108 protein-coding genes and 1 tRNA gene (1 of these 109 running past the window's edge) are annotated in these 115,343 nt (G+C 45.3%); 48 read left to right on the forward strand and 61 right to left on the reverse strand.

The genetic code is table 11. The features are described from left to right. Positions 1-162 precede the first annotated feature (162 nt). Entirely contained in the window at positions 163-324 is a 162-nt protein-coding gene (locus KYK27_RS16485) for a hypothetical protein (RefSeq protein ID WP_199111416.1), read from the forward strand. 106 nt (positions 325-430) lie between these two features. Here KYK27_RS16485 and KYK27_RS16490 read toward each other — a convergent pair whose 3' ends face one another. The 5 genes from KYK27_RS16490 to rpmH form a co-directional block, all read right to left on the reverse strand. Continuing rightward, complete coding sequence (locus KYK27_RS16490) at positions 431-940, reverse strand: DUF2480 family protein (protein ID WP_199111417.1); 510 nt, start codon at positions 938-940, stop codon at positions 431-433. An 11-nt stretch (positions 941-951) separates the two neighbouring features. Next, complete coding sequence (gene tsaB, locus KYK27_RS16495; protein WP_246594271.1) at positions 952-1,692, reverse strand: tRNA (adenosine(37)-N6)-threonylcarbamoyltransferase complex dimerization subunit type 1 TsaB; 741 nt, start codon at positions 1,690-1,692, stop codon at positions 952-954. A gap of 85 nt (positions 1,693-1,777) precedes the next feature. Then, on the reverse strand, positions 1,778-3,433 hold the full coding sequence (locus KYK27_RS16500; protein WP_199111419.1) for a S41 family peptidase: 1,656 nt from the start codon (positions 3,431-3,433) through the stop codon (positions 1,778-1,780). Between the two features lie 28 nt (positions 3,434-3,461). Next, the gene (gene rnpA, locus KYK27_RS16505; protein WP_199111420.1) at positions 3,462-3,866 is read right to left on the reverse strand and encodes a ribonuclease P protein component; all 405 of its coding nucleotides are present in this window, start codon (positions 3,864-3,866) and stop codon (positions 3,462-3,464) included. A 45-nt stretch (positions 3,867-3,911) separates the two neighbouring features. Further along, entirely contained in the window at positions 3,912-4,070 is a 159-nt protein-coding gene (gene rpmH / locus KYK27_RS16510) for a 50S ribosomal protein L34 (RefSeq protein ID WP_162428478.1), read from the reverse strand. A gap of 196 nt (positions 4,071-4,266) precedes the next feature. Here rpmH and KYK27_RS16515 point away from each other — a divergent pair, with 196 nt between their 5' ends. After that, on the forward strand, positions 4,267-5,994 hold the full coding sequence (locus KYK27_RS16515; protein WP_199111421.1) for a M61 family metallopeptidase: 1,728 nt from the start codon (positions 4,267-4,269) through the stop codon (positions 5,992-5,994). A gap of 73 nt (positions 5,995-6,067) precedes the next feature. On the opposite strand, the gene KYK27_RS16520 is transcribed toward KYK27_RS16515, so the two are convergent. The 5 genes from KYK27_RS16520 to KYK27_RS16540 all read right to left on the reverse strand — a co-directional run bounded on the left by KYK27_RS16520 (position 6,068) and on the right by KYK27_RS16540 (position 9,674). After that, a complete protein-coding gene (locus KYK27_RS16520) occupies positions 6,068-6,268 on the reverse strand; it encodes a hypothetical protein (RefSeq protein ID WP_199111422.1) in 201 nt (66 codons plus the stop codon). 143 nt (positions 6,269-6,411) lie between these two features. Beyond that, positions 6,412-7,335 (reverse strand): PfkB family carbohydrate kinase, encoded by a 924-nt coding sequence (locus KYK27_RS16525; RefSeq protein ID WP_199111423.1) that lies wholly within the window; start codon positions 7,333-7,335, stop codon positions 6,412-6,414. Between the two features lie 139 nt (positions 7,336-7,474). Then, positions 7,475-7,548 (reverse strand) — tRNA-His (locus KYK27_RS16530). Between the two features lie 407 nt (positions 7,549-7,955). Then, a complete protein-coding gene (locus KYK27_RS16535) occupies positions 7,956-8,324 on the reverse strand; it encodes a DUF6980 family protein (RefSeq protein ID WP_199111424.1) in 369 nt (122 codons plus the stop codon). Between the two features lie 15 nt (positions 8,325-8,339). Then, positions 8,340-9,674, reverse strand: a complete 1,335-nt coding sequence (locus tag KYK27_RS16540) for a dihydroorotase (RefSeq protein WP_199111425.1) — start codon at positions 9,672-9,674, stop codon at positions 8,340-8,342. A gap of 143 nt (positions 9,675-9,817) precedes the next feature. Between KYK27_RS16540 and KYK27_RS16545 the strand changes: the two genes are divergently transcribed. Then, the gene (locus KYK27_RS16545) at positions 9,818-11,173 is read left to right on the forward strand and encodes a DEAD/DEAH box helicase (protein ID WP_199111426.1); all 1,356 of its coding nucleotides are present in this window, start codon (positions 9,818-9,820) and stop codon (positions 11,171-11,173) included. Positions 11,174-11,243: 70 nt separating this feature from the next. Here KYK27_RS16545 and KYK27_RS16550 read toward each other — a convergent pair whose 3' ends face one another. Both KYK27_RS16550 and upp read right to left on the reverse strand, forming a co-directional pair. After that, positions 11,244-11,651: a small multi-drug export protein gene (locus KYK27_RS16550; RefSeq protein WP_219337374.1), complete on the reverse strand. Its 408-nt coding sequence runs from the start codon at positions 11,649-11,651 to the stop codon at positions 11,244-11,246. Between the two features lie 227 nt (positions 11,652-11,878). Beyond that, entirely contained in the window at positions 11,879-12,535 is a 657-nt protein-coding gene (upp, locus tag KYK27_RS16555) for a uracil phosphoribosyltransferase (protein ID WP_199111561.1), read from the reverse strand. A gap of 231 nt (positions 12,536-12,766) precedes the next feature. Here upp and KYK27_RS16560 point away from each other — a divergent pair, with 231 nt between their 5' ends. The 8 genes from KYK27_RS16560 to KYK27_RS16595 all read left to right on the forward strand — a co-directional run bounded on the left by KYK27_RS16560 (position 12,767) and on the right by KYK27_RS16595 (position 21,836). Then, on the forward strand, positions 12,767-14,440 hold the full coding sequence (locus tag KYK27_RS16560; protein ID WP_199111427.1) for a hypothetical protein: 1,674 nt from the start codon (positions 12,767-12,769) through the stop codon (positions 14,438-14,440). A 261-nt stretch (positions 14,441-14,701) separates the two neighbouring features. Further along, positions 14,702-16,540, forward strand: a complete 1,839-nt coding sequence (locus KYK27_RS16565) for an ABC transporter ATP-binding protein (RefSeq protein WP_199111428.1) — start codon at positions 14,702-14,704, stop codon at positions 16,538-16,540. 130 nt (positions 16,541-16,670) lie between these two features. Next, the gene (locus KYK27_RS16570; protein WP_199111429.1) at positions 16,671-17,018 is read left to right on the forward strand and encodes a hypothetical protein; all 348 of its coding nucleotides are present in this window, start codon (positions 16,671-16,673) and stop codon (positions 17,016-17,018) included. Between the two features lie 9 nt (positions 17,019-17,027). Next, entirely contained in the window at positions 17,028-17,600 is a 573-nt protein-coding gene (gene lpcA / locus KYK27_RS16575; protein WP_199111430.1) for a D-sedoheptulose 7-phosphate isomerase, read from the forward strand. Between the two features lie 88 nt (positions 17,601-17,688). Beyond that, positions 17,689-18,357, forward strand: a complete 669-nt coding sequence (locus tag KYK27_RS16580) for a hypothetical protein (protein ID WP_199111431.1) — start codon at positions 17,689-17,691, stop codon at positions 18,355-18,357. Positions 18,358-18,525: 168 nt separating this feature from the next. Next, positions 18,526-20,064 (forward strand): YifB family Mg chelatase-like AAA ATPase, encoded by a 1,539-nt coding sequence (locus tag KYK27_RS16585; protein ID WP_199111432.1) that lies wholly within the window; start codon positions 18,526-18,528, stop codon positions 20,062-20,064. 232 nt (positions 20,065-20,296) lie between these two features. Next, a complete protein-coding gene (locus tag KYK27_RS16590) occupies positions 20,297-20,860 on the forward strand; it encodes a porin family protein (RefSeq protein ID WP_199111433.1) in 564 nt (187 codons plus the stop codon). A 316-nt stretch (positions 20,861-21,176) separates the two neighbouring features. Further along, positions 21,177-21,836 (forward strand): porin family protein, encoded by a 660-nt coding sequence (locus KYK27_RS16595; protein WP_233150496.1) that lies wholly within the window; start codon positions 21,177-21,179, stop codon positions 21,834-21,836. A gap of 99 nt (positions 21,837-21,935) precedes the next feature. On the opposite strand, the gene KYK27_RS16600 is transcribed toward KYK27_RS16595, so the two are convergent. From KYK27_RS16600 to uvrA, 7 genes are all read right to left on the reverse strand, one after another. Then, complete coding sequence (locus tag KYK27_RS16600) at positions 21,936-23,297, reverse strand: dipeptidase (RefSeq protein ID WP_199111434.1); 1,362 nt, start codon at positions 23,295-23,297, stop codon at positions 21,936-21,938. Positions 23,298-23,381: 84 nt separating this feature from the next. Then, positions 23,382-24,029, reverse strand: a complete 648-nt coding sequence (gene plsY / locus KYK27_RS16605) for a glycerol-3-phosphate 1-O-acyltransferase PlsY (RefSeq protein WP_199111435.1) — start codon at positions 24,027-24,029, stop codon at positions 23,382-23,384. A gap of 148 nt (positions 24,030-24,177) precedes the next feature. Next, the gene (locus tag KYK27_RS16610) at positions 24,178-28,980 is read right to left on the reverse strand and encodes a hypothetical protein (protein ID WP_199111436.1); all 4,803 of its coding nucleotides are present in this window, start codon (positions 28,978-28,980) and stop codon (positions 24,178-24,180) included. 18 nt (positions 28,981-28,998) lie between these two features. Continuing rightward, the gene (gene prmA, locus KYK27_RS16615; protein WP_199111437.1) at positions 28,999-29,829 is read right to left on the reverse strand and encodes a 50S ribosomal protein L11 methyltransferase; all 831 of its coding nucleotides are present in this window, start codon (positions 29,827-29,829) and stop codon (positions 28,999-29,001) included. Positions 29,830-29,837: 8 nt separating this feature from the next. Beyond that, entirely contained in the window at positions 29,838-30,203 is a 366-nt protein-coding gene (locus KYK27_RS16620) for a DUF6150 family protein (protein ID WP_199111438.1), read from the reverse strand. A gap of 95 nt (positions 30,204-30,298) precedes the next feature. Next, complete coding sequence (tpiA, locus tag KYK27_RS16625) at positions 30,299-31,060, reverse strand: triose-phosphate isomerase (RefSeq protein WP_199111439.1); 762 nt, start codon at positions 31,058-31,060, stop codon at positions 30,299-30,301. Positions 31,061-31,984: 924 nt separating this feature from the next. After that, entirely contained in the window at positions 31,985-34,840 is a 2,856-nt protein-coding gene (gene uvrA, locus KYK27_RS16630) for an excinuclease ABC subunit UvrA (protein ID WP_370583653.1), read from the reverse strand. A 521-nt stretch (positions 34,841-35,361) separates the two neighbouring features. Here uvrA and KYK27_RS16635 point away from each other — a divergent pair. Together KYK27_RS16635 and KYK27_RS16640 are read left to right on the forward strand one after the other, a co-directional pair. Beyond that, a complete protein-coding gene (locus tag KYK27_RS16635; protein ID WP_199111440.1) occupies positions 35,362-36,366 on the forward strand; it encodes a T9SS type A sorting domain-containing protein in 1,005 nt (334 codons plus the stop codon). Between the two features lie 97 nt (positions 36,367-36,463). Then, positions 36,464-36,589, forward strand: coding sequence for a 30S ribosomal protein THX (locus KYK27_RS16640; protein ID WP_162428455.1), 126 nt, complete (start codon positions 36,464-36,466; stop codon positions 36,587-36,589). 65 nt (positions 36,590-36,654) lie between these two features. On the opposite strand, the gene KYK27_RS16645 is transcribed toward KYK27_RS16640, so the two are convergent. Beyond that, positions 36,655-37,926, reverse strand: a complete 1,272-nt coding sequence (locus KYK27_RS16645) for an MFS transporter (protein ID WP_199111441.1) — start codon at positions 37,924-37,926, stop codon at positions 36,655-36,657. Positions 37,927-38,433: 507 nt separating this feature from the next. Here KYK27_RS16645 and KYK27_RS16650 point away from each other — a divergent pair. The 8 genes from KYK27_RS16650 (at position 38,434) to KYK27_RS16685 (ending at position 44,475) form a co-directional block, all read left to right on the forward strand. Next, on the forward strand, positions 38,434-38,769 hold the full coding sequence (locus tag KYK27_RS16650) for a hypothetical protein (RefSeq protein ID WP_199111442.1): 336 nt from the start codon (positions 38,434-38,436) through the stop codon (positions 38,767-38,769). Between the two features lie 932 nt (positions 38,770-39,701). Then, on the forward strand, positions 39,702-40,079 hold the full coding sequence (locus KYK27_RS16655) for a group III truncated hemoglobin (RefSeq protein WP_199111443.1): 378 nt from the start codon (positions 39,702-39,704) through the stop codon (positions 40,077-40,079). Positions 40,080-40,510: 431 nt separating this feature from the next. Continuing rightward, a complete protein-coding gene (locus tag KYK27_RS16660) occupies positions 40,511-41,113 on the forward strand; it encodes an RNA polymerase sigma factor (RefSeq protein ID WP_162344737.1) in 603 nt (200 codons plus the stop codon). Continuing rightward, positions 41,088-41,318, forward strand: a complete 231-nt coding sequence (locus KYK27_RS16665; RefSeq protein WP_199111444.1) for a hypothetical protein — start codon at positions 41,088-41,090, stop codon at positions 41,316-41,318. The genes KYK27_RS16660 and KYK27_RS16665 overlap by 26 nt, the downstream gene beginning before the upstream one ends. An 18-nt stretch (positions 41,319-41,336) precedes the next feature. Beyond that, on the forward strand, positions 41,337-42,020 hold the full coding sequence (gene nth, locus KYK27_RS16670) for an endonuclease III (RefSeq protein ID WP_187033989.1): 684 nt from the start codon (positions 41,337-41,339) through the stop codon (positions 42,018-42,020). 143 nt (positions 42,021-42,163) lie between these two features. Next, a complete protein-coding gene (locus KYK27_RS16675; protein ID WP_199111445.1) occupies positions 42,164-43,210 on the forward strand; it encodes a RelA/SpoT domain-containing protein in 1,047 nt (348 codons plus the stop codon). Between the two features lie 67 nt (positions 43,211-43,277). Further along, a complete protein-coding gene (locus tag KYK27_RS16680; RefSeq protein WP_199111446.1) occupies positions 43,278-43,970 on the forward strand; it encodes a metal-dependent hydrolase in 693 nt (230 codons plus the stop codon). A 4-nt stretch (positions 43,971-43,974) separates the two neighbouring features. Then, on the forward strand, positions 43,975-44,475 hold the full coding sequence (locus KYK27_RS16685) for a DUF1905 domain-containing protein (RefSeq protein WP_199111447.1): 501 nt from the start codon (positions 43,975-43,977) through the stop codon (positions 44,473-44,475). A 2-nt stretch (positions 44,476-44,477) separates the two neighbouring features. Here KYK27_RS16685 and KYK27_RS16690 read toward each other — a convergent pair whose 3' ends face one another. Together KYK27_RS16690 and gldB are read right to left on the reverse strand one after the other, a co-directional pair. Further along, positions 44,478-45,677, reverse strand: a complete 1,200-nt coding sequence (locus KYK27_RS16690; RefSeq protein ID WP_199111448.1) for a glycosyltransferase family 4 protein — start codon at positions 45,675-45,677, stop codon at positions 44,478-44,480. Positions 45,678-45,697: 20 nt separating this feature from the next. Next, positions 45,698-46,690 (reverse strand): gliding motility lipoprotein GldB, encoded by a 993-nt coding sequence (gldB, locus tag KYK27_RS16695; RefSeq protein ID WP_199111449.1) that lies wholly within the window; start codon positions 46,688-46,690, stop codon positions 45,698-45,700. A gap of 75 nt (positions 46,691-46,765) precedes the next feature. Here gldB and KYK27_RS16700 point away from each other — a divergent pair, with 75 nt between their 5' ends. Next, positions 46,766-47,440, forward strand: a complete 675-nt coding sequence (locus KYK27_RS16700) for a porin family protein (RefSeq protein ID WP_233150497.1) — start codon at positions 46,766-46,768, stop codon at positions 47,438-47,440. A gap of 76 nt (positions 47,441-47,516) precedes the next feature. Here KYK27_RS16700 and KYK27_RS16705 read toward each other — a convergent pair whose 3' ends face one another. The 3 genes from KYK27_RS16705 to KYK27_RS16715 form a co-directional block, all read right to left on the reverse strand. Next, complete coding sequence (locus KYK27_RS16705) at positions 47,517-49,112, reverse strand: ribonuclease E/G (RefSeq protein WP_199111450.1); 1,596 nt, start codon at positions 49,110-49,112, stop codon at positions 47,517-47,519. A gap of 210 nt (positions 49,113-49,322) precedes the next feature. Next, positions 49,323-50,192: a tetratricopeptide repeat protein gene (locus KYK27_RS16710; protein WP_199111451.1), complete on the reverse strand. Its 870-nt coding sequence runs from the start codon at positions 50,190-50,192 to the stop codon at positions 49,323-49,325. 63 nt (positions 50,193-50,255) lie between these two features. Further along, entirely contained in the window at positions 50,256-50,561 is a 306-nt protein-coding gene (locus KYK27_RS16715; protein WP_007655567.1) for an HU family DNA-binding protein, read from the reverse strand. A 314-nt stretch (positions 50,562-50,875) separates the two neighbouring features. Between KYK27_RS16715 and mutY the strand changes: the two genes are divergently transcribed. From mutY to recG, 6 genes are all read left to right on the forward strand, one after another. Further along, on the forward strand, positions 50,876-51,964 hold the full coding sequence (mutY, locus tag KYK27_RS16720) for an A/G-specific adenine glycosylase (RefSeq protein ID WP_199111452.1): 1,089 nt from the start codon (positions 50,876-50,878) through the stop codon (positions 51,962-51,964). A 104-nt stretch (positions 51,965-52,068) separates the two neighbouring features. Continuing rightward, entirely contained in the window at positions 52,069-52,539 is a 471-nt protein-coding gene (locus KYK27_RS16725; RefSeq protein ID WP_199111453.1) for a single-stranded DNA-binding protein, read from the forward strand. 26 nt (positions 52,540-52,565) lie between these two features. Next, positions 52,566-53,927 (forward strand): gliding motility-associated protein GldE, encoded by a 1,362-nt coding sequence (gldE, locus tag KYK27_RS16730; RefSeq protein WP_233150498.1) that lies wholly within the window; start codon positions 52,566-52,568, stop codon positions 53,925-53,927. Next, positions 53,887-54,507, forward strand: a complete 621-nt coding sequence (gene gldD / locus KYK27_RS16735) for a gliding motility lipoprotein GldD (RefSeq protein ID WP_199111454.1) — start codon at positions 53,887-53,889, stop codon at positions 54,505-54,507. Before gldE ends, gldD begins: the two co-directional genes overlap by 41 nt. 72 nt (positions 54,508-54,579) lie before the next feature. Continuing rightward, positions 54,580-55,005 (forward strand): hypothetical protein, encoded by a 426-nt coding sequence (locus KYK27_RS16740; RefSeq protein ID WP_199111455.1) that lies wholly within the window; start codon positions 54,580-54,582, stop codon positions 55,003-55,005. 106 nt (positions 55,006-55,111) lie between these two features. Then, complete coding sequence (gene recG / locus KYK27_RS16745; protein WP_199111456.1) at positions 55,112-57,211, forward strand: ATP-dependent DNA helicase RecG; 2,100 nt, start codon at positions 55,112-55,114, stop codon at positions 57,209-57,211. A gap of 7 nt (positions 57,212-57,218) precedes the next feature. Here recG and KYK27_RS16750 read toward each other — a convergent pair whose 3' ends face one another. Next, complete coding sequence (locus KYK27_RS16750; protein WP_199111457.1) at positions 57,219-57,458, reverse strand: hypothetical protein; 240 nt, start codon at positions 57,456-57,458, stop codon at positions 57,219-57,221. Between the two features lie 295 nt (positions 57,459-57,753). Between KYK27_RS16750 and KYK27_RS16755 the strand changes: the two genes are divergently transcribed. Continuing rightward, a complete protein-coding gene (locus tag KYK27_RS16755; protein ID WP_199111458.1) occupies positions 57,754-59,202 on the forward strand; it encodes a hypothetical protein in 1,449 nt (482 codons plus the stop codon). Here KYK27_RS16755 and KYK27_RS16760 read toward each other — a convergent pair. From KYK27_RS16760 to KYK27_RS16790, 7 genes are all read right to left on the reverse strand, one after another. After that, positions 59,190-59,924, reverse strand: a complete 735-nt coding sequence (locus KYK27_RS16760) for a glycosyltransferase family 2 protein (protein WP_199111459.1) — start codon at positions 59,922-59,924, stop codon at positions 59,190-59,192. The two genes, KYK27_RS16755 and KYK27_RS16760, sit on opposite strands and share 13 nt — an antisense overlap. Before the next feature lie 171 nt (positions 59,925-60,095). Beyond that, on the reverse strand, positions 60,096-61,889 hold the full coding sequence (locus KYK27_RS16765; RefSeq protein WP_199111460.1) for an acyl-CoA dehydrogenase family protein: 1,794 nt from the start codon (positions 61,887-61,889) through the stop codon (positions 60,096-60,098). A 26-nt stretch (positions 61,890-61,915) separates the two neighbouring features. Beyond that, positions 61,916-62,281, reverse strand: coding sequence for a four helix bundle protein (locus tag KYK27_RS16770; protein WP_199111461.1), 366 nt, complete (start codon positions 62,279-62,281; stop codon positions 61,916-61,918). A 37-nt stretch (positions 62,282-62,318) separates the two neighbouring features. Continuing rightward, positions 62,319-63,497 (reverse strand): acetyl-CoA C-acyltransferase, encoded by a 1,179-nt coding sequence (locus KYK27_RS16775; protein ID WP_199111462.1) that lies wholly within the window; start codon positions 63,495-63,497, stop codon positions 62,319-62,321. Positions 63,498-63,586: 89 nt separating this feature from the next. Then, entirely contained in the window at positions 63,587-65,989 is a 2,403-nt protein-coding gene (locus KYK27_RS16780) for a 3-hydroxyacyl-CoA dehydrogenase/enoyl-CoA hydratase family protein (RefSeq protein WP_199111463.1), read from the reverse strand. A 24-nt stretch (positions 65,990-66,013) separates the two neighbouring features. Further along, on the reverse strand, positions 66,014-66,448 hold the full coding sequence (locus tag KYK27_RS16785; RefSeq protein ID WP_199111464.1) for a MarR family winged helix-turn-helix transcriptional regulator: 435 nt from the start codon (positions 66,446-66,448) through the stop codon (positions 66,014-66,016). 196 nt (positions 66,449-66,644) lie between these two features. Next, positions 66,645-68,408: an AMP-dependent synthetase/ligase gene (locus KYK27_RS16790; RefSeq protein ID WP_199111465.1), complete on the reverse strand. Its 1,764-nt coding sequence runs from the start codon at positions 68,406-68,408 to the stop codon at positions 66,645-66,647. 242 nt (positions 68,409-68,650) lie between these two features. Here KYK27_RS16790 and KYK27_RS16795 point away from each other — a divergent pair, with 242 nt between their 5' ends. From KYK27_RS16795 to murQ, 4 genes are all read left to right on the forward strand, one after another. After that, complete coding sequence (locus KYK27_RS16795) at positions 68,651-69,808, forward strand: formimidoylglutamase (protein ID WP_199111466.1); 1,158 nt, start codon at positions 68,651-68,653, stop codon at positions 69,806-69,808. A gap of 143 nt (positions 69,809-69,951) precedes the next feature. Next, on the forward strand, positions 69,952-70,206 hold the full coding sequence (locus KYK27_RS16800) for a cytochrome b5 domain-containing protein (RefSeq protein ID WP_162428426.1): 255 nt from the start codon (positions 69,952-69,954) through the stop codon (positions 70,204-70,206). 62 nt (positions 70,207-70,268) lie between these two features. Continuing rightward, positions 70,269-71,141: a hypothetical protein gene (locus KYK27_RS16805; RefSeq protein ID WP_199111467.1), complete on the forward strand. Its 873-nt coding sequence runs from the start codon at positions 70,269-70,271 to the stop codon at positions 71,139-71,141. A 57-nt stretch (positions 71,142-71,198) separates the two neighbouring features. After that, positions 71,199-72,017, forward strand: a complete 819-nt coding sequence (gene murQ / locus KYK27_RS16810) for an N-acetylmuramic acid 6-phosphate etherase (RefSeq protein WP_199111468.1) — start codon at positions 71,199-71,201, stop codon at positions 72,015-72,017. A gap of 7 nt (positions 72,018-72,024) precedes the next feature. Here murQ and KYK27_RS16815 read toward each other — a convergent pair whose 3' ends face one another. Then, positions 72,025-73,125 carry a hypothetical protein gene (locus tag KYK27_RS16815; protein WP_199111469.1) on the reverse strand — a complete coding sequence of 367 codons (1,101 nt, stop codon included), beginning with the start codon at positions 73,123-73,125 and terminating at the stop codon, positions 72,025-72,027. 196 nt (positions 73,126-73,321) lie between these two features. Between KYK27_RS16815 and KYK27_RS16820 the strand changes: the two genes are divergently transcribed. Continuing rightward, complete coding sequence (locus tag KYK27_RS16820) at positions 73,322-73,891, forward strand: hypothetical protein (protein WP_199111470.1); 570 nt, start codon at positions 73,322-73,324, stop codon at positions 73,889-73,891. A 58-nt stretch (positions 73,892-73,949) separates the two neighbouring features. Here the strand turns inward: KYK27_RS16820 and KYK27_RS16825 are convergent, their stop codons facing one another. The 13 genes from KYK27_RS16825 to mazG all read right to left on the reverse strand — a co-directional run bounded on the left by KYK27_RS16825 (position 73,950) and on the right by mazG (position 86,156). Beyond that, entirely contained in the window at positions 73,950-74,132 is a 183-nt protein-coding gene (locus tag KYK27_RS16825; RefSeq protein WP_199111471.1) for a hypothetical protein, read from the reverse strand. A gap of 195 nt (positions 74,133-74,327) precedes the next feature. Next, a complete protein-coding gene (locus KYK27_RS16830) occupies positions 74,328-74,519 on the reverse strand; it encodes a hypothetical protein (protein ID WP_199111472.1) in 192 nt (63 codons plus the stop codon). A gap of 79 nt (positions 74,520-74,598) precedes the next feature. Beyond that, complete coding sequence (der, locus tag KYK27_RS16835; RefSeq protein WP_199111473.1) at positions 74,599-75,912, reverse strand: ribosome biogenesis GTPase Der; 1,314 nt, start codon at positions 75,910-75,912, stop codon at positions 74,599-74,601. A gap of 70 nt (positions 75,913-75,982) precedes the next feature. Beyond that, positions 75,983-76,870: a GTPase Era gene (era, locus tag KYK27_RS16840; RefSeq protein WP_199111474.1), complete on the reverse strand. Its 888-nt coding sequence runs from the start codon at positions 76,868-76,870 to the stop codon at positions 75,983-75,985. Positions 76,871-77,900: 1,030 nt separating this feature from the next. Further along, the gene (locus tag KYK27_RS16845; protein ID WP_199111475.1) at positions 77,901-79,544 is read right to left on the reverse strand and encodes a tetratricopeptide repeat protein; all 1,644 of its coding nucleotides are present in this window, start codon (positions 79,542-79,544) and stop codon (positions 77,901-77,903) included. A gap of 62 nt (positions 79,545-79,606) precedes the next feature. Next, positions 79,607-80,548, reverse strand: a complete 942-nt coding sequence (locus tag KYK27_RS16850) for a PstS family phosphate ABC transporter substrate-binding protein (RefSeq protein ID WP_199111476.1) — start codon at positions 80,546-80,548, stop codon at positions 79,607-79,609. Continuing rightward, the gene (locus tag KYK27_RS16855) at positions 80,538-80,795 is read right to left on the reverse strand and encodes a hypothetical protein (protein WP_199111477.1); all 258 of its coding nucleotides are present in this window, start codon (positions 80,793-80,795) and stop codon (positions 80,538-80,540) included. Before KYK27_RS16855 ends, KYK27_RS16850 begins: the two co-directional genes overlap by 11 nt. 127 nt (positions 80,796-80,922) lie before the next feature. Beyond that, positions 80,923-81,762: an energy transducer TonB gene (locus tag KYK27_RS16860; RefSeq protein WP_199111478.1), complete on the reverse strand. Its 840-nt coding sequence runs from the start codon at positions 81,760-81,762 to the stop codon at positions 80,923-80,925. 199 nt (positions 81,763-81,961) lie between these two features. Then, positions 81,962-82,783 carry an energy transducer TonB gene (locus KYK27_RS16865; RefSeq protein WP_199111479.1) on the reverse strand — a complete coding sequence of 274 codons (822 nt, stop codon included), beginning with the start codon at positions 82,781-82,783 and terminating at the stop codon, positions 81,962-81,964. Between the two features lie 2 nt (positions 82,784-82,785). Further along, positions 82,786-83,313: an ExbD/TolR family protein gene (locus tag KYK27_RS16870; protein ID WP_199111480.1), complete on the reverse strand. Its 528-nt coding sequence runs from the start codon at positions 83,311-83,313 to the stop codon at positions 82,786-82,788. Positions 83,314-83,331: 18 nt separating this feature from the next. Further along, complete coding sequence (locus tag KYK27_RS16875; protein ID WP_199111481.1) at positions 83,332-83,937, reverse strand: ExbD/TolR family protein; 606 nt, start codon at positions 83,935-83,937, stop codon at positions 83,332-83,334. A 19-nt stretch (positions 83,938-83,956) separates the two neighbouring features. After that, positions 83,957-84,829, reverse strand: a complete 873-nt coding sequence (locus tag KYK27_RS16880; protein WP_199111482.1) for a MotA/TolQ/ExbB proton channel family protein — start codon at positions 84,827-84,829, stop codon at positions 83,957-83,959. 517 nt (positions 84,830-85,346) lie between these two features. Next, positions 85,347-86,156 carry a nucleoside triphosphate pyrophosphohydrolase gene (mazG, locus tag KYK27_RS16885; protein ID WP_199111483.1) on the reverse strand — a complete coding sequence of 270 codons (810 nt, stop codon included), beginning with the start codon at positions 86,154-86,156 and terminating at the stop codon, positions 85,347-85,349. 129 nt (positions 86,157-86,285) lie between these two features. On the opposite strand from mazG, the gene glmM reads away from it, so the two are divergent. From glmM to KYK27_RS16905, 4 genes are all read left to right on the forward strand, one after another. Continuing rightward, entirely contained in the window at positions 86,286-87,680 is a 1,395-nt protein-coding gene (glmM, locus tag KYK27_RS16890; protein ID WP_199111484.1) for a phosphoglucosamine mutase, read from the forward strand. A 134-nt stretch (positions 87,681-87,814) separates the two neighbouring features. Next, the gene (locus KYK27_RS16895) at positions 87,815-88,957 is read left to right on the forward strand and encodes a cysteine desulfurase family protein (protein ID WP_199111485.1); all 1,143 of its coding nucleotides are present in this window, start codon (positions 87,815-87,817) and stop codon (positions 88,955-88,957) included. Between the two features lie 81 nt (positions 88,958-89,038). Continuing rightward, complete coding sequence (locus tag KYK27_RS16900) at positions 89,039-89,620, forward strand: TIGR00730 family Rossman fold protein (RefSeq protein ID WP_199111486.1); 582 nt, start codon at positions 89,039-89,041, stop codon at positions 89,618-89,620. A 15-nt stretch (positions 89,621-89,635) separates the two neighbouring features. Then, positions 89,636-90,142 (forward strand): hypothetical protein, encoded by a 507-nt coding sequence (locus tag KYK27_RS16905; protein ID WP_199111487.1) that lies wholly within the window; start codon positions 89,636-89,638, stop codon positions 90,140-90,142. Positions 90,143-90,210: 68 nt separating this feature from the next. Here the strand turns inward: KYK27_RS16905 and hemH are convergent, their stop codons facing one another. Next, on the reverse strand, positions 90,211-91,239 hold the full coding sequence (gene hemH / locus KYK27_RS16910; RefSeq protein ID WP_199111488.1) for a ferrochelatase: 1,029 nt from the start codon (positions 91,237-91,239) through the stop codon (positions 90,211-90,213). 219 nt (positions 91,240-91,458) lie between these two features. Between hemH and KYK27_RS18465 the strand changes: the two genes are divergently transcribed. From KYK27_RS18465 to KYK27_RS16920, 3 genes are all read left to right on the forward strand, one after another. Further along, positions 91,459-91,584, forward strand: a complete 126-nt coding sequence (locus tag KYK27_RS18465; RefSeq protein ID WP_255532195.1) for a hypothetical protein — start codon at positions 91,459-91,461, stop codon at positions 91,582-91,584. Between the two features lie 3 nt (positions 91,585-91,587). After that, a complete protein-coding gene (locus tag KYK27_RS16915) occupies positions 91,588-92,601 on the forward strand; it encodes a dipeptidase (protein WP_199111489.1) in 1,014 nt (337 codons plus the stop codon). Between the two features lie 224 nt (positions 92,602-92,825). Beyond that, on the forward strand, positions 92,826-93,485 hold the full coding sequence (locus KYK27_RS16920) for a hypothetical protein (RefSeq protein ID WP_199111490.1): 660 nt from the start codon (positions 92,826-92,828) through the stop codon (positions 93,483-93,485). 11 nt (positions 93,486-93,496) lie between these two features. Here KYK27_RS16920 and KYK27_RS16925 read toward each other — a convergent pair whose 3' ends face one another. The 4 genes from KYK27_RS16925 to KYK27_RS16940 all read right to left on the reverse strand — a co-directional run bounded on the left by KYK27_RS16925 (position 93,497) and on the right by KYK27_RS16940 (position 98,199). Further along, on the reverse strand, positions 93,497-94,063 hold the full coding sequence (locus tag KYK27_RS16925) for a DUF4142 domain-containing protein (protein WP_199111491.1): 567 nt from the start codon (positions 94,061-94,063) through the stop codon (positions 93,497-93,499). Between the two features lie 117 nt (positions 94,064-94,180). Then, positions 94,181-96,496 (reverse strand): M20/M25/M40 family metallo-hydrolase, encoded by a 2,316-nt coding sequence (locus KYK27_RS16930; RefSeq protein WP_199111492.1) that lies wholly within the window; start codon positions 96,494-96,496, stop codon positions 94,181-94,183. Between the two features lie 292 nt (positions 96,497-96,788). Next, positions 96,789-97,574 carry a TerC family protein gene (locus tag KYK27_RS16935; RefSeq protein ID WP_199111493.1) on the reverse strand — a complete coding sequence of 262 codons (786 nt, stop codon included), beginning with the start codon at positions 97,572-97,574 and terminating at the stop codon, positions 96,789-96,791. 127 nt (positions 97,575-97,701) lie between these two features. Next, complete coding sequence (locus KYK27_RS16940) at positions 97,702-98,199, reverse strand: YajQ family cyclic di-GMP-binding protein (RefSeq protein WP_199111494.1); 498 nt, start codon at positions 98,197-98,199, stop codon at positions 97,702-97,704. A 311-nt stretch (positions 98,200-98,510) separates the two neighbouring features. Here KYK27_RS16940 and KYK27_RS16945 point away from each other — a divergent pair, with 311 nt between their 5' ends. Further along, positions 98,511-98,942, forward strand: a complete 432-nt coding sequence (locus KYK27_RS16945) for a GNAT family N-acetyltransferase (protein ID WP_199111495.1) — start codon at positions 98,511-98,513, stop codon at positions 98,940-98,942. A gap of 781 nt (positions 98,943-99,723) precedes the next feature. Here the strand turns inward: KYK27_RS16945 and KYK27_RS16950 are convergent. The 6 genes from KYK27_RS16950 to KYK27_RS16975 all read right to left on the reverse strand — a co-directional run bounded on the left by KYK27_RS16950 (position 99,724) and on the right by KYK27_RS16975 (position 104,992). Further along, the gene (locus KYK27_RS16950) at positions 99,724-100,230 is read right to left on the reverse strand and encodes a GDYXXLXY domain-containing protein (protein WP_199111496.1); all 507 of its coding nucleotides are present in this window, start codon (positions 100,228-100,230) and stop codon (positions 99,724-99,726) included. Beyond that, the gene (locus KYK27_RS16955) at positions 100,220-101,296 is read right to left on the reverse strand and encodes a DUF4401 domain-containing protein (protein WP_199111497.1); all 1,077 of its coding nucleotides are present in this window, start codon (positions 101,294-101,296) and stop codon (positions 100,220-100,222) included. Before KYK27_RS16955 ends, KYK27_RS16950 begins: the two co-directional genes overlap by 11 nt. Before the next feature lies 1 nt (position 101,297). Beyond that, a complete protein-coding gene (locus KYK27_RS16960; RefSeq protein ID WP_199111498.1) occupies positions 101,298-102,248 on the reverse strand; it encodes a DUF2157 domain-containing protein in 951 nt (316 codons plus the stop codon). Positions 102,249-102,306: 58 nt separating this feature from the next. Then, positions 102,307-102,933, reverse strand: a complete 627-nt coding sequence (locus tag KYK27_RS16965) for a HEAT repeat domain-containing protein (protein WP_199111499.1) — start codon at positions 102,931-102,933, stop codon at positions 102,307-102,309. A gap of 1 nt (position 102,934) precedes the next feature. Further along, a complete protein-coding gene (locus KYK27_RS16970) occupies positions 102,935-104,326 on the reverse strand; it encodes a CPBP family intramembrane metalloprotease (protein WP_199111500.1) in 1,392 nt (463 codons plus the stop codon). A gap of 138 nt (positions 104,327-104,464) precedes the next feature. Next, complete coding sequence (locus KYK27_RS16975) at positions 104,465-104,992, reverse strand: DUF2911 domain-containing protein (RefSeq protein WP_199111501.1); 528 nt, start codon at positions 104,990-104,992, stop codon at positions 104,465-104,467. Between the two features lie 211 nt (positions 104,993-105,203). On the opposite strand from KYK27_RS16975, the gene KYK27_RS16980 reads away from it, so the two are divergent. After that, entirely contained in the window at positions 105,204-105,650 is a 447-nt protein-coding gene (locus KYK27_RS16980) for a PepSY-like domain-containing protein (RefSeq protein ID WP_199111502.1), read from the forward strand. A gap of 175 nt (positions 105,651-105,825) precedes the next feature. Here the strand turns inward: KYK27_RS16980 and KYK27_RS16985 are convergent, their stop codons facing one another. After that, a complete protein-coding gene (locus KYK27_RS16985; protein WP_199111503.1) occupies positions 105,826-107,067 on the reverse strand; it encodes an alpha/beta fold hydrolase in 1,242 nt (413 codons plus the stop codon). 183 nt (positions 107,068-107,250) lie between these two features. Between KYK27_RS16985 and KYK27_RS16990 the strand changes: the two genes are divergently transcribed. From KYK27_RS16990 to KYK27_RS18595, 4 genes are all read left to right on the forward strand, one after another. Next, positions 107,251-109,008: an ABC transporter ATP-binding protein gene (locus tag KYK27_RS16990; protein ID WP_199111504.1), complete on the forward strand. Its 1,758-nt coding sequence runs from the start codon at positions 107,251-107,253 to the stop codon at positions 109,006-109,008. 70 nt (positions 109,009-109,078) lie between these two features. After that, a complete protein-coding gene (locus KYK27_RS16995) occupies positions 109,079-109,720 on the forward strand; it encodes a hypothetical protein (protein ID WP_199111505.1) in 642 nt (213 codons plus the stop codon). Between the two features lie 95 nt (positions 109,721-109,815). Then, on the forward strand, positions 109,816-110,877 hold the full coding sequence (locus KYK27_RS17000; RefSeq protein ID WP_199111506.1) for a J domain-containing protein: 1,062 nt from the start codon (positions 109,816-109,818) through the stop codon (positions 110,875-110,877). Positions 110,878-110,954: 77 nt separating this feature from the next. Beyond that, a complete protein-coding gene (locus KYK27_RS18595; protein ID WP_370583654.1) occupies positions 110,955-111,026 on the forward strand; it encodes a hypothetical protein in 72 nt (23 codons plus the stop codon). Positions 111,027-111,065: 39 nt separating this feature from the next. On the opposite strand, the gene KYK27_RS17005 is transcribed toward KYK27_RS18595, so the two are convergent. Together KYK27_RS17005 and KYK27_RS17010 are read right to left on the reverse strand one after the other, a co-directional pair. Further along, positions 111,066-111,869, reverse strand: a complete 804-nt coding sequence (locus KYK27_RS17005) for an alpha/beta fold hydrolase (RefSeq protein WP_317195950.1) — start codon at positions 111,867-111,869, stop codon at positions 111,066-111,068. A 197-nt stretch (positions 111,870-112,066) separates the two neighbouring features. Continuing rightward, positions 112,067-112,552, reverse strand: a complete 486-nt coding sequence (locus KYK27_RS17010) for a hypothetical protein (protein ID WP_199111507.1) — start codon at positions 112,550-112,552, stop codon at positions 112,067-112,069. Between the two features lie 201 nt (positions 112,553-112,753). Between KYK27_RS17010 and mfd the strand changes: the two genes are divergently transcribed. After that, on the forward strand, positions 112,754-115,343 hold the 5' portion of the coding sequence (gene mfd / locus KYK27_RS17015) for a transcription-repair coupling factor (RefSeq protein WP_199111508.1). Its footprint extends 782 nt past the window's final position; the window shows 2,590 of its 3,372 coding nt (coding positions 1-2,590); it begins with the start codon at positions 112,754-112,756; its stop codon lies off the right edge, out of view.

Here is a 115,343-nt window from a genome sequence, read left to right on the forward strand (position 1 = left end):
TATAGTAGCTCTCGCTGCTGTAATGGAGGTTTTTCTTCCGTTCCAGTTACTGCGCCTCTTTCCAACTTCTCACTTCCCTTCCTGCTGAACGGGTTGCAAAAGTACGCACTCTTTGTTAAGATGCAAGGCCCGATGCAGAAGTTTTTCTGTGTGCACCGCTAAGTGGCTGATTACGAAAAGATTCTTTTTCAGCCTGTGTTCCCGACACCGGCTATAGATGCCTTGCCCGGCTTTCCGCTTACTTTCTTTCTTCGTATTCCTTTGCCCGGCGGCCCCGGACGTGAAGTGATAACAAGTAAAGGATCCGGGAAAGTTCCCTTATAGTATCAGATTTCTTACTTATCAACTTTACTCCTTTATAAAACAAAAGCCCCGCTATAGTTAGCGGGGCTTTCCTGATCATTAGATCTCTTCTCTATTATAGTAGCAACTATACTTTTGGCTTTTTATATAAAGGCACGGTACTGCATGGCTCACCATACATTACGCTGCTTACTACCGGTAATAATTTCTGCATGATCTCAACATAAGCGAATGTAGGCACTGGTATACTTCCGCATCCTTTGATCACTACTTTACCTTCGCGATACTCTTCCGGATCTATTTTAGCAATTGCTTCCTTAAGCAGCGACTGCTCTAATGCTTCCAGATCTCCGAATACGTAATGGTTTGCATGATTCTGGAGTTTGGTAGCCAGCAGCATGTAAGCCCAGGTTGGAACTATAGCATCGGCTGAACAAATAATGGCAACGTTTTTACCATCATAAGCCGTCCAGTCATTCTCCTTTATAAAAGCTCTGAAATCTTTCTCTCTCAGCATTAGCCCATGAAAGAGATTTTCTTTGATATCATATACTACACGCTCGCCGGGGTGCAGCAGTTCTTCCAGGTTTATAGTTACGAGCGCACTTTGTGCTACTTTGTTTATCAGCTCTGACATATTGTTATTTTTTATGCCTTTGGTTTACTACTAGTAATATAAACATCTTTCAGATAGAAGGGTTCATAATAAGCCACATCTTCGAAAGCCTGTTCATTATATTTCTGCAACGCCAGTTCTCCCATTGGTTTAGCAGACAATACTACATCATCTATAAAGAGTGCCTGCTTATTTTCTTCATGAAACTGCTTTAGCTTACTCGCCCCACTTCCGAAAAAGATGATCGGTTTAAGCTGAAGCTGTTCAGCAAAAGTATCTGCATCTAAAACGATAGGCTCTATAGGCAGCACTTCATTAAGCTGATGATCGAGCAGGCAGGTATAAACTTCCATGCGACGGGCATCGAGCATCGGGCAGAACAGGTATTGCTCCGGGTTTGGTGTAGTTTTAATTACCTGCAACGCCAGGCTATGTAAAGTCGATACCGAAATAAGTGGCTTATCCAGTGCATAACAAATACCTTTAGCCGTTGCGCTGCCAATCCGCAAACCTGTGTACGAGCCCGGCCCTCCTGAAACAGCAATCGCATCGAGTTGTTTTAACGTAGCTCCGCAATTTTCCACCAGTTGGTCTATCATCACGGTTATATGCGACGAGTGTGATTTCTCGATCTGTAGTTCTGATGCCCCCAGCAATTGTGCATCGCGGTGCAGGGCAACGGAGCAAACAGTAGATGACGTTTCGAGGGAAAGTAATAAAGGCATTCTGTTTATAGTTGTGTACTGCAAAAGTACTGCACACGAACGATGCATACAACTATACTATAATAGTGTCGGTCTTAAAGCAAAAAGGAGACACTTTGCAGCATCTCCTTTGTTTTATAGTTTACTTATAACCTTATTTTGATTTCACTTTCAGGTAAGATGCATATTTCTGAGGATCATTCAGCACATTCTTCGCCATTATAATATCCTGGTCATCGTCGAAAGATGCTTCGATGTAGCCTTTCTGCAGATAATAGCGTGAGGCGATCTCGGCCTCCAGCATTTCCTGTATCTCAGGGCGGAAACGCTGCAGATCGTTGGATTTGTTATGCGACACTTTTTTACGGATAGCATCGAGTTCGCTCTTTATATCATCGTAATGTTTTCCTTCTTTTGATTTGTCAGTCAGCTCCACAAGTTCCTGCTCTACTGTTGTAGTATAAGACACATCCTTATCAGCCAGGAAAGCAACAAACTTCTGGTAATCGGCATCCGATAACTGGAAGTCTTTGGCAGAAGCTATAGTTGGGTGCTCTGCTTTATATTTGTTGGCAAACTCAAACAAGTAGCCTTTGCCAACTATAGTTCGGGCAATCTCAGAGTATTCGGTTTGTGGCACTTCCACATCCGGGCTGATACCACCACCATCATACACCACACGACCACCGGCAGTTTTAAAAGCTACCCTTAAAGAATCCGGAATAGAGGCCACGCTGCCATCTTCGTTGCGGTGTGAATAATCTATTGCCTGAATGCAACGGCCACTTGGCGTATAGTATTTAGCTGTTGTTACTTTTAGTTGCGAGTTATAAGATAGTGGTCGGGTGGCCTGCACCAGTCCTTTACCAAAGGTACGCTCGCCTACCAGAACCGCCCTGTCATAATCCTGCATAACGCCGGCTACAATTTCGGCTGCCGATGCGCTGCGGGAACTGGTAAGCACAACCAATGGCACTGATTTATCAAGCGGCTCATCTAAGGCTTTGTAGGTTTTATTCCACTCTTTTACTTTACCCTTGGTGCTAACGATGTCTTTGCCTTTGTCAACAAATATGTTCGAGATGTTTACAGCTTCATGCAGCAGACCACCCGGGTTATCGCGCAGGTCAAAGATTATCTTCTTGGCGCCCATCTCCTTTAGTTTCTGAACCGCCTGTTTTACTTCTCTGGAAGCATCCATGGTAAAACCTGAAAGCTGGAAGTAGCCGATCTCGTTATCAAGCATACCAATATAAGGCACGTTCTCTACTGTTATATTAGCCCGAAGCAGCTCAACGGTACGAGGCTTTGTTTGTCCGTAGCTTTTGATCTCCAGTTTTATAGGGGTATTTGCTTGTCCTTTGAGCAGTTTGCTTACTTCAGCAGATGGTTTGCCTGTCACATTAACGCCATCAATTTTCAGGATCTGGTCGCCTATAGTTAGCCCGGCTTTCTGCGCCGGCGAACCTTCGTAAGGCATCTGGATCACTACTTTACCATCATGCACACCAATTCCTGCCCCAATACCACCATACTGGCCAGTGGTCATGGTACGGAAATCTTCGATATCGTCTTCGGGAATATAGTTGGTGTAAGGATCCAGCGATTTAAGCATGGCATCAATACCGGTACGCATCATTTGTGCAGGTGGCACTTCATCCACGTAATAGGTATTTACTTCTTTAAAAAGGGTGGCAAATACGTCGAGGTTTTTAGCAATCTCGAAGTAACGGTCAGAGTCAGATTTAAAAGATACCAGGCCCAGGCCTACACCAGCCACTAAAATGCCGGCGATATATTTTTTATACATAATTTTCGGGTTAGAGAACAAGAAAAGCCTACGTATTGAGACAACGTTCTAAACCGGAAATTAGTTTTTTCTGAATAGATTGAAAGGATTTTTTTTCTTTGCCGATATAAAGGATACCTAGCAAAGCGGGTGCTTTAGCCGGATCGGCAAGCAGAAGATGTTTGTTAAGACGGTATGCCTCACGCATTTGCCGTTTAAGGCGGTTGCGATCTACAGCGCGTTTAAAATGGCGCTTGGATACAGAAATAACAACCTGCGTAAGTGCAGGTGTTATGCCAGGCTCAGTATAATAAACGAAGCGAAGCGGATACAAATTAAAAGAAGAACCCTTGGAAAACAGTAGCGTGATTAAGCGCTTACTGCACAAGCGTTCTTCTTTCGAAAATGTATGTGTTAAAGGCTGGGGCGCTTCGTGATCTTTATCGGAATCCATTCGTTAGAGCGGCTCCGTGCTCTACAAAGCACTAACCTGACTTAATTAAGCCTTATGTTTTCTTTCGTCAGAAACAGTTAGTCTCTTTCTGCCTTTGGCTCTTCTGCTAGCCAATACTCTTCTACCGTTAGCGGTCTCCATTCTAGATCTGAAGCCGTGCTTATTTCTTCTTTTTCTCTGAGAAGGCTGGAATGTTCTTTTCATCGTATGCCAATGGTTTTATTATGGCCTGCAAAATTAGTAAACCTTTGTAAATAACCAAAGCAGGCGCTGGATATTTTGTACAAATATAGCAGGTTTTTATCAGAGCTACAGTAAAAATATCAATTATAGCGCAGTACGAGTATAAAATGGCACAGCATAAACCTGTAAATTTATCGCATCAACTATAGTTTAAACTATGATCTTTTACCAACTCTCCTATAAATCGGCACTTTCTCATTTTGTTGATATCAGCCTTACTATAAGTGGCAACACGCAAAAGGAACTGTACCTGCAACTACCAGCCTGGCGCCCCGGCCGCTACGAATTGCAGCATTTTGCCCAGAAACTGAACCAGGTAACCGCAACAGCACATGGCGCAACTATAGCCACCCGGAAAATTACCAAAGATCGCTGGCAGGTTGAAACAGATGGCGCCGAAACGATAACTATAAACTATAGCTTTTATGCGCGGCAGATGGATGCGGGCGGCTCGTGGCTGGATGAGCAGATGCTGTACCTGAACCCAATAAACTGCCTGATGGCCGTGGAAGGCCGCCAACACGAACCCTGCGAAGTAACTGTAACCATCCCTGAAAACTGGCAGATCGCCTGCGGGTTACCGGAAGTAAGAAAGCACACGTTGCAAGCTGCGAATTACGACGAACTGGTAGACGGCCCGTTTATCGCCAGTGGTTCGCTGCAGCACGCAAGTTACAGTTTAGCCGGCACCACCTTCCATATCTGGATACAAGGCGACTGCAAACCTGACTGGTCAAAAATTATACATGACTTTGAAGCTTTTACCAAAGCACAGCTTGAAGTGTTTTGCGATTTCCCGGTACCGGAATACCATTACCTGAACCTTATTTTACCTTACCGCACTTACCACGGCGTGGAGCACAGCCATTCCACAGTTATCACGCTCGGGCCAGGTGAGCTGCTGATGTCGCCGGCTTTGTATAAGGAGTTTATTGGTGTGAGCTCGCATGAGCTTTTCCATACCTGGAACATAAAAAAGATACGGCCCAAGGAAATGCTGCCTTATAACCTGGCCCAGGAGAATTACTTTAAAACAGGCTATGTTGCGGAGGGCATTACCACTTACTATGGCGACTACATGCTGGCCCGCTCGGGCGTTTTTACAGCCAAGCAATATTTTGACGAACTAAGCACTACCCTGCAGCGCTACTTTGCAGACTACAGCCGTCATCACATGTCAGTCGCTGATTCGTCTTTTGACCTGTGGCTGGATGGCTACAAACCCGGCATCCCGGACCGAAAAGTATCTATCTATATAAAAGGTGCGCTAACTGCCTTGTTGCTTGATTTAAAATTGCGGAAGGAAACTAATAACCGGGCAAACCTGGATGCTGTGATGCGGGAATTATGGATACGGTTTGGTCAACAAACTATAGGCTACACAGAGCAGGACTATGCCGACCTGGTGGATGAAATTGCCGGGCAGTCCTTCAGGTCTTACTTCGACAACTATATAAATGGCACTGCGCCTATAGAACCTGTGCTTGACGAAGCTTTAAACTATGTTGGCTGTACGCTGAAGAGTAACGAAAACACACTACTATATGAGAGCCGGTTCGGGTTTAAAGTATCAGCAGACCAAACTATAAAAGTAACAGCCATAGCGCCAGCATCTCCAGCTTATAATAGTCTAAGTATAGATGACGAATTGGTAGCTTTAAACGGAAGAAAACTGGAACAGAACCTGCAGCATTTGTTACAGCAACTAGCTCCTACCGAAACTATAACGCTTACCCTATTCAGGGAAAAGCAGCTACAGCAGGTCATGCTCATTCCTGCTTCGCACACTTTTTATCCGAAGTATAGTATAGAGAAACGCCCTGACGCGACAACTATAGAAAAGCAAAACTTTAAGCTATGGCTACACCAGGAATTTGAAGCATAAAAAAAACGCGGGCAAAAGGTGTAAAACCTTCTGCCCGCGCATACTATTCATAGTCTTATTCTGTTCGGAAGCCTTACTTTTTATCGTAAGGCGTGTTATTGCCACCTTTCGCCAGGTTCCTGTTCGGATTCTGTACTTTGGTGTCAGATTTATTAAGCGCATTGCGTGGTGGGTTGTCATCGACATTACCCATCAGCTTCTTCGGATCCTGCTGTTGCGGATTATTTTTCTTCAGTTCGTCCTGAGTATTTTTATTCTTATTTTGAATGCTCATAGCTTGGATTCTTATGTAGTTCGTACTTTAGTTTTACCCCTGCAAGCACGGTTTAGTTACAAAACAGTTGATATAGTTTGAAATAGGGCAACAAAAAAGGGAAGCTTTCGCCTCCCTTTTTCTATACTTTATAGTTGCAGTTCTTACTGCAGCACGGTGTCAAAAGCAACCAGTTTCACAAACTCCTGCACGCGGTTTTCGATCTCTTCTTTGCTCAGGTTTTTCAAACGCTCCGTACCAAATTTCTCAACACAGAACGATGCCATCGCCGAACCATAGATAATAGCGCGCTTCATGTTCTCGAAGCTGATATCATCAGTGCTGGCGATGTAACCTATAAAGCCACCTGCAAACGTATCGCCGGCTCCGGTTGGGTCAAATACTTCCTCTAGTGGCAATGCAGGCGCAAAGAATACCTTGTCCTCGTTAAACAACAGCGCACCGTGCTCCCCTTTCTTGATGATCAGGAACTTAGGGCCCATCGCCATGATCTTTTTGGCAGCTTTTACCAACGAATACTCACCGCTCAGCTGGCGTGCTTCTTCATCGTTAATAGACAGTACGTCTACCAGTTTCAGGGTTTCCATCAGTTCTGGCAGGGCAATGTCCATCCAGAAATTCATGGTGTCCATCACGATCAGCTTTGGCTTTTGCGTCAGGCGCTCGATCACGGTTTTCTGTACCTGCGGTGCAAGGTTACCCAGCATCAGGTATTCGCAGCCTTGGTAGCTAGCCGGAATGATCGGGTCGAAATCGCCCAGCACATTCAGTTCTGTAACCAGCGTTTCGCGGCTGTTCATGTCGTTAAAATAGCGGCCAGACCAGAAGAAAGATTTCTCATTCTCCTTTACCTGCACACCTTCGGTGCTGATGTTGCGCTCGTGCATCAGTTTGATGTGGTCCTGATCGAAATCGCCACCAACTACAGAGACTACATTTACCGGCTTCACGAAATATGAAGACGAAAGAGAAATATAAGTAGCTGCGCCACCTACAATCTTATCAGTTTTACCGAAAGGTGTCTCCAGCGCATCAAACGCCATCGAACCTACTACTACTAAGCTCATATCTTTAATTGTTGATTGTTAAATTGTTTAATTGTTGAATGGTTTTTGCCACTTCACATTCTGAATCAGCAGTTTAACCATAAAGCAATTTAGCAATTAAAATAAAAAAAGCCCCTGAAGGTTCGCTTCAAGGGCTTTGGGTGACCGATGGGATTCGAACCCACGACTTCCAGAATCACAATCTGGTGCTCTAACCAACTGAACTACGATCACCGTGTCTCGTTTGAGAGTGCAAATATACGGAGCAAATCACATAATGCAATACCGGGGATGCATTTTTGGCTAAAATTTTTCTAAAACAAGCTCCTGTAACTATAAGCTGCTAGTTATAAATAAGTTGCCATGATGCGCCTTATTTGCATTACCTCGCTAAGCCTTTACGAAGGACAACGCTCTTTCGGACATCTGTGTCCGAAAGCCCTCTGCCGGGGATTTCCTAATCCCCGTGTTGCAAGTAACGCGGACTAGGAAGTCCGCAGCAGAATTGGTTCCGGACATGGATTTCCGAAACAGCAAGGATGCCCGAAACAATAAGTTGTTGAATTTGTAACTAAACTGGGCCAGAGGGGCCCAACTATAGCAAGTCACGTGCGAGGAGGCTCGCGCCATACAACTATAGTTTACTTACTCAGCTTTGTACCGCACCACGGGCAATAATTGATCACTACCATGGTAGCGCCGCCGTTGTGCACTGGTATACCATAAAAGCCTTCATCCCATTTATTGATCACTACATCCGGGTCGTCGTACTTTATCTCTCCTTGCTCGTCCAGACTTTCGAATACTTTATCGGCCATCATCATGCAGCAATAACTTTCGTAGTTAAAACCCGCGGACGTTAGCTTTTCGGTAGTGGCCCAGTTGTAGCAATCCTCGTCTTCATGTATGGCATCGGCATAGGCCTCATACTCCTCCGATTGCAGCACTTCCTCCGGCAGCTCTTTCCCGAAAAATCGGGCGTGCAGTGCTTTAAATCTTTCTAACTCCATCGTGAACTATATTTACTAACGGTCAAATAACAGGCGCTCCCCTTTTTTGCTTTCATCAAACGCCCCGTTACTATAAGCCAAATGTCCCGAAACTATAGTTGAAACTATAGTTGAACTGAACGTATGGCCTTCGAACGGCGACCAACCACATTTATAGTAGGTGTTCTCTTTAGTAACGGTGTAGAGTTTGTTCAGGTCTACCAGCACCAGGTCGGCCCAGTAGCCTTCGCGTAAGTAACCGCGCTCGCGCACGTTAAACAGGATGGCCGGTGCATGGCACATTTTCTCCACTACTTTCTCCAGTGTCAGTTTGCCCTGCTTTACAAACTCCAGCATCATCTGCAGCGAGTGTTGAATAAGCGGCACACCGGATGGTGCTTGTTTGTACTTGCCTTGCTTCTCTTCCCATAAGTGCGGGGCGTGGTCGGTAGCAATGACGTCCAGTTTATCTTCCAGCAATCCCTTTAATAAACCTTCTTTGTGGCGATGCTCTTTTATGGCCGGGTTACATTTTATCTGGGTACCAAACGTATCGTAATCTTCTTTATCGAACCACAGGTGATGCACGCAAACTTCGGCAGTAATGCGTTTCTGCTCCAGCGGAATATCGTTGCGGAAAAGCTTCAGTTCTTCTTCGGTAGAGATGTGCAGTATGTGCAGGCGGGTATTGTGTTTCTCAGCGAGCTTTACCGCCAGGTAAGATGATTTAAAGCAGGCTGCTTCGTTACGGATCTCGGGATGACATTTAACCGGAATATCTTCTCCATACTTTTCCTCATACAGGGCCATATTATCGCGGATGGTCTGCTCATCTTCGCAATGCACTGCAATCGGCAGTTTGGCCTTGGCAAATATCTGCTCCAGCGTTTCGGCATTATCTACGAGCATGTTCCCCGTGGAAGATCCCATAAATATCTTGATGCCGCACACTGTGTTCGGATTGGTAAGCAACACTTCGGACAGGTTGTCGTTGGTGGCACCCATGTAAAAAGAGTAGTTCGCCAGCGACGTTTCAGCCGCTACTTTATATTTCTCTTCCAGAAATTCCTGGGTTACGGCATTCGGAACGGTATTTGGCATCTCCATAAAAGAAGTGGTTCCACCCGCCACAGCTGCTCTTGCTTCCGAACCTATAGTTGCTTTATGCGTCAGGCCGGGCTCCCGGAAATGTACCTGGTCATCTATCACACCGGGCAACAAGTGCAAACCGGTCGCATCTATCGTTTGGTCAGCTTCTATAGTTATAGTTTGCCCAATCTGCGCAATGCGTCCGTCTTTTACCAGTACATCGGCAGTGGATATAGTTCCTTCGTTTACGAGTTGGGCGTTTTTAATAAGTATGGATTTCATCTATAGTTTTATTCGTGAGCGGCTTTATTATCGGCTAATATACGGATGAAATCAGGTTTTACTGTCTCTGTTATACCAGCATTACCCGCTAACCATAAAATTACCGTACTTTTGTACTATAAACTATAGTATACATTATTCCCATGGCAGAAGAAGCAGAGAAAGAAGTAACCACGTTCGAAGATTTTAAACTGAACAGGCAGTTGCTGAATGCCATTGAAGAAGCTGGCTACGAAAAACCAACTCCTATCCAATTAAAGGCGATACCGGTAATTATGGGTGGCCACGATGTGATGGGTATTGCCCAGACCGGAACCGGCAAAACAGCTGCCTTTTTGCTGCCAATACTCATGAAGGTCAAATATGCGCAGGGCATGAACCCGCGCGCTATTATTCTGGCTCCTACCCGCGAGTTGGCTATGCAGATTGAAGAGAACGTTACCTTACTGGGTAAATACACTGACATCCGGCACACGGTTATTTATGGCGGACTTGGCCCTAAAACGCAGATCGAAACTATAAATAGAGGCTTAGATATACTGGTTGCCACCCCAAAACGCCTGATGGAACTATACCTGAAAGGCGAGCTGATACTAAAAGAAGTCAAAACGCTGGTGCTGGATGAAGCCGACAAAATGATGGACATGGGCTTTATGCCACAGATCCGCCAGATGCTGGAAGTGCTACCACGCAAACGTCAGAATTTGCTGTTCTCAGCAACCATGCACCCGAAAGTTGTAGAATTGTCTGAAGAGTTCCTCGAGTTCCCGACCCGCATTGAAGTAACGCCGCAAGCTACGCCTGTAGAGACGGTTAGCCAGTTATTGTACCAGGTGCCGAACCTGCGCACCAAGATTGCAATGCTTGAGCACATTATCCAGGACAGAGAAACGTTTAACCGCGTCATCATCTTTACCCGAAGCAAGAAAAATGCAGAGGATGTAGCCAAGTTCCTGGAGCGTCGTGAGTACGGCGAAGTGCGGGCCATACATGGCAACAAAGGCCAGAACACGCGCATCAACTCAATGGAAGCCTTTAAAGGTGGCGATGTGCGCTTTTTAGTGGCAACCGATGTAGCCTCGCGCGGGATAGATGTAACCATGGTGAGCCACGTGATCAATTTTGATGTACCGTTTGTGTACGAAGATTACGTGCACCGCATTGGTAGAACCGGTCGCGCTGAAAATATTGGAGCGGCTATTACGTTCGCTAACCCGGCTGAGATGTATCATATCCGCAAGATCGAAAACCTGATCCGGATGCAGATACCTGAAAAGCCGATGCCAGCGGAAGTAAAGATCCACGAAATTACTTTTGACGAACAGCAGGCTATCGCCCGGGATATTGACCATCAGAAACGCAGTGAGAACCCGGACTTTAAAGGTGCCTTCCATGAGAAGAAGGGCAAACACAAGTCAAACTTCGAGAAAGGAAAAAGAAAAGGCGACCCACGAGACTCCGGATGGCAGAAAACCAAAAAGAGAAGCAACAAAAGATAAGAAAGCAGAAGGGCCCGCAACTATAAATTGTGGGCCCTTCTGCTTTATAGTTTAAACTATAAGCTATGCTTTAAAAGAAAGCGGCGGCCAAATGCTTAAATTCGAGAACGAACAAGGTCAGGCACAGCCCCCAGAAAACAGAGCTCCAGAGCATGTGCACAAAAATGCGTTTGCGCGAAGCACCAAATAAGGCGGCAACTATAGTTCCAACTATAGGTGTGAGTAAAATAGGGGTTAAAAAAGCGATGCCGGTTACGCCAAATTTCTGCCATACTTTTACGATACGGCGGTTCTTGTTAGAAAAAACAGGTTTTTGCTGTTGTCTTCTGCGCTTCGATATCCATTTTGAGAAAGCATTACCGATGATTGAGAAAACAAGTACGCTCGTCATCATACCGGCCACTGTAAACAAAACCGTTTCCGTATACGACAGCCCCAGCGATATACCCGTAACCGGTCCGGCAAAGAATTTCACCATACTTATTAAGTACACCGACAAATATTTCAGGATTTCTACCAACACGTTGCTTTCTTCTTAAATTGTATTCCTACTTATTGCTATTCACTTTACACCCTGTATACGAAAAACACAGAATAAAATATAGCATTTTTCAAACAATGCAATTTCAAAAATCAGTCTATACATAAAGCCAAGCTATTGACTAACAGGCTACTATAAACTATAGTTCAGGTTTTTACCTGTTGTTATATCTTCGGACCAAATGCCAGGTCACCGGCATCGCCCAGGCCCGGCACTATATAAGATTTTTCATTCAGATGATCATCCAGCGCACCAAGCCATATAGTTGCTTCCGGTATTTCCTGTTGCAGGTACTTCACTCCTTCCGGCGAGGCAATTACAGCTGCCACATGCACCTGCACCGGTTTGCCATGGCGCAGCATTCCTTTGTAAGCCTTCACCAACGATTTACCGGTTGCCAGCATCGGGTCGGCAAGGATCAATATCTTATCGTGCAGGTCAGTAGAAGCCAGGTACTCCATGTTAATCTGCAGCTCGGTATTCTCTTCTTCAACGCGGTAAGCACCTACAAACGTACTATAGGCTTTATCAAAATAGTTAAGCATGCCATTATACAGCGGCAAACCAGCCCGGAGTATAGTTGCAAGCACCGGCTGGGCGGTAAGTAGCTGGGTTTGCGTTTGTGCCAGTGGCGTGGTTATTCCGGCAGTGGTATACGGCAATGTTTTAGATATCTCGTAGGCCAGCAGCTCCCCTAATCTCTCCAGGTTACGTCTGAAACGCAGGCTGTCGTGCTGTATGGTTACATCGCGCAGTTCGGCTACAAAATGGTTTGCCAGCGAAGGTGTATCAGTAAGGATGTGCAGTTTTCCGTTTTGCATAGTTACCGGTGTTTTACCGGATAAAGATACAGAAGTACCAGCGCCACACAATCTCTCCATCAATAAATTTATAGTTTGCGCTTTCATCTCCGGACCTACATGCAGCTAACTATAAAATATGAACTATAGCCATCCTGTATATTTTCTATAACAACAGAACAAAATCATATAAAAGCAGTAAATTCGGCTTTCAGGATATTGCTTTCTTATACTTACCTCTACACATAAAACATGAAACACATAGCATGTTTGCTGTTGCTGCTAGGCCTTGCCGGCGGCACAACCTTACAGGCCCAGGACACTTACGTGCCTTACGACCCGGACATTTACCGTTTGATAGACCGTTACCAGATCCTGTATGGCAACGAAGTACCTGAGTTTCATACAGCGGTTCGCCCGATTGGCCGACAGGATGTGGCTACGCTAGCAGAAATAAGTGCCCGAAATGCCCAGACCAGAACAGACCAGTTTAACACCCAGTACCTGCTGAACGACAACTGGAACTATACCGACCAAGAAGATAATGAGAGCAACCGTCCTGTTCTGAAATATTTTTACAGGAACAAGACAGACCTTTACCATTTCGAGAACGAAGACTTTACAGTACGGGTAAATCCTGTATTACACCTGGAGGTAGGCAATGATAACCAGTCAGATGGCATCCGCTACATTAACACCAGGGGGATTCAGATTGAAGGTTCTATTGACAAAAGGCTGGGGTTCTATACTTTTATTGGCGAAAACCAGGCCCGCTTCCCGGAGTATGTTGTTGACCGCATTGAGCGCGACAATGTAGTTCCGCACGAAGGTTGGTGGAAACCTTTCAAAACAAATGGTTACGACTTTCTGACTGCGCGCGGTTACCTGAACTATAGCCTGACCAAACATGTGGAAATTCAACTTGGTCACGACAGGCATTTTATAGGTGATGGCTACCGCTCCCTGTTTTACTCTGACTACGCGCCACCGGCATTCTTCCTGAAACTGAACACCCGCGTCTGGAAACTCCATTACATGAACCTGTTCCAGGAGCTTACGCCTCAGTTTAAAAGAACACAGGTAGATGAGCTTTTCGACAAAAAATACATGGCTTTGCACCGGTTGGGCATCAACCTGACACCTAGCTTTAACCTCGGCATTTTTGAGTCTGTCATTTTTGCCAGAGACCACGGCAAGTTCGAACTGCAATACCTGAATCCGATCATTCTTTACCGTACCGTAGAGCAAATGATTGGTAGTGAGGACAACGCAACAGTTGGTATTGATTTTAAGTGGAACATCCTGAACAGAGCACAACTTTATGGCCAGTTATACTTGGATGAGCTTAGGATAAAAGAAGTAAGATCGGGGAATGGCTGGTGGGGTAACAGGCAAGCCGGACAGATAGGTGCTAAGTATATTAATGCGTTCGGACTGCCAAACATGGACCTGCAGGGAGAAGTAAATATTATCCGCCCATACACTTATCAGCACCTGGATAACTATAGAAACTATCAGCATTATAATCAGCCACTGGCGCACCCTACCGGGGCAAACCTGTATGAATTTATTGGCATTGCACGTTACCAGCCTATACCGCGCTTGAATGTTACAGCTAAGGCTATCTTTACAAAATTTGGTCAGGATGAAGTAACCGCAACAGACACTATAAACTGGGGAAACAACATCAACTACCCGTACTCTAAACGGGCTTTAGGCTATGGCAATAAAATAGCACAAGGCAACACGACCAACCAACTGCATTTAGATTTTACGGCCAGTTTCCAACTGCGCCACAACGTATTTGTTGATCTGAAACAGATACTCCGCAGAACGGATGCAGAAGTGAATGCAATGGATTTGAATACCTCTTTCACATCGGTAGCTCTCCGCTGGAATATTCCGCAACGCTTGCACGAGTTTTAGGGCCTCCCTTACCCCTCCTAAAAACAGAAGGGAATAATGGTAAAGAAAACGGCTATACTTGTTTGCGCAGGTATAGCCGTTTTTTGTTTCCAGATGGCACCATGAGTTAAAACTGATTGTTATGCGTTATCTTTGCACAAAAATTGGCAAGCCAGTTTATTTCGTTAACAATTTTTAATTCACTGTCTCAGCATTAAAGAGACGCATGTTGCCATTCTGTAAAGTACAAAGGCTTTAGAGCAGGCAGCAGCACAAATCACCATGAAGACCTACCTTCGCATTTTACAGTTTGCAAAGCCTTATAGCCGGTTCGTGCCGCTGTACACTATCTATACTATACTTGGTATCATTTTCGGCCTGTTCAATTTTACGCTCCTTATTCCGCTGCTCGATGTGCTGTTCGGTAAAGTGGGCCAGGAACAGGTAATGGCAATGGTGGCGAACAAACCCGAGTTTGCTTTAAACTTTAAGTTCTTCCAGGATTTCTTTTACTATCATTTTGGGCAGATCATTCTGGACGCAGGCCGCCAGGGAGCGTTGCTGTTTGTTTGTATTATCATTGTAGCATCGGTTTTCCTGGCTAATTTGTTTCGCTACCTGGCCTTTAGGATTATAGGTGAGTTGCGGGCACACGTGGTCCGAAATATGCGTCAGTCAGTTTACAAGCGTGTGACGGAATTGCACATGGGCTACTTTAGCAACGAACGCAAAGGAGACCTGATGACCCGCATGACGGTGGATATCCAGGAGGTAGAAAGCTCGGTGGTAAGTACGCTGACTGTTGTGATCCGTGAACCGATCTCAATCATTGCGTTCTTTGTGCTGCTCTTTAATATGTCGGTGGAGTTAACCTTGTTCTCTCTTATCCTATTGCCGCTGTCCGGCGGTATTATTGCGGGCATCTCCAAACGACTGAAACGTAAGGCACAACAAGGGCAAAGCTCTCTCAGTTTCATACTTACTATTATCGACGAGACGCTGAGCGGCATGCGTGTTATTAAAGCATTTAATGCAGAGCCATTTATACTTGGCAAGTTTCACGATCAGAACAACCGCTACGCCAACATACAGCGCTCTATTGCACATAAGCGCGACCTGGCATCGCCGTTATCTGAGTTCCTTGGCGTGACGGTAGTAGCAGGCCTATTGTTATATGGTGGCACCCTGGTGTTGAATCAGCAGTCAGAGTTATCTGCCAGTGAGTTTATAACCTATATCATTCTTTTCTCGCAGGTGCTGGTTCCTGCCAAAGCTATGTCGTCTGCGTTCAGTAATATACAGCGCGGCTTGGTTTCCGGCGATCGGGTATTACAGGTGATCGACACAGAACCACAGATCGTGAACAAGCCCGACGCAAAAGTACTACCGGCATTCCAACATGAAATTGAGTTCCGGGACGTATCGTTTGCTTATGGCAAAAAACCAGTGTTACAGGATATCAACTTCAAGATTCAGAAAGGCCAAACTATAGCGCTGGTTGGTCAGTCTGGTGGCGGTAAATCTACGCTAGCCGACCTGGTACCGCGCTTTTACGACCCAACAGAGGGCGCTGTACTTATTGATGGACTTGATATCCGGGATTATACGATGGAGTCAGTTCGGGATCAGATCGGGGTTGTGACCCAGGAATCTATCCTGTTTAATGATACGATCTTCAACAACATTGCCTTTAACAAGACTGATGCTACCGAAGAAGAAGTGATTGCTGCCGCCAAAATTGCCAATGCGCACGAATTTATAGTTCATACTGAAGAAGGATATCAAACCATGATCGGTGACCGTGGTGGTAAACTTTCCGGGGGACAGCGCCAGCGTCTGAGCATCGCACGCGCAATCCTTCAGAATCCGCCTATCCTTATCCTGGATGAAGCAACATCTGCGCTGGATACTGAATCAGAAAAACTTGTACAGGAGGCATTAACCAACCTCATGCGAAACAGAACTTCTATCGTTATCGCACACCGTTTAAGTACTATTCAGCATGCTGATGAGATCCTGGTATTGCAAAAAGGCAAAGTGGTGGAGCGCGGTACCCACGACCAGCTGCTGACAGACAGCGGGTTATATGCTAAATTAACACAGATGCAGCTTGTGCAATAGTGGAATAATAGTATAATTAGGCATATGATATTGCGTTTTTAGATGAATTAGCAACAGGGTATTTTAAAATAACAATATCTTTTTATAGATTTAAAGAGACTTGATATAACACCTAAAACCACCCTGCAGCATGAGAATACTTAATACCCTATTTAACATAGTTGCCATTGCTTATGCCCTCACTATAGCTCTTGTGCTGACAGCTATAGTTACAGAGAGTGCAATATTTACCAGCGTAAGAACCGAGGCACAGGTTCTGGTACTTTACAAGGCTTTTGCCGGAGTAGGTGCAGGCTTGCTTCTGGTTAAAGTAGTGTTTAGTAGTTTATATGCTGCTAACCTGCGTTACGAGAACCATATTGCCCAGCTTAAGGTTAACGACCTGAAAGTGGAACTGTATGAGAGACGCCAGGAATTCAGAAGCAACAACTTCAGAACACCAATATCCGAAGAGCGCCTGGAGGTAGCAGCGGTTTAATTACATAAAATGACAACAACTATACTGGAAGAACTGGAGCAGGCCCAACAAACGCTTGCAAACTTTATTTCCGACAAAAATAACATTGCTGCCATAGAACAGGCGGCTAAAGTAATGGCCGAAGCTATAAACGCAGGTGGCAAAATAATTTCGTGTGGCAACGGCGGCTCTATGTGCGATGCCATGCATTTTGCCGAAGAACTGACAGGCCGCTACCGCGACAACCGGAAAGCTTTACCGGCCATCTCTATTTCGGATGTAAGCCACATGAGTTGCGTAGGAAACGACTATGGGTACGACTTTGTATTCTCGCGTTACGTGGAGGCATTAGGCAATGCAAATGATGTATTGCTCGGCATCAGCACCAGCGGCAATTCTGCCAATGTTATTAAAGCCGCCGAAGCAGCTAAAGCCAAAGGTATGAAAGTGGTTGGCTTAACCGGTAAGGATGGTGGGAAGCTGGCCACGCTCTGCGATGTGGAAATCCGGGTGCCACACATGGGCTACGCCGACCGTGTGCAGGAAATTCACATCAAGGTAATTCATATCCTTATCCTGCTCCTCGAAAAACAACTGACCTAGACATTTATAGTTTATACGCCGGAAACACTGGCACGTATAGGGATAAAAGCCTGCTATAGTTTGAGCAGCTTTCATCCCTATATTTTTTATGCGGCACCTTTTCATAGCTATCGTTTTACTGTCGTTTCTATCTTGCTCAGATGGCGGCACAAGAACCGCTGAAACTGAACAACCTCAGGAAGCAACCAGTAACATGCCGCCCGCAGACACAACACAGCTCAACAGCAAACCTATAGTTGCTGAACCTGCTCCTGATACTGCTTTCCGGATCGTACCCGGGCAACGCGTCGGGCAGATAAGCCTGGGAGAAACAGCGGAGAAGATAACCGGTACATTGGGCCAACCTGATAGCGGAGATGCTGCTATGGGCAAGGCCCTATCATTCTGGTATGGTAAACAGAAAAGGAAGCAGCATTTTGTAGCCGTATTTTTTATCAGAGGGAGCCATAACGGGCAGGAAAACATGTTTGCACGCCAGATCCGGGTGAACTCGCCCAGCTTTAAAACTATAGAAAGTATAGGTATTGGAAATAACATCTCAACAATAAGACAGCACCACACCTTACAGCCAATCGCCTATTATCTTAATCTGCAGCAACAGCGCACCTATATTTTTGATGATACCGCAGCCGGCATAGCTTTCGAAATCACCACTCCGGATAGTACCTGTACCGCTATCACCATTCATCAGAAAGGAGAAAATGTTACCAACTCCTACCTCCCTGTATATCCTGATCTGATAAGATTTAACAAATAGCAGCTTTACCGGAACTATACCAGCCAGCCACTTTTTCAGTACTGCAATTCGTCCATAAAAGGCTGTAACTGATTATCTTTACCGGCAACAGCAAAAACCGGAATTTATTTTCTTTGGCAGGTGTTCCGGCTCAAATCAATTTCAACTTGTACTTCCTTATCAGAAAGTATGCTCATTAAAACATTTGGCAGTGCCGTGCAGGGCGTAAATGCCTACACTATAACGGTAGAGGTCAGCGTAAGCGCAGGCACAAAATATTTCCTGGTTGGTTTACCCGACAATGCAGTTAAAGAAGGCGAACAGCGCATTGAGGCCGCACTAAAGCATTACAACTATAAAATGCCGCGCCAGAAAGTGGTCATCAACATGGCTCCTGCCGACATCCGTAAAGAAGGTTCCTCCTACGACCTGACTATAGCGATGGGTATTTTGGCTGCCTCCGGCCAGATAGCTCCTGATAAGGTTTCGCAGTACATGATCATGGGGGAGTTGTCGCTGGATGGGGAGCTGCGGCCAATTAAAGGAGTATTACCAATTGCGATACAAGCCCGCAAAGAAGGTTTTAAAGGAATTATTTTACCCGCCCAGAATGCTAACGAAGCAGCTATAGTTAATAACCTGGATGTTATCCCTGTAAGAACGATACAGGAAGCGATTGACTTTCTGGATAACAGGCTGGAGATTGAGCCGATGCAGGTAAATACCCGCGAAATGTTCCAGAACCAGGTAGACCAGTATGCCGCCGACTTTGCCGATGTGCAGGGGCAGGAAAACATTAAACGCGCCCTGGAAATTGCTGCAGCCGGCGGTCACAATTTAATTATGATCGGACCTCCGGGCGCTGGTAAAACCATGCTGGCAAAACGACTGCCCTCTATCTTGCCGCCACTCTCGATGCACGAAGCGCTGGAAACGACCAAGATACATTCGGTAGCAGGCAAACTAGGCGAAGCATCTTCTTTATTAACAACACGCCCTTACCGCTCTCCGCACCATACGATATCTGATGTAGCACTTGTAGGTGGAGGTGGCGTACCACAACCCGGTGAGATATCCTTATCGCATAACGGCGTTTTGTTTCTGGATGAGTTGCCGGAATTTAAGCGCACCGTGCTGGAAGTTATGCGACAGCCTTTGGAGGAAAGACGGGTAACTATATCCAGAGCAAAAACCACGATAGATTTCCCGGCTAACTTTATGCTGGTGGCCAGCATGAATCCTTGCCCATGTGGATACTATAATCATCCGGAGAAGGAATGTGTTTGCGGCCCTGGTGTAGTGCAAAGGTACTTAAATAAAGTGAGCGGCCCGCTTTTAGACCGCATTGACCTGCACGTGGAGGTTACGCCGGTAACGTTTGACGAAATGACAGCTACCCGCAAATCAGAAGACAGCACTACAGTTCGTGAAAGGGTAGTGCAGGCAAGGGCAGTGCAGCAGGAGCGCTTTAAAGATTTTCCGCAGATACACTCTAATGCCATGATGCCGTCGCAGATGGTAAAAGATATTTGCCAGATAAACGAAGCCGGCAGAACCTTACTGAAAACGGCTATGGAGCGCCTGGGTCTTTCGGCCCGTGCCTACGACCGCATCCTGAAAGTAAGCCGAACTATAGCCGACCTGGCTGACAGTTCTGAAATAAAAATTGAGCATTTGGCAGAGGCTATTCAGTACCGTAGTTTAGACCGCGAAGGCTGGGCGGCTTAAGCCATTTGGCACCAACTATAAATAACTAACTATAAACATTTTGCGCAACGCGACATCTATAAAAGGTGTCGCGTTGTTTTGTTCGTGCGCTATAGTTTGGCGTCTGCTCAAATTGCTACCCTCCTGCCTCAAATCAAAATAGTTTTCCTATACTTTTATCAGAACCATCCGTAATAGGCTTACATCAGGCTACGGCAGTGGCTTGTATGTAACACTTAACTGAATTATAAAAATGAAAAAGTATCTGGTATTATTTGTTTTCGCCCTGATAGCTACCGTTTCGGCGCAGGCGCAGGTGGGAATAGGCTTAAAAGTTGGTGCTAACTACTCAAACATAACCGGCGACGACGCCCCTGATTCCAATAAAAGATTATTCGGAGGACATGCAGGCTTAACAGCTAACTTCCCGATTTCATCAGATAATTTCTTCTCGGTGCAGCCTGAATTACTTTTCTCAATGAAAGGTGCCAAGAACGATGATACAGATGCCGACCTGAGACTTTACTATATCGATGTACCGGTGCTGGCTCGTTTTAATGCAGCTCCTCTATTTTTTGAGTTCGGCCCACAGCTTTCAATCAATGTAGGCGATAACGTAGACCTTGATGGTGTTGACCCGGACTATAGAAGAACTGGCCTTGGCTATGCAGCCGGCTTAGGAATTGCAACTCCATTGGGTGTAAGCTTAGGCCTGCGTTACAACGGAGATGTCTCTAAACTATTCGATGAAGGAGATGCCAAAATGTATAACGACGTATTCATGTTATCACTGGGTTATACCTTCACGAGCAGATAATTTGCCTTAGTACAACTTAAAACTATGGAAAAAAGCCTGGCCTCGGTCAGGCTTTTACTTTTTATAGCTGTCTCCAGAAGTTGATCTCAAGAAATATATAAACTCATTCTATATAGGGCTAAACTATATTCTGGCATTGTTGTTGTAAAGGGGTTATAAGATTGCAATCAGTGCAATTGGCGAAAGGCAAAATTTTTATAGTTAAACCTCAGCCACTTGCGCGCTTAGTTTGTTAAATATTAAGATTTCTGAATTAAAAACATCATAACTGCCGTATAAGGCTCGTTAGAGATTACAAAAACTAAAACTAAAGAACATGAAAAAGCTATTTATTATAGGTGCAATGTTATTTGCAGGCGTTACTGCTGCTCAGGCACAGTCAGGTATAGGTATTAGAGGTGGTGCAAATATGGCCAACCTTTCCGGCGATCTTCGTAACGAAGATAACTTCGAAAATAAGTGGGGCTTCCATGGCGGTATCACTTACAACATTGGCATAGTTGATAACTTCTTCTCTATACAGCCCGAGTTGCTTTACTCTCAGAAAGGTTTCAAAAATGCGGATACGGAGTTTGTAGTTGGTGGCGTAAATTATAAGCGTACTGGTAAGGTAAACTATAACTACCTGGATCTGCCAGTTCTGGCTAAAATCAAAGCTGGTCCGCTTTACTTTGAAGCTGGTCCGCAGGCATCTTACCTGATAGGTGTTAACAACGAAACCAAAACTTACCTGGATGGAAACCTCCAGTCTACTTCACGTGACGAAAAAGACAAAGAAGGCTTGAAAGAGTTTGAATTTGGTTACGGAGCAGGTGTGGGTTTTGCACTGGGTAACAGCCTTAACTTAGGTGTGCGTTACAATGGCAGCTTCAGCGATTTTGTAGATGAAGATGTCAACTTTAATGGTGATGTTACCAATGCGCGTCACTCTACCATTATGTTCACGCTGGGTTTAACTATACCATCAGCAAGATAATCTAAAATTGAATAGCTGCTAAACTATAGCAGTCAGTTTAAACAAAAATCCCCGGTGCTATAGTTGTACCGGGGATTTTTTATAGTTGGCAGATTATAGTTACCTGCTCATCTCAGCATAGTATTTATAGAACAACGGTATCGTTTCAATGCCTTTCATATAGTTAAAAACGCCAAAGCTCTCGTTCGGCGAGTGTATCGCATCGCTGTCGAGGCCAAAGCCCATCAGCACCGAGTCCAAGCCCAGTTCAGACTTAAACATGGCAACTATAGGAATAGACCCACCGCTACGCACAGGTATTGGTTTTACGCCAAAGGTTTCTTCGTAAGCTCTCGAAGCTGCCTTATATGCCACTGAATCGGTTGGCGTTACTACAGGCTCACCACCGTGGTGCGGCTTAACAAGGACTTTAACGCTAGCCGGAGCAATGCTTTCGAAATGCCTGGTAAACTTCTCTGTAATTTCTTCAGATGTCTGGTCAGGTACCAGGCGCATCGAGATTTTGGCAAATGCCTTGGAAGGAATCACTGTTTTAGCGCCTTCGCCAATATAACCACCCCAGATACCGTTCACATCCAGCGTAGGGCGTATAGAGTTGCGCTCCATAGTTGTGTAGCCTTCTTCGCCGTGTATGTCGCTTAAGTCAAGCGCTTTTTTATACTTCTCCAGGCTGAAAGGAGCGCGGGCCATTTCAGCACGTTCTTCTTCGCTCAGCTCCACTACGTTATCGTAAAAGCCCGGTATGGTTATGTGGTTGTTCTCATCATGCATCGATGCAATCATCTGGCAAAGGATGTTGATCGGGTTAGCCACAGCGCCGCCGTATAAACCGGAATGCAGGTCACGGTTCGGTCCGGTAACCTCTACTTCCAGGTAACTCATGCCGCGCAGGCCTGTGGTTATAGATGGTGTATCATTTGCCAGCATGCCCGTATCCGATATTAGAATCACATCAGCAGCCAGCTTTTCTTTATTGCTTTTAACAAAAGTAGCCAGGTTAGAGGAGCCAACTTCTTCCTCGCCTTCAATCATAAACTTCACGTTGCATGGCAGCGTGTTGTTGCGCATCATTACCTCAAATGCCTTTACGTGCATGTACATCTGACCTTTGTCGTCGCAAGCGCCACGGGCATAAATCTTACCGTCTTTAATTACCGGCTCAAAAGGTGGCGAGTTCCATAGTTCATATGGGTCGGCGGGTTGCACGTCGTAGTGCCCGTAAACCAGAACAGTTGGCAGGCTCGGGTCAATGATCTTTTCGCCATAAACGATCGGATACCCGGCAGTTTCGCATAGCTCCACCTTGTCGGTACCGGCTTCGCTTAAGCGTTCTTTTACAAATTCGGCAGTGCGCAATACATCCTGCTTAAACTTCGGGTCGGCACTAACCGACGGAATGCGGAGCATATCGAGCAGCTCGTTCAGGAAACGGTCTTTGTTCTCGGAGATATAGTTATTCATCAGCTTTACTTTTGTTTGAGTTAAAGTTAATAAAAAATGCCACCCTTACAGTAAAGAGTGGCATTTTAAGATCATCAGCTATAGTTATCTTTTGCGACCAATGGTAATGTTGGCTTTACTTTCCTCACCGGCAATCAGGCGGTTTATGTTCTTGCGGTGCGTAATAACCACGATGGCAAAAAGTATAAATCCGAAAATGATCAGGATTGGGTTATCCGGGTGGAAATGCGGGTGCAGCAGCAACAGCATCGGGAAAGCCAGCGCCGCGATCATTGAACCAAGCGAAACGTACTTGGAGACAAACAGCACGATGACAAAAACCACGATACAAACAAGAGCCGCTTCGGGCTGTATTGCCAGCATCATACCTAACAAAGTAGCCACGCCCTTTCCGCCTTTAAACCGCTCATATACCGGGAAAATATGTCCTACAACGGCCAGCATACCCATTAAAAGCTGAAAAACGATCAGGTTTTCTGCCGGAATGGCATCGAACAACACCAATAAATTGGCAAGTGATGTAGCCGCCCATCCTTTAAAAATATCGATGAGCATAACTATAGTTCCCGGCTTTTTGCCCAATACCCGGAAGGTATTGGTTGCACCGGAGTTACCACTACCGTGCTTGCGGATATCGATACCATAATACCATTTACCCAGCCAAACCGCCGTACAGATAGAACCAATAAGGTAAGCAGCTACAAAAAGTATAGCTATAAGAAGTATATTCATTAAATTGTATTTCTTGTTTTACGTTAGCCCGATGTTTCCACTTTGCCCTGTTTAAATGGCGTGGACGGCTTTAGAATCTCAAATATAGATAAATCTTAATTTAAATCTAAAGCCCGCATCTCATAAATGGTATACGCTATATTTATAGTTACTGGTTATCTGGTCCGGGCTCGCTTCCACCTTCAGTCTCTCCGCCCTTCTTCTTTTTTCTCTTTTTTTCCTTCTTAGGCGCTTCATCCAAAACATCCATGTTGTCTGTAGAATCGATCTCAGGTTGCTGTGTTGCTACCTTAAACCCAGACTTTCCATTCAGGTAGTTTTTGCTCATGTGCTCCAGGAAAGTATTTTTATCCATGGTCTCGCCCGGGTAAAAACCATAGTTGGTAGTGGTGCCACGGCCCCTCTTCGACTTTGCTCTAACAGCTTTATTAAACTTGTCGTTCGAGGCTATCAGGGTTAATCCGTTCTCAAAATAGCTAAAATAATACCAGGTATACTGATCCGCCTGTAAATATAAATTCATAACTGGCTCGCCGTTCAGGTCCTGCTTTATTTCCATGTAACCATCAACCATGGCATTTATATCATCTTTCAGGATGCTGGCAACACCAATTTTGCCGGTACTATACCATGCCTTCTGCTCATTAGACCACTTCAGATCCACTTTATTTAGTATCAGGCTGCGGATAAGCGATTTATCTACTTTAGGCAATGGAATGTAGCTTCCACCCGATTCGCTGATATATTTTCGCACGCCACGGTCCCCGATAAATTCACCTAGTTTATAGTATGTCGCATCACTGCCATCCAGGGCTTCTGGCGCACTCTGCGTGTTTTCTTCCATGTGCTCTGCCATTGCCATAAGTGCCTGCTCCGGCATTTCCATATCAAAAGCCAGGAAGGCATCTATGTTGTAACGGCTGCTGTCTACGTTGGCCGAGCCATTACCTGAAGCTTCTACCTTAAAGTTACGGGTAGATTTAAGCAGGTTCATTTTACCTTCGAAGTGCAGCCTGTTGGTAGCCTCGCTATAACGGAGCACATTGCCCTGGTAAGAGTTGGCATACGCACGGTCTTCGCGCCCTATCTTAAATTCGGTATTGGCCTTGTTGTAAGAAATAGCGCCGTCGGCCAGGAATAGGTCCAGGTCATCTTCGTTCTGCTTCTGCGAAACAAAGGTGTTGTATAGTGTGGCCGTGGCTGCAGAAACGTGAATACCTGTTCGCAGTGGCGTTCCGTCGGCAGCTTTTGCTTTTTGGATCGGGATACGGACATTGGTTGGGTTCAGGGTATCTTTCTGGAAAGCAAACCAGTCAGAAGCAGCCTCATTTCCGGTAAAGTTCAGTTTCAGTTCGCCATCAAAATCCAGGTAAGGCTTGGTAGCATGCATCAGCACCTTACCCCGGAACATGATCCTCGGAAAGATGTAGAACTTATCCTTTTCTTCTACAGTGGCTGTTGCAAAAGAATAGATCGGTTTGCGTTTGCCCTGCGGATTATCGAACGTAAAGTTTGTAAAATGTAGTTTAAACGAATCTTCGGCAGCGTTCAGGTAATCCAGGTAAGCTGTACCGTTCAGTAATTTCCGTGCTTTTACATCCAGGTTACCCTGGTATAGTTTGTGGTACTGCTGCGCCGAGTCGGCCAAAATACGCGAGTTGCGCAGCGTGCGTATAGTTGCATCTGCGGATACGGTTACTCTACCACTGTCTGGAATTACATACATATCGGCTACGGCAATGTAAGGCACACCACCCGCCAGGATCGTATTCTTCTTCAGGTCATACACACCGCTACCCGCCATAAAGTTAAGCGAGTCCTGCTCCGGGTGCATAGAGTAAAAGTAGTTCTTGCCGCCTTTTTCGTCTGCTTTCAGGGTAATGCGTTCGGTAGCAAAATCCCAGCGGGCACTGCGCATCGATGTTTTGTACTGCGCTCTCGGGAATTCTATACTTGCCGCCCCTACTTTCTCAATACCGAAATCCACCGCACCTTTGGTCATGTCATAGTTAAACTCCACGCCCTGCGCTTTTATTGCCGGCCTTACCTGCACGTCCGACTTCGCGATCATCTGTGAATTATTACCTGAGAAGCTACGCTGCTTAAATAAGAAACCTGGCGAAGTAACGTTGGCAACCGGGTTATCGAGCTCGCCATTACCATACATACCGCCCGGCGACAACTTGGCTACTCCCTTAAACTTGTACTTCTCTTTATAGATCAGCATTGGTTCTTTGGTAGTGGTCAGGTACATCGAGTCGACTTTCGGCAGCCAGTTCATCTGGAAGTTGTTGAGCGTAGCCACCGGAAACTCCGTGCCGTTCAGTTTTTCTTCTTTTATAGTTGCCGTAGCGCCTTTCTGCGTTTTCACCGCATCGTGGTAGTAAGTGTACTCCGGTGCTTCCAGGGTAGCGGTAAGGTACGTAAGTGTGCCTTTGCTTTGTATACCCTGCGAGCTCATCATCACCGTGTCGTAGGCTATACCTTTGCCGCCGTAAGCAGGCAGACCTTTTGCGGGCGGCTGATGATAAAAGCCCAGTGTCTGGTCAGGCATCATGATCAGCTTCGTTTTTATTACCGGGAAGATCCCTCCGGAGTGGAAAGTACCCTCAAAACCGATCGTATTCTTACCCGAGCTCAAACTATCGAGCTTAAAGGGCGGCATATCGAAGTAAACGGTACTGTCATAAGCGCCACCTAATACATCGGGCCTGTTAAACGTAACCTGCGCACCAACCGGGGCATCAAACTTCGGGTAGTCCGGGTAATATTCTTTTCCTGATTTGTTGTCGGGTTTGTTGATGTATAGTTTACCGGTCAGTTTGCCGGAGCGGCTTGTCAGCACCTGGTTTGTAACCTCACCTCTCGATGCTTTGCGGTTACTGGTGATCAGGGCAATGGTATCCAGTTGCTGCATATCGATCATGAACTCATCATAATCAAACTTGAACTGAGAACCTTTAAAGGCCAGACTGCTGGCAAATATCTGGCCGCCAAACTCAATATTACGGTTATCCAAGATACGAACTATACTGCTGTCCGGCACGATGTAAACACTGGCCGTATCATTATTGAAAGCAATTTTACTTACCCCACGTACTTCCAGCTTGTTGTTATCCATGTTAAGGGTAGCATTTCGGCCAGACGGTACCACAGAGCGGATCACGATGTGGTCGTAGTCCCGTACTTTTTTAGAAGCACCCACATACAACCATGCTTTTTTCTTAAGTGCGATATAGCCGGTTGCGTTGTCATATTCCAGATAACCTTCGCGGGATAAATTGTGTGCTGCCTGTTTAATGGCCTGCTCGTTTACCTTGTTGAATTTAGCTACATCAGAGGCGTAGAACTCGTTCTTTTTGGTTTTAGCACCATAAGACACCAGCGCTACCAGCGGATGAAACGTGGCAATACCCACCATCTGCTGAAACTTGTTATTGGAGTAATATTCCGTAGACTCCAGCTGAACAGGAATGATAGTTTTGGTATTCAGAACCGAGAAGTTGATGAATGGTGTGTTCAGGTCCCAGGCAACACGTTCGGCTACAATTTCCATCTCATGATAGGTATCATAGAACGGGGTGCGGCTAAAAGGGCCTTTGTCTTTGGTTAGTACAAGGCGGTTCTGTGGTTTGGAATAACGCAATTGCACAGCGAGGTGCGAGATAGAGTCTTTCTCCTGGTAAATAGATACGGCTGCACGCGAAGCAACTATAACTGAGTCGTTCAGGGTATAGTTGAGCGCCTGCGAACTGAACTTGCGTTTTCCGCCATCCACTACCGAAATCTCCGATAAGCTTTCATCCAGTGCCCGGCTGCCGATCAGGTCGCCTGCCAGCGAGAAACCACCTACATACCTGATTCGTTCGCCCAGGTTTTTAATTTTTGCATCGTTGGTAAAAGAGGCAAACCTTGGAAACATCTTTTCGCCCTTCACACCACGTTTTGTACTCCTGAACTCGAAAGCACCTTCTACAGGCTCGGCCAGCACTGCATTGTAGGTAAGTGTTGCATCCGGGGCTTTAAAACCGGCAAAGGTGATGTCAAAATTATACTTCCTGAAAATAGCCGAAGCCTTACTGCCGCCTGCTTCCCAGTCGTAGGAACCTCCTTCGCCTACAAAAATGCCCTTGGCCAGCATTAACTGACCGCTGGTTTTCTGAATGGCTGTGGAGTCGAAGTTGGTTGCAAAAACAATGTCAACATTTTCCAGCTTCAGCGTAGGGCCGGAAATAGCAGGCTGAGCCGGGATGTACATTTGCTTCTGGTTTGCTTTGCGGCGCTGTGCTGCTTTTTTAGCTTCTTCCTTCTTTTGCTCTTCAGATTTTGGTTTTACAACAGGAGCACCCCAGCCATCGTCTATCGATTCTTCCTCGGAGCTTACTTCATCATCCCACGAGATATTATCCCACTCGCTTGTGCCCTGCGTCTCTTTATCGTCTGTTTTTTTGCTGGCACCTTCATACACAAAACTGAAATTACCGCCTGTAGCATATAATCTATAGTTCGGCTTCTGGAAGACACGGCCGGTGGTCAGGTACAACCTGCTTGTGTTCAGAAAATTGCCTAAACCTGCTATGTCTTCACTGTCAACAGCTTTGGCCGTTACATCCAGCATGTTGTTCAGGCTGCTTCCGCTCAGGTTATGCTTGTTTACGCCTGCTGCCAGCATGGTAAAGAAATCAGAAAAGTGCGGGTTAGAACGCATCTTCTTACGATACATCTGCTGCGCGATATCTATTACCTGGTCCTTCTGCTTATCGGTTAGTTTACCACCGTTCCAGATAGCGTCCAGCTCGCTGTTCAGCTGCTCGGCATTAGGTAGCTTTCCGGCTACCATCAGCGCTTTGGCCTCAGCAATAAACTCGTCCGGCTTTTTGGAGAACTTGCTCTGTGCCTGGGCTATAATAGTTGTGGCTAAAAATAAAAAGAGTAAAAGTTTGTACCTCATAGCAGTACTGTTAAGGTGTTAGCTGTTCTTAAAAATCGCGGAAACCCAGTTGTTCTTTACGCGGTGCGAGAGGTATGTTAGCCCCAGTTCGGTTGCCCGTTCCTGCAGCATCGATAGGTCTTCGGTATAAAATCCGCTTAAAAGTAAGTAGCCTTCTTTTTTAAGAACCGCTACATAAGCAGGCATATCTTCCAGCAAAACATTGCGGTTAATATTAGCAAGAATGATATCGTAAGGCTGGTCTCCTTTTATAGTTTCAGCACCGCCCAGGCGTACATCTATCGTTGCGTACCCATTCAGCTCAGCATTTTCGCGGGCATTTTCTACGGTCCAGTCTTCTATCTCAACGGCTACTATTTCTGAGGCGCCCAATTCGCCGGCCATAATGGCCAGTATACCAGTACCACAGCCCATATCCAGCACACGTTTGCCCTGGTGGTCCAGCGTCAGCTGGTTTTCGATCATAAGCGTGGTGGTTTCGTGGTGACCCGTGCCAAACGACATTTTCGGGTTGATCACGATATCGTATTCCGCCTTGGCTGGTTTCTCGTGGAACGATGCACGAACAGATACTTTATCACCGATAAAAAGCGGCTCAAAGTTTTTCTCCCATTCTTCATTCCAGTTCTGGCGCGCTATTTTCTGGATAGTATATTCTACCTGCACCATTGCTGCATAGCGGTTTACTACTTCCTCGACCGCCTCCTGGCTAAATTCAGCCTCATCAATGTAGGCACTAAAACCTTCTTCATTCTCTTCAAAGGCGTTAAAGCCCAGCTCTCCCAGTTCGGCGGTAAATATATCCGCGAAATCAGCGTTTACTTTTAAAGTTACTTCTATAAAATCCATGGTATGTGTTATTCGCGGCAAGCGGCAAATGAGCGCACCGTTGTAAAGTGCACCGTTATATCTGCCAGGTTTCGGTTATCGGTTACATATAAAATGTGATCTGCAAACGCCTTGCTAGGTGTAATATACCAAACAGCCGTAGCATCCGCAAAGAGTTTATTGTTCTCGCGGTACACTACCATATCGGCAAAGGCTTCTTCCTCACCCAGGAAAACAGTATGAGAGGCTTCGTTCCGGTACTTTGGGTCGCGCTCCAGGTAAACAGAACCATAAATTCTGCAATAATCGTTGCCAACTATAGCAGGTTCCGGAGCAGGAGCATCAGGACTAAGAAAAGGCAGAAGTGCCAGCCAGAAAGTAAAAACAATAGGCATAACTCACATTTTACTCAAAGATAACGATTTGCGGCAACAAAAAAGGCTGCCAACATAATGTATTAGCAGCCTTTCTGGTTCCTTATATTTTAATATTAAAACGATTTAATAATATCAGCAAAATCTCTTGATTTCAGCGACGCTCCCCCGATCAGGCCGCCGTCTACATCTGGTTGTGAGAAAAGCTCTTTGGCATTGCCCGGGTTGCAGCTACCGCCATATAGTATAGAGCAGTTAAAAGCAGCTTCCGCATCAAACATTCTGGATAGCTGCTCACGGATATAAGCATGCATTTCCTGTGCCTGCTGACTGCTGGCTGTGCGGCCTGTTCCAATCGCCCAGATCGGTTCATACGCTACTACTACCTGGTCAAATTCTTCGTTGCTCAAATACGAGAGGCTGTCGTGCAGTTGCTTACCGACATACTCAAAATGATTTTCCGCATCACGTTCTTCCAATGGCTCGCCGCAGCAGAAAATTGGTTTTAATCCCTGCGCTATAGTTGCTTTCAGTTTTTTATACAGTGTCTGGGCATCTTCGTGGTGGTACATGCGGCGCTCGCTGTGGCCGATGATCACATACTCCGCACCAACCGATTTCAGCATGCTTGCCGATACTTCGCCGGTGAAAGCGCCGCTTTCGTGCTCGCTCACATTCTGGGCAGCCAGAAACATTTTATCGTTGCCCTGGGTTAATTTTCCTACGCTTTGCAGGAACGGGAAAGGTGGTGCCACGACTACGGTTACATCACCGGTCACTTCGTCTTTCACCATGTTATCGATCTCCGACACCAGCGATAGCGCTTCATCGTAGGTCTTGTTCATTTTCCAGTTTCCGGCAACAATTCGTTTTCTCATGTTTTATAGTTTGATGATGAATTTATAGTTGATTAACAGCTTCCGCTGCTTTACGGCAAGTTAGCAATTTATGGTTTATATGTTTCTGTCATTTCGGTGTTAGGAGAAATCTATCTCAGCTTATAGTTTGCTACAATTTGAACCAAGCCTTCTTTTCAAAACCCCTCCAATCCTGGGAGCTCTACTTACCTATAGTTCTTATAGGTAGCTTTGTTGCCCTCACGGCCGGGAGGCCCCGTCTTCGGGCATCGCGCTGCTGCTTTCTTGCTTCCCTCGTCCCTCGGGTTGGCTGCGCCACCGCAACAAATCAAAGGCGCTCCACCCAAAGACTGCGATCTTTCGCATAGTAACCAGCATCTATAGTTTGAACCTGCTCGCTTCGAGATTTACCGTGGTGATAGTTTCAAAGGGACAGGTAAACCTGTCCTGCTCATGGACTATAACTATAGAACTATAGTTTGGAAATTGGCAATAGCAGCAATTGTCCCCTTGAGGGGACTACAGGGGTGTTAAAACGGTACCTATAAAACATAGGCGTAACTATACCAAAAGCAAAAATTCCCCTCTCGGGAGGGGCAGGGGTGGGTTAATTGTTAACTATAAAACGATGGATAAACTATGGCAAAGGCTGAAAAGCTCCCCGTCTTAGACAAGGAGGGGGTGGTTGGACCACGGTAACTATAGAACAATAGCCACTGCCACTACTTTTGCCTGTCCCTGCCGGGCCAGTTGAGTTACAAACTCAACACCATAGTTAGACACGGGTTGCAAACCCGCGCCAGCGGAGAAACAATTACTATAAAACTATAACTTTAATATAGCCAAAAGCCCAATCCTTTAATCCTGTAAATCCTGTTTCAGACACAAAAAATCCGCAGCAACTTTACAGTTACTGCGGCTTTCGTCTATTAGCTATAGTTCCAACTATAGTTTATCCTTCAAAAATCTGGCTGTGTGGTTATCGTCCAGCTTAGCCATATCTTCCGGGGTGCCTTCAAACAGCAAATAACCACCGTTTGTACCACCCTCCGGACCAAGGTCTATGATCCAGTCTGCCGATTTGATGATGTCCATGTTGTGCTCGATGATAACGACGGTATTGCCATTCTCGATTAGCGCGTTAATGGATGTAAGCAGTTTACTGATGTCATGGAAGTGCAGACCGGTACTTGGCTCATCAAAAATAAACAGGATATCTTCCTGGTGTGGCTGTGCGCCTTTGGTTAAGAATGATGCCAGTTTTACGCGCTGCGCCTCACCACCTGACAAGGTATTACTAGACTGCCCTAACCGGATATAACCTAAACCAACTTCATTCAAAGGCCTCATCTTTTCGATGATCTTTGGCTGATCAGCAAAGAAGTCGATGCTGTCGGCAATGGTCATGTCCAGTACTTCGGAGATGCTCTTCTCTTTATACTTTATGTCGAGTATATCTTGCTTAAAGCGATGTCCGTGACAGCTCTCGCAGGTCAGGTAAATATCGGCCATAAACTGCATCTCTATTTTCACCTGTCCTTCGCCCTGGCAAACTTCGCAGCGGCCGCCTTCAATGTTAAACGAGAAATGCGACGGCTTAAAACCTCGTGCTTTAGCTAATGGCTGATCGGCATACAACGTACGGATCGCATCATAAGCCTTGACATAAGTAACCGGGTTTGAGCGCGACGATTTACCGATCGGGTTTTGGTCCACAAACTCAACATGCTTTATCTTGTTATAGTCGCCGGCCAGTTTATCGAATTTACCTGTAGATTCTGACGAAGAACCGTGCAGCTTTTGCATAGCAGGCGCTAAAATCTTCTTGATCAGAGTTGATTTACCAGAGCCACTTACTCCGGTTATCACGGTCATCACTCCTAAAGGCACCTTTACACTCAGGTTTTTCAGGTTGTTTTCGCGGGCACCTATCAGCTCAATAGCGTTGCGCCACTTACGCCGTTGCGCTGGCACCGGCACTTCCATGCGACCACTCAGGTATTTGGCGGTATATGTGTCTCCTCTTTCAGCCAGTTCATCAAAAGTCCCCTGGAACATCAGGTTACCACCACCCGAACCAGCTTCCGGACCAATATCGATCAGTTGATCGGCCGCACGCATCATTTCTTCTTCGTGCTCTACAACTATAACCGTATTGCCCAATTGCTGTAATGTGCGCAACACACCAATTAATTGCTCAGAATCTTTTGGATGCAGCCCAATGCTTGGCTCATCCAGGATATACATAGAACCAACCAGCGCGCTACCCAACGATGTTGCCAGGTTAATACGCTGACTCTCGCCACCGGAAAGTGTGTTGGAAAGTCGGTTTAGCGTTAAATAGCCCAACCCAACCCTTTCCAGGTAGCCCAGGCGGTTTGCCACTTCTATTACCAGCCTGTCAGCCACATTACGCTCGTGCTCGGTAAGCTCAATGTCCCTGAAAAATGGCAATACCTGTGTAATCGGCATTAAAACCAGATCGGTTATGCTCTTGCCACTTACTTTTACATAGCTGGCATCTTTACGCAAACGCGAACCTCTACACTCGGGGCAGGTAGTGCGCCCACGGTAACGCGACAACATAACACGGTACTGAATTTTATGCGTCTGCCCTTGGATATGCCTGAAGAAATCGTTCAGACCTTCAAAATACTTATTACCGGTCCAAAGCAATTCCTGCTCGGCTTCTGTAAGCTCGTTATAAGGGCGGTGAATCGGAAAATCGAAGCGGATGCCGTTTTTTACCAAAGGTTGCAGCCACTCGTTCATTTTATCTGATCGCCAGGGCGCAACGGCTCCTTCGTACACAGTCAGGCTTTTGTCCGGAATTACCAAGTCCGGATCTATACCAAGCACAGAGCCGAAACCTTCACAGGTTTGGCAGGCGCCGTAGGGGTTGTTAAAGCTGAAAAAGTTAACCGATGGCTCTTCAAACACTATCCCATCCAGTTCAAATTTATCGGAGAACACGCGCTCTTCGCCATCGCCATACTTTACGCGGCACTCGCCTTGCCCTTCGTAAAAAGCAGTCTGCACCGAGTCAGCAATCCGGAACTGCAGGTCTTCGTCCAATTTATAGATTACTGCGCGGTCGATCAGGATGTAAACTTCTTTGCCAAGCTTCGGATTCTTCTGCTCCAGCAACTCCTCTATAAAGTAGACTTCGTTATTGGCATAAATCCGGGAATACCCTTTCTGTAATAACAGGTCGAGCTCTTTTGCCAGCGAACGATCCTTGTGTTGTAACAGCGGCGCCAGAATCATCACACGGGCTTCATCTTCTAAAGAGAAAACAAAGTTAACCACATCTGTTACCGTATCTTTTTTAACCACCTCACCTGAAACAGGAGAAATCGTTTTGCCAATGCGGGCATAGAGCAGCTTCAGGTAATCGTAAATTTCAGTGCTGGTACCTACCGTAGAGCGGTTATTTTTTATACTTACCTTCTGCTCGATGGCAATGGCCGGGCTAATGCCTTTGATATAATCTACATCGGGCTTGTCCATACGGCCCAAGAACTGGCGGGCATACGAGCTAAGGCTTTCCACATACATGCGCTGCCCTTCGGCATACAGCGTATCGAAAGCGAGCGATGATTTGCCCGAGCCGGAAAGGCCGGTAACAACTATAAATTGATTGCGCGGCAGAGCCACGCTCAGGTTTTTCAGGTTATGCACCCGTGCGCCTTTTATAATAATATTCTGACGTGCGTCGAGTTCGTCGATGTTGTAGTCGGGAGTTATTGCCATAGTAGCGCCAGCTTTGTTAGCAACAGTAAATGCCGTTGCTGCAGCCATTTTCTTTCTTTTAATAATTGTGTAAAGTTACGAATACCCTCCTACTTTTAGAAGCAGTTTATCCGGCATACCCTATCCTATAGTTGACGCGGGCTATAATTACGGAAATTGCGCATCTCAACAGCATAAAGCATCTTTTTGTAACAGCTGCAAGGACGAAAAGGTTTAGCTTTTTACTAAGTTGTTTCTCAGGGTAGTGCTATAAGCAATTCACTTATTTTGCACTCATTTTCACGAAAAAGGTCAATGTAATTCTAACGTGAAAGTACAGCAATCGTACACCTGTATATAGCCGCTGCATATGTTTGGCTGTTGCAGGCTGTGCCTCAAGATCTTCTTCCGGTACGCTTACGCCAGACAGCCACAAGTCAGGCGATTTACCTTCCTGGTTGTAAGCGCAGCACACTCCCCTCTACGCTGGCCATAGTGCCACACCCTGCCTTCGGGCAAACCACTTTGTGACCCATTAACGCCGGGTATGCAGCTGATGCCACGTGAGACTGTACCTAAATACCCACGCTATGAAAAAGAAATTTACGCTACCCATTATACTCTCCTGCCTGCTATTTTGTGCATTAACGCCCGATTCTGTGTTCGCGCAAACCGACCAGGTAGATCCCCAGGATTGCTTTTATATTTCTGAAGATGAATGTTATGCTATAGGTTATGTGAGCGTAACACAACGTCCGAAACAACCGGGAGGCCCACAGAATGACCAACTCGATGTAGAGCTCTTTTTCCAGGATATATGCGAAACGATTACAGAAATAACTATAAGTCAGGTGCAGGGCCCTCTTATTACAATTCCTGATGATCAGATTACCAGTACACTTAATACTGTAGTTTTCCAGGTAAATGTCAACTCGTTTAAGGACGGAATACTCAGAGTTACGATAGAATCTGGCGAAAACAAAAAGATCGTAGTTCCCATTCATTTTGACGAGTCGTTGAATTGCGGCATTATTACACCTCTCCCAGTAGAACTCACCAGCTTTAAAGGCAAGGTTACCGAAAGCGGCATTAACCTGGAATGGGAAACAGCCAGCGAAATCAACAACAGCCATTTTGATGTGGAACGCAGCAGAAATGGCAAAACCTATGAAACGATAGCTATAGTGAAGGGGCGCGGGACAACATCTGTTGCATCAAACTATAGTTTTACAGATAAGCTTCCTCAGAAAGGCCTGAACTATTACCGCTTAAAGCAAGTCGACTTCGATAATACCACAAGTTATTCTAACACTATAGCTGTAACATGGGATGCTTCTGAAACTATAGAAATTGCCTTGGTGCCAAATCCTTGCCTTAACGGAGATTGCAATATCGCTATTAGTAACGCAGCTAATCTCGAAACCCTGGTGCAGCTAAAAGACATGACCGGCAGGGTAGTGTATTCTAAAACTGTAAAAAGCGACCGCCATTTACTGGAACTGCCTATGGCTGATCTGAAACAATACAAAGGCTTGTTTTTTCTGACGGCGGCAACAGGCAAACAGGTAGTACATCAGCGCATACTGCTGGAGTAACTATAGACTGAGCTCACGTAACTATAGTTTAAACTTATAACCTACTGCCATCTATTCCCCGTATTAGGAGGCATCAGCTAACTAACTAAAACTACTTATGGGAAAAGGAGATAAAAAATCCAGAAAAGGCAAAATCACAAAGGGCACGTATGGCAACAGACGCCCGCACAAAAGCAAAAAAGCTGCTGCAACCACTGAAACTCAGAAATCAGAAAGCAAGTAGCACAAAAACGGTACTGCCATTAAGCAGTGCCGTTTTTGTTTATAGTTGATATTTTATAGTTACACTCAGGCCGTTTGTGGTTCCAGGTCCAGGGTTCTGAGTTTGTCTGCTTTCCATGCGGTAACGCCTACCACACCTAAGGTAATCATACCACCCAGCACTACCGACGGCACTGCGCCCAGCCAGCTGGCCATAGCACCCGCCCTGAATGCCCCGATCTCGTTCGACGAACCCACAAAAATACTGTTAACCGACGATACACGGCCTTTCATGTACTCGGGAGTGAGCGTATGGATGAGCGTAGAACGGATGATAACACTAATGCTATCGAAAGCACCGCTTAGCATAAGCATGACAAGCGAAAACCAGAAGCTGGTAGAGAACCCGAACAAGATCAGACTCACGCCAAAACCTGCTACACACCATAGCATCTTTTTACCAGCCTGCACAGTTATCGGGTAATAAGCCATCCAAACGGCCATGATTACGGAGCCTACCGCCGGCGCTGCACGCAGGAAGCCCAATCCTTCGGGCCCGATCTTTAGAATATCTGAAGCAAAAACCGGAAGCAATGCTACAGCCCCGCCAAACAGCACAGCAAACATATCCAGCGAAATAGCATTGAGTATAACCTGGTTTCCAAACACGAACTTTATACCTGTGCGCAAGCTTTCCTTCAAGTTCTGCGGATTAATATTTTCCGGCAACGGCTTAGCCCTGATCAGCGCAAACGACACCAGCGACAGAAATACCAGAATAGCATCGGTAGCATAAGCGGCTGTAATGCCATAAAAACCATACACCAGACCGCCAATGGCCGGACCAACCAACGAGGCTGCCTGCCAGGTTGTACTGCTCCAGGTAATAGCATTCGCGTATAGTTGCTTGCCTGTTACCAGCTGCGGCATAAACGAAAACACAGCAGGGTTCATAAAGCCGCGCGCAATACCGCTCACAAAAATGATAACGTAAATCGGAAGTACGCCATACAACATGATCACATGGCTTATATCCAATGTAAAGTAAAGCAGCGCCACGGAGCACAACATCAGCATCGATATCACGACCATAATGATCTTCTTACGTGGCACCATATCGGCCAGATAACCCGCATATAACGATACAACTATGGATGGTATAGCCTCAGCTAACCCAATAAGCCCAAGCGAAAGCGGGTCTTTGGTGATGTCGTAAATCTGCCAGCCAACTATAACAGCCTGTATCTGCATGGCCAGCGTAATGCATAAACGCGCCGAAATATACAACCTGAACTCAGGTAACCTGAGCACGGCATATGGGTCGTGTTTTATAGTTCCTGCTCCCTTCTTATCGTTCATTCTATAGTTTGTAAAACCATTGCACTATACCCAGCCCTATGGTTGCATATGCCCGGCAAGCCACAAAGGTAAGCAGCAGGATAATTGTTTTAACTGCAGGTTATAGTTTTTTACCTCCAACAATCAAATTTAAACTTAAGTTGAAATGCTCAATAATACCTAAAATAGCTTAAAAAACATACCTTAAATATACTTGTTTGATTTTCAGTATTTTACAATAAATACACTCGAAGTATCAATTTTTTATCAACATTACTGCAACACAGTAGTTATCTTAGAAGTATAACTTTTTAGAGGACGGGGTATTTTTTCCTCAGCAAATCCCGGCTGTCCTTCGATATGTGCGCCTGCACTGCATTTCTGTTATAGTTGTGTAACGATTAGCGCACGCAAGTTATCTTATTATAAACATTGCCTTTACGGTTTAATTAGTATGCTCCGGTCTTGTACCTTATGGAACGAGAGCGCATACGCTTTAAATATTTTTTACTATTAGATATTGACACTATGGAATTACTGGACATCAAAAATTTATTGGGAAACATTGAGAAGAAGGTGTACCAGCAGGAAATTACGACAAGTACAGACGTAACTAAGCTGATAAATGCAGAAATTGCCAAAGCTATAAATTTAAAGAACGGCATAGCTGACACCCAGGAAGACTCATTAAAAAACGTTTCGTGCACTACCTTAGAGTGCTACCTGGACCACCTGAAAGCCCTGGAACAAAAACTGCAGAAGCCATGCGATATTTCGGCGCAGTGCAAACCAGTGGAAGAACGTGAGATTAACCGCCGCATTTTACTTATACTGAACCGTTTAAAAAGATACGACAGAGGATAAAACTTTACATACCGAATACTTTAGAAAACCTTCGCCAGAGATAAATCCGGCGAAGGTTTTTTGTTGTTTTATAGTTGACGTTTTAACTTATCCTTCCTGAGAGGAGAATTACCCATCCCATCCCTATCCTAAAAACAGGAGAGGAAGTTTTGTCAGTATCTGGATTTAAGGGATTAATGGATTGGTCTTTTGCTATAGTTGAAGTTATAGTTCTATAGTCAGCGTGGTCCAACCACCCCTTTATCCCCTCCTTGTCTAAGGCGGGGAGCTTTAGGCTACCGCTATAGTTGGAGTTATAATTCAAAGTTGCGGTATTAACCCACCCCTGCCCCTCCCAAGAGGGGAATTTCTGTAAAGGCTATAATTGGTAGCTAAAGTTCTATAGTTACTGTTTGTCATCCCCCTACCCCCTTCAAAGGGGGACTTTCTGCTATCACCAATTTCTAAACTATAGTTTTATTGTTCCAGCCCACGAGCAGGACAGGTTCACCTGTCCCCTTGGAATTCTGGCCACGATAAAGCTCGAAGCTTACCAATTCAGATTATAGATAAGCTTAGCTATGCGAAACTTCTCAGTCTTTGGGTTGAGCGCCTTGTAGATTTCTGGTACCGAAGGTATTGTGAGGCACGAACAAAAGAAATGTACACCGCGCGATGCCCGAAGACGGGGCCTCCCGGCCGTGAGGGCACCAAAGTCAACCATAAAACGGTTGGCAAGTAAAGCTCCCAGGATTAAAGTAAATTTGAAAGGAAGGCTTGGCTCGGGTTGCAATTATAATCAACTATAGAACTCAAATTTCCCCTAACGTCGGAATGACAAAAAGTAAACTATACCCTACTAATATACTGATACTGACTAATGTCATTTTATAGCCACAGCTTATACCCTATACTTGCATCGTAGAAAAGTATTGACTGAGAAACGAGCTGCAATGAAGCGGGACATAGAAAACGAAGATGATATAAAGGTGTTGGTTGATACGTTTTATGACCACGTAAACGAAGACGACCTGCTTGGCCCTGTATTTAACGACTTTGCAAAAATTGACTGGGATCATCACCTGCCGGTAATGTATAACTTCTGGAGCACGGTCCTTTTTGGGAGCATGACCTACAAAGGGCAGCCCTTCCCGAAACACATGCGCCTGCCTATAGCAAAAGAGCATTTCACCCGCTGGATAGAGCTGTTTGTAAAAACCGTTGACGAACTATATGAAGGGGCAAAAGCAGAAGAGACCAAACAGAAAGCATTAAGCATTGCCCAGGTTTTCCAGATGCGCTTAGGGTTGATGGACTACCAGGCAATTTAGATTTGTAGGAAGAATTTCAGGACCTGAAAAGCCTGTAAAGCTGTAACTATAATTGCAGCTTTACAGGCTTTTTTTATACGTCTACCAATTAAGAAATACAGCTCGCTATAGTCCTCTTTTATAGATTATCTGAAATTTAATATATTAATATACAGCAAGTTACTATATGTGGAAAAATAAATTAAATTAAAAGTATACTCTTTTATACTATACCAACGTATACATCTTTACAAAAAATCTGATGCCTTTGTTTACAAAGGAGCACCTCAGGTAACGCAGGATAAGTTTTTTATTGCTTATGCTTCTACACCTGTTGCACAAACAAAAAGCATTACATATATTTGATTTACCATTCTTAAATAAAACTGTTCAAAAACCTTAAAACGCACAATATGATATAAAGCTCTACGTTAAACTAATGTAGCTTTACGATGAATACAACTACCCAGATGAGCGACTCTGCTTTAGTCTCGCTCTACATCTCAGGTAATGAGAATGCGTTCGAACAGTTAGTAAACCGACACAAGAACAAAGTATTTACAACGATCGTTTTGATCGTTAAAGACACGTACACGGCCGAAGACCTGATGCAGGATGCTTTTATTAAAGCGATCCACACCATGAAGAGCGGACGGTATAACGAAGAAGGCAAGTTTTCGTCCTGGATCTGCCGTATTGCCCATAACCTGGCAATCGACTTTTTCAGGAAAGAGAAGCGAAGCCCGATGATCACGCTGGAAGACGGAAGCAATGTGTTTAACACGCTTGCATTTGCCGCCGACTCTGCTGAGTCGTTGCAGATACAGGAAGACACCGTTGCCCGCCTGCGCGAGCTGATCCAAACGCTGCCGCAAACGCAGCGCGAAGTGCTTATGATGCGCCATTACGCCGACATGAGCTTTCAGGAGATAGCAGACGCTACCGGTGTGAGCATCAACACAGCCCTGGGACGTATGCGCTATGCGCTTATTAATCTCAGGAAGAAGATGCTAAACGGTAATATTGCTTATGATAAAAACATCTACTCAGAATGAGCTTATCCAGTATGTATACAATGAGTTGGCAGACGATGCCCGGGAACAGCTGGAGATAGCATTAATGCACGATAACGAGCTGGCTGACGACTGCTCCGACCTCTTGCTGATCCAAAGACTATTAGACGGCGCTACGAAAACTCCGAGTGACCGCTCCATAAATAACATCCTGAATTACTCAAAAAGCTTAAGTTTGCAGTCGTAAAGACTGCAAACTTTTTTTATGCGCAAAAAAGAACGCTACAAGCTCCTGATCGATTATTTCACGAATAACTTTCCGGAGCCTGAGACCGAACTGGCTTATACCAACCCCTACGAGCTTATACTGGCTGTTGTGCTGAGCGCGCAATGCACCGACAAGCGCGTAAATATGGTGACGCCTGCCCTTTTCGAAGCTTATCCTACGCCGGAAGCCTTAGCTGCCGCCGCACCGGAAGAGATATTTGAGTACATCAGGAGTATATCGTACCCGAACAACAAGGCAAAGCACCTGGCAGGTTTGGGCCGCATGCTGGTGGAACAGTTTAACTCCGAAGTGCCCAGCACTGTGGAAGAATTGGTAAAACTACCGGGCGTAGGTCGCAAAACAGCCAACGTCATTGTTTCGGTTATCTGGAACCAGCCGGCCATGGCCGTAGATACTCACGTGTTCCGGGTAAGCAAACGCCTGGGGTTAGTAGATAAAAAAGCGAAAACGCCACTTGAAGTTGAACGCGAGCTGGTGAGTAACCTGCCGGAAGAACTGATTGCCAAAGCACACCACTGGCTTATTCTGCATGGTCGCTATATCTGCATCGCCCGCCGCCCTAAATGCGAAGAGTGCCCTCTCACTCATTTCTGCGCCTTCTTCCAGAAGAACTTCCCCAATATACCAGATGACCCGGAGAATAAGCTCGGTGGGATCTAAGAAGCTGATTTTATAAAATATAAAAGCCTGCTGTAACTATAGTTGCGGCGGGCTTTTTTTTGTTAGTATATAGTTTTTGCTATATTGTATCTTGTATTTATATTTTAATTAACCTACAAACAATTTAAGGAAAGTATCTTAAAATGAGCAGACTATACACTAATAATGAAGTGAAACTTGCTGGCAAGATACTTACTGAACCTCAAAAATACTCGCTGGATGAGCTAGACTTTGCTCAAACTGTTTTAACATATTGGCGAACAATTCATGCATCTCCTATAAATACATTTCAAGCTACTCTAAGAGATAAAATTAATAGGCTAGACTACTATGATGCATTAATTGCCCAGAGACTTAAAAGAGCAGTTTCTATAGTCGCAAAACTAGATAGATTCCCTAACATGAAACTCTCAACTATGCAAGACATTGCAGGATTGAGAGCTATTGTAAAGAATGTCGATCAAGTAAGAACTCTAGAGAAGAACTATAGAGAGAGTAACTTTAAGCATTTACTTAAAGATGATAAAGATTACATACTCGACCCAGCACCATCTGGATATAGAGGCATTCATTTAATTTACCAGTATGTAAATGAAAAGAACCATGAATCAAATGGTTTAAGAGTTGAGCTCCAAATAAGAACAAAATTACAGCATACTTGGGCTACAGCGGTTGAGACTATGGGAACATTTCTTAAATATTCTCTTAAATCAAGTCAAGGGCCTGTAAACTGGCTTGATTACTTTTCTCTTGTTAGTGCAGGCTTTGCAATTCTTGAAAAATGCCCGACATCTGAAAACTATAAAGATCTTGCTCCTAAAGATATCTTTCAAAAGATTGTTGATGAGTCAAAAAAATTAAATGTTAGTGAAAAACTTAGAGCATTCACAGTTGCTGCTGATCATATATTTCAATCTCAAGCAAATAGTAAGTATAACTTGATTACACTTAACTTAGAGAAAAGGGTTGTAAATGTTAAAAGTTACTCAGCACGTCAGTTGAGACGAGCGAATATCGATTATACAAATATTGAGAAGGAGATTAACAAAGGGGCTCCTATTCAGGCTGTTTTGGTATCCACAGGTTCTATTGATTCATTAAGGAAAGCTTATCCTAGTTATTTCTTAGATACTCAAGAATTTCTATCAAAACTGAACATGATATATCACAGACTTCAAAAAATTAAATAAGAAATCTTAGGATACACTTTCAATCCGGCTTCTTAAATTATCTACCTAAAACTACAACCCTATTCCCATGTTCCTAGGTCATTTTGCTGTTGGTCTGGCAGGTAAGGCCGCAGCGCCAAAACCATCACTTGGCACTTTATTCCTGGCTGCGCAGCTCCTCGATCTGCTCTGGCCTACGCTGTTGCTGCTAAACCTGGAGCAGGCACAGATTGCGCCAGAGCCGGGTGTGCTGGTACCGCTTAAGTTTACCCACTACCCAATCTCGCATAGTTTTCTGCTGGTGCTAGGCTGGGGCTTGCTGTTTGGGCTGGTGTATTGGCTTATTAAAAAAGACTCACGCTCGGCAGTTGTGCTGGGTTTGCTGGTTGTCAGCCATTGGCTTTTAGATCTTATAGTTCACGTGCCGGATCTTCCGCTCTACCCCGGCGATTCGCCTATGCTTGGGCTGGGACTCTGGACATCAACTATAGCAACTATAGCTGTGGAAGGCCTGCTGTTTATAGTTGGGCTGTGGCTGTACCTGAGAGCAACAAGAGCAAAGAACAAGACCGGCAACTATAGTTTCTGGGCACTGGTGGTATTCCTGGTTGTTATCTATTTCATGAACCTGTTCGGACCGGTGCCGCCAAGTATGGAGGCCGTAGCATGGGGAGGGCAAATGCAGTGGCTGCTTATTATCTGGGCATACTGGGCCGACCGTAACCGTGAAACTATAAACTATAGTGCATCAGATCATCAAACTATAGCTCCTGCCGCATAACCTTATGCACCCAACTATAAACTATAAAACCTGCATCAACAAGCTGCCACACCTGCCCGGCCATTACATTGAGGTACCTGCCGAAGTGTTAGAGCAGTTGGGAGGCAAATTTAAAGTTCGCGTGCTGTGTACTATAAATGATAAACTTACTTTTCAGGGAGGGTTAGTAGCTTTGGGCGGAGGCAGCGGCTATATCAGCATCAATAACATCCGGCTAAAACAGTTGGGCCTGCAGCGTGGCGATGAAGCACGGGTAAAGCTGGAACCCGACGAAAGTGAATTCGGAATGGAGTTACCGGAGGAGTTAACCGAAATCTTTAACCAGGATGAGGAAGGCAAACGCCGATTTGATCTGCTGCCACCCGGCAAACAACGCTATATCCTGTATTATGTAGCTGGCGTTAAAAACAGCCAACTCCGCATCGACAGAGCCTTACAACTCATCAACAATTTAAAGCGATTGCCGGTCGGGAAAGAATCATTCAGGGAGATGCTGGCGAAGTAAAACTATCGTTTTGCTACATTTTCAAGTATGGCTTCTACCTCTTTTACCAATTCCCTTCTGTCAAAAAGTTCTCTTGCTATAGTTACCCCATTACACCCGGCCTTTTGTAGGGCTTCCGGGTTATCTAACACCTGTTTTATAGTTTGAGCGAGCTTGGTGGGTTCTTCTGCCGGCGAGTACCAACCACAACTATAGTTCTCCACAAAAGCTTTTGTCCAGCCGGGGTTGGTAACTATAACGGGTGTACCGCAGGCAAGGCTGTCATAAAACTTGGCCGGGGAATTAGACTGCAGCACAGGCAGATCATTAAACGTAACCAACGACAGGTCAGCTAACTTAAACAAGCCAAATACCTGGTCGCGGGATTGGGGTGGCAGCAACAGCAAATTAGGTACGCGCTGCGCCAGTTCATGAAGTTGAGACTCATAATAGCCTGTTCCGGTTAATATAAAGACTATAGCCGGGTCATTTGCCAGCAACTCTACAGCCTGCATTATAGTTGGCATATCATTAGCGCGGCCATAAGTACCTGCATACAAAACGACCTGTTTGCCTTGTAGCTTATAGTTTGCCCGGTGCTCCTCAACATCAGCTTCGGTTACAGCCTCCGCTTTCTCAATGTCGGTTCCGTTCAGTATAGTGGTAACTTTTGCCGGATCTATTCCTTTCGCCACTACATAAGCTGTCATGTCCGGGGAGAGGGTAATGATGTATGCCGCACTTTTGTATAGGCTATATTCCATTTTAAAAAGCAGGCGCTGCATCCATTTATACTTCACGGCTCCCATCTCAACCGGGAAACTCGGCCAAAGATCCTGCACTTCAAAGACCCAGGGCACGTTGCGTAGCCTGGCAACCTGCGCTACTACAAATGGCACCGACAAAGGCACCGAAACCGCCCATAGGATATCCGGCTTTTTCAGGCGCATCAGTTTATAAAATGCACAGGCAGCAAATCCAACAAACGATAGCATTCGCAGCACCACGCCCATTTTATTGGCATACGCTACGGTACATTCTTTCAGCTCCACTCCTTCCGGTACCCAACTATAGTTTTGCGTTACGAGCAGCTTACGCCAGGCATTGGTGGCTACCAGCGTTATTTTGTGCCGCCGGGCCAGCTTCTCCATAAAAGAATATTGCCTGCAAGTAGCCGGGCAATCCGGGCTGGCGTGGTGCTGGTGTAAAATGGTGACGTGCATCAATGGAGCAGGTAAAGCAGTTAGCGCTTCTCAGGTTTATATTTCGATTCGGCGAATATCTTTTTAAAGTCTGTATCAGCCATAAGCTCCGGCAGTGTTACCTTGGGGTTACGCTCCATATACTGGCGCACGATCTGCCAACCAACCCAAGTACCTAAACGGCCAGGAGCAGTGCTGTCAATTTCGGGGGTGTTAGGGCGCTCACCAATATACTTTTGCACCTTGAAAGGGTTCTTTTCATACAGCATGCTCTTCTCTATAAAGTGTGCCCAGATGCGCCCTTCGTTATGGTGCACATCTGCCAATTGCTGCCCGCTATAGCCAATTATAGTCGAATCCGGGGTGCAGGGCATTACAGTTTGTACAAAGTAATACGCCTTGCCTGCATTTATCATTTCAGAAAGCATCGATCTGTCTAAGAAATCGGCCTTATTGAATTTATTAGAGAGCAAAAGCAAAGCAGCCGGCACCATGTTGGGGCGCTCGTAACGTTTTAAAATGTATTCGTACGTATCCGGGCGGTACAAAGCATCTTTGCCAATAAAATAATCTATCCCGAAAACCATCAAGCTATCCGATACCAACAGATCCTGACCCAGACCCGAAACAAAGGTCTTTACTTCAGGTACTACAAAATCGGGGTAATAAAATTTAATTACTTTAAAGGCAGTTTCCAGCTGCTTCTTTTCTTCCCCCATATCCCCAAACTTTTCTATAGCCTGCTGCGCCAGAGAGTCCAGCGACGGGTTGGTGGCCATGCCATATAATGAGTTTACAAGAATGGAATCGTGTGGGTACTGGTTCTGCTGCAGGAACTTATCAGCAAAAAGCGGCTGCTCTTTCAGGAAACTTCTTACCTGTTCTTTGTTATCAAGCGCGAAAAATTCTTTCTCCAGCCGGTCAATTTTTACATCAACCGGTATGCGTTCAATCTCTTTAGGTAAGTCGCAACCTTTCTTACTACAGCTGGCTAAAAAAAGAACTATAGCTATATATACTAATCTATATGACATAACTGTTTATTTTTGTACAAAAATAGCAGGTTCCTACGTACTAAGGTAACACGAATATTACAAACACTTATTCAAATGAAGAAACTAACACTTTTATTGCTCCTTCTAGGTTTTGGCTACGGTGCTTCTGCACAGATCGAGATCGGACTGATGGTTTCACCTACCATATCGAGCAACCGGTTTATTGCTGAAGACAAGTATAACTTTGAAAAAGAGAACAACAACCTGCGCCTAGGCGTGGGTGTTATCGCTGATTACTTTTTCGCTCAGAATTATGCCTTCAGCACCGGTCTGGTTTATCGCAGCAAAGGCAGCGAAATAAGCTACAACTATACCCGATCCGAAAGCGACGGCACAACTACAACTATAGCCGGCAAAGACGACATTGCTGTGCAGTACATAGAATTGCCGCTAACTCTTAAGCTCTTCACGAACGAAATTGCGCCTGCTACTATTTTATATTTCCAGGTGGGAGGCTCGCTTAACACCAAAGTGGCTGCCAAAGTAAACGACAAGAAAGTAATCGACAGCGAGAAAACAGCGAAACGCTTTAATATTTTTGAGGCTGATGTAATGTTGGGTGGCGGTACCGAATTTCAGTTTGGCGAAAGCACCAAGCTATTTGCCGGCTTAACCTACCACCGTGGCTTGTCTGACATAGATAACAAGTACTATAGCGATAAGCTGGGCGATAAAAACATTTCGCTTAAGAACAACGGGGTATCTATAGATGTAGGGGTGAAGTTCTAACCTATAGTTATAGTTGCCGAACTATAAAGCAAAAGAGCCGCCCCGAATTGTTCGGGGCGGCTCTTTTACTTATAAATTAATCTTCTTTTTCCGGCACTTCCAGTTCCTCTGCGAAGGCAGTGCGCAATTCAATATCTTCGCCACGGTCATCCATTACTTTAAAGTCTGTAATGCCTAACGAAGTATCTTTTACCAAGCTCACCCACCTGAAGTATTTAAAGAACCATTTCATTTGCTTTGATACGATGCCTTTTGTGTAATAATCATACACAAAAGGATGCACATAAATGGTCAGGCCCTTCTGGTTGTGGCTTACTAGCAGGTCGTCTACAGCTGCTTCAATTTCATCGGTAACCAGTATACTGGCTGTTATTTTTCCGGTGCCGCCGCAGGTTGGGCAAACTTCACCGGTTATAATATTTTGCTCCGGCCTCACACGCTGACGCGTTATCTGCATCAGGCCGAATTTAGAGATTGGCAGAACTGTAGACTTGGAACGGTCTGTTCTTAGTTCTTCTTTTACAACCTCAAATACTTTCTGGCGGTTTTCCGGCGACTTCATATCAATGAAGTCAATTACAATGATACCACCTATATCCCGGAGACGTAACTGGCGTGCCACTTCGCGGGCTGCCATCATGTTCACGTTCAGAGCCGTGGCCTCCTGATCGGTTTCGGTATTAGATTTATTCCCACTGTTCACATCAATTACATGCAGCGCCTCGGTGTGTTCAATTACCAGGTATCCGCCGCCTGGTATCGTTACCGTTTTGCCAAAAGCAGCCTTCAGCTGTTTTTCGATGTGGAAGTGTTCAAAGGTTTTGGTTTTGCCGGTATACTGCTTCAGGATCTTTAACTTATCCGGTGCAATACTTCCGATGTATGTTCTGATCTCATCATAGAGCTGGACATCGTCCACTACTATGTTGTCAAAACTTTCGTTTAGCAAATCCCTCAAAATGGAAGAAGAACGGCCAAGCTCACCTATAACTTTATCACAAGGTTTCGCTGTTTTCAGCGTATTAAACCCCTCTTCCCAGTTTGTAAGCATGTTGCGCATATCTCTGTCGAGTTCTGCCACATCACGCCCTTCGGCCACTGTACGGATGATCACCCCAAAGTTCTCCGGCTTGATCGAAGTGATCAGGCGTTTTAAACGGGTGCGCTCATCTTTGCTTACGATCTTTTTAGATACACTTACCGTGTTTGAGAACGGCACGAGTACCAAATATCGCCCTGCAAGAGAAATCTCACAGGATAAGCGTGGACCTTTAGTAGAAATAGGTTCTTTTACAATCTGCACTAACAGCTGCTGTCCTTTTTTAAGTACATCAGCTATTTTGCCCAGCTTGTCTATTTCAGGCTCAAATTTTAACTGGTTTAGTTTAGGCGACGCGTTCTTCTGAGTCTGTGCTACCTTAACAAATTTGTTAAGTGTTTTGATGTTGGCACCCAGGTCATGGTAATGCAGGAAAGCATCTTTCTGGTAACCAATGTCAATAAAGGCAGCATTTAGGCCTGGCATTACCTTTTTTACAGTACCCAGAAAGATATCACCAACAATATAGTTGGTATCTTTCTTCTCGTAGTGGTATTCTACAAGGCGTTTGTCCTGTAATAGCGCAATGCGTTCTCCATCCTGAGTAGAATTGATAATTAGTTCATTACTCAATTTCTCTCAAAGATTTGGTGGATGTATAGACCAAAGCCCACAGTGCGGTAGCAAAGTGGGCTCCCTAAAACGCAGAAGAAATTACTTCTTCTTGTGTCTGTTCTTTCTTAGGCGCTTCTTTCTTTTGTGTGTAGCGATCTTATGTCTTTTTCTTTTCTTTCCGCAAGGCATAGTCTTGAAGTTTTGTATTTGTGAATAATTTCTTTAATACTATTTAAGTCGGGCCAGGTACTCATCAACTGAGGCTGCCAGCGCCGGGTCATCTTTCATTGTTTTTACCTTGTTAAACAAGGTCTTTGCTCGTTCGTTCTGGCCGGTTTCGGCCAGCGATACAGCCAGGTAGAAGTTACCTTCCACGTGATCAGGGTTTACTTCAACCAGCTTCTCAAAGTGGCCAAGCGCTTTATCGTACTGCTTGGTCTGCACAGAAAGTATACCTAAGTTAAAAAGCGCCTTCTCATTATCCGGGTCAGTTGCAATTACTTCGCGCAGCATGGTAATACCCTGCATTGGGCTTGCGCTTGCAATGTAGGTCATCGCCACGTTGGTTTTTGCATCCAAGTCAGCAGGGTTGTTCTTCAGTACTTTCTCGTACATGGTACGGGCTTTCGTTCCCATTTCTGCTGCGCGTTCCTGCGTAGCGGCGTAGGTAAAAGCACTAAAGTAACTATCACCGGCTTTCTTGAAAATGCGTTCGCCTGGTCTGGCTTCCGCTACTGTCTCAAAATAATAACCGGCACTGTCGAATTTAGCTACTGCTGTATAGGCTTCTGCCAGTTCTGTTGCCAGCAATGTGCGCTGCTGCTTGTCGGTTGCTTTGTTGTAGCGGGCTCTAACTGTAGCCAGCTCCATCATTTGCTCCGGTGTTGCAGTAGTTGCATGCGGGTCAGCACTGGCAGCAGCTTCTTCGCCATGCCCGTGGCCATCATCAGCTGAGTGGCCTTCCGGCATAGCAGTTTCTGTATCGTTCTTCGCCAGATCTTCTTTATCGTCATCATTAACAACCACTTTAGGCAGAAAGAATATACCTGCCACTAAGGCAATCGCCACAATAACTAATATAATCTGGTTGCGTGTCATGTTTAAAAATGAGTAGCTGTTAAGTAAAGAATAGCAAAATCAGACGGCAAAGATACGAAAGAATTAAGAATGAGCCAGTTCTTTGATCTTTTTGCTGTTCTTAATCTTCGCGATGAAGGTTTTAGACGGCTTAAAGCTAGGAATAAAGTGCTCATCAATAATAATAGACGTATTTTTAGAGATGTTACGAGCTACTTTTTTGGCGCGCTTCTTATTTACAAAGCTTCCAAAACCTCTCACGTAGATGTTGTTACCATCTGCCATTGAGTCTTTCACTACTTTGAAAAAAGCCTCGATGGTAGATTGAACATCAGCCTTATCAATCCCTGTTTTATCAGCAATTTCTGATATTACTTCTGCTTTAGTCACTTTCTTGAGTTTTATGAATTATAAAATATGATAAATTTCCAATATTGAGTGGCGGCAATTGCACCAAGTCCGTTATTTTCGGGGCACAAAGGTAATTTTACTTTTCGAGATGTAAAAGTTTTATGCTTAAATTATTAACTATAAATTCCTAATTCTTAAGCCCATCTACTCAGTTCGTTACAAAGGTACAATATAAATTTCCCGGGCCCACGTTGCACAACTATAGTTATTTTAACACGCACGATTTGCCCAAGTCATCAGAACAAAACTATAACTTTATCAGTTCTACTTTACCACCTGCTCCCTGATTGTATATGTCTAATAACCCCACCTACTTCTCCCAAACGCTGATAAGCTGGTATAACCGGAACAAAAGAAATTTACCGTGGCGCGCCACCACCAACCCTTATCATATCTGGTTATCAGAAGTTATACTACAGCAAACGCGCGTAAACCAGGGCTTACCCTATTACCTGAAATTTACCGAAACATACCCCACCGTACAGGATCTTGCCGCAGCTCCCGAAGACGAAGTGTTAAGACTCTGGCAGGGACTTGGCTATTACTCTAGGGCGCGCAACATGCACCATACGGCCAAACAAATTGTACAGGAGTATAACGGCAACTTCCCCGGCAACTATAGCGAACTACTGAAATTAAAGGGAGTTGGCAGCTATACGGCCGCGGCCATTGCTGCTTTTGCCTTTAAAGAACAGGTAGCCGTGCTGGATGGTAACGTATTCAGAGTGCTTTCTCGTGTGTTTGGTATTTCTGAAGATATAGCAGCCCCGTCTTCCCGCAAAGTTTTTCAGGAGCAGGCCGATAAATTGGTACCAGCCAACGAGCCGGATACCTACAACCAGGCGATTATGGAATTTGGCGCCATACAGTGCACGCCTGTTATGCCTGATTGCCTGTTCTGCCCTTTCCAGCAGACCTGTTTTGCTTTTACGCACGGCTTGGTGCAGGAACTGCCTGTAAAATCGAAAGCCAAAGCGGCGCGGCCACGCTACTTCCACTACCTGGTTTTTGAGTGGCAGGGCCAGTATTATATGCGCAAGCGACTGGAAGGCGATATCTGGCAGGGCCTCTACGACTTTTACCTGCACGAGAGCACTGCCAAAGAGCTCCTGGCTGAGCCTTTGCTTGACGAGTTGAATGCAGCAGGCATCCCTGTACAGGCGGAGCATTTAACAACACCCTGGAAAGAGTATAAACACATCCTGAGCCATCAGAAAATAACAGCTAAATTTTATCTTATAAAGCTGAACAACAGGCTACAAGACACAGTAGAACAGGAAACAAGACTTGGCCTCTACGGCTCCGAAAAAATAGATGAACTTCCGAAGCCGGTTTTGATCAGTAACTATTTGAAAGATGCTAACATTTTAGTACATTTATAAACTGAACTATTTATACACTAAATTTGTAGTTCAGTAAGCCATATTGCCTCCGGCTTGGTTGCCGGAGTAGCCCAAATCAATTAACTATATAAACACAAAAAAGCATGGCAAGTGTAAACAAAGTAATCCTGATCGGAAACCTGGGCAAAGACCCTGAAGTACGTCATCTAGAAGGTGGTGTGGCTGTTGCCCGCTTCCCTTTAGCAACCTCCGAAACCTTTAAGGACAAAAGCGGCCAAAAGCAGGAAAAAACCGAATGGCATAACATTGTGTTATGGCGCGGCCTGGCTGAGGTAGCAGAAAAGTATCTGCGCAAAGGGCAGTCTGTTTTTATTGAAGGCAAGATCCGAACCAGCCAATACCAGGACAAAGAAGGAAACCAGCGTTACTCTACAGAAATTGTAGCCGATAACATGACCATGCTTACGCGTGGCGAAGGTGGTTCTTCGGAAGGTGGCAACAACTTCCAGGGAAGTGCATCCACTTCTTCAGCTGGTAGCAACTATAACGCCGGAGCTACAACGGCCCCAGCCGGTGTGGCACAGAACGACGAGCCAGACGACCTGCCGTTCTAATCCTTGTTTAACTAAACATTCGAATTTTGGGAAGTATAGATCCTGGAGACCCCCTGAGTTATAGTTTACTGCAGTTATTTCAAAACACGTCTGCTTTACTCAGGATTGAATACATAACAGCTATACTTGGCTGTATTATCCTTTTGCTGCTTTCTGCCCTTGCTTCAGGGGCGGAAGCAGCATTTTTTTCTTTGCGGGAGCAAGACCTGGAAAAGCTTAAAACAAGTACCAACCCCACAGATAAGCGCATTGTCTTTTTATTGGATGATCCAAGACAGCTGCTCACGCACATTCTTATCATCAATAATGCTATCAATGTAAGTATCATTACCCTGTTTGCTTACATTGCCTGGTTGCTATTTGGCAAGCTGGGTATAGTTGAGTTTACAGGCTGTATGCTATTTGCTACTTTCCTGATCGTATTCTTCGGCGAAGTATTGCCAAAAGTTTATGCCAACAAGAAGCCACTAACTATAGCCAGGCGTGCCGCAACGGGCCTCTCTGCGTTAAAGCCCCTGATACAGCCCCTTGCAAAGCTATTAATGGCAATAGGTAACACTATAGAAACCCGTTATGGTACACGCAGCTATAACCACACTATGCAGGAACTTAAACACAGCCTGGATGTAGCCCTTACCAACGAAGACACTTCTCCTGAGGAGCGTCGGATCCTGCGTGGCGTAGTAAACTTTGGCTCCATCACTGTCAGACAGATCATGCGTCCGCGGGTAGATATAGTTGCGTTTAAGACCACGCTGACCTTACCCGAGTTGCTTCCTGAAATTACAAAATGGGGTTATTCGCGGGTGCCGGTTTATAGCGAGACCACAGATAAGATAGAGGGCATACTTTACGTTAAAGACCTGTTACCGCACATAGATAAAGGCCCTGAGTTTAACTGGCAGAAACTGCTGCGCGAACCATTTTTTGTACCGGACAACAAGCGCATAGCCGACCTTTTCCAGGATTTTAAGGACAAGCATGTGCATATGGCTATAGTGCTGAATGAATTTGGCGCCACAACCGGTTTGCTTACCCTGGAAGATATTGTGGAAGAAATCGTGGGTGAAATAAACGATGAGTTTGACGACGATGAGATCATCTACTCCCAGTTAGATAAAAATACCTTTATCTTTGATGCAAAGACGTCATTGCACGACTTCTGTAAAATAACTGAGGTGCCTTTTGATGCTTTTAATGAAGTAAAGGGAGAATCTGAGTCCGTGGCCGGACTGATGCTGTCGCTCTTCTCACGTATCCCGAGGGTTGGCGAAACTATAAACTATGGCCATTTTCATTTCACGATAGAGTCTGCGGACAGCAAACGCGTAAAACGAGTAAAAATAAATGTCGGAAGCAAAAAGAAGCGTTACCACAAGGTCAGCTAAGTTACAAATAGGGCTATGGTTTGCCTTGGCACTTGCTGTTGTTTCCTGTGGAACAGAATATACCCCAAAACCGAAAGGCTATAACCGTATCGATCTTCCGGCACAAACGTACCAGCCCCTGATTGCACAACACCCTTATAGTTTTGAGTATTCAAGCCATGCCAAGGTTCGCCCTGACTCGTCTAGGATAGCACAACCGCATTGGCTGCACATTATTTACCCAACCCTTGGCGCCGACGTGCAGCTGACCTACAAGAACATACAAGGCAGCGATAAAATACTGAACGACCTGGTAGAAGATGCCCGCAAGTTAACCGGCAAGCACCAGATAAAAGCATACTCCATTGAAGAGACCGAAGTAAAAACGCCAACCGGCGACATGGCCTCAGTTTTTGAGCTGGAAGGCGAAGTACCAAGCCAGTTCCAGTTCTATGTAACCGATTCTACGAAGCATTTCCTGCGTGGTGCTTTATACTTCAGAACAGCTACTCAAAACGACTCGCTGGCTCCTGTTATCGAGTTTATTAAAAGAGATGTAATTCACATGCTGAATACATTGAAGTGGCAGGAAGGGAAGTAAAGTTGGTTGTTACAGATTTCCGCTTTTTTCTCAGAAAACAGTAAACTATAGTTGATATTTAAACATACTTCTATGGAGTTTATCACAAACATCCTGCAAGTAATTATTGGTCTACTTATTTTCTATTTTATTGCAAATCGTATTTCTGGCCGATCAGGGAAAGACTTTAATAAGAAATTATTAAAATACCTCCTGATTCTATTTTCAGCTGCGGTTGCGATGAATCTAGTTATTACCTTTTTGAACGTCCAACCCGATGTAGTAACTCAAACTATAGAGCAATTAAAAGCAAATCCGGAAATCAAAAGAACTATAGGTAAACAAACAGGCTATACTTTTAACTCTCGCCATATTGATTCGATCAGACAATATCCGGCAGTTATTAATATTACATTACATGGCACAAAAGCAGAGGTTGACCTTTCTGTAATTGTAGACTCTTCTGCCAATATTTTTGAAGTGAAGGAATATAAGATAGAGCAGTTAATTGAGAATTAACCCTGACTATCCTATCAAATCTCGCAAATCCTGATTCAGGCAAATTCTGTATCTTTATCTCATTCATAATTCCTAATTCTTAATTTATAATTCACACCCATAGGTTTTGAGCAACTTCTTCCATACTAAGATCGAGTTTCTGAAAGGAATAGGCCCCATGCGTGCCGAGCTGTTGCAGAAAGAGCTCAACATGTATACCTATGGCGACCTGATACAGCATTACCCCTTCCGTTACTTAGACCGTACCCAATTTTACAAGATTGCTGAGCTCGATGAAACTATGCCGTATGTGCAGGTGCGCGGGCGTGTACGTGGCAAGCAATTGCTGGGTGAAGGCCGTAAACAACGCCTGGCTGCTACCCTGGTAGATGAAGCCGGAGATGAAATGGAGCTGGTTTGGTTTAAAGGTGTGAAGTGGATGGAGAAAAGCCTGAAGAACCACACCGACTATATTGTTTTCGGGAAGCCTACAGAGTTCAACGGCAAGTTTAATATGGCGCACCCGGAGCTGGAAGAACTGGCTGAAGAAAAACAGACAACATCCTTCCTGCAGCCGGTTTACAATACAACCGAAAAGCTGAAAAACCACCGCATCGATAGTAAAGTGATCTCGAAATACATCGAGTCATTACTGAAGATAGCTGCACTCCACATACAGGAAACCTTATCACTGGACCTGATAGACCATTACCGCCTGACCGACAAACGAAGTGCGTTACAGAATATCCACTTCCCGGAATCGGTGGAGAAGTACAATGCGGCTAAGTTCAGGCTTAAATTCGAAGAGCTTTTTTACATACAGCTGCGCCTGTTACGCCAGAAAGTAGTGCGCCGCGCCGACCTGGCCGGGCAGATTTTTAAACAGGTGCCAACGGTAACAGAGTTCTACAAAAACCACTTGACCTTCGACCTGACCGGGGCACAGAAGCGGGTTATAAAAGAGATCCACAAAGACCTGACATCAGGAAAGCAAATGAACCGCCTGCTGCAGGGCGATGTGGGCTCGGGCAAAACTATAGTTGCGTTTATAACTATGCTGATTGCAGCAGATAACGGGGCACAGTCGGTACTAATGGCGCCAACTGAAATATTAGCAGACCAGCACTATACCGGTCTGAAAGAATTTGCTGACCGCTTAGGTATTAAGATCGGCAAACTTACAGGTTCCAGCAAAACAAAAGAACGTCGCGAACTGCACGAGCAACTCCGGTCCGGCGAGATGAAGATGATCGTGGGCACACATGCCTTGCTCGAAGACGTGGTACAGTTTCATAACCTGGGCTTGTGTATAGTAGATGAGCAGCACCGCTTCGGCGTGGAGCAGCGTTCCAAACTATGGCGCAAGAATCCGCGCATTATTCCGCATGTATTGGTCATGACAGCTACTCCTATTCCGCGCACGCTGGCAATGACCTTGTATGGCGACCTGGATGTTTCAGTGATAGATGAAATGCCGGCCGGCCGTAAAGAGATCGTTACTGTTCATCGTTTTGATTCTCACCGTTTGCGTGTATTCCAGTTTGTTCGGGACCAGATAAAGTTAGGCCGCCAAATCTATATAGTTTACCCGCTGATTGAGGAATCGGAGCAGATGGAGAACTATAAAGACCTGATGGATGGCTATGAAAGTGTGAGAAGAGCCTTCCCGGAGTATCAGGTTAGCATGGTGCACGGCAAACTGAAAGCACAGGACAAAGATTACGAAATGCAGCGCTTCGTGAGGCACGAAACCCAGATTATGGTAGCCACCACCGTAATTGAAGTGGGCGTGAACGTGCCGAATGCTTCGGTGATGATCATAGAAAGTGCGGAGCGCTTTGGCTTATCGCAGCTCCATCAGTTGCGTGGGCGAGTGGGTCGAGGAGCCGAACAAAGCTACTGCATTCTCATGACGGGTTATAAACTCAGCAAAGACAGCAAGACCCGCCTGGAGACCATGGTACGCACCAACAATGGCTTCGAAATAGCTGACATAGATCTGAAACTACGCGGCCCCGGCGATTTGATGGGAACACAGCAAAGCGGTGTACTCGACCTGCTGATTTCAGACCTTGCCAAGGATGCACCTATACTTCAGGAAGCACGCGCTGCTGCACAAAATATCTTACAGGAAGACCCGCAACTCGAACATGCCGAACATCAGAACATCCGCAGGCACATCCAATCGTTAAGCGCTAATACTGTAAACTGGAGCCGTATCAGCTAAAAAACTTTCATTTTATAGTTGCTTGTGTTGCTACAAAAGTTTGCACAGGTTCGGTATACAGACCGTTTTGATGTTGCTGCATATTGCCGCTTGAAAGTACTGGTAACGGTTTTTCTGCAGCATCTTGTGCTGTGCTAACTATAACCTGAGGATTTTTAGCAGGGGTAGTAATCAGTTTATCTTCTTTAGTTATTTTGCTAATCAGTAAAAGTGCTGTAAATGCTAGTATCTTAAGTATGAACCTCATTTTATCTTATTTAATCAGGTTTACATCATATACAACAGGCTTGTTACAGCAACTACCTACTATCGGGCAGAGCAGCGAAAATCTTGGTTGACAGGCTCTTTTTTTGATGTGGTTGAAATGTAAACATGTTCATATCAACACATACAAGCATAGCCCTGAATCTGTGTACTAACAAAATAAATCCTATTTGTTCCACGCGAAACAACATAGCTATAATTCTGTTACTCAATGCCTGAATTAAAATTTGACTAATCTCGCACTTAACCTTAAGTTTGATCTTTTAAAGCTGATTCCTGTGAAAAACCTGCTCTTCGTTTTCGTTTTTATTGTGCTATCCGTAGCCGCTTTTGGTCAATCCAGAAAAAAGGGTGAAGTGCCATTTGAGTATCACCCGAACTTATCTGAAGACAGGTACAACCAACGCATTACCAATAAAACCATAGCTACCGGCCCTGAGCAGTTTGTAATTCTTAGCCGCAAAGCAAATGGCAACTATGGGGTGCAGAAATATGAGGCTGGCCTGGCAAAACGATGGGATGCAACTATACCACTTACTATAGAGCAGACAGTGTATGGTTTTTACACCACCAAAGATGCAGCTATAGTTGTAGCATACTCTAAAACAGGTGCTACCCAACAGCTACATGGCTACTATATTGACCTGGTAAGTGGTGCCCTAAAAGACAAACAGCTACTACAGGAAAGCCCTGTTTCTAACCGTGAACCGGGCATAGCTTTCTCGCAGGATGGCTCTAAACTCCTTGTATTCCATTACCAGGCAGATAGCAACTATAAGATCAGAAGCATGAGCGGCTCGTTGTTCGACGAAAAGCTGGCAAAGCTGAAAGACGTTACCTATAACCTGAATGATGTGCGCGATGTACTGTCGGTGGATGTGCAGGTGAGCAACAAAGGAGACCAGTACCTGAGCCTGATATCGGATAACATGAACCGCCTTACGGTTCGCCGGTATAGTTTAAAAGACCCGAAAGCAAAGGTAATGAGCGTACTGGTGGGCGGTGTATTTGGCGGCAAAAAAGTTTATATCATGGATTCGCGGTTTAAGCTGATGCCGGATGACCAACTATACGGAGCCGTAATTACAGCAGAAGAAGCCTCTGGCTTATACTATAGCCTGAAAGCAGTTCGGTTTGACTTTGAAGCCGAAGACATGGTTTTTGCCGAAGAGTTTAAATTCTCACCGATATACCTGGCTAAAATAAACAGCCTGAATAAAGCAGACACAACTAAACCGAAGCGCTTCGAAGACATTTATATAACAGACCTGCTGCAGACTGCCGATAATAAGCTGGTTGTGCTGGCAGAAAAGAAATACACGATGGGTGGCAAGAGCTCTCCCTACTTCGCCAAAGAAATGCTGCTGTTTGCCTACGACGAATACATGAACTCTGCCTGGAACTCAGTATTAATGAAGCATCAGCAATCCCCTGCAGAAGATGCTTTCTCCGGGATTTCCTACACTGCTTACATGAGCGGCAATACTCTAAACCTGCTTACACTGGAAGAGCTTGACGGTAAAAACGACCTGTATTTGCGCCAGATCAACACTAAAACAGGTGAGATAAGTGAGGCAAAGGGAGTGCGCCTGAATGTGGCAAACGACAAAGAACTGGCCTATGTAAAAGATTTCACGGCCTGGTTCTCTGACAAAGATGTAGCTGTTGTAGTTCGCCCTAAAAAGCGTGAAGCAGGTCTTAAACTATACCATATTCAGTTAAAATAATGCTTCAGGTATAGTTGTGGTTCCTTAGTTGGATTGGAAACCGATTTGTAATGTAGCTTTTTAGTAAAGGATGCCAGCTGCAGGCACATGTGCGAGAAACCGACATAGTTCACAATATCAATGTACATGTTAAACTCTTTGCGTGAGCCGTCCAACACTCCCAGTTTATCCACTTTGTAGGTATTTATAGCAGACCAGGGCATCCAGCGTACTACTTTCTTATGACGCAACATGTAGCGGTTAATGGCTACCTCTAACTGATAACACTTTAGCCGTTGCCTTAGTACCAGCTTCAGATCAGCTGTTTGTAGTATGCGTTCTCCTGATAGCAACACATCACTACGATACCACTTCACAAACCAGGGGGAATTAATACGACGCATGATAATCATATCTACTTCATGGCATTCCTTATAAGCATCTAAAGCAGCTTCCAGCTCTTCTTTTCTTAATCCCTGCAGATCCGCATCCATCATCAGTAATGTGGCATAGTCTACATATTGCAATCCCTGCTTTATGGCTTTGGTTTTACCATGGTTACGCAGCAACCTGATAACCTCTACAGTAGGCCAGTTAGCTTCAATATAATCTGCTGTTCCGTCAGTAGATCCATCATCTACACAAATTACCTGCTGTACATATTTCGTGCTGACAACTATATCAAGCACCTTGGCAATTCGCTCACGTTCGTTATAACATGGTATAAGGCAGCTTACATTCATTATCTACTATAGGTTTATAGTTAAGGCGCTGCCCTTCATACGTAAAACCTGCCCTTGCATTTACATTTTTGGGCTATAAATATTATTTTTATTATATTAAATTAGATAGATAAAATAAAAAAAGGCTTTCCTTAAGAGGAAAGCCTTTTCTAAACTATAAATGGTCAGAAATTAATAAACATATTCATTTGACTCGATCAGCGCAGCTGCTATGCGACGGCGGGCCTCTTTTGTATTGAACAGGTCTTTCTTAGTGAAGCGTTTTAAGCCCATAAATAACAAGCGTTGCTCATCACCTTCAGCCATAGATGCAATGGCTTCCTTACCAGCTATAAACGAAGCGTCTACTGCATCATTCACCACCACACGGGCAATATCGATCTGGTTTGCTACGGCTTCTTCGCCTTTTGTACCGATCATTTTCTCCACGCGCAGCAAAGTAGATTCTGCCACATAGGTTTTGATGGCCATATCGGCGATATTCATTAGCACCTCTTGCTCTTTGGCAAGTGAAGCCATGTATTTCTGCACCGCAGTACCGGCTACTAACAGAATTGCCTTTTTCAGGTTACGGATAGCTTTGTGTTCTGCAGCAAACAAGCCGCCTTCTTCTTCGGCCCCGAAATCCGGAATAGCCATCAGTTCGTTCTGTACGTTCTGCGCTGGGCCCATCAGGTCAAGCTCACCGTTCATAGCTTTCTTCAGGATCATGTCCACGGTAAGCATGCGGTTGATCTCGTTGGTACCTTCAAAAATGCGGTTGATACGGGAGTCGCGGTACGCACGGTCCATTGGGTAGTCAGCTGAGAAGCCATAGCCACCGTAGATCTGCACACCTTCATCTACCACATAGTCCAGCACTTCAGAACCTTCCACTTTCAGCATGGCACACTCCACGGCAAATTCTTTTGCAGCACCAAGTAATGCTTCGTTCTCATCTTTGCCGGCTGCCATCAGTTCCTGCTCCATGCGGTAAATATCCATACCTGAACGGTACTGCGCCGATTCTACAGCAAAAATCCGGATGGCCTGCTCTGCCAGTTTATGACGAATAGCGCCGAATTTAGAGATTGGCAATTTAAACTGATGACGCTCGTTGGCATATTTTACCGACAGCTCAGCCACTTTTTTAGAAGCACCCAGCGTAGCAGCACAAAGCTTGATACGGCCGATGTTCAGGATGTTGAAAGCGATCAAATGGCCTTTGCCGATCTCGCCCAGCACGTTCTCTTTCGGAACTTCGCAGTCCGTTAAGAATACCTGGCGGGTTGAAGAGCCTTTTATACCCATCTTATGCTCTTCGTTACCCAGGCTTAGGCCCGGATAATCTTTTTCAACTATAAAACCTGTGAACTTGTCGCCATCAACCTGTGCAAAAACGATGAACACATCAGCGAAACCTGCGTTAGTGATCCACATTTTCTGCCCGTTCAGGATGTAGTGTGTTCCGGCTTCGTTCAGTACTGCTTTGGTTTTAGCCGCCAGCGCATCCGAACCAGAGCCCGGCTCTGTTAAGCAGTAAGACGACATCCACTCGCCGCTAACCAGCTTCGGAACGTACTTTTGCTTCTGCTCTTCGGTGCCAAAGTATAAAATTGGCAGCGTACCAATACCTGTGTGCGCCGCAAAGGCAACCGGGAATGAATGGCCACCTCCTACTGATTCTGTAACCAGCAGCGACGTGTTAAAGTCCATGTTCAAGCCGCCGTACTGCTCTGGTATAGATACCGCGAACAAGCCAAGTTCCCCTGCCTTTTTCATCAGGCTTTCCATCAGGCCTTCTTCGTGGTTGTCCAGTCTGTCAAGCAACGGGAGTACTTCTTCCTGCACAAAGTCCAGACAGGTCTGGGCCATCATACGTTGCTCTTCGGTAAAATCTTCGGGCGTAAACACGTCCTGCGGATTCGTTTCCTTTATCAGGAACTCACCACCTCTTAGTATTGCGGTTTTAGTTGAATTTTCCATATTGATAAGATTTTAGATGCTAGATTTTAGATATTAGATTTCTTGATTATGGAGTTTTTAAAGCTATAGATCATCTTTTGTATCTGCTCTAGTTGGTCTTGCAAAACAGAAAGAGAAGATTCAGTAATTATTCCAAAAGAATTTGCTAAGAGAAGCTGAGTCTCTAACTCAAAGGCTGACCCAAGTGCTATACTTAAAAAATGAGCAAATTCTTTAGGTGAATTTCTGCCTGCTCCTTCTGCAATATTAGATGGTATAGAAACGGCTGCTCTGTTGATTTGAGATGTTAGACCATATCTTTCATTCCCTGGAAATGTAGCTGTTGTTTCATAAACGGCCTTCGCCAGCTCCATTGATCGCTGCCAGATCTTTAAGTCCTTAAAGCTGTGCATAAAATAAGTCTAACATCTAAAATCTAACATCTAGCGTCTATTTCAGCAATTCATAGATACCGGCTACACCCTGGCCGCCACCCACACAGGCGGTTACCATGCCGTACTTTTTGCCTATGCGGCGAAGTTCATGGAATTGCTGGATAGAAAGCTTAGCGCCGGAGCAACCAAGCGGGTGACCTAAAGCAATAGCTCCACCACTTATGTTGAGCTTAGCAGGATCAAAATCCAGGTGGCGCATAACAGCGATAGACTGGGCAGCAAAGGCTTCGTTCATCTCGATCAAGTCGATGTCGTTCAGCGTCATGCCAGCCATTTTCAAAGCTTTTGGCACAGCTGCAATTGGCCCCATACCCATGATACGCGGATCAACACCACCGGAAGCATAACTTACCAGCCTGGCAATTGGCTCCAGGTTCAGTTCTTTTACCATGCGCTCGCTCATAACTATAACGAAGGCAGCACCATCAGAAGTCTGAGAAGAGTTACCAGCCGTTACCGAACCACCTGCTGCAAATACTGGCTTTAAGCGAGCTAAGGCTTCCATAGAAGTATCCGCTCTTGGGCCTTCATCAGTATCTACCACATAAGTGCGGGTCTTTTTCTTGCCGTTCTCGTCCAGGTAAGTTTCTTCAACGGTTATCGGCACGATCTGCTCCTTAAAGTAGCCGTTCTTGATCGCGTTGATAGCTTTCTGATGCGAATGGTACGCAAACTCATCCTGGTCTTCGCGGGTAACCTTATAGTCTGCAGCCACAGCCTCAGCTGTTAAGCCCATGCTCAGGTACCAGTCCGGGTTGTTTTTCGCGATAGTATAGTTCGGCACTGTTTTCCAACCAACTGTTGGCACCAGCGACATCGATTCTGTACCGCCGGCAACTATACAGTCAGCCATACCAGCCGAGATGCGGTTTGCGGCTATAGCTATAGTTTCCAGACCAGAGCCGCAGTAGCGGTTCACGGTCATACCAGAAACCGACATTGGCAATGCCAGCAACGAGATCATTCGACCTATCTGTAAGCCCTGCTCAGCTTCCGGCACCGCGTTACCAACTATAAGGTCGTCTACACGCTCCGGGTCCAAGGCTGGCACTGAGGCCATTAAATGTTTGATGACATCAGCGGCCAGGTCATCAGGTCTGGTGAACCGAAATCCGCCACGGCCCGCTTTACCCACGGCGCTACGAAATCCGGCTACGATATATGCATTGTTCATATTTTCTAATTGCTAAATTGTTAAATGGTTGATTGTTGATTTCTCTTTAAGAGCTTAATCATTATTCATTACCCATTATTCATTAGTCATTAATTTCTCAGCGGCTTGCCTGTGGTCAGGATGCTCTGGATACGCTCCAGTGTTTTGCGCTCACCTGTCAGGGACAGGAAGGCTTCACGCTCCAGGTCTAGCAGGTACTGCTCGCTCACTTCGGTTGGGGCGGACAAGTCGCCACCGCACATCACATAAGCCAGTTTCTGAGAGATTTTCAGGTCGTGCTCAGACATATAGCGGCCGGTCATCATGGCATTGGCACCTGTCAGGAACATACCCAACGCGCCTTTGCCCTGCACCTTAATGTTGGTGCGTTGTACCGGTTTAACATAACCAGCGTCTGCCAGAAGTATTGCCTGCGCTTTGGCGTCGGCTATCAGGCGGTTGCTGTTTATAGTTATGCCATCCGATTTGCGCATAAAGCCCAGGTCTACCGCTTCTTTAGCCGAGGTAGAAACCTTTGCCATACCGATGTTCAGGAACACGTTTTTCAGGTCGTTGTACTCGATGTCGCCATCGGCATACATGTCAGCAGCGCGAAGCGTCATTTCTTTTGTACCGCCACCGCCTGGTATCAGGCCAACGCCAAACTCTACCAAGCCCATGTAAGTCTCAGCAGCAGCCTGAATGTGATCGACGTGCAGGTTAAGCTCGCATCCACCACCTAATGTTAAGCCATGTGGTGCACCCACTACTGGTATAGCCGAGTAGCGCATACGCATCATCGTGTTCTGGAACTGGCGGATGATCATGTTCAGTTCATCGAAATCCTGGTCCAGCGCATACATGTAGATAAGGCCAACATTAGCACCGGCAGAGAAATTAGCGCCCTGGTTACCCACTACCATCCCACGGAAATCTTTCTCGGCAAGATCAATCCCTTTGTTCAGCGCCATGATCACGTCGCCGCCCATGGTGTTCATTTTGGTATGGAACTCTACGTTCAGGATACCGTCGCCTAAATCAGTTATAGTTGCGCCGGTGTTTTTCCAGACCACTTTGTTGCCACGCAGGTTTTCAAGAATAATAAAATTCTCGGCACCCGGTATAGCTTTGTATTCTTTACTGTTGATGTCGTAGTAGCGGCGTGTGCCGTTCTCCACAATGTAGAAAGACTCTTTGCCACTGTTCAGCATTTCTTCTACCCAGGCAGCAGGCTGATAACCGTTCTCGATCATGCGTTGCACACCTTCGCGGGCAACAATGGCATCCCAGTACTCAAACGGACCAAGCTCCCAGCCAAAGCCAGCACGCATAGCATCGTCTATTCTGTATAGTTCGTCAGAGATCTCAGGTATTCGGTTGCTCACATACTGGAACAAACCATAAAGCGACTCATTGAAGAACTGTGCTGCTTTATCCGACTGACCAGAGAAAACTTTCACACGCTTCTTCAGGTCTTCGATTGGCTTCAGTACTTCCAGGCTCTGGAACTTGGCGCGTTGCTTCGGTCCGTACTCCAGCGTGTTGAGGTCCAGCGTCAGGATCTCAGTTTTCCCTTTCGCGTCTTTTGTCTTTTTATAGAAACCCTGACCGGTTTTATCACCCAGCCACTTGTTCTCTACCATCTTCTGCAGGTAGCCTGGCAACTGGAACAGCTCACGCGACTCATCTCTCTCGCCAGTCTGGTAAAGCCCGTTGGCTACATTAGCCAAGGTATCTAAACCAACCACATCCAGCGTTCTGAAAGTAGCGGACTTCGGACGACCGATGATCGGACCGGAGATTCTATCTACTTCATCAACGTTAAGACCCAGTTTGTTCATTACCTGCAGGCCTTGCATAATAGCGTAAATACCCACACGGTTTGCGATGAAAGCAGGTGTATCTTTGGCCAGTACAGTAGTCTTGCCTAAGTACAGGTCGCCGTAATGCATCAGGAAATCAACTATAGCCGGATCTGTTTCAGGCGTCGGAATGATCTCCAGAAGTTTTAAGTAGCGTGGCGGGTTAAAGAAGTGCGTACCGCAGAAGTGTTTCCTGAAGTCTTCAGAACGACCATCCAGCATCATGTGAATCGGAATGCCCGATGTGTTGGAAGTAATAAGTGTACCCGGCTTGCGATGCTGCTCTACCTGGTCGTACACAATCTTCTTGATCTTCAGGTTCTCTACCACCACCTCAATGGTCCAGTCAGCAGTAGCGATGTCCTTCATGTTGTCTTCGAAGTTGCCTGTCTGGATCAGGCGCGCATCTGATTTGCGGTAGATCGGCGACGGGTTAGAAGCCAGTGCTGCCTGCAGTGAACTGTTCACAATGCGGTTACGCACAGCTTTGCTTTCCAGCGTCAGGCCTTTTTTCTCTTCGTCGGGCGTCAGCTCCTTCGGTACGATGTCGAGCAGCAGCACCTGCACCCCGATGTTGGCAAAATGGCAGGCAATACGCGAGCCCATCACACCGGAACCAAGTACGGCTACTTTCTTAATTATCCTCTTCATAGAATAGCTATAGTTGTCTATGGGTTAAAATATCTCTTTGTTCTCGATCATAGTTTGTATGTGCCCGCACACTTTAAAAAAAGCATCTAGTTCTTCCTGCGGTATAGTTTCGTATACTTTATGGTTAAAGCGCAGCACCGTCTTTCTCGAAATTTCTTTTTTCTCCAGTCCTTTCTTTGTCAGGAAAATGCGCACCAGGCGTTTATCGCTCGGATCCGAAACTTTAAAGATCAGCTTCTTTTCCTCCATGCTTTTCAGGATGCGGGTAAGGCTTCGGGCCTCCAGACCCAGTAATGGCGCAATTTTGGTAGCAGGCGTACCTGCCTCCTGGTCTATGTTCAACAACACAAACCCTATAGATGTTGTAATGTCGTTTTTGGCAGCCTCGGTGTTATACATGCGCGAGATAGCATGCCAACATACTTTCACATTATAATCTACTGTCTCTTCTGGCTTCATGTACAAATAATGATGTATACCAAATATATAAAATAATGTTATGCAAGCATACTATTTTCGAAAATTTATTCGGCATGCATAAAATACAGTACGAAAGAAGGGCTTTACAGATACTACAGCTATAGTTTTGGCAATCAGGCAATAAAAAAAGCCCTCCGTTTTGGGGAGGGCTTTTTAGTTATAGATTATCTATAGCCTAGAACATGCTATCGATCTCTTTCTTATAGTTGGCAGAGATTATCTTACGCTTCACTTTAAGGGTTGGGGTAAGCTCGCCGCTCTCTACAGTCCACATGTTCGGGATGAGCTTAAACTTCTTCACAGTCTCGTATTGAGCAAGACCATGGTTGGCTTTCTCGATCTCACGCTTGAATTTCTCCACTATCTCCGGCTTTGTGATCATGTCAGCATCTGTAGTGTAAGGTATGCCTTTATGCATGCAATAGTCCTGCAGGCCCATGAACGACGGAACTATAAGCGCTGCAGCATATTTCTGACCATCACCTACTACCATTACCTGCTCAATCACTACAGATTCTTTCAGCTTATTCTCGATCGGCTGCGGCGCTACATACTTTCCACCGGAAGTTTTAAACATTTCTTTCTTGCGGTCCGTGATCTTCAGGTATTTGCCATGCACCATTTCGCCGATGTCGCCTGTATGGAACCAGCCGTCGCTGTCAATAACTTCGGCAGTTAACTCAGGTTTGTTATAGTAACCTTTCATTACATGCGGCCCGCGGGTAAGTATCTCGCCGTCTGCTTCAGCTATCTTCACCTCCACGTTATCAATGTTCAGACCTACCGTACCGATCATGTTATTTTCTGGCTCAAAGCGGTTGAATGTAATTACCGGTGATGTTTCTGTTAAACCGTAACCTTCCATAACACGAATGTTGGCAGCCCAGAACACACGTGCCAAACGTGGTTGCAACGCAGCACCACCCGAAACGATAGCTATCACATTACCCCCAAGCGCTTCGCGCCATTTACTGAAGATAAGCTTATTGGCCAGTGCCAGCTGCTGGTTGTACCACCAGCCATTGTCTTTCTGAGTATCGTACTTCAAACCAAGCTCCAGTGCCCAGAAAAACAGTTTGCGCTTCACGCCTGTCAGTTCCATGCCTTTAGCTACAATCTTATCATATACCTTCTCGAGCAGGCGCGGTACGGTTGTAAATATGTGCGGCTGCACTTCTTTCAGGTTGTCGGCTACTTTTTCTATACTTTCGGCATAGTAAATAGAGACCCCGATACGCAGGTACATATACATGAGCATACGCTCGAAAATATGGCACAACGGCAGGAAGCTGAGTGCACGGTGTGTGTTATTTACAGGCACATAGTTTACAATGCCCTGCACGTTGCTCACGATGTTATTATGCGTCAGCATTACACCTTTCGGGTTGCCAGTTGTACCGGAAGTATAAATGATGGTCAGGATGTCATCAGCAGTAACGGCATCGCGAAGCTCATTTAATTGCTCCGGATTCTCCAGTTGCTTGCCCATCTCCACCACTTCCGACCAATGCTTGGCACCATGCACCTCATCAAACGTATAGATCTCTTTTACACTGTCCAAGCCATCTGTAGCAGCAACTACTTTGTTGTAAAGTTCGCTATCGGCTACAAAAATGGCTTTTACTTCAGCATCATTAAAGATATAACGGTAATCCTCAACAGTTATAGTCGGGTACATCGGCACGCTTATGGCGCCAATCTGTTGTATACCGTAATCTGCAAACACCCACTCCGGGCGGTTAAAAGAGATAATGGCTACTTTATCGTTTTTGCCAATACCCAGCTTTAAAAGCCCCAGGCTTACAAAGTCCGACATCTTCTGCACATCCTGGGTGCTGTATTTCACCCATTGTCCGTTTACTTTGGCGGCAAGGCAATCTTGCTTGGGAAAGTTGTTTAACTGGTGCGACAAAAAATCGATGGTGCGGGTGATGCTCATGCTGTTTATATCTTTATATAGCGTGTAACCTAAACTATAACGGAGCCCGGAAATATAATTACCGGCTCATCATTAGTGCATTTTAATTATTTTTTTTCTTTTCTCCCACTTTCGCTCTCATAAATATTTAATATGAGTTATATTACACTCCCTAATTTACCTTTATTTACCAGCATATAGGCAACCAGTACAGATACCCCTATAGTTTTGGTACTTTAGAATTAAAGTAAAGCAGCCACCGTATGAACCTGTCGATCTTTTTTGAACCGCTGTACGAAGATGTTTTTGCAGCGCTAAACAAGCCCCGGACCCTGGGCTCTTATATCAGCCGTTTTGTAAGCAAGTTCCCCGACTGGCGCGCTGCCGACATTGCCATATTGGGCATAAACGAAACACGCGGCAGCGGAAACGAAGAAAACACCGACCCGGCTCTGGCTCCTGCCCGTGCCGTACGCAAAAAGCTATATGCACTAAATAAAGGAGCAGGCAGTTGTAAAATAGTAGACCTGGGTAACCTCAGACCCGGCATATCGCTGGATGATACATACCTGCGCATAAAGGAAATTGTAGAAGTACTTATCTCTCACGGCACCATACCTGTATTAATTGGTGGATCTCATGACCTGGAATATGGCCAGTTTATGGGTTACGAGCACCTGGAGCGCGTGGTAAACATGGTTACTGTAGACTCCAGCGTAGATATGACCGAAGACACGGATGCCAACCCTAACAAAAAGCAGCTGCGCAACATACTCATGCATGAGCCAAACTACCTGTTTAGTTTGGGGCAGATAGGGTACCAGTCGTATTTAGTGGAGTCGGAAGTAATGGCTACGCTCGAAAAAATGCATTTTGAAGCTTACCGCGTGGGGGAAGTGCACCGTAACGTGCAGGAAATGGAGCCCGTGGTTCGCCTCGCCGACCTGTTAACTATAGATGTGGCCGCCATCCGGCACCAGGACGCGCCGGGCTACGAACCAGCTAACCCCTTTGGCTTAACCGGCGAAGAAGCCTGTCAATTATGCTGGTATGCCGGCCTAAACGATAACCTGACTTCCCTCGGAATTTATGAATACAACCCGGAACTGGATGAGCGCGAACTGACAGCCATGACCGTAGCAACGATGATCTGGTATTTTATTGAAGGGTTTTACCACCGCAAAAACGAGATCAGCTTTAACAGTAAACAGTTTACCAAATACGCTGTTGCCTTTAATGACAACCCGGACAAAATGGTATTCTACAAAAGCAAGCAAAGCGAGAAGTGGTGGCTGGAAGTAGAATCACTGACGGAAGGAAAGACTACACGCGTGGTACCTTGCAGTTATGAAGACTATCTGCAGGCAACCAAAGGGGAAGTTCCGAACCGCTGGATACTTACGCAGGCACGTATCGGATAATTTTACAGATGCCAAGATTTAGAATCTGGAGATGGGCTTAGCCGGTTTATAGTTTGAAGGAAGAATACCTTTATAAACTATAGCTTTTTGCACAAAAAGTAATTCTGAAACATTCACATCTCCAGAGCACAGAATAAAGAAATATGCCCTTACCCGAATACACTTTACAACAGCTTGCCTCACGCAACGGCCAGGACAGAGACGATGTTTGGGTAGCGTATAAAGGTGTAATTTATGATGTCAGAAAATCAAGGTTATGGCGCACAGGCAACCATTACGAGCACTGGGCCGGCCAGGACCTGACCGAAGAATTAAAAAATGCGCCCCATACTGAATTTGTTTTTGATAAATTTGAGGCAGTGGGGCTGGTAAAAAACTCCGTGTACCGTACAGAATAATCCGGATAAGCGATATCCGTAACTATAAATAAACGACAACTCTATATTTTACTCTACAGCATATGGTTCTTATTGCAGATAGTGGCTCTACAAAAACAGACTGGAACGCTTTAAATCAGACAGAAGTGTTGCAGAATGTGCAGACAGTGGGCTTTAACCCGATGTACCAGGAAACAGAAGACATTTTTGAAGAGCTTAGTAAGTCGCTGCTCCCGAACCTGAATGACAAGAATCCATCGGCTATTTATTTTTATGGTGCCGGCTGCAGCTCCCCGGAGCGTAACAAGAAGGTTTCGGATGCCTTGCAGCGCTTATTCCCGGAAAGTGACATACATGTAGACCACGATCTGCTAAGTGCAGCACGCGCGCTGTGCGGCCATAACCCAGGCATTGCCTGTATACTTGGCACAGGCTCCAACACCTGCCTCTATGATGGCGCCCAGATAACGGACAATGTGCCGTCACTGGGATTCCTGCTTGGCGATGAAGGAAGCGGCGCTTACCTAGGTAAATTACTGATGCGTGCCTACTTTTACCGTGAGCTACCCGAAGAACTGGCACAATCCCTGAAAAACACCTACAACATTACCAAAGACGAGTTCCTGGATACAGTCTATGGTGCCGAAGTGCCAAGCCGTTACATGGCTACGTTTGCCAAGTTTGCACACGATAAACGCAAACATCCGTTTATAAAAGAACTGATCTATACCAACTTCGAAAACTTTTTTGAGCGCCATGTACTGAAGTACAAAGGCCATATGGAGTTGCCGGTAAACTTTGTAGGTTCTATTGCTTACTTTTTTGCTGATAACCTGAAAGTGGCTGCACAGAAGTTCGGTCTGCGCATCGAGACGATCATCCAGAGCCCAAGCGAAGGCCTGATCAAATATCATCAGGAGTTGCTTGAGAAAGCAGGTGCGGCCAAAAACGTATAGTTTATAGTTGCCATTCGTAATTCGTAATTCATCATTCATAATTCTTAATTAAAAGAAGTGTCTACTACCGAATCCGCATCTAACTACGACCGCCTGGAGCAAATGCCTGTCCGCCAGTTACTGGAATGCATAAACAACGAAGACAAGACCGTTCCGCTGGCTGTAGAAAAAGCTATTCCGCAACTGGAGCAACTGGTTAATGCTACTGTAGAAAGATTGCAGAAGGGTGGCAGGTTGTTTTATATTGGTGCCGGCACCAGTGGGCGCTTAGGTGTGGTAGATGCATCGGAGTGCCCACCTACGTATGGTGTGCCCCATGGCATGGTGATTGGCCTTATTGCAGGTGGCGACGCAGCTATCCGCAAAGCAGTGGAATTTGCAGAAGATGATGAACAGCAAGCCTGGAAAGACCTGCAACAGCACAACATCACAGAAAAAGATATAGTAGTAGGCATTGCAGCTTCCGGTCGTACTCCTTACGTGATTGGAGGGCTGAAGACCTGCCGTGAAAATGGTATTGCTACCGGCTGCATCGTTTGCAATGCCGGTAGCGCCGTTGCCGACGTTTCTGATTATCCTGTTGAGGTTGTAACCGGTCCTGAGTTTGTAACCGGGAGCACCCGCATGAAAGCCGGAACCGCCCAGAAACTGGCTCTTAACATGCTCACCACCTCTACCATGATAAGGCTGGGCCGTGTAAAAGGGAACAAGATGGTGGACATGCAACTCTCAAACTTAAAGCTGGTAGACCGCGGCACACGCATGCTGATGGAAGAACTGCAGCTGGGCAGGGCCGAAGCGGCCGCTTTACTGCAAAAATACGGAAGCGTGCGCGCAGCTATAGTTGCGTACCGAAACAATGATACACAGGCATAACTATAGTTTATTTTTCCTTGGCAGTAAGTGCAGTTTCTGCTGAAACCAACCCACGGGTAAGTTCTTCTGCAGCGTCTCTGCCAGGCACAATATAATTAGCAACCGACCATCTATAGCCCAGCATAAAACGGTTATCGCTTAAACTATACAGCACTTTCCGGCGGTAATCATCTACAGGTTCAAGGCCTATTTCAGCACGCAGGTCATTTACCTTCTTTTCTTCTTTTTTGCTCAGATCCTCTACCAGGTATTTGTTCAGCGCTTTAAGCTTTTTGTCGCCTTCGCAGTCTTTTTTGTTTGTACAGGCAACACGCACCAGTGCCCTGGTTTTATAGTAGCGTGTTCCTTTTTGTGTCTCCATCAGGTAAGCTGCTGCCTGCGGCGAAATGTCTCCTTTTTGTACGGCCTCCTTTAAAATGTCAGAAAAGTCGAATCCTTTTTTTGCAGTTGTCTGCCGTTCTATAACAATGCTAAATCTCGGGAGCTGTTCTATCGTATCGCCAACACCAATCAGCTTTTCACCAGGGTAGCCATGCTTCTGTATTGTCCTCAGCAAATTGTCAACGTTCTCATTTTCTATTTTGCGGAGCGTATCAGCATAAACACGTAATCCACCTTTTGCAAACCTGAAGTACTTGTCACGGGCATATAGTTCATCCAGATCGGCTCTTACATCCAGGTTAGCGTGGCGTTTGTATTTTTTGCGGTACTTCGGATATTTCTTCTGTAGCTTTTTCCACTCTTTCGACTCCTGCAACGGTTTAAAAACCTCCTGCTTCTCTATAAACGACAGCTTCACTCCTTTCAGGGCAAGTGCTTGCAGGTAACTATAGGTCTGTGCATAGTTCTCTGTCAGGGTAGCGCAAACGGCGGCGTTGTAATAATCGCGGGCAAAGGGCGCTGGCACAGCTTTAAAAGCCTCGGCATACTTATCCAGGGCAGCACTATAGTCTTTGCTGAGCACCAGCATTTCGGCCTCATGAATAACCGGGTAATACGCTTTAATGTAATCTGTTTCTTTATTTTCAGATCTTGCCTGCTGCAACAGCAAAACAGCAAAAACCAATAAAGTAAAGCGCAGAGATTTTAGTGGCGTAACTAGGAACATACTATTTGTAAGGGTAAAATGGCAGATTAAATTGCCGCTGCTATTATCTTTCGGGTCTTAAAATAAAACTATCACTACTATACTGTAATGCAACAACTATAGTTTAAAGCGATAGTATATCCAAAAAAGAAACAGGTTTTTGTAAACTCTAACAAGCATGGCCTGTGTTAACTTTTAACGTCAGACTTTTACGTTTATGCATACAATAGAGCCTTTTTATAACTGGCTGGAACTATACAGCGCCTCCGAAGACCCGCGTTCGCCACTGTATGGTGCCGAAAATAATCTTTCGCAATATACCAATACCATTTATGGGTATTACATCCATCCGCAATGGGACGAGATAGATTCCGAAACGCTATTCATTAAAATATTATTTACGGATTATGAGCTGGGCTTTGCTGTGATAGAGTTTATAGGCGAATGGAACGACACGCTTCATAACGACATCATGAAACTAAAGCGCAACATCATAGACCCGATGCTACACGAGGGCATCAAACATTTTGTCCTCATCGGTGAGAACGTATTTAACTTCCACGGCTCCGAAGACGATTACTACGAAGAATGGTTTGAAGAAGTGGAAGATGGCTGGATTGTGGCAATCGGTTTTCAGGATTTTGTACTGAGCGAGATGAAGAGCTACAACCTGGATTATTACTTAAACTATGGCGGTAACCTGGAGATGGTGAACTGGCGTACGCTGGCCCCGAAACGGCTTTATGCTTTACTAAATGCCATGATGCAACGAAGGCTGGGTGCTTAAACTATAAAGGCGGCTCCGGAATACCGGAGCCGCCTTTATAGTTGCTACTTGTAAATACTTACTCAATAACAGCAGTAGTATCATCCATATTGTCTGCGGAGTCTTCCATATCGTCTGCAGCATCCTCAGCATTATCCTCCATTTGTTCTGCATTTTCTTCTGTCTGGTTTTCAGCAGGTGAGTCGCAAGATGCAAAAGAAAACAGGCCAGCGGCCATTAGCATAAAAATTGGCTTTTTCATGATGTATTTGTTTTGGTTTAAATCAATATTTTAACTGCCTGCTTTTAAGTAAAGCAAGCTTTAGCTAATATGACAACGAATACGGGGATGCAACTATATAGTTTTAAAATATATTTATTTAAAAGCAAAAAGGCACCTGATAACTCAGGTGCCTTTTCTTTCCCTGGCCATGCGCCAGGCGGTTACTGTTGCTAATTAAAGAGCAGCAGAAGCTGAATCAACTGGAACAGTTGTAGTGTCAACTTCCATAGAAGTTGTGTCTTCAACTACAGTTTCGTCTACTGTAGTTTCAGTAGTTTCAACTTCAGTAGCTGTTTCTTCTGCATTGTTGCAAGATGCGAAAGCGAAAAGACCAGCAACGAATAATAAACCGAATACTTTTTTCATGATGTTTTGTTGTTTTTTTGAAAACGAGTTACAAATATAGCACTATATTTTAATACTCTAATTTTCTTCAATTTATTTTTTATTTCTTTTTAAACAGCACCTTTATCGGCACACCTTTAAAGCCAAAATGTTCGCGTATGCGGTTCTCAAGATAGCGCGTGTAGGCTTCTTTAATGTACTGAGGCAGGTTACAGAAAAAGGCAAACGTCGGGTTGTGCGTTGGTAACTGCGTTACATACTTTATCCGGATAAACTTACCTTTAATAGCTGGCGGCGGATAACGCTCAATATCCGGCAACAGGGCATCGTTCAGTTTAGAAGTAGGTATTTTCTGTGTCTTGTTATCGTACACTTCCATCGCTACCTCAATAGCTTTGTGAATACGCTGCTTGGTAAGCACCGATGTAAAGATAACCGGCACGTACTTTATTGGCGCTATTTTGTCCAGTATCTCCTCTTCAAACTCTTTAGTTGAGTTAGTATCTTTCTCAACTAAGTCCCACTTGTTTACCAGTATAACAATGCCTTTGCGGTTCTTTTCGGCCAGGGTGATAATGTTTACATCCTGCGCTTCAATACCACGGGTGGCATCCAGCATCACGATACACACATCAGCGTCTTCCAAAGCACGCACCGAGCGCATTACTGAATAGAATTCAATGTCTTCGCTTACTTTGCTTTTGCGTCGCAGACCAGCGGTATCAACTATAATAAACTCTTTACCAAACGCATTGTAGTGCGAATGAATGGCATCGCGGGTAGTACCGGCAATATCGGTAACTATGTTTCGCTCTGTGCCCAGCAGCAGGTTCACGAAAGATGATTTACCTACATTTGGTCGGCCTAGTACGGCAATCTTAGGAATACCGGCAGTAGGATCTTCGATGCCTTCGTCTTTAAAGTGCTTAACCACTTCATCCAGCAGGTCACCGGTTCCGGAACCACTTTGCGAGGAAATAGCGAAGATCTCTCCGTCGATACCTAATGAGTAGAACTCGCCTACCTGGTGCGCCCGTGCATTTGTATCCGCTTTGTTGGCAACTACATAAATCGGCTTATCTGAGCGACGCAATACACTGGCAAATTCTTCATCCAGCCCTGTCATGCCAGCATCTACGTCAACCATAAACAGGATCACATCGGCTTCTTTAATAGCCAGCTCTACCTGCTTGTTAATTTCACCTTCAAAAATATCATCGGAGCCGTGTACATAGCCACCAGTATCAATAACTGTAAAGAACTTACCACACCATTCGCCATGGCCGTAGCTTCTGTCGCGGGTTACGCCGCTTTCGTTATCCATAATAGCCTGTCGACGACCGACAAGGCGGTTAAACAAAGTAGATTTACCCACATTTGGGCGACCTACAATAGCAATAATGTTTGTTGACATTATTAAGTGTATAAAATAATTAAAGTGCCCCCGGAACACCTTGCCCCGAAGCTTTACTACATGCGCCTACTTACTCGCTATAACCAAATCGCCTTAACAGCTTTTGGTCTGTTCGCCAGTTTTCGTTCACGCGCACATACAAATCAAGAAATATCTTTTTCTGGAAGAACTGTTCCATATCAATACGGGCATGCGTGCCCACTTTTTTAAGCGCTTCGCCTTTGTTGCCGATCACAATGCCCTTCTGGCTTTTGCGCTCCACACTTATCTCTGCCCTGATACGGATGATCTCTTCTTCCTCTTTAAACTCCTCTACTACTACTTCGCAGCTGTAAGGAATCTCTTTTTTATAGTTCAGGAAAATCTTCTCCCGGATAATCTCCGACACAAAGAAACGTTCCGGCTTGTCAGTCAGTTCATCTTTTGGATAAAAGGCCGGATGTTCTGGTAAATAATGCAGCAGGCGTGCAAATAACTGGTCTAATCCGAAGATATGAAGTGCCGATATCGGGTGGATCTCGGTTGGGTTCATCTTCTCCTGCCAGTACGCTACTTTTTGCTGCACTTCCTCTTCTGTTGCCTGGTCAATCTTGTTTATCAGCAACAAGATCGGCACTTCAGCATATTGCAGTCTCTTGATCACATCATCCTCGTCGTGCTGCTCATAGATATCTGTCACGAACAGAATCACATCGGCATCCTCCAGCGAGGTACGCACAAAGCTCATCATCGACTCATGCAAGGCATACTGTGGTTTAATAATGCCAGGCGTATCGGAATACACGATCTGGAAGTCGTCGCCATTCAAAATACCCATGATGCGGTGGCGCGTAGTCTGTGCTTTAGATGTAATGATAGATAGCTTCTCGCCTACCAGCGCATTCATCAACGTAGATTTACCTACGTTTGGCTTACCAACTATACTTACAAAACCGGCCTTGTGCGGAGTCTCTGCCATACTCTGAAATTTAAGGATGCAAAATTACTTCTTTTTTACGAGACCGCCTGCCATTAGCGTAATAATTGATTGACTGGTTGATAGGTTTGGGGTGAAGCTTATCGTTTCTATTCATCCTGAGCGTTAGCTGAAGTGGCTTATATGTCTTATAATTTCCTTCTTTGTCATTTCAAACGAGGTGAGAAATCTATCTCAGCTTATAGTTTGCTACTCTACAACTGGAACCAAGCCTTTCCTTCTATAGCTCTCTTTAATCCTGCGAGCTTTATTTGCCTATCATTCTATAGTTAGCTTGGCTCTCTCGGGCCGAGCGGCCCCGTCTTCGGGCATCGCGCGGTGTACATTTCTTTTTCTCGTACTTCGAAATGCCTGCGGCACCAGAAATCTACAATGCGCTCAACCCAAAGACTGATACGTTTCGATAGCTATAGTTTGTCTATAGTTTGAACCGGTAAGCTTCGAGTTTTATCGTGGTCATAGCTCCGAGGGGACAGGTAAACCTGTCCTGTTCGTGGATTGGAACTATAGCTAATTCAGATTTCTCCTATCGTCGAAATGACAGAACATTAAGTAGTAGCATAAAAGTCCCCCTTTGAAGGGGGCAGGGGGATGACGAACTGAATCTATAAAACTTTATCTTGAACTAAAGCAGTGGTCGTAAAAGCTCCCCACCTTAGACAAGGAGGGGATAAAGGGGTGGTTGGATTACAGCAACTATAAAACTGTACCTCCAACTATAGCATAAACACCAATCCTGAAAATCCTTTAATCCTGTAAATCCTGATTCATACAATACTTGTCCCTGCCGGGCCAGTTGAGTTGAAAACTCAACACCATACAAAACCACAAGTTGAAAACTTGCGGCAGAAAAAGCTAACTACAAAACTATAAAATCAACTATAGCAAAGTCAGAAATCTTGCTTCCTAAAGTAAGGACATGACACATATTCTCACCCTATATATACATACATAAAACAGGAAAGCCTGCTCCACTGGAGCAGGCTTTCCTGTTTTATAGGTAGCTTGTAGCTTACTTTTTCTTTGCAGACTTATTGATCTCAGCAAGGGCAGCTTTCGCTTGTTCGTTGCTGTTATCTAACTTAAGTACTTCCTGGTAATGCTTAATAGCCATTTCTCTGTTTGGCTTAACTACATAGTAGTAGTAACCCAGGTAGTTATTGGCATCAACCAAAGCAGCTTTGTATTTATCTGGCTCAGCACTAGCTAGTTTAATAAACTCCTCAAAGTGTGGTTTTGCTAAACCGCCTGTGCTTTCAGTATCCATGTTAGCGTTGGCAAGTCCTCTCCAGTAATGGCCATAGGCATACGTAGGGTTACTAGTCGTAACGTTTGCATATGTCTCGTCAGCCTTCTTGAAGAATTCTGCAGCTTTCTGCTCGTTTTTAGCTTCTCTTGCTTCCGCACCTGCCTGCATGTAGATATTACCCATGTAGTAGAAGTCAGCATTTGAAGGCTCAGTTTTATCACGCTTCTTGGTATAAACTGCTACAGCCTTATCATACTGGCCTGCTTTGGCATAAGCCGTAGCAAGTTCCTGGTAAAGCTCTACCTTATCAGGGTTCATATCAAGTGCCTTCTGCAGGTTCTCAGTAGCTTTAGCGTGCTGGTTGTTCTTGCTCAGGATACGACCATAGTACTCGTAGTCTTCAGCAATAAGCTTATCCTTACCAACTTTTTGTATATAGCTTTCCATAGCCTGTAATGCTTTGTCTGGCTGGCCTAATTCTAAATAAGAATAAGCCTGTAGACGGTTCATTACAGTATTGTCCGGATCTGTCTTCAGAACTTCCTGCACCTCTTTCAAGGTCTGGTCGTAGTTCTTGGTCAGGAACAGGAATGATGCATATTTCGCTTTGGTTTCAGGAGAATCCTCAGCCATATCCACATACTTTTTAAATGTAGATAGTGCTTTGTCGTACTGACCAGCAAAATAGTATAGTTCACCCAGGTCTCTGTAAGCCGGCGCATAGTTAGGATCGATCTCGATTGCCTTCTGGAATGCCTGCTCAGCTTCCGTATAGTTTCTTGATCTAGTGTATAGCTGGCCTCTTCTCAGGTAAGCTTTCGGATTGCCAGCGTCAATACGGATTGCGTTATCATAGCTGGTCATAGCTTCTCCACCTTTTTTAAGGTCGAGTTGTGCATCACCCAGCATCAGGTAAGCCGTTGTATTGTTCTTATCACGCTGAACAGCTTTCTGCAGGTATTCTACAGCTTTCTGCAGGTCAGCATCTGTACGCTCCGGAGCACTTAAATAACCCTCCGCTACAGCTGTAAGCACATCTGCATCTTTAGACTTACTAAGCTTAAGTGCCTGGTTAAATTGCTTTTCGGCTTCGGCTCTGTTTCCCTGATCCATAGCAACCTTACCTAAACCAGCAAAGTTGATTGCCGACTTTTTGTTTTTGGCTATGCCCTGGTTAAAGTAATACGTAGCTGAATCTAGCTTTTCAGTTTTCAGATATATGTCACCTAACGTATAGTAAGCATTATCTGCCTTCTTATCGTTAAGCTTCTTTTTATAGATAGATTTTGCCTCTTCATAGCGCTCCAAGTCTAATGCTTTCTTTCCCGCATCACCTGACTGTGCAAAAGCAGCAGCAGTTGGAAAGGCAGTGGCCATCAGAAGGATATACTTCCAGTTGTTTGTCATTGTAATCTGCTTGTTAAGGTTATATTAAATGTACTAAAATTGAGTTAAGGTTCTTCGTTTGTTTATTGTAAGCCTATTACGCGCACTGGCATTGTGGCAGGTACCAGACCAGATTTAAGTATTATACGTTGTCCCTTGTCTCCTGCTACGTATGATGCAAAACCTGTGCCAAGGCCGGCACGGCCTTCTGTACTGATGATATAAAGATACCTGCGCAGTGGGTATGTGCCTTGTGCAATGTAGGCCTGATAAGGCTGGTAATAACTTTCTGTAGTGCGTGGTAAAGGCTCTGCACTTATACCTACAACTTTAATTCTGTTCTGGAAACCAACTACTGTACTGTCATCAAAATCGCTGATCCAGTTCACTCCTATAACGCCAAGTGCGTTCTCATTTTTCTCCACATAATCTATCAGCGCCTTATGCGATTCGGCTGCAAATGTATTTGATGGCAGTTTATGATCCGCTATCAGGGAATCTTTCACATAACGCGCTGTCCCCGAATTATTGTTATCGAAAACTATAGTTATGTCTTTTAATTTGCTTTCCTTGTTTAGTTGCTTCCACGATTTTGTTTTGCCACTGAAGATGGTTTTCAACTCCTCAAGTGTAAGCAGCGAGTCCGGGTTGCTTCTGTTCACGATTATTGCAACAGCATCAATCGCTATTTTTGTAACCCTTGGTATCCTTTTTTTCTGTTCAATAACTTTATTTTCTTCCGGAGTAAGCTCCCGCGACAGCACAATTACCCTGATACTGTCATTCAGTATGTCCTTTATAACATCTCCTTCGGGCTTATACTCTGCAGTTACTTCAGCGCGCTTATAAATTCCTTCAAAGGTGCTTACCTGCGTTTCAATAATTGGCTTAAAAGATTCGTCAACGCTGATTTTTACCTTACCTGATGTAGGGGTATCTGTTGGGGCATCGCCGGAATTGCCACCACAGCCTGTGTATACAAGTGTACCTGCAACGAGCAGGACTGCCCAGAATTTATTCTTCATACCTTCTTCTATCTTTTCGGGAACTAGCCTGTAATACTCTGATAAACCTGAAAATGCCGTATAGTATCAATACGCCACCAAGTATGTATCTGAACTTCGTAGGTATGTTCAGGTTCGAGTTTTGTTCGTCTGTAAAGATCAGGTACACGCCTAATACAACATACAAGGTAGTCATCAGCAGCCCGAAAATTTTTACAAATTTTGCAAGGAAACTGGTATTTGGTTTAGGTCTTTCTGGTCTTATCATGCTACACTTTGTAGTAACATACGTGTTTATTAACCACTAAAGTTAATGGTATCACACCAAATATGAAAGCAGGGGCCATAAAAGGTTCTACTTTTATGGCCCCTGCTTTATACTTATAATTTAATTTTTAGTTCCTGAGCGAGAATTTAATTGGTAATGTGTAACGAACTGCTACCGGCATTCCATTCTGTTTTCCTGGTCTCCAGCGTGGCATGCTCTTTATTACACGCAGCGCTTCTTCGTCTGTTCCAAAACCTAGACCCTTTAAAACTTTAACATCTTCGATGTCTCCGCTTCGGCCTACTACAAAAGTAACAACTACTGTCCCTTCTATATTTTCGGATCTGGCTGCTGCCGGGTAATTAAGTTTCCTGCCCAGGTATTTGCTCATAGCACTCAGGCCACCATAATATTCCGGCATTTCTTCTGCAAAATCAAGTATACTAGTCTCTGGCGCTGTTGCAGTACCAATACCGTCATCTATCCCTATCAGGTCATCAGATGGAACTATAGGTGGCAGGTCTGCAGGATCAATGCCTTCTTTCTTTTTTGTTCCAAAGTCAGCATTTTTCAGATCTTCCTGGTTTGCAAGTTCTACTTCTTTAACCGGCGTGTTGTCAGGCACTACTTTGGTCTTAGCATATACTTCTGTCGCTACTTCTACTTTCGCCGGCATAACAGGTGGTAATATTTCCTGCTGCTTTTCTACTGGTGGCGGAGGCAGAACTATAGTAACCGGCTCTATAATGTCATAAACAGGCTTTACATATTTCTCAGGCGCTACAAAAAACATATTGTTCACTATCGGACTTATAAGCCCCCCTGAAAAGATAACTATCGCAACTATAGCTGCTATAATTATGTGCCTGTGATAAACGCGACGCAGTTTGTAGGCGCCATACGCTTTGTTCCTGCCTTTAAAAACTATGTTATTAAAGGTCATGTCGAATAAATAGCTCTCTTTCATGGGCTTTGGGTTTTATAGTTTAACAATATATCAGGTGATCATTTTAAGGTATGCTTATGGTTTAGGATGATAATTTATTTATAGTATAAACTGAATATACGCTTTTTAAATTAATTAGTATGCATGCTGAGTATAATTTTTTAAAACAAAAAACCCGACTAATTTCTTAGTCGGGTTTTTAAACTATAGCCAGGCTATATTATTTGATCGTGTAACGAACAGGAACGGTAAATCTAACTGGTACAGCTCGACCATTTTGCTTACCTGGGTTCCACTTCGGCATCGACTTAACAACGCGCATCGCTTCTTCGTCAGTTCCGGCTCCTAATCCCTTCAGTACTTTAACTTCAGAGATCTCACCTGTTTTACTTACTACGAACGATACAACTACAAGTCCCTCGATACCGGCTCGTTGAGCTGCTGCAGGATAGCGAATGTTCTTCGCAATATATTTCTGCATTTCAAGTTCACCTCCAGGGAAGGTTGGCATCTGCTCCACATATTCGTAAGGCTTCTCTTCAACTACCTCTGCAACTACGTCGCTGGTACCGTCGATATCACCTAAATCTGGTGGAACTCCTTTAACACCTTCCACCGTTTTTGTACCGGCGTCAATTTCCTTCAGTACTTCTACATCCGGAATTTCTTCCTCTTCACGCACTTCTTCGTCACGCTTAACTACAGGAGGCGTATACTTCACTGTAGCTGCCACTGGCGGTGGCGGTGGCGGAAGATCCGGCGGTGGCGGTGGCGGTGGCGCCTGTTCTTCCAGTGGCGGTGGTGGGGCAAGATCTACCTCTGTAATAATTCGCTCATCTATCACTTCTTCTTCATCGCCAGCTATCATTTTGCTTATCAGCGGAATACTGATAAAAAAAGCAAATAAGATAGTAGCAATTATAGCAGCTTTTGTGATATGGCTATTATACAGTTTGCGAAGTAGATAGGCACCATAAGCTTTGTTACGTCCGGCAAAGACGATATCATCAAGCGAGGCTTTTGCTAACTTACTTTCGTCCATATCTATTGTCCTAATTTAGTTTTTACCAATTGCTTATCCGTGTCGGTAATATCAACAAGGGCAAATTTCTTGGTATCCGTAATTCTCAACTCATCCAGGATGTCAACCATGTTCTTGTAGCGCGATGTCTCCAGTGGCTTGATCATCACAGTCATCTTCGGGTTTGACTTCACACGTGGCGAAACCAAAGCTTTACGGATGCCTGCTGCTGAATAATCGGTCTCTATCACTTCCGGGTTCTCCTCAGGAGCACCTAAACCAAAGTAATAGAATACCTTATCATCCTCGCCAAGTATGATCGTCATTGCGTTACTCGCCTTTACAGGGATCTGGTTTTCAGGTTTATCATCTTTCACAGGCATGTTAATTTCCATGGTCTGTGGCTTACTGAATGTTGTTGTAAGCATGAAGAACGTGATCAGAAGAGCTGCAAGGTCTACCATTGGCGTCATGTCAATTTTGGTAGAGTGCTTTTTGGCGCGTTTCTTACCACCTTTACCAGAGGAGGCTTTTTCTTGTATTTCTGCCATTTCAGTATCTCCTTTCTATTATAAAGATTTTGGTCTGGCTTCCATATCAGTAACCAGGTTGAACCGGTTTACCTTCTGGTCCTGAAGGGTTTCGATTACCTTCTGTACCGTCGAATAACTTACGTCAACATCTCCTTTGATCGCAATCACAACCTTTTGGTTTAGCTTGCGCGTCTCCAGAATCCAGTCTCTTAACTGGTTGTTAGTAGAGTCAAGCGGAATGCCAGGCTGGTTCACGTTCTTGCGCTCCGTGCCATCCATCGCTAAATAAGATTTTAGCTGATTTACCGGAACACCGAAGTTGCTTAAAAGAGAGAAAGTCTTGCTTTCCTTCTCATCGAAACTCACCCCGTACTTACTCGCCATCTTGTCTAGTAAAGCCTTCTTTGTCTGCTGGCCGTCTACCCCGAAAAACACACGGTCGTTTTTGTCAACCGTTAATGTGATCACGTTTGCATCAGGTAATTTAATCTCTGATACGGATGAAGGGGTGTCTACTATAACGACTTCCTCTTCCCTCGCGGTCGCCGTTAGCATAAAGAAAGTAACCAGCAAGAAGAATAAGTCCACCATTGGCGTCATGTCCAATGAAGGGTTATTTCTTTTTACTTTTACTCTAGGCATTTCTTTGCGTTAAGATCAATTAAACAGTTTGTTTTCTTACAGTTTCACCAGCTGAATCGTGCTGAGCAGCGAAAGTAGAGATGATGCTGAAACCAGCTTCGTCAATGCTATAAGTTAACTCATCAATTTTGCTAGTGAAGTAGTTGTAAGCGATAATCGCAAGAGTAGATCCTGTAATACCTAGTGCTGTGTTAATCAAGGCCTCAGAAATACCGTTTGAAAGAGCAGTTGCGTCCGGAGAACCTGAAGCCGCAAGAGCCGAGAACGCTTTGATCATACCAAGTACAGTACCAATCAGACCAACCAGTGTTGAAATAGAAGCGATAGTTGAAATAACAACCAGGTTCTTCTCAAGCATTGGTAACTCAAGTGAAGTAGATTCTTCGATCTCTTTCTGGATAGCAGCAACTTTCTCAGCTTTTAAAAGCTCAGGCTCGTTCTGCATTTCTTTGTACTTAAGCAGACCTGCTTTTACTACGTTACCAACAGAACCTTTCTGAACATCGCAGGCAGCAATTGCACCGTTGATATCACGCTGGTTCAGTTTAGAAGAAATTGTACGTACGAAGCCGGCTACGTTTTTAGTACCTTTTGCTTTGCTGATTGTAAGTACACGCTCGATAGCGAAGATAAATACCATCAGTACAAGAGACATCAGGATAGGAACTACCCAACCACCTTTATAAACGATAGCTAAATAGTTACCTGGAAGCGGATGATTTTCGTTGCTACCACCTTCGAAGTTTGCAGGGTTACCTAATACGAACATGTAAATAAGCACGCATATTATAACGGCAACTGGAATAACGATAGTGGCAAATAAAGAACCTCCCGAGGTAGTCTTTGTTTCTACATTAGCATCTTTGCTCACTACTGCAGTCTTTTTTTCCATTTTGATTAAAGTTTAAAGTTTAGCTGTTTGTGTTGTAAATTAATTGATTGTGTAATTATAAAAATGTAATTGTTTCAGTTTTAGTTCTTTAACTACTCAATTTTTTAGAATTAAAAGCAGATCCAGAGATTAATTGCAGCTGCATTCAGGTATCAGACCCGGAGATGATTTAACCTTTTAAGCACCATAAACAGGTGCGCATCTACAAATCTATATAATTTCAAATATTATCCAAAGTATAAACACTATTCCGGATTCATTATCTCAAAAAATTTCTATATAAAAATTGAGCACTACCATTATACATAGCTGGCATACAATTGTTGCATTGAAATAAAATTTGAGAGGGCAACAGAAAAAAGTTACAACTCCCTAACCTGTCAGGAACTATAACTTCTTATGCGATACTCCGACTAAATTCAAATGACACTAAATAAAAAAGTTAGCAATTCCGTTCTCTAAAAACCTGAATGTGCGGTTTAAATATAGGAAATGAATTTTTAGGTTGTATGCATACCTACTTGTTTTTTGCTTTATTCCAGTAAAAGTCCATTTCTTCCAAGCTCATATCCTGTAATCTTTTACCTTCCTTTGCAGCTTCTGTCTCAAGGTACTGAAAACGACTTATAAACTTCAGATTGGTTCGCTCCAGTGCTTCCTCCGGGTTAATATCTACAAAACGTGCAAAGTTTATAAGAGAAAACAGCAGGTCCCCGAATTCGGCTGTAGCCCGCTGCTTATTTATAGTTGTGGTGTCTTGTACGTTAAATTCTTCTTCAAACTCGCCCAACTCTTCCTGCACTTTTTCCCACACCTGGCTTTTATCGTCCCAATCGAAACCGGCACCGCGGGCTTTTTCCTGTATGCGCATGGCTTTTACCAGCGCAGGCAACGACGACGGCACACCACCCAGCACCGACTTGTTACCTTCTTTCAGTTTCAGTTGTTCCCAGTTTCTTTTTACTTCCTCTTCTGTATCTGCTGTTACGTCGCCGTAAATATGTGGGTGTCTGAAGATAAGCTTCTCGCAAAGCGAATTCAACACATCAGCAATATCGAAGGCTTTTTGCTCAGAAGCAATTTTGGCATAGAACACCATGTGCAGCATCAGGTCGCCTATCTCCTTCTTTATTTCCGGCATATCCTGCTTTAAAATGGCATCTGATAGCTCATAGGTTTCTTCTATCGTTAAGTGGCGCAGGCTTTCCAGGGTTTGTTTGCGGTCCCAGGGGCATTTCTCGCGCAGGTCATCCATTACATCCAGCAGGCGGTCAAATGCCTGCAGTTGTCTGCCACGCGGGGTATCATCAAAAAAAGTTTTATCCATAATAAGGCAAATATACTAAAATACGGCTTCAGCTGTTTGCATGGTACTCAGGCAGGTATAAATTGCGTGAAAGTATAAAGTATAAACCTAAATATTGCTACTTTTGCAACCTATAAACATTAAACACAAGTGGCTTTAATAAAATCAATTTCAGGAATTAGAGGAACGATAGGCGGGCAGGCAGGTGAAGCACTCACCCCTGTAGATGTAGTTAAATTTGCTGCCGCTTACGGTACCTGGGTACTGCAGACTACCAATAATAACAATACTATAGTTGTCGGCCGCGATGCGCGTATCTCCGGCGATATGGTAAACAAACTGGTTTGCGCTACCCTACAGGGCTTAGGCATAAACGTAATTGATGTCGGGCTGTCTACGACTCCAACGGTAGAAATGGTAGTGCCTGAGCTAAAAGCAGGTGGCGGTATTATACTGACAGCCAGCCATAATCCCAAGCAGTGGAATGCCTTAAAGCTCCTCAACTATAAAGGCGAGTTTATTTCGGATGCAGAAGGCAAACTGGTACTGGAACTGGCCGATAAAGAAGCTTTTGAATTTGCACAGGTAACAGAACTGGGTACTTATACACAGCGCGAAGATGCCATTGCAAGACACATCGAAACGATACTGGCCCTGCCATTGGTAGATGTGGAAGCTATTAAAGAAAAGAAATTTAAGATTGCTATAGATTGCGTTAACTCTACGGGCGGTATTGCCGTGCCAATGCTACTGAAAGCGCTTGGCGTTAAAACGATAGAGAAACTATACTGCGAGCCGGATGGACATTTTCCGCACAACCCGGAGCCGCTGCCAGAAAACCTGCGCGAAATCTCGAAAGTGATTGAGAAAGGTAAGTTTGACCTGGGCATCGTGGTAGACCCGGATGTAGACCGCCTGGCGTTGATAAACGAAGACGGCAGCATGTTTGGTGAAGAATACACACTGGTAGCTGTTGCTGATTATATCCTCAAGAACAAAGTAGGTAACTCAGTTTCTAACCTGTCATCCACAAGAGCGCTGCGCGACGTAACCGAGAAAGCGGGAGGCAATTACTATGCTGCTGCCGTTGGCGAAGTGAACGTGGTAAACATGATGAAAGAGCAGAACGCAGTAATTGGTGGTGAGGGCAACGGCGGTATCATTTACCCTGAGCTGCACTATGGCCGCGATGCACTGGTTGGTATAGCACTGTTCCTGACGCACCTTGCTAAATCTGGTTTGAGCATGACGCGCCTTCGTGCCAGCTACCCTAATTATTATATTTCTAAAAATAAGATAGAGCTTACGCCAGATGTAGACGTGGACGCTGTGCTAACACAAATGCAGGAGCGCTACGCCAAGCAGCCTATCAATACCATAGATGGTGTAAAGATCGAGTTTGACAAAGAGTGGGTACACCTGCGCAAGTCCAACACCGAGCCGATCATCCGTATTTATGCCGAATCGGATAGCAATGCGACCGCTGAGCACCTGGCTAACAAGATCATTGCAGACATCAAGGAAATAATTTCAGCGAAAGCATAATGTGTTGTTGTAAGTACACATCATAACAGGCAACCTATACGCGCCAAGGAGAGAAAATCAATTTCTTTCTCCTTGGCGCAACTTTTTTTAATACTTTAGTAGTTCGTTATATAGTAATGCAAACCTTTACCGACATGCGTGTATATTTAGATAATGCTGCCACCACTCCTTTAGATAAGGAAGTTTTTGATGCCATGGCCCCTTTTATGCTGGAACACTATGGCAACCCGTCTTCTATCCACTCGCATGGCCGGGAAGTAAGGGCAGCTATTGAGAAAGCACGTAAAACGGTGGCCTCGTTACTAAATACCTCCCCTGCCGAGATCTTCTTTACATCAGGTGGCACTGAGGCTGACAACTCTGCTTTGGTTTGCACTTGCCGCACCTTTGGTATAAAACACGCTATCAGCACCAAACTGGAGCACCACGCGGTGTTGCATAGTATGGAGATGCTGGAGAAGCAGGATGGCGTACAGGTAAGCTACCTTCGCCACGATGAGCGCGGCAACCTTGACCTGGAGCAACTGGAAGAACTATTGGCCAGCCAGCCGCAAACTATAGTTTCGATCATGCATGCCAATAACGAAATTGGCAACCTGAATAACATCGAAGCGATTGGGGAGATCTGCAAAAAGTATAACGCCATTTTCCATTCGGATACGGTGCAGACCATGGGCCACTATAAACACGACCTGCAGACGCTGGGCGCTAATTTTATAGTTGGTTCGGCGCATAAATTCCATGGTCCTAAAGGCGTTGGTTTCCTGTACTGCGATGCTAACTATAAAATACAGCCACTGATTCAGGGCGGCGCTCAGGAGCGCAACATGCGTGGCGGCACCGAAAACGTGTACGGCATTATTGGCCTGGCTAAAGCGCTGGAGATTGCGTACCGCGACATGGACGACCATACACGCCATATTCAGAGCCTGAAAGACAGGATGATCTTTAAACTGCGCGAGCAGATGGAAGATGTAAGCTTTAACGGGCTGTCGGAGTTTGGAGACAAGAGTTTGTATACCGTATTGAATGTTAGCCTGCCTGCATCCGACATGAACGAGATGCTGTTGTTCAGCCTGGATATTGCTAAAATATCAGCCTCGGGTGGTAGCGCCTGCAGCAGTGGTGCCAATGCCGGTTCGCATGTACTGCGTGCCCTTAACGTTGATCCTGCGCGTGGTTCTGTTCGTTTCTCTTTCAGTAAATACAACACCGACGCTGAGATTGATTACGCCGCAGAGACCTTAGCAAAAATGTATAATAAGGTAACGGCCTAAAAACTGTAACTGTAAACTATAAACAGAGCTCCGTCAGAAATGGCGGAGCTTTCCTTTTCCCGGTTTTTAAATTCAAAAGTAATGAGAAGTATAGGCGTTTTTTGTGGGGCAAACACAGGCCAGGACCCGGTATATAGCGAAGCATCAGCCGCATTGGGCAAATTAATGGCCGAGCAAACTATAGCTATCGTGTATGGTGGTGGCAATGTTGGGTTAATGGGTATAATAGCAGATGCTGTGCTGGAACACGGAGGCAAAGCAATTGGTGTGATTCCGCAAAGCCTGGTAGACCGTGAAGTTGCCCATACGGGCCTGCACGAACTACACGTGGTAGAAACCATGCACGAGCGTAAAGCTATTATGGCCGCCCGCTCCGATGCCTTTATCGCCATGCCAGGCGGCTTCGGCACATTTGATGAGATCTGTGAGATCATTACCTGGAACCAACTGGGCATTATTAAAAAGCCGGTGGCCTTCTATAACATCAATGGCTACTATGATAGATTCTTTGAGATGATCAGCCATACGGTTGCGGAAGGATTTGTAAAAAAAGATCAGCTGGACAAGCTTATAATAGAAGCTGATCCTGTTATATTGCTGCAAAAAATACGTGCGTTTTCTGACGCTTCTTCAGATTACTGGGTCGACTTTAAACGAATCTAACCACCCTAAGAAAAATTGAGCCTCCCTGTTTACCAGAAAGCGGTTGTAAAGTATAAACTGCTTTTGCTTGTCGTGTTCTTATTGCCCTTGTCTGCGTTAAAAGCACAGGATGTATTTTCGGTAGGTCCAGCCTTTCATTTTAATTTTGGCGATAAAAAGCCTAAGATAAGCTGGGGCGTAGAGGCATCGTTGTGGTGGTACGAGAATAATAATGTCCCGGTAAGTGCCAATTTGGGTTTTGATCACCGAAAAGGAAGCACAATACTATATACCCAGGCACAAACCGGCGTTGCCCTTGCCGGCATTTCTGCAGGGCCATACATAGAGTTCAGAAAGGAAGAACCAACTATAGTTGGCCTGCAAACCGATTATTGGGTGAACTATTACCTGGGCCTGAACTATAGAGTGCGTTATAACAAAGAGGGAACTAAGAAAGCCTTTGGCCTTTACATTAAAGCCCCAATAGTTACTGATCCTGAAGAGAACAGTGATGGTGACGATTGGGATTGGGACTGGGACTAACCAGCAACTATAAAAAAGGCCGGTAACTGCGAAAGTTACCGGCCTTTTTTATAGTTCAGATGCTGATTTTAGTTTTCCAGCACCAGCGATTTTACTGCTTCTACCCAGGTATCGTTTGAGTTCAGGCTTTCTACAAGCTGCCATTTCTCGCCGCCGGCGTGCTCAAACATTTCCTTAAATTCTTCGCCTACTTCTATAGTTGTCTCCAGGCAGTCGGCTACAAAGGCAGGGCTAAATGCCAGCACTTTTTTGATACCTTTTGCAGGAAGCGTTTTCAGGACTTCGTCGGTATATGGTTGCAGCCACGGGTCTTTTAACAGGCGGCTCTGGAAGGTAACTGTGTACTGGTCTTCGCTTATGCCAAGCTGCTCGGCTAATAACCGTGATGTTGCAAAGCAGGCAGCACGGTAACAGTATTTATTGCGCTTGTTATAGCTATTGCAGCACGTGCCCAGTTTACAATAACCTTTATCGCTGCCCTTTAAAACCTGTCTTTCCGGCAAACCGTGGTAGCTGAAGATCACATGATCATAAGTATCCTGTGCCATATGCTGCTTGCCTAGTTCAGCAAAGGCATTTATAAAGCCCGGATCATCGCAGAAAGAAGAAATAAAGTTTATGCTCGGGATAACCCACCACTCTTTTACGATCTCCATTACCTTATCCTGCACCGACCCCGTGGAAGCTGCCGCATATTGCGGGAACAGTGGTAACACGATAATCCTGTCTACACTTTTATCGCGCAGCTCTTCTAAAGCACTTTGTATACTAGGGCTCTGGTAACGCATACCAAAAGCTACATGGTAATTATCGCCGAGGGCAACCTGCAATTTCTCTTTCAGGTCTATGCCATGATAAAGCAACGGTGAACCACGTTCAGTCCAAAGCTCTTTGTAAACCTTTGCCGACTTTGGAGCCCGGAAAGGAGCAATCACACCATTTATCAGGAAAAAGCGCCCAACCGGGTTTATATCAATCACGCGTCTGTCCATCAGGAATTCGCGCAGGTATTTTCTTACATCAGGGGTTTCTGCTGTGTCCGGAGTGCCGAGGTTTACCAGTAAAACGCCTATTTTACCTATATTTTTTTTGCTCATGTAAAGTATAGATGCTTATCAGCTTCAAAGATACAAACTATAAATCTATCAGTTTTATGAGAAATATCACTGTTCTTAAACAGCATGTACTGCTTATTAAAAATTAAGTACGGAAAATGTTTATACTTACAGCAACTATAAGTACCAAACAACTAAGCCATAAACTATAAAAACCGGTATTGCTTCGGCCTGGATCAGAACAACTATAGTTGGTATAGCATGCCCGGACTAAACTACCAGCTATGGTTTAAGAGTGCAACTATAAATGGCATTACAAACTATAACCTGAAGCCACCCGAACATAAAAACGCTTGCTTGCCGTATTACAACCCAAACAAACCGTAACCTATGAACTCTCCAACTCCTGCTCAGCTTCCTATCATCGACCTGCACTGCGACCTGTTAGTTTACCTTACCGATGTGCCGGGCTCGACACAGGACAATATGGAAGAAATTGGCTGCTCGCTGCCCTCGCTAACCCAGGGAAACCTAAAGCTGCAGGTAATGGCCATTTACTGCGCTACCGAGCCAGGCAGCACCGACTATGCCAAAAAGCAGAGCGAAGCATTTAAACTGTTAGCCGAATCTGATAATTGCCTAACAACGGTTACCAACCCACAGGAACTACAGCAGGCCTTACAGTCAGATACAACCGGCATGGTAGCAGCCATCGAAAATGCTTCCGGGTTTTGCGAAGAAAACGAACCGCTGGAAGATGGGTTTAAGAAACTGGAAAAGATGATTGAGGATGTGGATCGCGTACTCTACATCAGTATGACCCATAGTTTGGCCAACCGTTTTGGTGGCGGCAACTATACCACGCAGGGCATTACCCGCGACGGAAAAATGCTGCTCGACTACATGCACGGCCGCCGCATTGCTATTGATATGTCGCATACAAGCGATACACTGGCCTATGATATCCTGGAGCATATTGATAAAGAAAACCTGGACATTCCGGTTATGGCAAGTCACTCTAACTTCAGGCAGGTGTGGGAACATGCGCGCAATTTACCTACTGAACTTGTGCAGGAAATTTTGCGCCGCAACGGACTGATCGGCATGAACTTCCTGAGGTCTTTCCTGAACACGGATAATCCTGAAGCAATATTTGAGCACATCAGGCATGGCTTTGCAAACGGTGCGGAGGATGCTATTTGCTTTGGGGCTGATTACTTTTATACCACCGACGAAAAGTACGCTGATCAGCAGCCTTTTTACTTCCCTGACCTGCTGCACGCCGGCGTAAGCTATAGTTACATCCTGAAAGAACTGCAGCAACAGCTTACCAAAGAGCAATTACAAAAGCTGGCTTACAAAAATGCACAACAGTTCTTTGAGCGAATCTGGGCTACACCCTAACAGGGCCTAAACTATACTTTCACGAAAAATAACAACTATAATAAAAAACGCAACAAATTATATATCAAACGCTTACAATTCATCGTTAAAAATATATACTGCAGTTTACCAAACTTTCTATATAGAAGGGTTGCCATATCTCAGGAAATCCCGTATACGCTCAACAGCCTTTTCAAACATAGTCATGCTATACAATTGAGTTTCGTACATTAAGCCGAACCAACATGGATACTCCGGAATATTCGCCTTACTACGTTCAGATAAATGAACTCTACATCGATACAGTAGTAATCGACGATACGGAGTTTATAACCCTGTGGTGCTTTACCATGTTGGATGATGAGTACAAATTCATTTACCTGGGCTGCGACTTTACGCAGTTTAACCAGATACTATTGGCAGCCGGCGAAAAAGGCAAAGAGATATCGCTGCACCTGGCCAACATCCTCAATAAACCCTACGACATACCAACCTTAATACCAATAAAAGAACAGTTTGATGAATATCTCGAACTGCTCGGCTTTGATATTATAGTGTATGAGCCAATGGCTGTGGAAGATGACATGGAAATTGATTTTGATGACGACGATGACACGCCGATTGAAGAAATATTTGGTGCCCGCCAAAACAAAACATCGCAGAAATACCTGATTTACCAGCTCGACAAACTATATCCGTCTAAAGTATTTGAGCCCGAAAAACTGGCTAAAGATAAACTGACCGAGTGCTTTGAAGATGACTCGCTGGAACTAGCCCAACTATACTACGATTACCTGAACGCGATCGAAAACGGCTACGAAGAGGCTGAAGCCCGACAGGTAGCAGGCCTGGAGCGCGAACTGTTCTTCAGAATGGCCCGCAAAGCCTCAGAGCTCTGGAGCTAAAATTCCTCAAACTATAGTTTTTCCACTTCTGTAACGGTATCTGCCTCAGCATAAAACTGTAGCTGGCTACGCAGGCGCGTCCGCATAGTATTCAGCCACTGGCGCAACGCCGGGTCTTCGGTTTCGCTTAATGTTTCCTGGTAACGGTTTAACTGGGCTTTATGGTTAAGCATAAGGTATTCCAGGTAACGCTTCTCAAACTCCTTTCCTTCCAGCAGTTTAAATTCCTCAACCATTTCTTTATCGGAGCCGGTGAGGCTATCCGGCAATTGTATGTGCTTATACTTTTCCGCTATCCTGCGCAGTCTTGTCAGTGCTTTTGAGTGAATGACAAGGGCACTATCGGCAAAAGTAAGCACCATCGAATCCTGAGACTTTTCGGAGGCCAGTTTACTTAACTCGGTTTGCAGCATACTGGTACTGGCAGCATAATCCCAGAACATGGGGCTTGGTTCGTGCCTGTCCAGGGTGTAGGTTACTTCGGTGGTGTCGCTTTGAGTGGTTCTCCGGTTGTCGCAGGCCGGTAGAAAAAGTAATATAAGACCTAAAGCAAAGGGTATCAGCTTATTTGTAAACATGGTGGTGTCGCGGGTTTAACTCTTATAGTACGCAGCCGGCAGCGTAAGTTTATCTATAGTTCTAATTCCACAGAAAAGTACAGCTATACCTTTACAAGCTTAAAACACGCTCGTTTATCAGAAACTATAGCTCTTCCTGACTATAGTCAGGTTACTGTCGCGGCCCTGCTCCGGCACTACATGGGCTGGCCGTGGTTTACGAACAAGCTGATTTGGCAAGCCTATAGTTTGGTCGTAAAGCAACACATTAAGCTTACTGTCCTTACGCATCTTAATATCCAGCATCACTTCTTTGGAAATTGGCAAGCCATGCACACGCAAGAAGTAGAATGTTGCTGTATCAGTTTTAATGGGTTGTAAGGGCAGTGCTTCACCGTTCAGGTTGGCTTCTATAGTTTCATCCGGGTTTTGGGGCTGCAGGATTATTTCCATGTGTGCGGCTCCTGCCGGGGAGCTTAGTTTTAGCTGCAGGAAACGGTCTGCGCCAATAGGTACCTCCTGCGCCAGTTCAGCCACCGGAGCCTGCAGCTTTATAGTTTCAGCTTCGTTTTTCAGGTATTCGCGGGCAGCTATCGGATAAATTTCGAAAAGCGGCGCTGTTGTTGGGTTCGGGAAAAACTGCTGATTCCAGTCGTCGGTTTTTGTAAACGCTGATGCCCAGATGGCTTTATTTGTATCAGCATTAAGGTAATAACTCACGTGGCTGTGCAGTGGTCTTTCAGCGGTTGGTTCTTCGCCGGCCACCGCCTGCGTAATATGTACCGCGCCTGCCAGCAAAAGCAAAAGGGGCAGCAAAGGCAGAAATCTCCAGCTAAAACTACGCTCCAAAACTACCAGCAACGGTACAGCAAGCCCAAGCAGCAAGAGCAGCACAGCCACCATAGCCACAGGCAATTGCAGGGCAAAAATGACAAACAGGAGCTTAACGATCGGGAAAACTATGCATATGGCCGGCAACAGGGCCAGCAGCATCACGATAACATACTGCCAGCAAATCTCCTCCCGTTGGTGCAGATCTTTCAGCAATACCACCAAGGTACCAGCCAGGCAGAACAGCAATGGAAACAGGAACAGGTAAGAAACCGAGGGAACTATAAATAATACTACCAGCAACACCGCAAACCAAACGAGGTAAACACCCAGCAGCAACGAAAACAAACATACCCACCTTAGGGCCAGCCAGGTCAGCAGCATAAACAAGCCCAGCGCTAACAGCAGGTAAGCCATAAAAAAACTATTGCTGCCATACACGCCGTTCTGACTATGTGTATAGGGCAGTAAGCCGGTTACAAAAGCATTCAGCGGTATAAACAACCCGGCAACTATAGCCATCATCAAAAGATACAACATAAAGCTACCTGCCACTTGTAGCATCGTGAATGCTTTCCGCTTCAGCCCAACTATAAGAACTATAAGCAGCAGCACCGAGGCAAGAACTACCCAAACTATAGTTTGCCAAGCCGGGTAATGCACCAACCAGGTTCCGATAGGGTTAAAAAATACTTTGTCTGCTGATTTGGTGTTCTCTAACGGGATATTGCCGAAGTGGCGGGCCAGTGCAAGCATGTTGCTACCGTGGTGCTGCAGGCTGTTCCTGTCCAGGTTTTCGGGCGAGTCGGTTAGTTTATGGTAGTGCACAAAGCCATCTACAAAAGCCGAGTTAACACCTGCGTAGTCTGCCTTCCGGAACACGGTAAAATCGGTATCGTTGGGCATTTTGCGGTACACTTCGTAAGCCAGCGAGTTAGCGATGGGATAAGGAACGGCGGCGGAAAACTGTTCTATCACCCAGCCATTTTCAGGGCTTATCTCGAAGGTCATGCTCGGGCCGCTGTTGCCCCGTGCCTCCACATTAACTATAATACCAACCTCTTTTGCCCATGGGTGCTTTAAAAAAGCTTTGGCGCCATACAAACCATACTCCTCCCCGTCCGTCATCAAAAAGATCACATCATTCTGCAGCGGCTTTCCTATTTTAAGAGCTCTGGCAGTTTCCAGCATGGCGGCTATGCCTGCCCCATCGTCGGCAGCGCCCAGCGTATTTGGTTGCGAGTCGTAATGGGCCATCAGCAACACCGCTTTGCCCTTGCCCTGCCCTTTTAGCCGGCCAACTATATTATACACATATCCCGCCTGCGTTGCACTTACCCCATCATTTACAACTATAGCTTCCTGAACTTCGGGCTGTAAGCCCAGCTGCTGCATCTGGCTGAATAGGTAGTTGCGCACTTCAGCATGGGCTGCGGTGCCCATGGCGTGTGGCTGTTTTGCTATTTGCTGTACATGCCCCATGGCCCGCAGTGCCGAAAAATCAGTGGCAGGCGCACTGGCCGGCAATGCCTCCGGCGCCCGAACCAAATAAATACTGAGCAACGCAAAACCGGTAAGCGCTAACAGCAGAAATGTAGCAATGGCATAGTTACGATGGCGCATAGTATAATGTAGAGCATGTTTAAAATTCATCCTTTGCGCTGCAAACCATTCATAAAGGAACCTGACTTCATCTTTTTATCGCCACGTAGCGCTGCTATGCGGCTCAAAAAATATTTCGCCAGAACCCTTTCTGTCTGATTTTCGCATGCAAAAACGAAATTAAACATGCTCTTATCAGCAAAGTATATAGCTGTCCGAATATAACGATAATTCAGAAAATGAGGCTGTTAGTGTAAATAAAAAAGGCTTCCGGCATAGCGTACCGGAAGCCTTTTAATACACTTGATGCGTGTTATTCTATAATGGTATAGGCGTCGTCGTCTTTCAGATCGCTCTGACGAAGATGCACCGGTTCTGTTTTCTTTCGCAGTTTCATGTTCAGCATCTCTACCAGCAGCGAGAAGAACATCGCAAAATAGATGTAGCCTTTCGGTATCTCCACGTGGAAAGCTTCGGCTACCAGCATCACCCCGATCAGGAGCAGGAACGAAAGCGCCAGCATTTTTATAGTTGGGTGCTTGTTCACGAAATCGCTTACATACTTGGCAAACAGCAGCATGATAACCATCGAAATAATTACCGCTATGATCATAATCGTCACGTTATCTACCAGGCCAACTGCTGTTAAAATAGAGTCGAAAGAGAACACGATGTCGATGAGGATGATCTGAATGAGGATTTTGCCGAGTGTGACCGACTGTTTTGCAGTGCCATGTGTCTCCTCTTCGCCTTCCAGTTTGTTATGTATCTCGGTAGTACTTTTAGCAAGCAGGAACAGACCACCAGCAAACAGAATCAGATCCCGGATCGATACGTTCAGCACATCAGCTGTAAATGGCAGATCTAACGTAAACAGAGGCTCTTTTGCCTGCACAATGTAGCTGATAAAAAGCAACAGTATCACCCTGAATACAAGCGCCAGCATCAAACCTATCGTCCGGCCTTTAGCCTGTTGCTCTTTTGGCAGCCTGGCAACTATAATCGAGATAAACACAATGTTATCTATACCCAGCACCACCTCCATAAAGGTTAGCGTAAGCAAACTTATCCAGGTATCCGGGTTAGCAAAAATCTCCATATAGCAAATGGCTGATGATTAAATTGTTGAATAGTTGAAGGCCGGATAGTTGAATTGTTAGCTGTTGCGTGTTTCCTCGTTGGCAACTTCCCCAACAATCAGCAATTCAACATGCAGCAATTACGTTTTAGCTTTTCATGTTCACAAACTGCAAGGGCATCCCGATCTCTTCGGAATTCCCGCGCAGCACAGCTATTATCTGCTGCAGGTCGTCTATTTTCTTGCCGGTTACGCGTATCGTTTCGTCCATTATCGCCGCCGACACTTTCACTTTGCTGTCTTTTATCAACTTCATTATTTTTTTAGACGACTCCTTATCGATACCGGCTTTTACTTTGATATCTTTTTTGACCATGGCGCCGCTCTGGTAAGCTTCCTTCGAGAAATCAAGGGCAGTTGCATCCAGTCCCTGCTTCACCATCTTGCTCATCAGCACATCTTCGGCATGCTGCACGCGCATGTCGTTCTCCATCACAATCTTCACCTCGCTAGCCTTTTTATCGTATTCCAGGCTGCCTTTCGTGTCCCTGAAATCGTATCGGTTCATGATCTCTTTGCGGGCCACATTTACGGCGTTATCCATAACCTGCGGATCTACTTTGCTTACAATATCAAAAGATGCCATAGTTCTTCTTGTGCTTTATACTTTAAAAGTTGATTTACCTGAAATGAACTAACAAAGTTATTCCTAAATACTGAATTGTTATATTGCCGCATCACGATATTTACGTATTTGCAGAAAGGCTGCCCTGTAGTTGAAGGAAAGAACCAGTATAAGAATGGTCAACTATAGTTTCATCAGAGAAGTAAAGTTTACTTTGGGCGTGTCGGCAGGCCGTCGGGCTTTCGCCTGTACTCCTCGCTACCGCTGCGGGGTGCCGGCTCTATCCCTCACGCAAAAAGCCATCGTTTTATAAAAACAGTAATTACTAAACCATGCATATAACAGAGCCATCTACTCCAGAGCAATTCCAGCATTACTACCGCCTGCGTTACCAGACCCTGCGCCAGCCATGGGGCCAACCCGAAGGCAGCGAACGCGCTCCCGACGATGATACTGCCATACATGCCATGCTGGTTAACGATGCCGGCGAAACTGTAGGCGTATGCCGCATGCACCTGCAAACCCCACACGAGGCACAATTACGTTTTATGGGCATACACCCCGGTTACCAGGGAAAAGGATTAGGAAAGCTGCTGCTGGATTACCTCGAAGACAAAGCCCGAAGCATGGGAGCCCAGACTATAGTGTTACAGTCCCGCGAAAAAGCAGTTAGTTTTTATGAACGCAACGACTACCATGTAACTGAAAAAACCCACCTGCTTTTTGGCAGCATCCAGCATTATAAAATGGAGAAGCAACTATAGTTTCTCCCTATCTTTTAGACGTAAGGAAGAGTTTGGATACTATAGAATATGTTTTGTCATCCCAAATAAAGCCGAGGGATCTTATATGTCTTATAGTTCCTCTTTTGTCATTTCGAGTATAGCGAGAAATCTATCTCAGCCTATTGTTCACTACTCTACAATCTAAACCAAGCCCTTTCCTTCATAGCTACTTTCAATCCTGGGAGCTTTACTCATCTACAGTTTCAATCTGGCTTTAGTGCCCTCACGGCCGGGAGGCCTCGTCTTTGGGTATCGCGCGGTGTACATTTGCTTTGCTCCTAACGTCGCAATGCCTGACGGCACCAGAAATCTACAAGGCGCTCAACCCAAAGGCTGAGAAGTTTCTCATAGCTATAGTTTGTCTATAGTTTGAACCTGCTCGCTCCGAGATTGATCGAGGCTATAATTCCGAAGGGACAGGTGAACCTGTCCTGTTCGTGGACTATAACTATGTAGATTCAGATTTCTCCTTTCGTCGAAATGACAGCTTGGAAAGGAAGTAGCAGAAAGTCCCCCTTTGAAGGGGGCAGGGAGGATGACAAACAGTAACTATAGAATGAATACCACAAACCATTGCAATGACAGAATTGTCCCCTTGAGGGGACTATAGGGGTGTTAAAGCGTCAACTATAGAACGACACCTCAAACTATAGCAAAAGCCTAAAAAGCTCCCCGCCTTATACTATTGAATACGCAAGTTTGAAGGTAGCTAGCATAGCTCCGAAGGATGATTAAGCAACAACTATAACTATAGTTTAAATTACTCTCCCGCTCGCTTTGGCTTTAGTAACTGCCGGTTCTTATCATAAAGGCCTACCAAAATGCTGTTGCCTTCTCCTTCTACACGCAGGCCGCCATATTCTGCAGCTTCAAAAGTTTTAGCCTGACCTTCTTCAAAAAAGTAGGATTCTGCGCCAAGGTTAAGTGCCCAGTTACCTTTGTTGTATTTCAGCAGCAGTTCGCCATCGTGCAGCGGTTCTTTTTCGGGTTGATAGCGTACCAGCTGCGCTACCTGCTGCGCATCGAGTTTCACGATGGCATAACCCCTGCTCTTGAGTTTGTCCAGGTTTGGAGTCTGGCTGATGGCGTAGCTCAGGCGCATGTAATCGCCCTGCATAAGCGAGCGCGGGTCTACGGGTGCCAGTTTAAGCAATACCAGCTTACCGTTTTCCAGGGTATCTTCTTTCTGTACCACCGACCAGCTAAAAAGTGCCAGTACCAACACCAGGTTTACCAGCACAACTATAGTTTTCAGGTTATTTTGCATGGCTGCTGATGTAACGGTTCAGTAAGTATAGGCCACCTAAAAACAGGCAGCCGGTAAGCACCAGAATACCTGATTTTGCCAGCAGCGTGAGGTGTAAATTATAGTAATACAAAATGATAAAGTAGCCCAGCGCCAGCAAACCAACTATAAAACTAATCCGGTGCCCGATGTAAAAGCTAGACAACACGATAAGCAAAGCCCCGGCAATGCTGGGTGTACCTATAGTTGGCGCTAACATAATCAGGCAGCAGGCATAAACTATAGTTTGGGTTTTATAATCAGTAACAGCGTTTTCCTGCATTATGCGGCGTAACACAAACAATAAAGCAACTGCTAACAGTATAGTTGAAATCCAAACGTGATTAATTCTGTCTGCATCAAATTCCTGGTGTGATAAAAGGATAAGTACGCCAACCAGCGAGAAAACTAACCCCATGCGCACGGGACCATAAAGTTTGTTCAGTTTCGGGCTTTGTGAGATGAGTTTTGCCTCTAATAAGCTCAAATAAGTAAGTGTTGCCGCGGATAAACCTACAAACACATGCAGCAGATCCGGAAGATTAAAAATGTATGGCAGGCTCATTAAACTGCCATTCAGTACCAGCACCGATAAAAAAACCAGCACCGTACCTTCCGACACAAGTATAAAAACAGCCGCTATAGCTGCCAGGGTTAAAGCCAGTGTTGTATCATTGCTCAGTTCACTAACTCCCATCCCGAAAAGCAGGTAACCGGTAATGTTCAGTGATACACTTACAGAACTCAGCAAGAGGTCGTCGCGCAGGCGGTTTAATATTTCGGAGCCAACTATAAAAGCTACGCCAAACACCAGCATCGCTACATTAGAGTTATAAAGCCCGGTAGTAAACAGGAAGCCCATAAAAAAAAGCGTAGCCAGGAATCCCCCGAAAATGGTAAGCAGCTTTATGGGCAGGTTAGTGTAAAGCGATGAGCTGAAATGCGCCTCGGATTCAATTTTAGCAGCATCAAACGCGAAGCTATCGCCCTCCTGCTGTGCTATAGTTTGCAGCACGCGCTGCAGTTTATCGTTACTGAACTGTGCCATGCTACTTGCGGTTAATTTGAATGATGTTACGAATAAGCAGCGTGATGCTTCCGATCACAAACAGGCAGGCGAACAAGAACACGCCAACCGGATCAGACCCAGCCAGGCGTACAATGCCTGCAGCCACAACTATAATCAAACTGAAAGGAATAACGCTGAGGTAAAACAGGTCTCTGGTGCGGAGCCCGTGCCAGATGCCAGCCGAATAAGTAATTGCCGCCAGTATAAAACACAGTCCATAATCCACCCTGAAATTATCGTATATCGCCACAACCATGCTCATCGTCAGGGGCACAACAGCCGCCAGCGCCATCACCCTCGGAAACCGTTTGTGCGAACTCCGGATTATATTGCGCGCATGCAGCACTTCCCAAACTATAGCCGCTGCCGCATTTATCCCGAAAAGTATATTCACGACATAGTTGAACGGCATGTTGGTAGCTACCTGGTTAATGTAGAGTATAAACGTGGTGTTGATAAGCACTAACAATATAAGCCACAAGGGCTGGAATCGTGAAACCACTACCCAAAGCACCACACTCATCGTCCAGCCCAGGAAGAAGTCGTAGGCGTTGGCTCCGGTCTGGTAAATCTGTCCGAACACGGCAAATAGTACCCCGGTTAACATAACACTGGCCGTGAGTAGCACATTTTTCACCTCTTTGCTCCGGTTGCTGAACACGGCTGCCAACGTAACTATAAGCAGCAGAAACTCCAGTAAACCCAGCTTGAAGAATTTGTGCATATCGGCCCAGTTATAGGCGAAAAAGAATACGACACCGGCAACTATAAAACTCCCGCCAAGCCCCAGCAAAAACAGCTGCAGGAACTTTATCCAGTCTTCGGTACCGGTATATACTTTTTCTTTCCGGAGCCAGTGGGCTATGCTTTCTCCACGCCAGTTACTGTGCCGGGCAATGGTATAAATAAGATCACGGGTAATTTTCTGCATCTATTTAAATAGCTATACTATAGTAATTTACGAAATCAACTATAACGGATCAATATGCTTACTTCTGAAGTTTTTGCAGCACTTTGGTAAGCCGCCTGTGCTTGGCATCCTGTGTTACTTCAGGTAATCTTTCAGAAAGGATGCGGACCATTTCCAGTCTATAGTTGGGTGCAACTATAGTTGCGGTATTTTCGGCATAGGTTGGCAGTTGGTTTACAGGCGCATCTTTCAATTGGTCCAATAGCAGTGCAATACAATCGTCGGTGTAAGCGGGTATGGCTGCAAGTATGGTCAGTATTTTAACAGTGTGGTCCTTGGTGATAACCGAGCCTTTGGCAGCTGCATCCAGTATTGCGCTTAAATTGTTGTAAAGTATAGTTGGCGCCACCGGGGCAAGGGCGCTTAAAGCAGCCATCGCGCCCCACACCATGCGGTTGTTATTGTGCTGCAGCAACCCTACCAGTTCCGAAGTATAAGGCACCACCAGCTCCGGGCTCAGTTTGCCTGTCTCTTCCAGCACTTTTATGGCATCGCTCTGTATGTTTTTATCTTTGTGCTGCAGCAGGGAGACCAGTTCCGTTACAGCTGCGGCATTGTTGGCTTCGGCTATAGTTCGGGCCAGTTGTTTGTTCGGCTCTTCGTCGCGGCGGTTCAGGCTGGTGGCCAGTTTATCAATTACAGGCATCTTACTTTCTGAATTCTACCAGGGCCTGCTGTGTCATGATCATTTTAGATTGCAGGGCAAGGCCATATTTCTCTTGCAGCTCTGTCTTCAGTTCCTGGAAGCTCTTTTTACTGAAGGTAAAGTTATACCTGCCTGCTGCTGTTGTTTTATCGGCCAGCACGACGTTGTATTCTCTCTGCAGGGCAGTCAGCAGTTCGGCAACGGTCACGTTCTGCATTTCAATTCCTTTTCTATCCACCCTGACTTCCGATGTTTTGTCGCCTCTGCCAGATATATTGGCTGCCAGAGCTGTTATGTTCTCAACTTCCACATCCCACATTTCCTTTTCTACCTGAGCTTTGGTTACATCAAACTTATACAGTTTCTGCAGTTCGGAAAGGATGTCTGCTTTGGTTTTGTTCAGGTCCGGCGACTGGCTTTTATAGTACAGGTTCACCGCTCTTGTTAATTTACTGCCAGTGTTGTTTTGTACAGATACTTCTTCTATTTGAAGCAGTTGCGTGATCGCATCGTTTAGCTTTACGTTTTCAAAAGCTGCAGTATCATGTGCTAGCATGCTTTTGGAATCTGCCGTTTTATCATACCGAAAATGCTCTTCCACTTTCAGACTATAGTTTTCGTTGCTGATGTTCAGTTTTTCTTCCAGCTGACTCATAAACAAAAGCCCAGATCCCAGAAAAACAGCATTATGCGCCGCATGCAAAAAGAAGCCCCAGAAGAAGCCATACTTTACGCGCATATACCCTATCGACAAGCCTGCCCAGATCTGCGGCGCGATCAGTATAGGAATTAAAATCAGTGCCAGCGATGCATAATTAAAATTAGTATAGTTGGTAATGTGCACTAACCCGAAAAGCACAGCTACACTGTAAAACACTGTCGCATATACCCGTGGCCATACGCGTTCCAGAAATTCGCCGATTGCATAACTGTTCATCAGGTAAATCACCATCAGCACACCTAATACAAATGCCGCACCCAGTGCCCAGAGCAAAGGCATCATTTTAAAAGCAAAGATCCCTGCCGCAAACAGCAATACAAATAATAAAAAAGTGAAGTACCCTCTCCGGAACCTGAGCCCTGTTCTGAATATCAATTCCTCTGCAAATGGCACAATGATAATTCCCAAAAGCAAGGCTCCCCATAACGGAAAACTACGGACCAATTCAGCCACAGCATGCCCGTCGTATTTATGCCAGCCCAGCAATTCTACAAGGTTTATCAGTCCCATAAAAACAAACGTAAGCAACACATCGAGTACAAGCACTCCGAAAAGCACCTTCAGTTTACCCGGAACCTGCATATCAGGAACAGGCGTGTCAGAAGGATTGCGCAGAAAGCCGAGCAGGTCGGTGGCAGTTTGTTTCAGGTTTAGCGTAAATGTTTTAAGCATGTTTTCAGGGGTTTGTTACTAACTATAGATGGATTACTGCTTTCAATATAGTAAAATCCCTATACAAACTTGCGTTAAGGCAACAAAAAAACGGCAGCTGCTATAAAGCGACTGCCGTTCCTGTAGTTATTCCTTAAATTACTTCTTAGCTGTGGTAATTTTAACCGGTACAGCCATATCTTCCCAGCTCAACAGCAGCCCCTCAGAAGTTACATCATATTTCAGGCGCTCGTTCATGGTAGGCGCTTTGCGCGGGGTTACTGTTACGCGCAGGGCATCCTGCTTTTCATCGTATTGCGTACCCCACTGCTTGGCAGTTTTGTTGAAGATCACGGTCCATTTATCTTCAGCAGGTATAGTGTAGAAACTATAGGTTCCTGCTGCTAGCGGCTTTCCTTCTACCATCACGGCTTTATCAAAAGTAACCGTAGTAGCCTCGTTTGCACCAGAGCGCCAAACCTGCCCATAAGGCACTAACTCGCCCCAAATGGTACGGCCTTTAACCGACGGACTGCTATAGTTTACAGTTACCGTTGCATCGCCTACTTTACCGGTGGCGGTTGCAGGCGGGCTAGCCTTTGGTTTTGCGTCCTGTGCTATGGCGGTTGTCGTAATTACCATGGCCAGCAACAACATCAGGAAATTAAAAATACGCGTGTTCTTCATAATAATTTCTTTTAAAGTGAAAGTTAATAATGGTTTTTTACAAGCAACCTTTATCATACGAAACTAACGCGGAAGAGATATTGCAAAGTATAAAGCGGCCAAACTATAGTTGCGCTCGAAAGCCGTTCGTTTTTTCCTGCTCAGATTTCCTTCAGAATTGGGTAGTAAGTTTACAGCATTGATTCATTATTTAACTTAAAACCAATAGATTATGAAGACCCTATTATTTGCATTCATATTTGCAGGAAGTACCGCATTAGCCGTTAACGCACAGGATGTAGCTACCAAAGATGTACCTTCGGCAGTAGCATCTGCCCTTAACCAGAAGTTTGCCAATGCTACTGATCTTGACTGGGAAATGGATGGAACAAACTATGAAGCCGACTTTGACGTGAACCGCGTGGATCACAACGTACTCATCGACCCTTCCGGTAAAATACTGATGACCAAGCGCGACATTCAGAAAAAAGACCTGCCACAGGCTGTTAGCAATGCCATTAGCCAGAACCACAAAGGCCTTCGCCTCGACGACATGGAGCTGCTGGAAAAAGATGGCACCACCTATTACCAGGTAGAGCTGGATGACAAAGCCGGCGACAAAAAGCTTGTATTTACAGCCGATGGCAAAGAAGCAAGCAACATCACTTTCTGGGACTAACCCACAATTTTGATCATAAAAAGCGCCTGTAACTATAGTTGCAGGCGCTTTTTATTGCGTTTTATAGTTGTTCCCGAGGCTATAGTTTGGAACACTAAAAAACGCATGCATAAGTTAAACATCCTTTAGTAATAGCACTTATCTAGTATGATTAGGATATAAAGCACACTTTAAACTATTTTGTCTTTTTTAACTGGCTGATCTTCTCCAGGTTATTTTTGCTATTCTTAAGCGTAGATGTATCCTGGCTTATAGTTGCCAATTCAATGGCTTTGTTAAACTGCTGTTCAGCCAGCTTCAGTTTACCTTGTTGCATTAGGGCTTCACCATAGCTATCGAACGCGTTGGCCGACTCCGCAAACTGTACCGTGTTGTACTTAAAAATGAGAACTGCTACTGCCATACTTTCAGGCTTACTAAGTTGCTGGTAAGCAATTGTGTTTATAGTTCGCTCCCCGAAACCTGATGATTTTAAGGCTTCAAACACCAGTGCTTCTGCCTGTTTATCTTTCCGTTTTGAAAGGTAGGTAGTGGCTTCTGTTAACTTATTGCCTAGCTGGGCCATTTTAGCCTCGTGGTCCTCTCTGACTTTTTGCTTTGTAGCTGCCTGTATCACCTGGTTAATCGCGCTCACCACTAACTGCGGTTCTTCGCGATGAATATTATGTCCGCTGTTGGCTGTAACTATGTGCGCACCGCTGGTAAACTGACTAAAAAACTCACTATGCAGCTTTCTCCAGATCGCTACACCTTGTGGCTCATGTAAAAACAATTCCGGATTTGCTCTTTCCTGTACGGAGGTGAGCACAACGGCTGGCACCTGCGGCAATACCCCAAAATCCGGCAACACGGCTCTTTCAAATATCCCGTTAATCAACTCATTTTCCTGCTTAAACTTAGCCGGCATAAAGCTGTTCTGCAGTTCAACATCTTTCATGGCTTTGGCAGGATCAGCCTTTTTTAATTCCTGCATCATTTTCTCATGTGCCGGGTCTACAAACACCAACCCTTTTACTTTTTCAGGGTTTAGAGCAGCATACCCCCGAATAACGAATGCGCCATACGAATGCCCAACCAGGATAAACGGTGCTTTCAGGTTTGCCTTTTCGATGAGTGTAGTTAAACTGTGTACCGCCTGCTCCAGCGTCTGCGGATTTGGGTTAGGTTCCGACTTACCTGTTCCGGCCCTGGAGTAGAGCATTACCTGGCTGGTATTCATCACTTCAGAAGCCACATTGCCCCATACTTTATAGTCTGTTCCGAAGCCGGACTCGAAAATAACGGTATAGTCTCCTGAGCCAGCCTGTATCATTTCCAGCGAGTGGCCTCCGACATTTACCAGTTTAGTTTGTTGTGCTGTTGCCAGCGTCAGGCTTCCGAAGAAGAAAAGCAGGGGTAGAATCCTTTTGATGTTCATAGTTTTAGTTTGTAGGTGAAGTATAACCAGTACTGAGATTGGACTAAGCCAGCCGGTCAATATCTGTTAGATGCGATATATAAGAAGTAGGTTGCCTGACAGGAATTAAATCTGGAAGATGATGCTGAGCTGTATATATATCCGGATGGCTACGTACGTATAAGCCTTACTATTTTACTCTACATGCGCGTACTCTGGAATTACCTGCAGCCCCACCGCGGACTGGTTATAGTATCACTTGTTCTTGCCGGCATCAGCCAGATACTGGCCCTCGTCGATCCTATCATTTTTGGGGAGATCATAGACAAGTATGCCACGCCACCCTTTACCATGACCAGCGAAGAACGTGTGAGGGGCGCCTTGTGGCTAATGCTTTTGGCAGTTATAGTTGCGTTGCTCTCACGGCTGGCCAAAGCTTTCCAGGAGTATTTCACGAACCTGGTGGTGCAGAAATTTGGCGTGCAGATCTTTAACGATGGCCTGAAGCAAACCCTGAAACTATCCTACCAGGAGTATGCTGATCAGAACAGCGGCGAAACGCTTTCCATACTCCAACGTGTGCGACGCGACACCGAGCGTTTCATCAATGCTTTTATCAACATCCTGTTCTCGTCTATAGTTGGGGTGGGGTTTCTGGTATGGTATGCGGTAACCAAACACTGGGCGCTGGTTCCAATTTTCGTGATCGGTATTCTGGTATTAGGCGGATTAACCAGTTTGCTGAGTGCCAAAATCAAGACCATGCAGCGCTCCATCAACCGTGCTTCCAATAAAATGTCGGGTGTGATAACCGAGTCGTTGCGCAACATTGAGCTGGTAAAAAGCCTCGGCCTTACCTATCCCGAAATACGCCGCCTCAGGGAACATACTGAGCGTATCTTTCAGCTCGAAATGGCCAAGGTAAAACAGGTTCGGACGCTCTCTTTTTTGCAGGGCACGGCACTTAATTTGTTAAAACAATCCATTCTTTTCACGTTGCTCTGGCTCATTTTCCGGGATGTGCTTACGACCGGTGAGCTGATCTCGATGCAGTTTATTTCGGTAAGCATCTTTGGACCGCTGCAGGATTTGGGCACCATTATACTTACCTACCGCGAAGCTGAAGCATCGTTACAGAATTTTGACGAGTTGATGAACAAACCGGTAGAAACCCGACCGGAATCTGCCATAGACATCGGCCCGTTACAACAGCTGCGTTTCGAAGATGTGGTATTTCACCACAGAGGCGCAAAGCAAAATGCCTTGGATGGCATCTCGTTCGAAGCCAACTCCGGCGCTACGATTGCGTTTGTGGGCCCGTCAGGTTCGGGTAAATCTACGCTGGTAAAATTGCTGGTGGGCTTGTATAAACCGGTTAGCGGCGAAGTATACTATAACAACTACCCTACCCACGAGATCTGGCTGAACGAAGCGCGCCGGCAACTGGGCTTTGTTACCCAGGAAACCAACCTTTTCTCAGGAACTATAAAAGAGAACCTACAATATGTAAAACCCGATGCTACCGACAAAGAAGTGCTGACCGCGATGCAAAAAGCATCTGCCACTAACCTGCTGGCCCGTTCTGAAAAAGGCATCCATACACAGATTGGGGAAGGCGGCCTGAAAATGTCGGGTGGTGAAAAACAGCGTCTTTCCATTGCCCGTGCCCTTATCCGTAACCCGCGCCTGCTTATTTTTGATGAAGCCACCTCTGCCCTGGACTCGCTTACTGAAGAAGAAATTACCACCACAGTAAGAGAGATTTCCGCATCAAGAGAACAGATAACGATACTGATAGCGCACCGCCTGAGCACGATTATGCACGCCGACACCATTTTTGTGCTGGAGCGCGGAAAGATAGTAGAGCAGGGCAACCATGCAGAATTACTGGAGCAAAAAGGCCTGTATTATGCGATGTGGCGCCAGCAGATAGGGGAACGTAAGGTAGAATTGATAAGATAGCCTCAGCAGCGGTTGCTGCAACTTTAGCAGAAGCATGTCTGTATGCAACTATAGTTAATAAACTATACCTATGAAACTGATACTCACGAAATTATACCTGGCAGGAATTATATGCCTGTTGGCACTGGCCTCATGCGGCTCCGATTCGGCAGACGGCAACTATAACCGCACTGCAGATGATGATCTGATAGAAGAGCAGGTAGACAGCGACACCAAAAACTCCATAGACAGTGTAGCACAAGCCACTACCGAAGGCAACATCCTTTATCCGCTTCCGGACACCTTAACTAAGCTGCTGCAAAAGCGATCAAAGCCAACCAAAGTAGCAACCCTTACCGACCAGACTATGGCAAACAAGCGCTTGCAAATAGATAACCCACTTTTCCTGCGTGGTAACCTAAACGACAACAAAACTCCCGATTATGCAGTGCAGGTACTGCAAAACGACTCCATTCACATCATCGCGTTCCTGGATTATACCCAAAATGCCCGCGAAGTGAAAGTAGCTGCCTACCCTGCCCAACAACTGAACAACCAATACTATAGCACCTACCAGCTAAAGCTCGCCCCACAGGACTCGCTAGTGCGTAACCCACGCCAACAGAAACTGACGAACCTGAAAACAGATGGCATCTCGGTGATAAAAGATAACCGCACTACGATGTATGTATTGCAGAATGGCCGCTTTATCCCTTTCGATGCGCAGGAATAAACTATAGCTGGCAAACATGCTTCTAAAAACCGATTTATAAAACTGACAGGCATTAAAGAAGTATCTTTGTTGCATCTATCAGTCACAATTCCTGTATGCCCGCTTCCAACAAACCTGTTCCTAACCTAACGCCCCAGATTTCCACCTCTGCTGAGCGCAAGCTTAGTAAGCTGCAGCAGGAGTTTAACCAGAAGACGGAGCAGATAGAACTACTGAAAAAGGAGATAGCCACCCGTCGCGAAAGCATGAACCTGGCCCAGAAGCGCATTGAAAAGGAGCTACGCCCCATCATACTGCAACAACTGGAAAAGCGCGTGGAGTTAGCAAATTTATTAGACCAGGCTTTTTCCCTTCCCATCTTCAGTATCCGGGAGAAGTTAAAAATATCGGCCCTTATTGAGAACATCACTTTCGATCTGATCTCGAACTATGAGCGCAGGGATATGATTGAACTGCACGACCGCTACGCCGAGTACACGTATGCCGAACGCACTGCTTTCACTGCCGAAGACCCCGATGAAACTATAGCTGACGACGAACTAACTATAGAAGATGACTTTGATGACCTGGATGATTTTGAGCGCATACAGGCTCAACTGGACCGGGAACGTGAGCAACGTGAACAGGAAAAACAGAACCGCCAGAAGAATCGCAAAACCAAAGCGCAACGAGAAAAGGAAGCCCAGGCAAAAGCCGAGCTCAGCAATATCAGCAAGGCCAGCCGCCGTGTGTATACCGAACTCGCCAAACAACTGCACCCCGATAAAGAACAAGACGAAACCAAGCGCGCCTGGAAAGAGGAAGCCATGAAACGCGTAACCCAGGCCTATCACCACGATGACTTTTTTGAATTGCTGCGGCTGCAAATGGAATTTATGCAGGAACAAGGTCAGGCTTTGGATACCCTACAAGATGAGCAACTGCAATACTATGTCAAGATCCTGACCGATCAACTGGATGAGCTGAAAGCAGAATTTCAAGACTTAGCAAACGGCCCGGACGCTGGTTTTTACACCCGATTCTGCGGTTCTCCAAAACAGATGGACCAGAAATTTAAATCCGCCAAAGAAGACCTGACCCTCGAACTGGAGCAGTTAAAACAAAACGTCCGAACCCTGCAGGATGATCCGCAAATGATCAAGGTGATTCTGAAGTAAGATTGAGTACCGGTTTACGGTAATATCACTACTCTTTCGGAATTGTAATCCGGAAGAGGGGCTAAAATGCAGCTGAAATCGGGATGCACCTGGAAAAGGTATTCGAGCGTGAAGACTCGCCCTGGAGAATTTATCTGTATTCTATCTAAGTTGAGATCTGCCTATCACAGTCCAAAGGTTCCGGAGAACTATAATTGTACGTTCAGGTAATCTTCCATCACTTCAATAATCTCTAACGGAGCACTTAGGTTGGGGCAATGCCCGGTTGCTTTCAGCCTGACAAGAGTTGAGTCTTTAATATACTTATGTACATAGGCTCCTACTTCATCCGGTGCTATTACATCTTCGGCACATTGCATAATCAACGCCTCTGCTCTTAATTTAGGTAAGTCGGTCCTGTTATCTGAGAGAAAAGTCACTTTTGCAAATTGCTTAGCGATGTCAGAGTCTGTGTTGCAAAAGCTTCTTACAAGTTCTTCACCCAGAGAGGGAGTTTCAGGGTTGCCCATGATTAAGGGTGCAAACGTGTCGGCCCAGGTAAAGTAATCATGTTCCATGAATGCCAACATTGTCAGTACATCCGCACGATCAAATCCTCCTACATAATCACCATCATTTATATAACAGGGAGATGGACCAATCAATATCATTTTTTCAAAGAGTTGAGGCTCCTCAATGGCGCTTAGTACGCCCATCATGGCACTGACCGAATGTCCTACAAATATGATATCATCCAGTTCAAGTGTTTGACAAATTTCTACAATATCAGATGCATACCCGTTTAGCGTGCCATATTTGGTTTTATTGTAGGCAGTTGTATCTGAGTTACCCGCTCCTACATGGTCGAAAAGCAGAACCTTGTAATGCTGCTGAAATGCTGGTGTTACAAAGCGCCACATGGTCTGATCGCAACCGAAACCATGCCCAAACATGATCGTTTCTTCGCCATGCCCAAATAATTTTACATTATTCCTCTTGATTACATCCACCACATCAACTCATCAGCAGTTTAACAAAGCTGAACATAAGGTTATACGGCTCTGCAACAGGATTAATCCATTATTTAATAATATTCTACAAATATTAAATAAACTATCGCTTTTAAAGAAGCAAAACAGGTAGTTAGAATGAATGGAAGGCAAATAATATTTTTATTAGCTAGAATAGCGGCCACAAACGAGTTCTATGTCTAGGCTTGTGATAAAGGAGCTGTTAAATCCTTTATTTCCACCTGAAGTTCCTGAGCGAATGGCTCTAGTTTCAATAAAGCAATTTCTTTTGTGCTGTCCTGCGAAAGCAAGATCTTCGTCTCATCTTCCAGCCACAAAAAGCCATCAAAAGATGTAGAAGCGGTTTGTCTCCACGAGTGCCTTGAAGCTCGATGTATAGTTCTGTTCTTCTTTAAGAAAATACACTTCACACCAGGATAGGGCTCTTTTTTCCCGAACGTCTTTCCCAATACATTTACACCTAAGCAATAAGCACCTTCATAAAAATTTATTTCAAGGCATTTATAGAATAGAAAGGGAAGAATGCCAAAAGCAACAAGCATTAAGCCTGAATAGGGTTGGCTAAAGCTTAGCGCAGTTCCGCCTACAACTATAACTCCAGCACATATTTTGGTGCTTAACCCCATAGGCTCTGACAGTCTGTAACGTAGTAAAGGTGTTTTCATAACATCAAGTTATCATTCTATAGCTATAGTTTATCCCTGGTTTAAAATAAAAATGAAGGAGTTATCCCGCAACCTTCTCTCCCAACTCCCAGTTCTGATAAAACATTATCTTGTAGTATCTTTGTAAAGAAGACTTACCAGCAGAACACGGCTATACGATAAGCCCTGTGTTCTGCCTTTCTTGTTTTGTAATAGAGCTGAATGAAAGTATCTGACTTTTTAGAACTGTACCGCTTAGATGGCATGGTGCAAACTATAGCCGAGCGCCTGAAAACGAATAACGCATACCGCCTTCAACTCAAAGGCATAGCCGGCAGCTTAGATGCTGTACTAGCATCGGCGGTGTATACTATAAATTACCAGCACCAACTCTTCATCCTGCACGATAAAGAAGAGGCTGCTTATTTTTATACTGACCTGAAGAACCTGCTCGGCGACGAGAAGGAAGTACTGCTTTTCCCGACATCGTATAAGCGCCCTTATAGTTTCGACGACACCGAAAACGCCAATATACTCATGCGGGCCGAGGTGCTGAACCGCCTGAACCAGAAAACCGGCAAAGGCGAGCTTATAGTTACTTACCCTGAAGCGCTGACCGAGAAAGTGATCAACAAAAAATCGCTGGTTGAGAATACGCTGGGGGCTAAAGTGGGCGAAAAGCTCGACGTGAATTTCCTGAGCGAGATGCTGGCTGAGTATGGCTTTGAGCGCACCGAGTTTGTGTACGAAGCCGGCCAGTATGCTGTGCGTGGTGGTATTGTGGACGTGTTCTCCTATGCTAACGATTTACCTTATCGCATCGAGCTTTTTGGTGACGAGATTGAAAGTATCAGAACCTTTGACCCGGACACGCAGCTTTCGGTGGAGACAAAAAAAGCGATCTCTATCATCCCGAACGTACAGACCAAATTACTGCAGGAAACCCGCGAAGCCTTCCTTGACTTTTTGCCAGCCGATACAAACATCTGGTTTAAAGATGTGCGCCAGACGCTGGATGTGATCGATGAGTATTTTGACAAGGCTTCGCAGGCATTTGAGAAGCTGATGGCCGGCAGTGGCGGCATGCAGATCGTATCAGACCCGGAGCAACTTTTCCAGACGCAGAAGCAGTTTAAGAAGCTACTTGACAACTTTAATATCATCGAAATTGGCAAGCGATTCCATTTTAAAACTGCCGAAGCCATACAACTACAGGCCAAGCCACAGCCATCGTTTAATAAAGATTTTACAAGGCTGGTAAAAGACCTGCACGAGCATCAGGGCGCTGGTTTTGTGAACGTTATCGCTACCGATTCACCGCGCCAGATCAACCGCCTGACCATGATCTTTGATGAGCTGGACCACGATGTGCGTTTCCAGCACCTGGCCATTTCGTTGCGCGAAGGTTTTATAGATCAAATTCTAAAGGTAACCTGCTATACTGATCATCAGCTTTTCGATAGGTTTTACCAGCACAAGGCGAAGGAAGGACATTCCAAGAACAAGGCCATGACGCTGAAAGAGCTGCGCTCGCTGCAGCCCGGCGACTACATTACACACGTCGACTATGGTATCGGTCGTTTTGCCGGACTTGAGAAAGTGGAAGTTGGCGGCCGTTTACAGGAAGCGATAAGATTGGTTTACCGCGACGATGATCTGCTATATACTAGCATTCACTCGCTGCACAAAATAAGCAAGTATAGCGGTAAAGAAGGCGGCCCGCCGAGCATGAGCAAACTGGGCTCACCGGAGTGGGAAAACAAGAAGAAGAAAGTAAAGAGCAAGGTTAAAGATATTGCTGCTGAGCTCATTAAACTATACGCCAAACGTAAAGCTGCTCCCGGTTATGCTTTCACCAAAGATGGGTTCTTGCAGGCCGAGCTGGAGTCGTCGTTTATTTACGAAGATACCCCGGACCAGGGCAAAGCTACCGAAGATGTAAAAGCCGACATGGAGCAACCACACCCAATGGACCGCCTGGTGTGCGGCGATGTGGGTTTTGGCAAAACCGAAGTAGCCATGCGTGCTGCCTTTAAAGCGGCTTGCGATGGCAAACAGGTAGCCGTGCTGGTACCAACAACCGTGCTGGCCATGCAGCACTTCAAAACGTTCCGGGACAGATTGGCGCAATTTCCGGTAACCGTGGATTATGTAAACCGCTTTAAAACCGCCAAAGACACCAAAGAAACCCTGAAGCGCGTAGCCGAAGGCAAAGTGGATATTCTGATCGGTACGCACCGCATCGTTAGCAAGGACATCAAGTTTAAAGACCTGGGCCTGCTGGTGATAGATGAAGAGCAGAAGTTCGGGGTAAAAACCAAGGATAAGCTGAAGGAAATGCGCATAAACGTGGATACGCTTACGCTCACAGCCACACCTATTCCGCGTACGCTGCACTTCTCGTTGATGGGTGCCCGCGACCTTTCGGTAATTGCTACGCCTCCGCCAAACCGTCAGCCGGTGCAAACAGAACTGCACGTGTTTGATGAGATATTGATACGTGATGCCGTAGCGGCCGAACTGAAACGTGGTGGCCAGGTATTTTTCGTACACAACCGCGTGAAGGACATTGACGAGATCGCCAACATGATCCTGAAGCTGGTACCGGATGCACGCATTACGTTTGCTCACGGCCAGATGGATGGCGAGTTGCTGGAAAAACGCATGATGAAATTTGTGGAGGGCGAGTACGATGTGCTGGTTTCAACTAACATCATCGAGTCCGGCCTGGATATCCCAAATGCTAACACCATCATCATCAACCGGGCGCACATGTTCGGGTTATCAGACCTGCACCAGATGCGTGGCCGCG

Origin of the sequence: Pontibacter populi (assembly GCF_019336435.1) — a bacterium.
Taxonomy (GTDB): Bacteria; Bacteroidota; Bacteroidia; order Cytophagales; family Hymenobacteraceae; genus Pontibacter; species Pontibacter humidus.

What these genes read in the sequence shown, in the direction of transcription:
- KYK27_RS16490 (WP_199111417.1), bottom strand. Translation starts at nt 940, where the DNA reads ATGTCAGAGCTGATAAACAAAGTAGCACAAAGTGCGCTCGTAACTATA.
- tsaB (WP_246594271.1), bottom strand. Translation starts at nt 1,692, where the DNA reads ATGCATCGTTCGTGTGCAGTACTTTTGCAGTACACAACTATAAACAGA.
- KYK27_RS16500 (WP_199111419.1), bottom strand. Translation starts at nt 3,433, where the DNA reads ATGTATAAAAAATATATCGCCGGCATTTTAGTGGCTGGTGTAGGCCTG.
- rnpA (WP_199111420.1), bottom strand. Translation starts at nt 3,866, where the DNA reads ATGGATTCCGATAAAGATCACGAAGCGCCCCAGCCTTTAACACATACA.
- rpmH (WP_162428478.1), bottom strand. Translation starts at nt 4,070, where the DNA reads ATGAAAAGAACATTCCAGCCTTCTCAGAGAAAAAGAAGAAATAAGCAC.
- KYK27_RS16515 (WP_199111421.1), top strand. Translation starts at nt 4,267, where the DNA reads ATGATCTTTTACCAACTCTCCTATAAATCGGCACTTTCTCATTTTGTT.
- KYK27_RS16520 (WP_199111422.1), bottom strand. Translation starts at nt 6,268, where the DNA reads ATGAGCATTCAAAATAAGAATAAAAATACTCAGGACGAACTGAAGAAA.
- KYK27_RS16525 (WP_199111423.1), bottom strand. Translation starts at nt 7,335, where the DNA reads ATGAGCTTAGTAGTAGTAGGTTCGATGGCGTTTGATGCGCTGGAGACA.
- KYK27_RS16535 (WP_199111424.1), bottom strand. Translation starts at nt 8,324, where the DNA reads ATGGAGTTAGAAAGATTTAAAGCACTGCACGCCCGATTTTTCGGGAAA.
- KYK27_RS16540 (WP_199111425.1), bottom strand. Translation starts at nt 9,674, where the DNA reads ATGAAATCCATACTTATTAAAAACGCCCAACTCGTAAACGAAGGAACT.
- KYK27_RS16545 (WP_199111426.1), top strand. Translation starts at nt 9,818, where the DNA reads ATGGCAGAAGAAGCAGAGAAAGAAGTAACCACGTTCGAAGATTTTAAA.
- KYK27_RS16550 (WP_219337374.1), bottom strand. Translation starts at nt 11,651, where the DNA reads ATGGTGAAATTCTTTGCCGGACCGGTTACGGGTATATCGCTGGGGCTG.
- upp (WP_199111561.1), bottom strand. Translation starts at nt 12,535, where the DNA reads ATGCAAAACGGAAAACTGCACATCCTTACTGATACACCTTCGCTGGCA.
- KYK27_RS16560 (WP_199111427.1), top strand. Translation starts at nt 12,767, where the DNA reads ATGAAACACATAGCATGTTTGCTGTTGCTGCTAGGCCTTGCCGGCGGC.
- KYK27_RS16565 (WP_199111428.1), top strand. Translation starts at nt 14,702, where the DNA reads ATGAAGACCTACCTTCGCATTTTACAGTTTGCAAAGCCTTATAGCCGG.
- KYK27_RS16570 (WP_199111429.1), top strand. Translation starts at nt 16,671, where the DNA reads ATGAGAATACTTAATACCCTATTTAACATAGTTGCCATTGCTTATGCC.
- lpcA (WP_199111430.1), top strand. Translation starts at nt 17,028, where the DNA reads ATGACAACAACTATACTGGAAGAACTGGAGCAGGCCCAACAAACGCTT.
- KYK27_RS16580 (WP_199111431.1), top strand. Translation starts at nt 17,689, where the DNA reads ATGCGGCACCTTTTCATAGCTATCGTTTTACTGTCGTTTCTATCTTGC.
- KYK27_RS16585 (WP_199111432.1), top strand. Translation starts at nt 18,526, where the DNA reads ATGCTCATTAAAACATTTGGCAGTGCCGTGCAGGGCGTAAATGCCTAC.
- KYK27_RS16590 (WP_199111433.1), top strand. Translation starts at nt 20,297, where the DNA reads ATGAAAAAGTATCTGGTATTATTTGTTTTCGCCCTGATAGCTACCGTT.
- KYK27_RS16595 (WP_233150496.1), top strand. Translation starts at nt 21,177, where the DNA reads ATGAAAAAGCTATTTATTATAGGTGCAATGTTATTTGCAGGCGTTACT.
- KYK27_RS16600 (WP_199111434.1), bottom strand. Translation starts at nt 23,297, where the DNA reads ATGAATAACTATATCTCCGAGAACAAAGACCGTTTCCTGAACGAGCTG.
- plsY (WP_199111435.1), bottom strand. Translation starts at nt 24,029, where the DNA reads ATGAATATACTTCTTATAGCTATACTTTTTGTAGCTGCTTACCTTATT.
- KYK27_RS16610 (WP_199111436.1), bottom strand. Translation starts at nt 28,980, where the DNA reads ATGAGGTACAAACTTTTACTCTTTTTATTTTTAGCCACAACTATTATA.
- prmA (WP_199111437.1), bottom strand. Translation starts at nt 29,829, where the DNA reads ATGGATTTTATAGAAGTAACTTTAAAAGTAAACGCTGATTTCGCGGAT.
- KYK27_RS16620 (WP_199111438.1), bottom strand. Translation starts at nt 30,203, where the DNA reads ATGCCTATTGTTTTTACTTTCTGGCTGGCACTTCTGCCTTTTCTTAGT.
- tpiA (WP_199111439.1), bottom strand. Translation starts at nt 31,060, where the DNA reads ATGAGAAAACGAATTGTTGCCGGAAACTGGAAAATGAACAAGACCTAC.
- uvrA (WP_370583653.1), bottom strand. Translation starts at nt 34,840, where the DNA reads ATGGCTGCAGCAACGGCATTTACTGTTGCTAACAAAGCTGGCGCTACT.
- KYK27_RS16635 (WP_199111440.1), top strand. Translation starts at nt 35,362, where the DNA reads ATGAAAAAGAAATTTACGCTACCCATTATACTCTCCTGCCTGCTATTT.
- KYK27_RS16640 (WP_162428455.1), top strand. Translation starts at nt 36,464, where the DNA reads ATGGGAAAAGGAGATAAAAAATCCAGAAAAGGCAAAATCACAAAGGGC.
- KYK27_RS16645 (WP_199111441.1), bottom strand. Translation starts at nt 37,926, where the DNA reads ATGAACGATAAGAAGGGAGCAGGAACTATAAAACACGACCCATATGCC.
- KYK27_RS16650 (WP_199111442.1), top strand. Translation starts at nt 38,434, where the DNA reads ATGGAATTACTGGACATCAAAAATTTATTGGGAAACATTGAGAAGAAG.
- KYK27_RS16655 (WP_199111443.1), top strand. Translation starts at nt 39,702, where the DNA reads ATGAAGCGGGACATAGAAAACGAAGATGATATAAAGGTGTTGGTTGAT.
- KYK27_RS16660 (WP_162344737.1), top strand. Translation starts at nt 40,511, where the DNA reads ATGAATACAACTACCCAGATGAGCGACTCTGCTTTAGTCTCGCTCTAC.
- KYK27_RS16665 (WP_199111444.1), top strand. Translation starts at nt 41,088, where the DNA reads ATGATAAAAACATCTACTCAGAATGAGCTTATCCAGTATGTATACAAT.
- nth (WP_187033989.1), top strand. Translation starts at nt 41,337, where the DNA reads ATGCGCAAAAAAGAACGCTACAAGCTCCTGATCGATTATTTCACGAAT.
- KYK27_RS16675 (WP_199111445.1), top strand. Translation starts at nt 42,164, where the DNA reads ATGAGCAGACTATACACTAATAATGAAGTGAAACTTGCTGGCAAGATA.
- KYK27_RS16680 (WP_199111446.1), top strand. Translation starts at nt 43,278, where the DNA reads ATGTTCCTAGGTCATTTTGCTGTTGGTCTGGCAGGTAAGGCCGCAGCG.
- KYK27_RS16685 (WP_199111447.1), top strand. Translation starts at nt 43,975, where the DNA reads ATGCACCCAACTATAAACTATAAAACCTGCATCAACAAGCTGCCACAC.
- KYK27_RS16690 (WP_199111448.1), bottom strand. Translation starts at nt 45,677, where the DNA reads ATGCACGTCACCATTTTACACCAGCACCACGCCAGCCCGGATTGCCCG.
- gldB (WP_199111449.1), bottom strand. Translation starts at nt 46,690, where the DNA reads ATGTCATATAGATTAGTATATATAGCTATAGTTCTTTTTTTAGCCAGC.
- KYK27_RS16700 (WP_233150497.1), top strand. Translation starts at nt 46,766, where the DNA reads ATGAAGAAACTAACACTTTTATTGCTCCTTCTAGGTTTTGGCTACGGT.
- KYK27_RS16710 (WP_199111451.1), bottom strand. Translation starts at nt 50,192, where the DNA reads ATGACACGCAACCAGATTATATTAGTTATTGTGGCGATTGCCTTAGTG.
- mutY (WP_199111452.1), top strand. Translation starts at nt 50,876, where the DNA reads ATGTCTAATAACCCCACCTACTTCTCCCAAACGCTGATAAGCTGGTAT.
- KYK27_RS16725 (WP_199111453.1), top strand. Translation starts at nt 52,069, where the DNA reads ATGGCAAGTGTAAACAAAGTAATCCTGATCGGAAACCTGGGCAAAGAC.
- gldD (WP_199111454.1), top strand. Translation starts at nt 53,887, where the DNA reads ATGTCGGAAGCAAAAAGAAGCGTTACCACAAGGTCAGCTAAGTTACAA.
- KYK27_RS16740 (WP_199111455.1), top strand. Translation starts at nt 54,580, where the DNA reads ATGGAGTTTATCACAAACATCCTGCAAGTAATTATTGGTCTACTTATT.
- KYK27_RS16750 (WP_199111457.1), bottom strand. Translation starts at nt 57,458, where the DNA reads ATGAGGTTCATACTTAAGATACTAGCATTTACAGCACTTTTACTGATT.
- KYK27_RS16760 (WP_199111459.1), bottom strand. Translation starts at nt 59,924, where the DNA reads ATGAATGTAAGCTGCCTTATACCATGTTATAACGAACGTGAGCGAATT.
- KYK27_RS16765 (WP_199111460.1), bottom strand. Translation starts at nt 61,889, where the DNA reads ATGGAAAATTCAACTAAAACCGCAATACTAAGAGGTGGTGAGTTCCTG.
- KYK27_RS16770 (WP_199111461.1), bottom strand. Translation starts at nt 62,281, where the DNA reads ATGCACAGCTTTAAGGACTTAAAGATCTGGCAGCGATCAATGGAGCTG.
- KYK27_RS16775 (WP_199111462.1), bottom strand. Translation starts at nt 63,497, where the DNA reads ATGAACAATGCATATATCGTAGCCGGATTTCGTAGCGCCGTGGGTAAA.
- KYK27_RS16780 (WP_199111463.1), bottom strand. Translation starts at nt 65,989, where the DNA reads ATGAAGAGGATAATTAAGAAAGTAGCCGTACTTGGTTCCGGTGTGATG.
- KYK27_RS16785 (WP_199111464.1), bottom strand. Translation starts at nt 66,448, where the DNA reads ATGAAGCCAGAAGAGACAGTAGATTATAATGTGAAAGTATGTTGGCAT.
- KYK27_RS16790 (WP_199111465.1), bottom strand. Translation starts at nt 68,408, where the DNA reads ATGAGCATCACCCGCACCATCGATTTTTTGTCGCACCAGTTAAACAAC.
- KYK27_RS16795 (WP_199111466.1), top strand. Translation starts at nt 68,651, where the DNA reads ATGAACCTGTCGATCTTTTTTGAACCGCTGTACGAAGATGTTTTTGCA.
- KYK27_RS16800 (WP_162428426.1), top strand. Translation starts at nt 69,952, where the DNA reads ATGCCCTTACCCGAATACACTTTACAACAGCTTGCCTCACGCAACGGC.
- KYK27_RS16805 (WP_199111467.1), top strand. Translation starts at nt 70,269, where the DNA reads ATGGTTCTTATTGCAGATAGTGGCTCTACAAAAACAGACTGGAACGCT.
- KYK27_RS16815 (WP_199111469.1), bottom strand. Translation starts at nt 73,125, where the DNA reads ATGTTCCTAGTTACGCCACTAAAATCTCTGCGCTTTACTTTATTGGTT.
- KYK27_RS16820 (WP_199111470.1), top strand. Translation starts at nt 73,322, where the DNA reads ATGCATACAATAGAGCCTTTTTATAACTGGCTGGAACTATACAGCGCC.
- KYK27_RS16825 (WP_199111471.1), bottom strand. Translation starts at nt 74,132, where the DNA reads ATGAAAAAGCCAATTTTTATGCTAATGGCCGCTGGCCTGTTTTCTTTT.
- KYK27_RS16830 (WP_199111472.1), bottom strand. Translation starts at nt 74,519, where the DNA reads ATGAAAAAAGTATTCGGTTTATTATTCGTTGCTGGTCTTTTCGCTTTC.
- der (WP_199111473.1), bottom strand. Translation starts at nt 75,912, where the DNA reads ATGTCAACAAACATTATTGCTATTGTAGGTCGCCCAAATGTGGGTAAA.
- era (WP_199111474.1), bottom strand. Translation starts at nt 76,870, where the DNA reads ATGGCAGAGACTCCGCACAAGGCCGGTTTTGTAAGTATAGTTGGTAAG.
- KYK27_RS16845 (WP_199111475.1), bottom strand. Translation starts at nt 79,544, where the DNA reads ATGACAAACAACTGGAAGTATATCCTTCTGATGGCCACTGCCTTTCCA.
- KYK27_RS16850 (WP_199111476.1), bottom strand. Translation starts at nt 80,548, where the DNA reads ATGAAGAATAAATTCTGGGCAGTCCTGCTCGTTGCAGGTACACTTGTA.
- KYK27_RS16855 (WP_199111477.1), bottom strand. Translation starts at nt 80,795, where the DNA reads ATGATAAGACCAGAAAGACCTAAACCAAATACCAGTTTCCTTGCAAAA.
- KYK27_RS16860 (WP_199111478.1), bottom strand. Translation starts at nt 81,762, where the DNA reads ATGAAAGAGAGCTATTTATTCGACATGACCTTTAATAACATAGTTTTT.
- KYK27_RS16865 (WP_199111479.1), bottom strand. Translation starts at nt 82,783, where the DNA reads ATGGACGAAAGTAAGTTAGCAAAAGCCTCGCTTGATGATATCGTCTTT.
- KYK27_RS16870 (WP_199111480.1), bottom strand. Translation starts at nt 83,313, where the DNA reads ATGGCAGAAATACAAGAAAAAGCCTCCTCTGGTAAAGGTGGTAAGAAA.
- KYK27_RS16875 (WP_199111481.1), bottom strand. Translation starts at nt 83,937, where the DNA reads ATGCCTAGAGTAAAAGTAAAAAGAAATAACCCTTCATTGGACATGACG.
- KYK27_RS16880 (WP_199111482.1), bottom strand. Translation starts at nt 84,829, where the DNA reads ATGGAAAAAAAGACTGCAGTAGTGAGCAAAGATGCTAATGTAGAAACA.
- mazG (WP_199111483.1), bottom strand. Translation starts at nt 86,156, where the DNA reads ATGGATAAAACTTTTTTTGATGATACCCCGCGTGGCAGACAACTGCAG.
- KYK27_RS16895 (WP_199111485.1), top strand. Translation starts at nt 87,815, where the DNA reads ATGCGTGTATATTTAGATAATGCTGCCACCACTCCTTTAGATAAGGAA.
- KYK27_RS16900 (WP_199111486.1), top strand. Translation starts at nt 89,039, where the DNA reads ATGAGAAGTATAGGCGTTTTTTGTGGGGCAAACACAGGCCAGGACCCG.
- hemH (WP_199111488.1), bottom strand. Translation starts at nt 91,239, where the DNA reads ATGAGCAAAAAAAATATAGGTAAAATAGGCGTTTTACTGGTAAACCTC.
- KYK27_RS18465 (WP_255532195.1), top strand. Translation starts at nt 91,459, where the DNA reads ATGCCCGGACTAAACTACCAGCTATGGTTTAAGAGTGCAACTATAAAT.
- KYK27_RS16915 (WP_199111489.1), top strand. Translation starts at nt 91,588, where the DNA reads ATGAACTCTCCAACTCCTGCTCAGCTTCCTATCATCGACCTGCACTGC.
- KYK27_RS16920 (WP_199111490.1), top strand. Translation starts at nt 92,826, where the DNA reads ATGGATACTCCGGAATATTCGCCTTACTACGTTCAGATAAATGAACTC.
- KYK27_RS16925 (WP_199111491.1), bottom strand. Translation starts at nt 94,063, where the DNA reads ATGTTTACAAATAAGCTGATACCCTTTGCTTTAGGTCTTATATTACTT.
- KYK27_RS16930 (WP_199111492.1), bottom strand. Translation starts at nt 96,496, where the DNA reads ATGCGCCATCGTAACTATGCCATTGCTACATTTCTGCTGTTAGCGCTT.
- KYK27_RS16935 (WP_199111493.1), bottom strand. Translation starts at nt 97,574, where the DNA reads ATGGAGATTTTTGCTAACCCGGATACCTGGATAAGTTTGCTTACGCTA.
- KYK27_RS16940 (WP_199111494.1), bottom strand. Translation starts at nt 98,199, where the DNA reads ATGGCATCTTTTGATATTGTAAGCAAAGTAGATCCGCAGGTTATGGAT.
- KYK27_RS16945 (WP_199111495.1), top strand. Translation starts at nt 98,511, where the DNA reads ATGCATATAACAGAGCCATCTACTCCAGAGCAATTCCAGCATTACTAC.
- KYK27_RS16950 (WP_199111496.1), bottom strand. Translation starts at nt 100,230, where the DNA reads ATGCAAAATAACCTGAAAACTATAGTTGTGCTGGTAAACCTGGTGTTG.
- KYK27_RS16955 (WP_199111497.1), bottom strand. Translation starts at nt 101,296, where the DNA reads ATGGCACAGTTCAGTAACGATAAACTGCAGCGCGTGCTGCAAACTATA.
- KYK27_RS16960 (WP_199111498.1), bottom strand. Translation starts at nt 102,248, where the DNA reads ATGCAGAAAATTACCCGTGATCTTATTTATACCATTGCCCGGCACAGT.
- KYK27_RS16965 (WP_199111499.1), bottom strand. Translation starts at nt 102,933, where the DNA reads ATGCCTGTAATTGATAAACTGGCCACCAGCCTGAACCGCCGCGACGAA.
- KYK27_RS16970 (WP_199111500.1), bottom strand. Translation starts at nt 104,326, where the DNA reads ATGCTTAAAACATTTACGCTAAACCTGAAACAAACTGCCACCGACCTG.
- KYK27_RS16975 (WP_199111501.1), bottom strand. Translation starts at nt 104,992, where the DNA reads ATGAAGAACACGCGTATTTTTAATTTCCTGATGTTGTTGCTGGCCATG.
- KYK27_RS16980 (WP_199111502.1), top strand. Translation starts at nt 105,204, where the DNA reads ATGAAGACCCTATTATTTGCATTCATATTTGCAGGAAGTACCGCATTA.
- KYK27_RS16985 (WP_199111503.1), bottom strand. Translation starts at nt 107,067, where the DNA reads ATGAACATCAAAAGGATTCTACCCCTGCTTTTCTTCTTCGGAAGCCTG.
- KYK27_RS16990 (WP_199111504.1), top strand. Translation starts at nt 107,251, where the DNA reads ATGCGCGTACTCTGGAATTACCTGCAGCCCCACCGCGGACTGGTTATA.
- KYK27_RS16995 (WP_199111505.1), top strand. Translation starts at nt 109,079, where the DNA reads ATGAAACTGATACTCACGAAATTATACCTGGCAGGAATTATATGCCTG.
- KYK27_RS17000 (WP_199111506.1), top strand. Translation starts at nt 109,816, where the DNA reads ATGCCCGCTTCCAACAAACCTGTTCCTAACCTAACGCCCCAGATTTCC.
- KYK27_RS17010 (WP_199111507.1), bottom strand. Translation starts at nt 112,552, where the DNA reads ATGAAAACACCTTTACTACGTTACAGACTGTCAGAGCCTATGGGGTTA.